General features: G+C 61.2%; 93 protein-coding genes and 1 pseudogene (2 of these 94 running past the window's edge). 60 read left to right on the top strand and 34 right to left on the bottom strand.

The annotated features are described in order from the left end of the window. From U5G49_RS29410 to U5G49_RS29400, 3 genes are all read right to left on the bottom strand, one after another. Nucleotides 1-565: the 5' portion of an isochorismatase family protein gene (locus U5G49_RS29410; protein WP_018245925.1), read on the bottom strand. Its footprint begins 14 nt before the window's first position; only the first 565 of its 579 coding nucleotides appear in the window; the start codon lies at nt 563-565; the stop codon falls past the left edge of the window. 123 nt (nt 566-688) lie between these two features. Beyond that, complete coding sequence (locus tag U5G49_RS29405; RefSeq protein ID WP_020493439.1) at nt 689-1,471, bottom strand: FadR/GntR family transcriptional regulator; 783 nt, start codon at nt 1,469-1,471, stop codon at nt 689-691. 140 nt (nt 1,472-1,611) lie between these two features. Then, a complete protein-coding gene (locus U5G49_RS29400) occupies nt 1,612-2,619 on the bottom strand; it encodes a LacI family DNA-binding transcriptional regulator (RefSeq protein ID WP_018517828.1) in 1,008 nt (335 codons plus the stop codon). A 210-nt stretch (nt 2,620-2,829) separates the two neighbouring features. Here U5G49_RS29400 and U5G49_RS29395 point away from each other — a divergent pair, with 210 nt between their 5' ends. From U5G49_RS29395 to U5G49_RS29370, 6 genes are all read left to right on the top strand, one after another. Beyond that, complete coding sequence (locus tag U5G49_RS29395; RefSeq protein WP_193442741.1) at nt 2,830-4,149, top strand: alpha-L-fucosidase; 1,320 nt, start codon at nt 2,830-2,832, stop codon at nt 4,147-4,149. A gap of 50 nt (nt 4,150-4,199) precedes the next feature. Further along, complete coding sequence (locus U5G49_RS29390) at nt 4,200-5,423, top strand: ABC transporter substrate-binding protein (RefSeq protein ID WP_182564763.1); 1,224 nt, start codon at nt 4,200-4,202, stop codon at nt 5,421-5,423. 82 nt (nt 5,424-5,505) lie between these two features. Then, a complete protein-coding gene (locus U5G49_RS29385) occupies nt 5,506-6,480 on the top strand; it encodes a carbohydrate ABC transporter permease (protein WP_018245920.1) in 975 nt (324 codons plus the stop codon). After that, a complete protein-coding gene (locus U5G49_RS29380) occupies nt 6,470-7,354 on the top strand; it encodes a carbohydrate ABC transporter permease (protein WP_018245919.1) in 885 nt (294 codons plus the stop codon). Before U5G49_RS29385 ends, U5G49_RS29380 begins: the two co-directional genes overlap by 11 nt. Before the next feature lie 198 nt (nt 7,355-7,552). Beyond that, the gene (locus U5G49_RS29375) at nt 7,553-8,482 is read left to right on the top strand and encodes a substrate-binding domain-containing protein (RefSeq protein ID WP_018245918.1); all 930 of its coding nucleotides are present in this window, start codon (nt 7,553-7,555) and stop codon (nt 8,480-8,482) included. A 16-nt stretch (nt 8,483-8,498) separates the two neighbouring features. After that, nucleotides 8,499-10,643: a methyl-accepting chemotaxis protein gene (locus U5G49_RS29370; protein ID WP_026230470.1), complete on the top strand. Its 2,145-nt coding sequence runs from the start codon at nt 8,499-8,501 to the stop codon at nt 10,641-10,643. A gap of 72 nt (nt 10,644-10,715) precedes the next feature. Here the strand turns inward: U5G49_RS29370 and U5G49_RS29365 are convergent, their stop codons facing one another. Further along, nucleotides 10,716-11,978 carry a DUF3422 domain-containing protein gene (locus tag U5G49_RS29365; protein WP_193442743.1) on the bottom strand — a complete coding sequence of 421 codons (1,263 nt, stop codon included), beginning with the start codon at nt 11,976-11,978 and terminating at the stop codon, nt 10,716-10,718. A gap of 245 nt (nt 11,979-12,223) precedes the next feature. Next, nucleotides 12,224-13,507 (bottom strand): ABC transporter substrate-binding protein, encoded by a 1,284-nt coding sequence (locus U5G49_RS29360; RefSeq protein WP_193442746.1) that lies wholly within the window; start codon nt 13,505-13,507, stop codon nt 12,224-12,226. Nucleotides 13,508-13,697: 190 nt separating this feature from the next. Between U5G49_RS29360 and U5G49_RS29355 the strand changes: the two genes are divergently transcribed. The 6 genes from U5G49_RS29355 to U5G49_RS29330 are packed head-to-tail and all read left to right on the top strand — an operon-like array spanning nt 13,698 to nt 21,832. Beyond that, on the top strand, nt 13,698-16,220 hold the full coding sequence (locus U5G49_RS29355) for a hypothetical protein (RefSeq protein ID WP_193442749.1): 2,523 nt from the start codon (nt 13,698-13,700) through the stop codon (nt 16,218-16,220). A 16-nt stretch (nt 16,221-16,236) separates the two neighbouring features. Beyond that, nucleotides 16,237-17,331, top strand: a complete 1,095-nt coding sequence (bglB, locus tag U5G49_RS29350) for a beta-galactosidase BglB (protein ID WP_017991433.1) — start codon at nt 16,237-16,239, stop codon at nt 17,329-17,331. Continuing rightward, nucleotides 17,328-18,692 carry a polygalacturonase PglB gene (gene pglB / locus U5G49_RS29345; protein WP_193442751.1) on the top strand — a complete coding sequence of 455 codons (1,365 nt, stop codon included), beginning with the start codon at nt 17,328-17,330 and terminating at the stop codon, nt 18,690-18,692. The genes bglB and pglB overlap by 4 nt, the downstream gene beginning before the upstream one ends. Then, nucleotides 18,680-19,786 (top strand): ABC transporter ATP-binding protein, encoded by a 1,107-nt coding sequence (locus tag U5G49_RS29340; RefSeq protein ID WP_193442753.1) that lies wholly within the window; start codon nt 18,680-18,682, stop codon nt 19,784-19,786. Before pglB ends, U5G49_RS29340 begins: the two co-directional genes overlap by 13 nt. Before the next feature lie 2 nt (nt 19,787-19,788). Then, a complete protein-coding gene (locus tag U5G49_RS29335) occupies nt 19,789-20,784 on the top strand; it encodes a carbohydrate ABC transporter permease (RefSeq protein ID WP_112907214.1) in 996 nt (331 codons plus the stop codon). Between the two features lies 1 nt (nt 20,785). Beyond that, nucleotides 20,786-21,832 carry a carbohydrate ABC transporter permease gene (locus U5G49_RS29330; protein ID WP_003562795.1) on the top strand — a complete coding sequence of 349 codons (1,047 nt, stop codon included), beginning with the start codon at nt 20,786-20,788 and terminating at the stop codon, nt 21,830-21,832. A gap of 259 nt (nt 21,833-22,091) precedes the next feature. Here the strand turns inward: U5G49_RS29330 and U5G49_RS29325 are convergent, their stop codons facing one another. Both U5G49_RS29325 and U5G49_RS29320 read right to left on the bottom strand, forming a co-directional pair. Then, nucleotides 22,092-23,141 carry a LacI family DNA-binding transcriptional regulator gene (locus U5G49_RS29325; protein ID WP_245268279.1) on the bottom strand — a complete coding sequence of 350 codons (1,050 nt, stop codon included), beginning with the start codon at nt 23,139-23,141 and terminating at the stop codon, nt 22,092-22,094. 102 nt (nt 23,142-23,243) lie between these two features. Further along, on the bottom strand, nt 23,244-23,879 hold the full coding sequence (locus U5G49_RS29320; RefSeq protein ID WP_018245908.1) for a TetR/AcrR family transcriptional regulator: 636 nt from the start codon (nt 23,877-23,879) through the stop codon (nt 23,244-23,246). Nucleotides 23,880-23,989: 110 nt separating this feature from the next. On the opposite strand from U5G49_RS29320, the gene U5G49_RS29315 reads away from it, so the two are divergent. From U5G49_RS29315 to U5G49_RS29295, 5 genes are all read left to right on the top strand, one after another. Beyond that, nucleotides 23,990-25,063, top strand: coding sequence for an efflux RND transporter periplasmic adaptor subunit (locus U5G49_RS29315; protein WP_193442755.1), 1,074 nt, complete (start codon nt 23,990-23,992; stop codon nt 25,061-25,063). Next, nucleotides 25,060-26,145, top strand: a complete 1,086-nt coding sequence (locus U5G49_RS29310; protein WP_193442757.1) for an efflux RND transporter periplasmic adaptor subunit — start codon at nt 25,060-25,062, stop codon at nt 26,143-26,145. The genes U5G49_RS29315 and U5G49_RS29310 overlap by 4 nt, the downstream gene beginning before the upstream one ends. Further along, nucleotides 26,142-29,216: an efflux RND transporter permease subunit gene (locus U5G49_RS29305; protein WP_193442759.1), complete on the top strand. Its 3,075-nt coding sequence runs from the start codon at nt 26,142-26,144 to the stop codon at nt 29,214-29,216. The genes U5G49_RS29310 and U5G49_RS29305 overlap by 4 nt, the downstream gene beginning before the upstream one ends. Before the next feature lie 76 nt (nt 29,217-29,292). After that, the gene (locus U5G49_RS29300; protein WP_193442761.1) at nt 29,293-30,462 is read left to right on the top strand and encodes an alpha/beta hydrolase; all 1,170 of its coding nucleotides are present in this window, start codon (nt 29,293-29,295) and stop codon (nt 30,460-30,462) included. Nucleotides 30,463-30,613: 151 nt separating this feature from the next. Then, a complete protein-coding gene (locus U5G49_RS29295) occupies nt 30,614-32,065 on the top strand; it encodes an NCS1 family nucleobase:cation symporter-1 (RefSeq protein ID WP_193442764.1) in 1,452 nt (483 codons plus the stop codon). A 65-nt stretch (nt 32,066-32,130) separates the two neighbouring features. Here the strand turns inward: U5G49_RS29295 and U5G49_RS29290 are convergent, their stop codons facing one another. Beyond that, entirely contained in the window at nt 32,131-34,014 is a 1,884-nt protein-coding gene (locus U5G49_RS29290; RefSeq protein ID WP_130748206.1) for a HAMP domain-containing methyl-accepting chemotaxis protein, read from the bottom strand. Between the two features lie 199 nt (nt 34,015-34,213). Between U5G49_RS29290 and U5G49_RS29285 the strand changes: the two genes are divergently transcribed. Together U5G49_RS29285 and U5G49_RS29280 are read left to right on the top strand one after the other, a co-directional pair. After that, entirely contained in the window at nt 34,214-34,924 is a 711-nt protein-coding gene (locus tag U5G49_RS29285; RefSeq protein ID WP_130729588.1) for a DUF4272 domain-containing protein, read from the top strand. A 161-nt stretch (nt 34,925-35,085) separates the two neighbouring features. Continuing rightward, on the top strand, nt 35,086-36,129 hold the full coding sequence (locus tag U5G49_RS29280) for a magnesium and cobalt transport protein CorA (RefSeq protein ID WP_018245900.1): 1,044 nt from the start codon (nt 35,086-35,088) through the stop codon (nt 36,127-36,129). Between the two features lie 21 nt (nt 36,130-36,150). On the opposite strand, the gene U5G49_RS29275 is transcribed toward U5G49_RS29280, so the two are convergent. The 3 genes from U5G49_RS29275 to U5G49_RS29265 form a co-directional block, all read right to left on the bottom strand. Next, nucleotides 36,151-36,921 (bottom strand): phosphotransferase, encoded by a 771-nt coding sequence (locus U5G49_RS29275; RefSeq protein ID WP_193442766.1) that lies wholly within the window; start codon nt 36,919-36,921, stop codon nt 36,151-36,153. After that, nucleotides 36,918-37,796, bottom strand: a complete 879-nt coding sequence (locus U5G49_RS29270) for an MBL fold metallo-hydrolase (RefSeq protein WP_193443042.1) — start codon at nt 37,794-37,796, stop codon at nt 36,918-36,920. The genes U5G49_RS29275 and U5G49_RS29270 overlap by 4 nt, the downstream gene beginning before the upstream one ends. 104 nt (nt 37,797-37,900) lie before the next feature. Continuing rightward, on the bottom strand, nt 37,901-38,257 hold the full coding sequence (locus U5G49_RS29265; RefSeq protein ID WP_193443044.1) for a hypothetical protein: 357 nt from the start codon (nt 38,255-38,257) through the stop codon (nt 37,901-37,903). Nucleotides 38,258-38,492: 235 nt separating this feature from the next. On the opposite strand from U5G49_RS29265, the gene U5G49_RS29260 reads away from it, so the two are divergent. Genes U5G49_RS29260 through glgB form a run of 3 tightly spaced genes read left to right on the top strand, consistent with a single transcriptional unit; the run spans nt 38,493 to nt 47,206 of the window. After that, on the top strand, nt 38,493-41,717 hold the full coding sequence (locus tag U5G49_RS29260) for an alpha-1,4-glucan--maltose-1-phosphate maltosyltransferase (protein WP_193442768.1): 3,225 nt from the start codon (nt 38,493-38,495) through the stop codon (nt 41,715-41,717). Beyond that, complete coding sequence (gene treS / locus U5G49_RS29255; RefSeq protein ID WP_193442770.1) at nt 41,718-44,999, top strand: maltose alpha-D-glucosyltransferase; 3,282 nt, start codon at nt 41,718-41,720, stop codon at nt 44,997-44,999. It begins immediately after the preceding gene. Further along, a complete protein-coding gene (glgB, locus tag U5G49_RS29250) occupies nt 44,996-47,206 on the top strand; it encodes a 1,4-alpha-glucan branching protein GlgB (protein WP_193442772.1) in 2,211 nt (736 codons plus the stop codon). The genes treS and glgB overlap by 4 nt, the downstream gene beginning before the upstream one ends. A 75-nt stretch (nt 47,207-47,281) precedes the next feature. On the opposite strand, the gene U5G49_RS29245 is transcribed toward glgB, so the two are convergent. The 7 genes from U5G49_RS29245 to U5G49_RS29215 form a co-directional block, all read right to left on the bottom strand. Beyond that, on the bottom strand, nt 47,282-48,043 hold the full coding sequence (locus U5G49_RS29245) for an ABC transporter ATP-binding protein (RefSeq protein ID WP_193442774.1): 762 nt from the start codon (nt 48,041-48,043) through the stop codon (nt 47,282-47,284). Then, on the bottom strand, nt 48,040-49,080 hold the full coding sequence (locus tag U5G49_RS29240; RefSeq protein WP_193442776.1) for a FecCD family ABC transporter permease: 1,041 nt from the start codon (nt 49,078-49,080) through the stop codon (nt 48,040-48,042). The genes U5G49_RS29245 and U5G49_RS29240 overlap by 4 nt, the downstream gene beginning before the upstream one ends. Then, nucleotides 49,077-50,102, bottom strand: a complete 1,026-nt coding sequence (locus U5G49_RS29235; protein WP_193442778.1) for an ABC transporter substrate-binding protein — start codon at nt 50,100-50,102, stop codon at nt 49,077-49,079. The genes U5G49_RS29240 and U5G49_RS29235 overlap by 4 nt, the downstream gene beginning before the upstream one ends. 147 nt (nt 50,103-50,249) lie before the next feature. Then, on the bottom strand, nt 50,250-50,837 hold the full coding sequence (locus tag U5G49_RS29230) for an RES family NAD+ phosphorylase (RefSeq protein ID WP_193442780.1): 588 nt from the start codon (nt 50,835-50,837) through the stop codon (nt 50,250-50,252). After that, on the bottom strand, nt 50,837-51,448 hold the full coding sequence (locus U5G49_RS29225; protein WP_193442782.1) for a helix-turn-helix domain-containing protein: 612 nt from the start codon (nt 51,446-51,448) through the stop codon (nt 50,837-50,839). The genes U5G49_RS29230 and U5G49_RS29225 overlap by 1 nt, the downstream gene beginning before the upstream one ends. 153 nt (nt 51,449-51,601) lie before the next feature. After that, nucleotides 51,602-51,883 (bottom strand): hypothetical protein, encoded by a 282-nt coding sequence (locus U5G49_RS29220; protein ID WP_193442784.1) that lies wholly within the window; start codon nt 51,881-51,883, stop codon nt 51,602-51,604. Between the two features lie 76 nt (nt 51,884-51,959). Further along, nucleotides 51,960-52,418: a hypothetical protein gene (locus tag U5G49_RS29215; protein WP_193443046.1), complete on the bottom strand. Its 459-nt coding sequence runs from the start codon at nt 52,416-52,418 to the stop codon at nt 51,960-51,962. Nucleotides 52,419-52,629: 211 nt separating this feature from the next. On the opposite strand from U5G49_RS29215, the gene U5G49_RS29210 reads away from it, so the two are divergent. Further along, complete coding sequence (locus U5G49_RS29210) at nt 52,630-58,929, top strand: HAMP domain-containing protein (protein WP_193442787.1); 6,300 nt, start codon at nt 52,630-52,632, stop codon at nt 58,927-58,929. Between the two features lie 10 nt (nt 58,930-58,939). Next, nucleotides 58,940-60,614 (top strand): annotated as a pseudogene (locus U5G49_RS29205) (response regulator). Nucleotides 60,615-60,955: 341 nt separating this feature from the next. Here U5G49_RS29205 and U5G49_RS29200 read toward each other — a convergent pair. Continuing rightward, entirely contained in the window at nt 60,956-61,237 is a 282-nt protein-coding gene (locus U5G49_RS29200) for a type II toxin-antitoxin system ParD family antitoxin (protein WP_193442791.1), read from the bottom strand. Nucleotides 61,238-61,448: 211 nt separating this feature from the next. Here U5G49_RS29200 and treZ point away from each other — a divergent pair, with 211 nt between their 5' ends. The 3 genes from treZ to U5G49_RS29185 all read left to right on the top strand — a co-directional run bounded on the left by treZ (nt 61,449) and on the right by U5G49_RS29185 (nt 65,447). Beyond that, entirely contained in the window at nt 61,449-63,209 is a 1,761-nt protein-coding gene (gene treZ, locus U5G49_RS29195) for a malto-oligosyltrehalose trehalohydrolase (protein WP_376770317.1), read from the top strand. Between the two features lie 29 nt (nt 63,210-63,238). Next, nucleotides 63,239-65,092, top strand: a complete 1,854-nt coding sequence (gene malQ / locus U5G49_RS29190; protein ID WP_193442795.1) for a 4-alpha-glucanotransferase — start codon at nt 63,239-63,241, stop codon at nt 65,090-65,092. Between the two features lie 193 nt (nt 65,093-65,285). After that, entirely contained in the window at nt 65,286-65,447 is a 162-nt protein-coding gene (locus tag U5G49_RS29185; RefSeq protein WP_012755472.1) for a hypothetical protein, read from the top strand. 94 nt (nt 65,448-65,541) lie between these two features. Here U5G49_RS29185 and U5G49_RS29180 read toward each other — a convergent pair whose 3' ends face one another. The 3 genes from U5G49_RS29180 to U5G49_RS29170 form a co-directional block, all read right to left on the bottom strand. After that, a complete protein-coding gene (locus U5G49_RS29180) occupies nt 65,542-66,729 on the bottom strand; it encodes a hypothetical protein (RefSeq protein ID WP_193442797.1) in 1,188 nt (395 codons plus the stop codon). A 392-nt stretch (nt 66,730-67,121) separates the two neighbouring features. Then, on the bottom strand, nt 67,122-67,478 hold the full coding sequence (locus U5G49_RS29175; RefSeq protein WP_193442799.1) for a hypothetical protein: 357 nt from the start codon (nt 67,476-67,478) through the stop codon (nt 67,122-67,124). A gap of 146 nt (nt 67,479-67,624) precedes the next feature. Continuing rightward, complete coding sequence (locus tag U5G49_RS29170) at nt 67,625-67,801, bottom strand: DUF5086 family protein (protein WP_245368994.1); 177 nt, start codon at nt 67,799-67,801, stop codon at nt 67,625-67,627. Nucleotides 67,802-68,107: 306 nt separating this feature from the next. Between U5G49_RS29170 and U5G49_RS29165 the strand changes: the two genes are divergently transcribed. The 5 genes from U5G49_RS29165 (at nt 68,108) to U5G49_RS29145 (ending at nt 69,996) form a co-directional block, all read left to right on the top strand. Further along, a complete protein-coding gene (locus U5G49_RS29165; RefSeq protein ID WP_112907150.1) occupies nt 68,108-68,398 on the top strand; it encodes a hypothetical protein in 291 nt (96 codons plus the stop codon). A gap of 127 nt (nt 68,399-68,525) precedes the next feature. Beyond that, nucleotides 68,526-68,933: a hypothetical protein gene (locus U5G49_RS29160; RefSeq protein WP_113542798.1), complete on the top strand. Its 408-nt coding sequence runs from the start codon at nt 68,526-68,528 to the stop codon at nt 68,931-68,933. Nucleotides 68,934-68,999: 66 nt separating this feature from the next. Beyond that, nucleotides 69,000-69,248, top strand: coding sequence for a hypothetical protein (locus U5G49_RS29155; RefSeq protein WP_047620680.1), 249 nt, complete (start codon nt 69,000-69,002; stop codon nt 69,246-69,248). A gap of 124 nt (nt 69,249-69,372) precedes the next feature. Further along, nucleotides 69,373-69,603 (top strand): hypothetical protein, encoded by a 231-nt coding sequence (locus tag U5G49_RS29150; RefSeq protein WP_026188714.1) that lies wholly within the window; start codon nt 69,373-69,375, stop codon nt 69,601-69,603. A gap of 132 nt (nt 69,604-69,735) precedes the next feature. Continuing rightward, entirely contained in the window at nt 69,736-69,996 is a 261-nt protein-coding gene (locus U5G49_RS29145) for a hypothetical protein (protein ID WP_193442801.1), read from the top strand. 571 nt (nt 69,997-70,567) lie between these two features. Here the strand turns inward: U5G49_RS29145 and U5G49_RS29140 are convergent. After that, nucleotides 70,568-71,671 (bottom strand): helix-turn-helix transcriptional regulator, encoded by a 1,104-nt coding sequence (locus tag U5G49_RS29140; RefSeq protein WP_193442803.1) that lies wholly within the window; start codon nt 71,669-71,671, stop codon nt 70,568-70,570. A 176-nt stretch (nt 71,672-71,847) separates the two neighbouring features. Then, nucleotides 71,848-72,918, bottom strand: coding sequence for a LacI family DNA-binding transcriptional regulator (locus U5G49_RS29135; protein ID WP_128411477.1), 1,071 nt, complete (start codon nt 72,916-72,918; stop codon nt 71,848-71,850). Between the two features lie 182 nt (nt 72,919-73,100). On the opposite strand from U5G49_RS29135, the gene U5G49_RS29130 reads away from it, so the two are divergent. The 3 genes from U5G49_RS29130 to U5G49_RS29120 all read left to right on the top strand — a co-directional run bounded on the left by U5G49_RS29130 (nt 73,101) and on the right by U5G49_RS29120 (nt 76,789). Further along, on the top strand, nt 73,101-73,928 hold the full coding sequence (locus tag U5G49_RS29130; protein ID WP_018245873.1) for an ABC transporter substrate-binding protein: 828 nt from the start codon (nt 73,101-73,103) through the stop codon (nt 73,926-73,928). Between the two features lie 90 nt (nt 73,929-74,018). Continuing rightward, nucleotides 74,019-75,557: an amino acid ABC transporter permease/ATP-binding protein gene (locus U5G49_RS29125; protein ID WP_130729600.1), complete on the top strand. Its 1,539-nt coding sequence runs from the start codon at nt 74,019-74,021 to the stop codon at nt 75,555-75,557. A 95-nt stretch (nt 75,558-75,652) separates the two neighbouring features. Further along, the gene (locus U5G49_RS29120) at nt 75,653-76,789 is read left to right on the top strand and encodes an NAD(P)/FAD-dependent oxidoreductase (protein ID WP_130729601.1); all 1,137 of its coding nucleotides are present in this window, start codon (nt 75,653-75,655) and stop codon (nt 76,787-76,789) included. 47 nt (nt 76,790-76,836) lie between these two features. On the opposite strand, the gene U5G49_RS29115 is transcribed toward U5G49_RS29120, so the two are convergent. Further along, complete coding sequence (locus U5G49_RS29115; RefSeq protein ID WP_130729602.1) at nt 76,837-79,344, bottom strand: methyl-accepting chemotaxis protein; 2,508 nt, start codon at nt 79,342-79,344, stop codon at nt 76,837-76,839. A gap of 424 nt (nt 79,345-79,768) precedes the next feature. On the opposite strand from U5G49_RS29115, the gene U5G49_RS29110 reads away from it, so the two are divergent. After that, a complete protein-coding gene (locus tag U5G49_RS29110) occupies nt 79,769-80,275 on the top strand; it encodes a hypothetical protein (protein WP_130729603.1) in 507 nt (168 codons plus the stop codon). Nucleotides 80,276-80,298: 23 nt separating this feature from the next. Here the strand turns inward: U5G49_RS29110 and U5G49_RS29105 are convergent, their stop codons facing one another. Continuing rightward, entirely contained in the window at nt 80,299-81,027 is a 729-nt protein-coding gene (locus U5G49_RS29105; protein ID WP_018444985.1) for an endonuclease/exonuclease/phosphatase family protein, read from the bottom strand. Between the two features lie 123 nt (nt 81,028-81,150). On the opposite strand from U5G49_RS29105, the gene U5G49_RS29100 reads away from it, so the two are divergent. Continuing rightward, nucleotides 81,151-82,113, top strand: coding sequence for a lysylphosphatidylglycerol synthase domain-containing protein (locus U5G49_RS29100; RefSeq protein WP_193442805.1), 963 nt, complete (start codon nt 81,151-81,153; stop codon nt 82,111-82,113). Here U5G49_RS29100 and U5G49_RS29095 read toward each other — a convergent pair. After that, nucleotides 82,060-83,586, bottom strand: a complete 1,527-nt coding sequence (locus U5G49_RS29095) for a phospholipase D-like domain-containing protein (protein ID WP_193442807.1) — start codon at nt 83,584-83,586, stop codon at nt 82,060-82,062. The two genes, U5G49_RS29100 and U5G49_RS29095, sit on opposite strands and share 54 nt — an antisense overlap. A gap of 104 nt (nt 83,587-83,690) precedes the next feature. On the opposite strand from U5G49_RS29095, the gene U5G49_RS29090 reads away from it, so the two are divergent. Beyond that, nucleotides 83,691-84,935: a DUF763 domain-containing protein gene (locus U5G49_RS29090; RefSeq protein ID WP_130729607.1), complete on the top strand. Its 1,245-nt coding sequence runs from the start codon at nt 83,691-83,693 to the stop codon at nt 84,933-84,935. A gap of 21 nt (nt 84,936-84,956) precedes the next feature. On the opposite strand, the gene U5G49_RS29085 is transcribed toward U5G49_RS29090, so the two are convergent. The 4 genes from U5G49_RS29085 to U5G49_RS29070 form a co-directional block, all read right to left on the bottom strand. Continuing rightward, nucleotides 84,957-85,406, bottom strand: a complete 450-nt coding sequence (locus U5G49_RS29085; protein ID WP_130729608.1) for a pyridoxamine 5'-phosphate oxidase family protein — start codon at nt 85,404-85,406, stop codon at nt 84,957-84,959. A gap of 98 nt (nt 85,407-85,504) precedes the next feature. Beyond that, nucleotides 85,505-86,422 carry a DMT family transporter gene (locus tag U5G49_RS29080; protein ID WP_112907125.1) on the bottom strand — a complete coding sequence of 306 codons (918 nt, stop codon included), beginning with the start codon at nt 86,420-86,422 and terminating at the stop codon, nt 85,505-85,507. Nucleotides 86,423-86,605: 183 nt separating this feature from the next. Next, nucleotides 86,606-87,907 carry an MFS transporter gene (locus U5G49_RS29075; RefSeq protein WP_193442809.1) on the bottom strand — a complete coding sequence of 434 codons (1,302 nt, stop codon included), beginning with the start codon at nt 87,905-87,907 and terminating at the stop codon, nt 86,606-86,608. A 182-nt stretch (nt 87,908-88,089) separates the two neighbouring features. Beyond that, nucleotides 88,090-88,542, bottom strand: a complete 453-nt coding sequence (locus U5G49_RS29070; protein WP_018245861.1) for a MarR family winged helix-turn-helix transcriptional regulator — start codon at nt 88,540-88,542, stop codon at nt 88,090-88,092. A 201-nt stretch (nt 88,543-88,743) separates the two neighbouring features. Between U5G49_RS29070 and U5G49_RS29065 the strand changes: the two genes are divergently transcribed. The 15 genes from U5G49_RS29065 to U5G49_RS28995 all read left to right on the top strand — a co-directional run bounded on the left by U5G49_RS29065 (nt 88,744) and on the right by U5G49_RS28995 (nt 105,607). Beyond that, complete coding sequence (locus U5G49_RS29065; RefSeq protein ID WP_130729611.1) at nt 88,744-89,283, top strand: flavin reductase family protein; 540 nt, start codon at nt 88,744-88,746, stop codon at nt 89,281-89,283. Nucleotides 89,284-89,293: 10 nt separating this feature from the next. Then, a complete protein-coding gene (locus tag U5G49_RS29060; RefSeq protein WP_130729612.1) occupies nt 89,294-90,526 on the top strand; it encodes a flavin-dependent monooxygenase in 1,233 nt (410 codons plus the stop codon). A 47-nt stretch (nt 90,527-90,573) separates the two neighbouring features. Then, complete coding sequence (gene tsdA / locus U5G49_RS29055; RefSeq protein WP_193442811.1) at nt 90,574-91,554, top strand: gamma-resorcylate decarboxylase; 981 nt, start codon at nt 90,574-90,576, stop codon at nt 91,552-91,554. A gap of 1 nt (nt 91,555) precedes the next feature. Next, nucleotides 91,556-92,614 carry a maleylacetate reductase gene (locus U5G49_RS29050; protein WP_130729614.1) on the top strand — a complete coding sequence of 353 codons (1,059 nt, stop codon included), beginning with the start codon at nt 91,556-91,558 and terminating at the stop codon, nt 92,612-92,614. Nucleotides 92,615-92,633: 19 nt separating this feature from the next. Beyond that, nucleotides 92,634-93,482: an intradiol ring-cleavage dioxygenase gene (locus tag U5G49_RS29045; RefSeq protein ID WP_130729615.1), complete on the top strand. Its 849-nt coding sequence runs from the start codon at nt 92,634-92,636 to the stop codon at nt 93,480-93,482. Next, nucleotides 93,479-93,775, top strand: coding sequence for a YciI family protein (locus tag U5G49_RS29040; protein WP_130729616.1), 297 nt, complete (start codon nt 93,479-93,481; stop codon nt 93,773-93,775). The genes U5G49_RS29045 and U5G49_RS29040 overlap by 4 nt, the downstream gene beginning before the upstream one ends. A 417-nt stretch (nt 93,776-94,192) precedes the next feature. Further along, nucleotides 94,193-95,221: a substrate-binding domain-containing protein gene (locus tag U5G49_RS29035; RefSeq protein ID WP_026230460.1), complete on the top strand. Its 1,029-nt coding sequence runs from the start codon at nt 94,193-94,195 to the stop codon at nt 95,219-95,221. A 69-nt stretch (nt 95,222-95,290) separates the two neighbouring features. After that, on the top strand, nt 95,291-96,829 hold the full coding sequence (locus U5G49_RS29030; RefSeq protein ID WP_130729691.1) for a sugar ABC transporter ATP-binding protein: 1,539 nt from the start codon (nt 95,291-95,293) through the stop codon (nt 96,827-96,829). 28 nt (nt 96,830-96,857) lie between these two features. Further along, nucleotides 96,858-97,850 carry an ABC transporter permease gene (locus U5G49_RS29025; RefSeq protein WP_193442813.1) on the top strand — a complete coding sequence of 331 codons (993 nt, stop codon included), beginning with the start codon at nt 96,858-96,860 and terminating at the stop codon, nt 97,848-97,850. Between the two features lies 1 nt (nt 97,851). Continuing rightward, nucleotides 97,852-98,856 (top strand): sugar-binding transcriptional regulator, encoded by a 1,005-nt coding sequence (locus U5G49_RS29020; protein ID WP_017991367.1) that lies wholly within the window; start codon nt 97,852-97,854, stop codon nt 98,854-98,856. Next, a complete protein-coding gene (locus tag U5G49_RS29015) occupies nt 98,853-99,848 on the top strand; it encodes an aldo/keto reductase (RefSeq protein ID WP_130729617.1) in 996 nt (331 codons plus the stop codon). Before U5G49_RS29020 ends, U5G49_RS29015 begins: the two co-directional genes overlap by 4 nt. 12 nt (nt 99,849-99,860) lie before the next feature. Further along, a complete protein-coding gene (locus U5G49_RS29010; protein ID WP_193442815.1) occupies nt 99,861-101,609 on the top strand; it encodes a glycerol-3-phosphate dehydrogenase/oxidase in 1,749 nt (582 codons plus the stop codon). Next, a complete protein-coding gene (locus U5G49_RS29005) occupies nt 101,582-102,424 on the top strand; it encodes a class I fructose-bisphosphate aldolase (RefSeq protein WP_193442817.1) in 843 nt (280 codons plus the stop codon). The genes U5G49_RS29010 and U5G49_RS29005 overlap by 28 nt, the downstream gene beginning before the upstream one ends. Before the next feature lie 31 nt (nt 102,425-102,455). Continuing rightward, nucleotides 102,456-103,985, top strand: a complete 1,530-nt coding sequence (locus U5G49_RS29000; protein WP_193442820.1) for an FGGY-family carbohydrate kinase — start codon at nt 102,456-102,458, stop codon at nt 103,983-103,985. Further along, nucleotides 103,982-105,607, top strand: coding sequence for a GMC family oxidoreductase (locus U5G49_RS28995; RefSeq protein WP_193442822.1), 1,626 nt, complete (start codon nt 103,982-103,984; stop codon nt 105,605-105,607). Before U5G49_RS29000 ends, U5G49_RS28995 begins: the two co-directional genes overlap by 4 nt. Nucleotides 105,608-105,699: 92 nt before the next feature. Here U5G49_RS28995 and U5G49_RS28990 read toward each other — a convergent pair whose 3' ends face one another. The 3 genes from U5G49_RS28990 to U5G49_RS28980 form a co-directional block, all read right to left on the bottom strand. Beyond that, nucleotides 105,700-105,903 carry a cold-shock protein gene (locus U5G49_RS28990; protein WP_003550088.1) on the bottom strand — a complete coding sequence of 68 codons (204 nt, stop codon included), beginning with the start codon at nt 105,901-105,903 and terminating at the stop codon, nt 105,700-105,702. A gap of 110 nt (nt 105,904-106,013) precedes the next feature. Next, a complete protein-coding gene (locus U5G49_RS28985) occupies nt 106,014-106,526 on the bottom strand; it encodes a hypothetical protein (RefSeq protein WP_193442824.1) in 513 nt (170 codons plus the stop codon). A 250-nt stretch (nt 106,527-106,776) separates the two neighbouring features. Beyond that, nucleotides 106,777-107,700: a LysR family transcriptional regulator gene (locus tag U5G49_RS28980; protein ID WP_130718990.1), complete on the bottom strand. Its 924-nt coding sequence runs from the start codon at nt 107,698-107,700 to the stop codon at nt 106,777-106,779. Nucleotides 107,701-107,800: 100 nt separating this feature from the next. On the opposite strand from U5G49_RS28980, the gene U5G49_RS28975 reads away from it, so the two are divergent. The 7 genes from U5G49_RS28975 to U5G49_RS28945 form a co-directional block, all read left to right on the top strand. After that, nucleotides 107,801-108,826 carry a YeiH family protein gene (locus U5G49_RS28975; RefSeq protein WP_112907798.1) on the top strand — a complete coding sequence of 342 codons (1,026 nt, stop codon included), beginning with the start codon at nt 107,801-107,803 and terminating at the stop codon, nt 108,824-108,826. A gap of 99 nt (nt 108,827-108,925) precedes the next feature. Further along, a complete protein-coding gene (locus tag U5G49_RS28970) occupies nt 108,926-110,476 on the top strand; it encodes an acyl CoA:acetate/3-ketoacid CoA transferase (protein WP_112907101.1) in 1,551 nt (516 codons plus the stop codon). Further along, entirely contained in the window at nt 110,473-111,279 is an 807-nt protein-coding gene (locus tag U5G49_RS28965; protein WP_018444959.1) for an SDR family NAD(P)-dependent oxidoreductase, read from the top strand. Before U5G49_RS28970 ends, U5G49_RS28965 begins: the two co-directional genes overlap by 4 nt. Beyond that, nucleotides 111,276-112,127, top strand: coding sequence for a MaoC family dehydratase (locus U5G49_RS28960; protein ID WP_193442826.1), 852 nt, complete (start codon nt 111,276-111,278; stop codon nt 112,125-112,127). The genes U5G49_RS28965 and U5G49_RS28960 overlap by 4 nt, the downstream gene beginning before the upstream one ends. After that, on the top strand, nt 112,124-112,891 hold the full coding sequence (hutC, locus tag U5G49_RS28955) for a histidine utilization repressor (RefSeq protein ID WP_193442828.1): 768 nt from the start codon (nt 112,124-112,126) through the stop codon (nt 112,889-112,891). Before U5G49_RS28960 ends, hutC begins: the two co-directional genes overlap by 4 nt. Next, on the top strand, nt 112,888-114,393 hold the full coding sequence (locus U5G49_RS28950) for an HAL/PAL/TAL family ammonia-lyase (RefSeq protein ID WP_193442831.1): 1,506 nt from the start codon (nt 112,888-112,890) through the stop codon (nt 114,391-114,393). The genes hutC and U5G49_RS28950 overlap by 4 nt, the downstream gene beginning before the upstream one ends. Before the next feature lie 69 nt (nt 114,394-114,462). Beyond that, nucleotides 114,463-115,343: the 5' portion of a glycine betaine ABC transporter substrate-binding protein gene (locus U5G49_RS28945; protein WP_193442833.1), read on the top strand. 52 nt of this gene lie beyond the right edge of the window; 881 of the gene's 933 nt are visible here — the first part of the coding sequence; its start codon is at nt 114,463-114,465; its stop codon lies beyond the right edge, outside the window.

The raw sequence follows: 115,343 nt of genomic DNA, 5'->3' as shown, positions 1-115,343 counted from the left end.
ACTTTTCGCGCCCCGCCAATGCCTGTTCGACGGTCGCGATCCGAGCGAAACGGCCTGAGAGGACCAGTTCGGTCCGGTCCCGGATTTCCCTTGCGCTCCAAGTGCGTCCCGTTGCGTCGGTCATCGGGAAGGTCAGGGTCGCTTCGCCGACATAGTCGACCTGATAGCCGAGATCGGAGGCGTGGCGGGTGGTGGTCTCGCAGCACTGTTCCGTGCGAATGCCGGAGACGAGGATACGACGGACGCCGTTCTCGGTCAGCCACACGTCGAGACCGGAACCGACCAGGGCGCTGTGGCGCCCCTTCCTGAACGTCGCCTTGGGAGTGATCCTGAGCGGGGCGAGTGTGCTGACGAATCCGGATGCTTCCGAAAACGGCCCGTTTTCATCGACATGGAAGATCTGGATGATGGGTATTCCATCGGCTTCCGCGCCGTCGATCAGAGCCTGCTGACGATCGATGTAGGCGGAAGCGAGGTTTTCATCCCAGTAATCGCGTTGTCTGAAAGACTCTTGGGCGTCGATAACGAGAAGGACAGTATCATGGCCGGACATTTTTTGCTCCATGGCGGTTGATCATGAAGCCATATTCGGCAATTTGATGGTACGAGAAAATGCGCGCACCGGACAAATAGCGGACAATTCGCGCCAATCGCTGCGGACGCTTCCAGACAGTTCCGGGATCAACTATCAGCTCGTAAAGCTTCGCAGATCCTTCAGCAGGTTGCGGTACCTTGCCTGGCTGCCGACCAGGTGCTCACGCATGGCGTTGCGGGCAGCCTGATCGTCCCTGTCGGAGATGGCGATGACGATCGCTTCGTGCTCCCTGTGTATCAGCTTTCGGTAGGCGGTCTGCTCGGCTGTCCTTGTTTCAGGGACCAGCCGCGACTGCGGGATGATCGCCGAGCCCTGGGACTCCAGGAACTGCCGGAAGAGCGGATTGTTCGTGGCTTCGGCGATGGCGGCATGGAGTTCCAGATCCGCCTCGCGAATGGAGTGATCGCTCTCGATGCACAGGAGGATTTTCCGGTGGCATTCGAAAATCGCCTCCTCCTGCGCGGGCGAGCGGCGCAAGGCCGCAAGACCGGCGGCTTCGATTTCGACAGGCGTTCTGATCTCGAGCACTTCCAGATCGGAAACAACGCGGGCCTTGTCGGCTTTCCCAGCGGAGAGAACCGGATCGGCGCCGAGGACGAAGATACCCGCTCCCTGACGCACCTCGACAAGCCCGTCGGAGCGAAGCGCGGCCACGGCCTCGCGCACGACGGTGCGGCTGACGCTGTGCGTTTCGGTCAGTTCATGCTCACTCGGAAGCTTGTCGCCGGCCGAATACTGGCCGCTCAATATGGCTTGCCGGAGGCTTTCGCCGACCTGTGAGACCAGCGACCCGGAGCCTTTGCTGCGATCCTTCATCTGCATAGCCACGCACGCCCCCGCATCGGCTTTGATCCGCATGCCGTTCAAACGCGGCATTGCGAAATTCACAATTCATCACACATGTATGACAAATTTTTCCGACTTTCAATGCATAACGGCCGGCCAGTGAAAATCCGGCACTGCGCTTACATCTCTCGACGCGGCTTTCGCATATGCGTGAGGACCGGTGGAAGCACTCACAGCCGCCTGGTCGATTCCCCGCGCACGAATCTCGGCGTCAGGATGAAATCCTGCGGCGGTGCGGCGGCGCCCTCCGGGCTTGCTATTCTAGCCAGCAGACGCTGCGCCGCCAATTCCCCGAGCTTCTGCGCATCCTGCACCACCATGGTGATGCGGGGCGTGATGACATTGCTCCAGGGCACGTCGTCGACCATCGCTAGCGACACGTCGTCAGGGCAGCGGAAACCCATCTCCTGCATCACCTGAAGTGCTGCGAGGCCTGTCATATTGTTGGCGCCGATGATGGCGGTCGGCCGGTCGCGGCGGGTCAAGAGCCGCATCGCCTGTGCATGGCCGCCGGTCCTGGTGTAGCCGCCTTCGACCACCAGCGAAGGATCGATGTCCACACCGGCGCCGGCCATCGTGTTCATGAAGCCCTTCAGGCGCTCGTCGGCAGTGTGCAGGCCGCTCGGCCCGGAGATGAAGCCGATGCGCCTGTGGCCGAGCTGCAGCAGATGTTCCGTCAGGATGGTGGTGGTCAGCGGATTGTCGGAGCCGACAAAATCGCGCTCGGCGCCCTCCACTTTCTGGTCGAACATCACGATCGGAGTTTTGAAGTCGCGCAGGAATGTGGCGTACTCCTCGCCCCGCCCATTTGCCGCCAGCGCAATGCCGGCGATCTTCTGCGCCTCCAGCCGCTCCAGCAGCGCCCGTTCGAGATCGGCCCTGCCGGAGGAGTCGGCGATGAGGACGAAATAGCCGTGGTCGAGCGCCTGGTGCTCGATCTCTCGCCGGATGTCGCCGAAGAACATGTTTCCGAGATTGGCCGAAACGAAACCGATCAGCGAACTGCGTCCGCGCGCCAGCGTCTGGGCCACCGGGTCGATGCGGTAACCGGTCGATTTTATCGCCTGCTGGATGCGGTCAAGCGTCTCGGCGCCGACCCGCTTCGGGCTATTGAGCGCCAGCGAGACGGTCGAGATTGAAACCCCCGCAAGGCGCGCGACATCTCGTATGGTGGTCATAACGATCGAACCGGTTCTAATGTCTTGTTATGTCCGATTTTATTGGTCGGCGCAACATGCATGCTTCAAATCGCCTGTTTTGCAGGGTTTGCTTTTCTGATCTTGTGATCGCGAATTTCGGCTTGACAGATATAGGATCAGGCGAGATGATCATTTACCGAACCGGTTCGATATGACGTTCAGCCGGAAAACAGGGAGGAGAAACCTGTCATGAGTTCGGAACGCCAGCCGGAAAATCCGGCATCGGGAGGGGCGGGCAAACACGCCTGGTTCAGCCAGGATCGCCTGGGCATGTTCATCCATTGGGGCCTCTATGCCTTGGGAGCCCGGCACGAGTGGTTGAAGAACCGCGAAGAGCTGACCGACGACCACTACCAGCGCTATTTCGACAATTTCGATCCCGATCTCTACGATCCCAAGGAGTGGGCGCGGCGGGCACGTCTTGCCGGCATGAAATATGTCGTGGTGACGACCAAGCACCACGAGGGTTTCTGCCTCTGGGACAGCAAGGTGACGGACTACAAGGCGACGAACACGCCCTGTGGCAAAGATCTGCTGACGCCGCTGGTCGACGCCTTCCGCGCCGAAGGGCTGAAGATCGGCTTCTACTATTCGCTGCTTGACTGGCACCATCCCGATTTCCCGATCGACGTTCACCATCCGCTACGCAACCATCCCGACGCCAAGGCGCTGAACGCTGGCAGAAACATAGCCAACTACGCTGCCTATATGCGCGAACAGGTGCGCGAGCTTCTGACCGGCTTCGGCCGCATCGACATCATCTGGTTCGATTTCAGCTATCCCGGGCGCGAATATCGCGGCCTGCCCGGCAAGGGGCGCGCCGACTGGGAGAGCGAGCGCCTGGTTGATCTGGTGCGCGAGCTGCAGCCTGAGATCATTGTCAACAACCGCCTCGACCTGCCGCCCGGCAACCTGCCTGACGTCACGACGCCGGAGCAATATACGCCGCGCGTGGCCCCCGCCATCGCCAGCCAGGGGGTACTCTGGGAAGCCTGCCACACCTTCAGCGGCTCCTGGGGTTATCACCGCGACGAAGATACCTGGAAGAGCCCGGAACAGATCATCCAGTTGCTGATCGATTCCGTCGCGCTCGGCGGCAACCTGCTGATGAATGTCGGCCCGACCGGCCGGGGCACGCTCGATGCGCGCGCCATCAGCGCGCTCGAGGTCTATCAGAACTGGATGGCCGTCAACGGACGTTCCATCTATGGGGCAGGGCCCTCCTGCTATCCGGTGCCGGCTGGCTGCCGTTATACCCAGCGCGGTAACCGCCTTTATCTGCATGTTTACAACTGGCCTTACCGCCACATCCACATCGAAGGTCTCGCCGACAGGATCGCCTATGCGCAGTTCCTGCACGACGCCAGCGAGGTGCACTGGCTGAGCCATACCAAGGATGTGGATTCCAATATCGGCGTGACGGTGCCGGAAGGCATGATCACGCTCGAACTGCCGGTCCGGCGCCCGGACGTTACCGTGCCGGTGATCGAGATCGTCCTGAAGGCGTGAGCTCGATCGCACTCGCGTGTCCTTTGCGTTCATGGAGGGAGGAGAAACCCATGAAGGTTCTGCAGAAAACGCTTTTGCTTGCCGCTATCGGCAGCAGTCTTTTTGCCACTGCCGCATCGGCGGAACAGGTCACCCTGACCTGGCAGATGTGGACCGGCTCCGAAACCGACACCAAGAGCTGGCAACACCTGGCAGAGATGGTGACCGCCAAGTATCCCGACATCAAGGTAACGCTGACGACGACGGGCTGGGTCGATTATTGGACGAGGCTGCCGGTGCTGGCGGCATCGGGCCAACTCGCCGACATCGTTTCCATGCAGTCGCTGCGCATGCCGAACTTCTATTCGCTGCTCGAGCCCCTGAATGACCGGATCGAGGCTGACAAATTCGACGTCGGCGCCTTTACCCCCTCGATCATTGGCGGCATGTCCGTCGAAAAGCAGCTTTACGGCCTGCCCTACGATGTCGGTCCGTGGGTCATCTATTATAACCAGGACGCGCTCGAAGCCGCCGGCGTTCCGCTGCCGAAGCCGGGCTGGACGCTTGCCGAGTTCACCGATGCCGCCAAGAAGCTGACGAAGGACGGCAAGTATGGCTTCGGTATCACCCCGACCAACTATTCGGTCCTGGCCGCGGCCTGGGGCGATAAATACGTCAACGATGCCGGCGAGCTTGACTTGACCAGTGCGAGTGCAGTTGCCGCCGCCGAGAGAGTGGTCGGTTTCGCCGCCAAGGATAAGATCGCGCCGTTGGTTCCCTCGGGTGGCGCAGATCCCGGTGATGTCATCCAGGGGCGGTTCAATTCGGGCAATGTCGCCATGTATATCGACGGCCCCTGGTCGATCATCGGCATGAAGGATCAGGCCAAGTTCAAGATCGGCCTCACCACCCTGCCGCGCGATGAGGGCGAACTTTCCGCCGTCACCGCAGGCTCCGGTTTCGGCATCGCCACGACGAGCAAGAACAAGGATGCTGCCTGGAAGGCGATCCAGGTGCTGACCAGCCCTGAAGCCTTATCCTATCTCGCCGAGCAGGGCCGTGCCCTGCCGGCGCGCACGGCGTCGCAATCCGCCTGGTACAAGGTGGCGGCCAAGGACATCACCAATGGCGGCGAGGCCATCGACTATTCCCTGGCGCACTCCGTGCCCTACGTGATCACCAACAACTGGGCGGCGGTGGAAAACCTGTTCAACCAGTATTTCCCGCCGGCTTTCGCCGGCAGCGCCGATGCCAAGCAGACGATGGAGTCTATCCAGAGCCTTGCACAGCAATAGAGCCAGCGCGTCCGACAGGACGCGCGGTCGCTTTGAAATCTGCGCATGATCCTATCGGAAAATCGATTCCGATTTTCGGGTCATGCGCCAGCTCGCGCTGCGGCAGGTCCTGCCGCGCATGGAGGAAGACATGTCGCAAAGCGCTGTTGCCGCAGTTCCCTTGCAGCCCGGTCAGCCACGGCGCTTCCTGAAGCCGGAGACGCAGACAGCCATGCTGTTCCTGCTGCCGAGCTTCCTCGGCTTCATGGTCTTCATGGCGCTGCCGATCCTGGCGTCGCTGGCGCTCAGCTTTACCAATTGGCAGCTGATCTCGACGCCATCCTTCGTCGGCTTTCAGAATTATATCAGGCTCTTCACTGTCGATCCGGCCTTCTACACCGTATTGAGCAACACGCTGTTCTTCGCCGTCGAGTATCTGGCGCTGAATATAATCGTCTCGCTGACGCTGGCGGTCTGGATATCGAGCCTGAAGCGCGGCAAGGCGATCTTCCGGGTGATCTTCTTCCTGCCGACCTTCACGCCCACCATCGCCGCATCGGTGGTATGGCTGCTGATCTTCACGCCGGACGGGCTGGCCGACAGCATCATCCGCGCGCTCGGCCTCGGTCTGCCGAATTTCCTGTTGAGCTCGAGCTGGGCCATGCAGGCGGTCGTGCTCGTCACCCTGTGGGCGAATGTCGGCTACAACGTTGTGATGTTCAACGCCGCGCTCGACCTCGTGCCGAAGCATTACCTCGAGGCGGCGACGATCGACGGTGCCAATGCCTGGCAGCGCTTCTGGCGCATCCGCCTGCCGCTCATATCGCCGACCATCTTCTTTGGCACCGTGATGACGGCGATCACCTCGCTGCAGGTCTTCGACGAGATATTCGCGATGACGCGCGGCGGCCCGGGCTCGGCGACGGCCACGCTCGGTTTCGCCATCTACCAGAAGGGCTTCACCAACTTCCAGATGGGCTATGCCTCCGCATTGGCCTGGGTGATGTTCGTCATGATCATGGCGCTCACCATCCTGCAATTCCACATGCAGCGCAAATGGGTGCATTATGACGATTGATCCGACCTCACGGCATCCGCATTCCGTGTCCCAGCATCGTCACCGCATATTGCGGCGCGTCGGCGCCTTCGTCAGCTACACGGCACTTTCGCTGATCGCGCTGCTTTTCCTCTTCCCCTTCTTCTGGATGGTGTCGAACGCGGTGCGCTCCAATGCCGAGGTGATGGCCGTGCCGGTCCGCATCTTCCCCGAGGAGTATCGTTGGGGAACATTCGTCGAAGCCCTGGTTTCCCTGCCGTTCGGAACCTTCCTGTTGAATTCCTTCGTGGTCGCCTGCGGCGTCACGGCGATCGTGATTGCGGTATCCTGCCTGTCTGCCTACGCTTTTGCCCGGCTAAAGTTTCCCGGCCGGGAGGGGTTGCTGCTCACCTATCTCAGTACGCTGATGATCCCGCAGGTGATGCTGGTCATCCCGCTGTTTCTCATCGTCAGCAAGTTCGGCTGGATCAACACCTATCACGGCATGATCCTGCCGGTCGCCTTCAGCTCCTTCGGCACCTTTCTGCTGCGACAGTTCATCCTCGGCATTCCCAAGGATCTCGACGAGGCGGCGATGATGGACGGGGCTTCGCGCCTGCGCATCCTGGTCACGGTCATCGTTCCACTTGCCATGCCGGCCATCGGCCTCTTGTCGCTGTTCACCTTCATCGCGCAGTGGAAGAGCTTCCTCTGGCCGCTGATCGCCACCAGCGGCGTTGAAAAAGCCACGCTGCCGCTCGGGCTCACCCTGTTCCAGACACAGCAAGGCACCGCGTGGAACTACATCATGGCGGGTGCGACGATCTCCATGCTGCCGGGCGTCGTCCTGGCCATCGTGCTGCAGAGGGTGATCTACAAGGGTATCACCGTCAGCTCCGGCTTTGGTGGACGCTAATAGTTAAAAAACAAAGATTTAAGCGCATCGCATCAAGTTTGTTGTGATGCCCTTCAAGTCCGCTCGGTTGCCGCCCAAGAAGGCGCTCGTGCCGTCGCAAACATATCATCGCGCTTAACTTTTGCTTCCGGCCGAAAAGTAAAATTTAACCAAAATTTGAAATAACGCATTTCATATCCGAATTGTGCAGGGGAATTCATGAAAACGGCCACGCTTGCATCCATCGCCTTGGCGATATCGATCTCTGCTGCCCATGCCCAGACGATCGGGGTTTCGATGTCCGATCTCGACAAATTCAGAACGGTGCTTCTCAACGGCGTCGTCTCGCATGGGCAGACGATATCCGGCCTCAAGCTCGTCACCGAGAATGCCAAGGGCGACAACGAAGTCCAGAAGCAGCAGGTGCAGAAGCTCATTGCCGACAAGGTCGACGCGATCATCCTTGCGGTCTCCGATGGCGACCTCGGGCCGCAAATGACCAAGATGGCGGCAGATGCCGGCATTCCGCTGATCTATATCAACAACGTTCCTTCCAACCTGTTGGACCTGCCGGACAATCAGGTGGTGGTCGCCTCCAACGAGAAGGAGTCCGGAACGCTGGAGACCAAGCAGGTCTGCGCGCTCCTCAAAGGCAAAGGCCGCGTCGTCGTGCTGATGGGCGAACCCTTCCACGCGGCCGCCCGCGCCCGCACCCAGGACATCTCCGACGTCATCGCCACGCCGGATTGCAAGGGCCTTCAGATCGTCGAGCGGCAGGCCGCCTATTGGTCGCGCGATTATGCCGACCAGCAGATGCAGGAATGGCTGTCGGCCGGCGTCAAGTTCGATGCGGTCATCGCCAATAATGACGAGATGGCGCTCGGCGCGATCCGGGCCATGAAGAAAGCCGGCATGCCGATGAAGGATGTCGTCGTCGCCGGCGTCGATGCGACCGACGACGCGCTCGCCGCGATGGTGGCCGGCGATCTCGACGTCACCATTCTCCAGAGCGCCGTCGGGCAGGGCGCTGCCGCTGTCGATGCCGCCGTCAAGCTGATCCGCAAAGAGAAGGTGCCGCGCGAAAACAACGTTCCCTTCGAACTCGTCACACCTGAGAACATTGCCACCTATCTGCCGAAGAGCCAGTGAGCATAAGAGGACTATGATGTTGCATATCTGGAATAAATTCGGCATTCGCGCGCAGATCACCTCCGGCTTCGTGCCGCTGATCCTGTTGATGAGCCTGCTCACGGTTAGCGCGATCTCGGGCATGAACGGGCTCGCCTCGATCTTCGCGTCCTATCGCGCCACGGCTGGTCAAAGTCTCGCCATCTCGGACTACAGCGACCAGCTGAACGAGATTCAGATGTCGGCGGAAGCCTTCCGCTCCACGCCGACGCAGGATGTCGTCGACCGCTTCCGCGCCGGTGTGAAAGCGTTCGACGCCGACGACCCGCGTTTTGCCGGCAACAAGGACCTGCAGTCCGGCCTTGCGGCGATCCGCCAAGACATTGCCGCCTACGGCAAGGCTTTCGAACAGATCGTCTCCCTTCAGGCCAGGCGTGACGCCTTGATTTCCAAGGTCACCGAATTCGGCCCCTGGACCAGCATCGCGCTCAACGACGTCGTGCGCAGCGCCTGGCGCCAGAACGATGTGGCCCTGTTGCAGATGACGGCGGCGACGCTGGAGGCTTTGAACCGCAGCCTCTATTTCTCCGAGCGCTTCGTGCATTCCAACGATTTTGCGGCCTATGACACCGCGCAGGCGGCACTCGCCGAAGCGGTCACGCTCAACGAAGCCGCCGCCAAGGCCGCGAAGAACGAACTGCAGAAGAAGCGCCTGATGGGCGCCGGCCAGCTCATGCAGAACTACACCGCCCGTCTCGGCGACATGAAGGACGTCTTGCAGGCCTCCGGCAATATTCGCCAGACGCAGCTCAGCGTGCTCGCTCCGAAAATATCAGGCGGCTTCAAGGACCTGCAGGCCACCGTCACGGGCGCGCAGAAGACGCTGGACGGTTCGGTGGACGCAACGGTTGCCTCTGCGACCAGCACGACGCTGGTCATCAGCGGGCTGCTGATCGTGATCGGTCTCGTCCTTTCCTATTTCGTCGGCCGCCTGATTTCCTCTGCGGTCCGTAACATGGCGCAGTCCATGGAGCAGCTTGCCCGCGGCGAGGAAGGGATCGTGATAACGGGCGTTGAGCACCGCCACGAACTGGGGGCCATGGCGCGTTCGCTGAAGGTTTTCCAGGAAACGGGGCGCGCCAAGCTGATCGCGGAAGCCAATGCCGAACGCGCCCGCCTGGCCGCCGAGGAAGAGCGGCTCCGCCAGGAGGCCGAGCGGCTCAGCGATGCGCAGGTGATGGAGCATGCCTTCCGCCAGATTTCCGTCGGGCTGGACGCGCTTTCCAAGGGTGACCTCACTGTCCGCGTCGGCGAAGTCGACCATCGCTATGTCAGGATCCGGGATCATTTCAACAATTCGGTCGCGAGCCTCGAAGAGGCGGTCGACTCGGTCATTCGCGCGGTCGCCACCATCCGGTCCGGCCTTGCGGAAATCTCCACGGCGTCCAACGATCTCGCCCGCCGCACCGAGCAGCAGGCAGCCTCGCTGGAGGAGACCGTCGCGGCGCTGGGTGACGTGACCCGCGGCGTCAACGGAACGGCGGAGGGTGCGAGCCGCGCCCAGGGAGTCGTGGCAACCGCCCGCACCAATGCCGAAAAGGGCGGCGAGATCGTTGCACGCGCCATCGACGCGATGACGGAAATTCAAAATTCGTCGTCGAAGATCGGCAACATCATCAGCGTCATCGACGAGATCGCCTTCCAGACCAACCTGCTGGCGCTGAACGCCGGGGTGGAAGCGGCGCGCGCCGGCGAGGCAGGCAAGGGCTTTGCCGTCGTCGCACAGGAAGTCCGCGAGCTCGCCCAGCGCTCCGCCAACGCGGCAAGGGAGATCAAGCAGCTGATCTCCACCTCCTCGGCGCAGGTCAAGACCGGCGTCCAGCTGGTGGGTGAATCCGGCCTCTCGCTCGAACAGATTGTCGAGCAGGTCACCGCCATGAATGCGACCGTGGCCGAGATCGCCGTTGCCGCCCGCGAGCAGGCGACGAGCCTGCGCGAGGTCTCGGCAGCCGGCGACCAGATGGACAAGGTGACGCAGCAGAACGCCGCAATGGTCGAAGAGACCACGGCGGCCGCCCAGAGCCTGACACATGAAACCGAAAGCCTCGCCGAGCTGCTGCGGCGGTTCAGGACGGGCAGCGGCCGGGCGTCGGAGCATCGCCACTACGCAATGGCATCCTGACGTTCTGCCGATACAGGCAAGAAAACGCCGTCGCCTCGAAAGGGCGGCGGTGAGCGAATGTCTGGCGTCGCTTCAGTGGCTTCCGGATGCCGGACCGGCGGAGTGGCCGGCAATGCTCTTGCGAACATAACGAACCGCCGTCCAGACGGCAAAGAGCACGAGCGGGATGGCGCCGAGAACGGCGAGCTTCGCCATGTGCGGATCGACACCCAGTTCGGAAATACTTTCGAGGCAGATCTTCGCCAGGCCGACGGTGTAATAGGTGATGGCGATGACGGAGAAGCCTTCGACCGCCTGCTGGATATGAACCTGGATGCGCGCCCGTTCTTCCATCGACGTCAGCAGCGACGCGTTCTGATCTTCGAGCTGAACCTGCACGGTGGTTCTAAGGAGGTCTCCAGCCAGGCTGACGCGTTCGGCCAGTTCGTCGAGGCGGCGTTCAGCGGCTTCGACCGAGCGAACGGCTGGTTGAAACCGCCGATCGATAAAGGTGCCGAGCCTCTGGCGCTGCTCGACGCGTTCCTCACGAAGCTCCGACACTCTGCTCGCCACGATCTCGGCATAGGCTTTCGTCGCGCCGAAGCGGTGGCGGGCGAGGGCCGAGAAGTTGAGAACGTCCGAAGAGAGCCTGGTCACCTCGGAAAGCAGCGCCTTGTCGACCTTGATCGCACTCTGCATATGCCCGATCAGCAGGTCGAGGCGCCGGTCGAAGATGGAGAGCTTCGACACCGTCTCGCGCGCCATCGGCAATGCCAGCAGCGCCATCATCCGATATGTCTCGATCTCCAGGAAACGCCTGACCATGCGGCCGGTGCGATAGGCATTGAGGTTGCGGTTGAAGAACAGAAATTCGACGAAACCGCTGTCGGTCAGCCGGAAGTTCGAATGCACTTCCGCATCGCCGCCGCCGACCTGAGAGGCGACATAGTCGAGCCTCGGTTTTTCCGGACGCTGCCCGTCCTTCTCGTCCCGCACCAGCACCCGAACGGCCGCGATGATCTTCCCGTCGATCTGGCGGCAGCAGGCCTGAAAGGCTTCAGGCGGATTGCTGCCGGGTTCGGCCGACGCGGGAACGACGAAGGTCAGGGTGAGGAACTCGGTATGCGCCTCCCACTTCAGCCGGCCGTCGCCGATGCGGCCGATGCCGTGGTTGCCCTCGCGGGTCGTGGAGACATCCTCCAGTCCCGGCAGGGAATTCGGTATCTGAGGAGGGGCATTTTCTCCGACGATAGCGACGTGCCACACATCCGTGTCGCCATCGAAGTAAAGCGACGGCCGCGCGTGGAGCTCGTTGTGAAGTTCCCTTCGCAGCGGATGCTCGGAGCCCATCGGCATGGAAATGCACCTCTATAAGGTAGACAGTCGCTGGGTCGCCGGACGTAACCGGGTTGCCGGCATGTGTGAGTTGACCATGGCGCCCGCGAGCCGGCGAAGGCTGACAACGCCTATAGCCTCTCCCGAACCGGATGTCACGACGCCTTCGCCAGCGGAGGCGCCATGCACGAAACGAAAAAGCCACGGCCCTGTTGCGAGGCCGTGGCTGCTGCATGCGCGCATTGTGCGGGACAACGCGTGACCGGTTACTTGGCGGCGAGCGCCTCGTTGACCTTGTCGACGTCGGCACTCATAGCCCTGAAGGTCTCGTCGAGGGAGAGTTCGCCGACGATCAGCTGGCTCATCCTCTGAACGATGAGCTGATAGATGGCGGAGGATCCCTTGAGACGTTCCAGGTCCCGGGCTGCCTGCGGCACGCTATTGCGGCTTCCGAGGAAGACGGCCATCGCCTCCTTGGCATTCTTGCTCTCGAGCTTGTATTGCGGGTCCTTGATGTCGGCGCCCGTCAGGATGACGTAGTTTTCAGCGATTTCACGCTGGACCTTTTCAGAGCCAAGGAATTCGATGAACGCGGCAACGGCCTCCGGAGACTTGGTGCGCTTGAAGCCGACGATCGCGGTGCCACCCGGCATCGCATAGCAGCCGGCATCGCCGCACGGCGCGCTGATCGCCGTCCAGTCGAAGGCGTCGCCGATCTTCTTCTGGAACGGATTGACCATCCAGTTGCCGGCGAGATAGGTCACGACGTTGCCGTTGACGAACTCGTCACCCATGTTCTTGTACTGGGTTCCGCCGGCAGCACCCCACATTTCCTTCGGGAAGGAGCCGTCCTTCGTCCAGCCGTAGAGATCCGTGACATAGCGCTTGGCGGCATCGTCGGGGAAGAAGAACTTGCCGTCCTTGACGTAGTTCGAGCCGTAGGAGAATGCCGCGCCGGAGAAGCGATGGCCCGAGCGATCCATCGTGAAGGGGATCTGGGCACCGGTCGCCTTGGCAACACGCGCCGAAGCTTCGACGATGTCCTTCAGCGTGGCGGTGGGCTTCGGAAGCGGTTCGCCGGCCTGTTCGAACAGCGTCTTGTTGACGAAAGGCAGGTTGAAGGTCTGCGACGCGATATAGCCGTTGATCGACTGCGGATCGTTGACGCCGGGGAAGCGAAGTGTGTTCAGGCTGTCGCCGTGCAGCTTGGCGAAGCCATCCGGGTCCTTCATGTAGGGACGCATGTCGAGGTAATAGGGGGCAAGCTGCCAGTCAGTGATCTTGGCGATGTCAGGGCCTTCGCCGACGGCAAGCTGTACCGGCAGCTGCTTGGCGACCGCATCATAGCCCGAAGAGACGAAATTGACCTTGATGTCTGGATGCGCCGTCTCGAATTCCTTGCTGAGCGCTTCCATCCGCTCGACGTAAGCCTGGTCGTCGTCGGTGAACAGAAAGGTGATTGTCTTGGTTTCCGCCATGGCCGCGCCGGACCATGCGAAAGAAGCGGTAGCCAGCGCCACTGCGAGGGCACCTGAAAGATAGGTTTTCATTTTCATCCTCCCATGAAAACATTTTCATCAATCGCGGCCTCGGCCATCGATAAATCAATTTCATATACTTGACATTCGTTCCGTCAAGCTATTTTCTGCGGCAATAGCGATGTTTTTGAGCAATTTGCAAAAATAGCGCGCACAAAAACCTAATGAAAATATTTTCATAGGATTGCGGAGGAGGCGGTCTGTGAAAACGGAATGTATCAAGCAGCCGGACGCTATGGCGCCAGCATACAGCGTGGCTGCGGGGCAAACGATCACGGCATGGGCCGTTTCCGGCCTCATCGCCAGCTATTTTGCCGGCGAGCCCGCGCCGGCCGAAGACCGCGTGAACTATCGTTTCATCAACGGTTTCGTCGATGTCGGCGACCTGCCCTGCCGCAAGGCCTTCTGGTCCACCATGGTGGGGCGGCCGCTCTCGCGCGACACCTCCTGGCCGACCGAAAGCCTCAATCTTCCCGGCTCGAACCGCCGCGTCGAGTTCACCGGCTTCTGGCATGTGCCGACGCATCTCAGGCGATGGCTGAAGGGCACGTTCAGGACGGAGACTGCGCGAACGCTCAATCTCAGACTGAAGACCTGCGGCGGCGTTCGCATATGGGTCAACGGGCAGGAGGCGGTGCGCTTCGAACCCTTCAAGCGCAATGTCGAGAGCGCGACCGACATAAGCCTGTCCCTTGAAACTGGCGACAACCAGATTCTCGTTCACACCGAAGACCTGGCCGAGCGCGACACGACGTGGTTTTTCGAGCTCGAGATGCTGGACGAGGAGCCGCTCTGCGTATTGTTGCCCGTATCGCTGGATCAGAATGAGGTCCGCGAGCTGGAGGCCCTTGCCCGTGGCGTCCGCCCGGCCCGCGACGTCTTCGTCAGTCAGCCGCTGGAGATCATATTCGGCACCGCGCCCGAACGCGACTTGCCTGTCGAGATCAAGGTCATCGGCCATGGTCACGAACGGCCCGTTCTCGCGCACTCCCGATTGACGCTGCGCGCCCATCAGAGCAGCCTCACGGCCGACGATGTCTGGAACATTGCGGACGGTTATCACGGCGTCCACATGACGATCGGCTCCGGCACGGGCTCGGTCACCCGCGTCATCGATGCTGCCTTCATGAGCAGCATTTCACCGTTGCCATCAGAGGCATCGCTCGCCGCCCGCAAGCGGCAGGCGCTGGAATACAGCGCCCGCTTCGGCGCAAACCGCGTCGGGCGCCTCATTGCGATGATGGAAACCGGTCACCACGACCTGGAAAGCTTCGACCGCATCATCGACGCGACGCTCGCCTCCATCGATGCGCGGGAGGATTGCTCGGATTTCATCATGGTGCCGCTCTTGTGGCTGCTCGGCGCCTATGCCGACCGGATGCCCGATGCCGTGGTCGCTCGCATTCGGCATTCCGTTCGCTCCTATCGTTACTGGGTCGACGAGCCGGGCAACGACGCGATGTGGTTCTGGAGTGAGAACCATGTGCTCTGCTTTCACACGAGCCAGCTGCTGGCGGGACTTCTTCTGCCCGACGAGGTGTTTTCAGCCTCGGGCCGGACGGGGCGGCAGCAGGCGGAAATCGCCGGCGAGCGGCTCGGGCGCTGGTTCGACAGCGTCGAAGCCCATGGATTGGCGGAGTGGAACTCGGCGGCCTATTACCCGATCGACTTCATTGGCCTGCTGGCACTGGAGCGCTGGGCCGAGATGGCGATGTCAGCGCGCGCCCGCGCCCAGATCGATCTCATCTTCCGCATGATCGCCCTGCATACGCTCGCAGGTGTTCCGGCCGGATCGCAGGGGCGCGCTTACGACAAGGAGCTGCGTGCCGGCCCGCTGACCGAGCTTGCGCCCTTCGCCCAGGTCGCCTTTGGAACCGGCTGGCTGAACAACGGCGTTGCGGCATTGACCATGTTCTGCGCCGGCGGCTACGAGCCGCCCGCCGATCTGGCCGAGCTTGCAGCGCTTGCGCCGGGAAGATGCGTCGAGGCGCGCTATAGCCAGGGCCTCGAGAGCGGAAAACTCGTGCTGTTCAAGAACGAAGCGGCGCAGCTTTCGACCGTCGTCGATCACAAGACCGGCCTGAAGGGGCACCAGCAGCATGTCCTCGACATCCGGCTGGCCGGCCACCCGATGGCAAGGTTGTGGGTCAATCATCCCGGCGAGGACGATCCCTGGGGCAATCAAAGGCCATCCTATTGGGCCGGCAACGGCATCCTGCCGCGCGTTGCCCAGCATCGCGACGTCGCTCTGCTGGTCGAGGACACAAGCGACGCACGCCATGCATGGACGCACGCCTATATCGGCCGCGACGGCCTGGACGATCTCATCATCGAAGACAAGTGGCTCATCGCGCGATCGGGCAGGGGATTTTCCGCCCTCTGGGCGTCGAACGGGCTGGAGCTGATCACCGACGGCCCGACCGCCGGCCGCGAGGCACGCTCCCACGGACCGCTTTGCGGCTGGGCTGGTATCGTCGGATGCGGCGATGGCGACGCTTTCAAGGCATTCACCGAACGCCTGTGCCGGACGACGGTTTCCTTCGATCCCGGGCTTCGGCGCCTCTCCCTGACGCCGCCGGGTGGCCCGGCGATCTGCCTGTCCTATGCCGACGGTCTTTCGATCGGCGGCGAGGCGAGGCCCTTCACCCACGATCAGCCGCACCCGATCCTCACACACGACAGTGCTGCCTCCGGCGCCGGCACTGACGGACCCTTCTACTCTTGAAACATAGGTCTCCAGCATGAACACAACATCTGTCGATAACGCCGCGCTCCTGACGACGATCGATCGCGTGGCAACGGCTTTCAGCCGGCTCAGGGGCATCAAGGAAGGTCTCGTGACGGGAAATTCCGCCTCCGGAATCCAGTTCGACGAATGGGACTGGGAAGTCGGCGTCGGTCTCTACGGCTTCCTGCGGCGCGCCATTTCCACCAATGATCAGAAAGCGCTGCAGGAACTGGTCGCCTGGTATGCCGGACAGATCGAACGCGGGCTGCCGCCGCGCCAGATCAACAGCACGGCGCCGATGCTGCCGCTAGCGATCCTCGTCCAGCATGTCGACCGTCCGGATTTTCGCGCTCTCGTCGAGGACTGGGCGGAATGGCTCGTCAAGGAACTGCCCAAGACCGAGGACGGCGGCTTTCAACACGTCGTCAAGGAGCGCCTCAACGACGGCGAATTGTGGGACGATACGCTGTTCATGGCCTGCCTGTTTCTCGCCCGGGCCGGCGTGCTCTGCGAACGCAGTGAATGGATCGACGAGGCCGTCTATCAGTTCGTGATCCACACCCGTTACCTTTCCGATCCGGTCAGCGGGCTCTGGTATCATGGCTGGACCTTCAACGGGCGGCACAATTTCGCCAATGCGTTCTGGGCGCGCGGCAACGCCTGGATCACGGTCGCCATCCCCGAGCTCTTCGATCTCGTTCCGACGCTCGGCGAGAAGGACCGGCGTTTTCTGTCGAACGTCCTCGTCAGCCAAGTGCGCTCCTTGAAAGCATACCAGCGGCCGGATGGCATGTTCACCACGCTTCTGGACGATCCGTCTTCGCCGTTGGAAACCTCGGCCACGGCGGGCATTGCCTATGGCATATTGCGGGCCATCGATGCCGGCATTCTCGACAAAGACGACAGGGCCTATGCGGAGCGCGCGCTTGCGGCGGTGTTGGCGCAGATCGACGAAGAAGGCGTCGTCCACGGCGTGTCGGACGGCACGCCGATGGGCCATGACCTCGATTTCTACAGGCGCATCCCCAACGTGCCGACGCCTTATGGCCAGGCGCTGACCATGCTGCTCCTGACGGAAGTCTTTCTCGAGAACGGCGAGCGCCAATGAGCTCGGTGTCTCTTGTCGCGATCGAGCCGGCGAAGGGCGACGATACGGTCCGCCTGCAGGCGGCCATCGACGGCTTGTCGGCTTCGGGCGGCGGACGCGTGGAGCTCACGGCCGGTATCCATGTCTGCCGCGGGCTCCAGCTCAAATCCGGCGTCGACCTTCATCTGGCCGCCGGCGCGATCCTGCGTCCCGTTCCGGATTATGCCGCCTACACGCATACGAGTGTTTCGGTGATTGCCGAAAAGTCGGATCGCGGCATGATCGTCGCCAAGGATGCGCGGCGGATCAGCCTGACCGGGGCGGGTCGCATCGAAGCCGGTTGCGATAGCTTCATTGTGGGGGACGACGAGACCGTCGGAACCTTCATCCCGGCCGAATTTCGGCCCCGCGTTGTAGTGTTCGAAGGCTGCGACGAGGTCGAGATCAGCTCCATCCATATCAGCCGCTCGCCGATGTGGACGTTGCACTTCGTCAACTGCACCGATGTCGCCGTCAGGAACGTGACCATCGACAATGACCGCCGCCTTCCCAATACCGACGGCATCGTTCTGGATGCCTGCCGCGGCGCCGTCATCGAGGACTGCCGGATATCGACGGCCGACGACGGCATATGCCTGAAGACGAGCATCGGTCCTGATCGTATCGCCATCGGGCGATGTGAAAACATTCTCGTCCGTCGCTGCTCCGTCCAGAGCCTCAGCTGCGCGCTGAAGATCGGCACCGAAACGCATGGCGACGTCACCAACGTCGTGTTCGAGGATTGCAGCGTCTCATCCTCCAACAGGGCGCTCGGCGTCTTTTCGCGCGACGGCGGCCGGATATCCAACGTCAGGTTTTCGAGAATTGCGGTAGATTGCCGCGAGACCCCCGATGGTTTCTGGGGCTCGGGGGAGGCGCTGACCGTCAATGTTGTCGACCGTGTCACGGAACGCACGGCGGGCGCCATCGAAAATCTCGTCGTCGAGGACATAACCGGGCGGATGGAGGGGGCGATCACAGTCATTTCGACCTCGTCGGCCGGCATCGGCAACGCATCGCTGGCACGCATCGCCTTGGACCAGCAGCCAGGGCAGCTCGGCACCGCGCGGTCCTACGACCTGCGTCCGACAAACGCGGACCTTTCCCCGAAAGCCGATGGCGGCGGCCGCGCCAATGCCTGGACCCGCGGGTCGGACGGCCGGGTGATCGGTCTTGAGCACTATCCGGGAGGAATGCCGGCCGTCTACGTGGCGGGGGTCACCGGGGTCTTGATGAACGAGGTGCGGATCACAAGGCCGACACCGCTGCCGCAAGGCTGGAACAAAAACGACGCCGTCTTCGAAACGGCGGCACCTGATGGGAGTGGGGCATGGCAGAACTGAAACTTTCCAACGTCAACAAGTCGTACGGTTCGGTCAAAGTCCTGCATGATGTCGAACTCGATATCAAGGACGGCGAGTTCGTCGTCTTCGTCGGTCCGTCGGGATGCGGCAAGTCGACCTTGCTGCGCGTCATCGCCGGCCTCGAAGAGGTGACGTCGGGCGCAATCGCGATCGGGGCGCGCGACGTCAGCGCGCTCTCACCGGCCGAGCGCAAGATTGCAATGGTCTTCCAGTCCTACGCGCTCTATCCGCATATGAGCGTTCGCAAGAATCTCGCTTTCGGCCTGGAGAACCTGAAGTTCAAACGCGCCGAGATCGAGGCGCGGATTGCCGAAGCTGCCAGGATGCTGGCGATCGAACCCTATCTGGACCGACGCCCGAAGCAGCTTTCGGGCGGCCAGCGCCAGCGCGTGGCGATCGGCCGGGCCATCGTGCGCGAACCGGATATTTTCCTCTTCGACGAGCCGCTGTCCAATCTCGACGCGGCGCTGCGCGTCCAGACCCGGGCCGAGATCACCAAGCTCCACCGCGACATCAAGACGACGATGATCTATGTCACGCATGACCAGGTCGAGGCGATGACGATGGCCGACAAGATCGTCGTGCTGCGCGCCGGGCGGGTCGAGCAGGTCGGAGCACCGCTTGATCTGTTCGATAGCCCGCGCAATCTCTTCGTCGCAGGTTTCCTTGGCTCGCCGCGCATGAACATCATCAAGGGCAAGGTATCAGGCATCGACGAAAGCGGCGTCGCCATCGATGTCGGCAATGGCGGCAAGATCGTCAGCGACGTCGATCCTGCCGGTATTGCGGTCGGCCAGGCCGTTCTCGCCGGCATCCGGCCCGCGCATTTTTCACGCTCCAGCGAGCAAGGCCTGCCGTTCATCGTCCAGTATCACGAGGGCCTCGGCACCGAGACCTATGTCTACGGCAACCTTGCAGGACAGGACGAGCAGATCATCATTCATGAGGCCGGGCATTTCGCGCCGGCGCCTGGGGATCATATCCTGGTCGACGCCGCCCCGGGGCGGGTTCATCTGTTCGATCCCGAAAGCGGCCTGGCTTTTGCCCGGCGGCCCGGACAGGGGAGGCGCTGAACATGGCGGCGCTCAAGGCAGGTGCATTGCTGTCCCAGGCAGGCGAAGCGGCGATGAGGGTGGTCGAAGCCCCGATGAATGCGATCGAGCGCATCTTCGGCCGCAAGCGCATGCCATGGCTGTTCCTGGCGCCGAACCTCGTTCTGTTCGCCATCTTCACGTTCCTTCCGATCGCGATCGCGATTGGTTACGCCTTCACCGGCGGCACCAATCTTTTCGTGTCGGAGCGCCCCTTCGTCGGCTTGGACAATTTCCGCACGCTGCTTTCCTGCGGCAATTATCTGCAGCCGGGAACCTGCCAGGAATCGCTGTTCTGGACGGCCGTGTGGAACACGCTCTGGTTCGTGGCGTGCAATGTTGTCGCCACATTGCTGGTGGCGCTGATCACGGCGCTGATCCTCAATCGGGCGATCGTCGCGCGTGGTTTTTTCAGGGCGATGTTCTTCTATCCCGTCTTGCTGTCTCCCGTCGTCATCGGCCTCATCTGGAAATGGTTCCTCGATCGCAACGGGCTGCTGAACGCCTTCTTCCAGATGATCGGCGTTCCCCCTGAAATCTTCCTGCTCGACGTCGGCTGGTCGCGCTTCTTTGTCGTCGTGGTATCGGTCTGGTTTCACATGGGCTTTTATACCCTCATCCTCCTCGCCGGCCTCCAGGCCATTCCGAAGGAGCTCTACGAGGCTGCTTCCATCGATGCCGCCTCGCCACGCCGCACGCTTTTTAGGATCACGCTTCCCCTGCTGGCGCCGAACCTGCTGGTCGTGTTCATTCTGTTGATGATCAAATCCGTCCAGATCTTCGACGAAGCCTGGGTTTTGACCAATGGCGGGGGGCCTGGCACGGCCAACAGCTTCATCGTCCAATATATCTACCAGATGGCGTTCGGCAGCGATCTTCGCCTCTTTGGCCTTGCATCCGCGGCATCGGTTCTCATGGGGCTGGTGCTTCTGGTTCTCACCCTCATACAGCTGCGCATCGGCAAGCGAATGGAGTCCTGAGATGAACCCGATCAGCTTTTTCACGCGCACACGCCGGGCCGGACGCATCGATATAACCGACATATTGTCATGGGTCTGGCTGATCGGCGGAACCTTCGTGGTGTTGCTTCCGGTCCTCTGGGCAGGCCTCTCCTCGCTGAAGCCGGCCGCCGAGATCACCCGGTTTCCGCCGACGCTGCTTCCCCGGGCCGCCGTCGAACAGACCGTGCCCGGCTTCGACAAACCGCTCAGCCTCTGGCAGGTTACCGTCGACGGCCAGCAGCGTGAAATGGCCATGGTCCGCCGCATCGGCCTCAAAGCCCAGATGGTCGACCCTGCAAATCCGGGACCACCCGTCAGCGTCGACGTCAAGGGGATGACGCCGGTGCAGAAGCTGACGGTCGCCACGCAAAATTACACCGATCCGCTGACGCGCTTCAACTTCCTGACCTTCCTCAAGAATTCGGTGTTCGTCACCTTCGTCGCAACGCTCCTGACGCTGATCGTCAACGCCATGGCGGCCTTCGCCCTGTCGAAATACAAATTTGCCGGTGATACGACGGTCTTCGTCATCATCATTTCGACTTTGATGATCCCGCTCGCCGTCGTCATGGTGCCGGCCTATCTCGTCATCGTCGGGGTCGGGCTTGCCGATAATCTCTGGGGCGTCATCCTGCCGACAGTCGCCTCTCCGACCGCCGTCTTCCTGCTGCGGCAATATATGCTGACCATACCCGACGAGCTGATAGAGGCGGCGCGCGTCGATGCGGCGAGCGAATTCTGCATCTTCTGGCGCATCATCCTGCCGCTGACGGCACCGGCTCTCGCGGTGCTGGCGATCTTTTCGGTGCTCTGGCGGTGGAACGATTTCCTCTGGCCGCTCATCGTCCTCAACAGCCGCGAGAATTTCACCCTGCAGGTCGGTCTGAACGCCTTCCAGGGCGAGTTCTCGGTGCAGTGGCATTATATCTTGGCGATGACGTTCCTCAGCCTGCTGCCTGTCACCGTCGTCTTCCTGTTCCTGCAGAAATACATCACCACGGGCATCGCCGGAACAGGCATGAAATGAACGGCGAGGCGGGGAGAAAGATCTCCTCGCGGCCGCCGAAGAACCATACAGTCTTCCTCCCGGCTGAGGCGCGTCGCATTGAACTTGTTTCATGCGGCGCGCTTCGGTCTTTGTCTTGGACATGCTCTCAAGCGGTCGTCGATTGTTGAGTGACATGCACCCTTGCCTGGGCACTAAAGTTCACACCTATTCGTCTGAACCGCTCCAATTTGTTTAGGCAAATAACAGGGATTCAGCACAATTCCCGGCACCCAAACATCTAGCGCGGCGGCGCGATGCTGCCGCGCAGGACGAGATGACATCCGAGTTCCAGGCGATGGGCGGGCCGTTGCGGATCGTTGGCAATCAGCCTCTGTTCGATGAGCGCCAGGGCGGCGGCACCGAGCCTGTCGGTGGGAACGCTGATTGTCGAAAGCGGCGGACGGCTGAATTCGCCGGGGACGATGTCGTCGAAGCCCAGGACGGAGATCGCTCCGGGCACGCGTATGTCGCGATCGGCCAATGCCTTCAGGCAGCCGAGCGCCAGATTGTCGGCGGCGCAGAAGACGGCGGTCGCCCCTTTCATCGTGGGATCGCGGTCGAGCAGCGTGTTGATGGCAGCCTCGCCGTGCCTGGGCTCATATCCCTCGGCCTCGACGATCATGTCGTCAGGCACGGGAAGCTGGGCGGCGAAATAGGCGTCGGTAAAGCCGTCATATCGGCGCTGGATCGTTGTGCGGCCCTTCCAAGTCAGGTGCAGGATGCGGCGATGCCCGAGTGCGAGCAGGTGCTCGATGCCGAGCCTTGCCCCGAAGCGGTTTTCGGGGGTGACCGTATCGACCAGCATGGCCGGGTCTTCGCCGTTGACGATGACGACGGGCATATCAGGGGAGGCGAGGCTTCGGATGAGTTCCGGCTGATCATCGTTCAGAACCACGATGCCGTCGGCGCGCTCGGAGAGGGCGATCTGCCTGACCTGGGCGCCGTCGATGCGACGGCCGGTGCTGACAAAGGGCACGATCCTGATGCCGCGGCGCTCGCACTCCCTGCGAAGGCCGTTGAGGATCGTCCAGCTCACCAGGTTGAGGTCGCTCTCCGGCGCGGCATCGTCGGGAATGGCGAGAAGCAGGACGCGTAAGGTCGCAATCGTTGCCTTCTTCCTCCGGCGGTCGAGGTAACCCAGGCGTTTTGCCGAATCCAGAACCCTCTCGCGCACCTCGATTGTCAGCGGTGCGGTTCCGTTGAGTGCGTGCGAGGCCGTGCTCAGCGATACGTCAGCATCGCGCGCGACATCCTTGAGATTGACTTTGCGTTCCACTTTTTCCGTCACGAATTGAGGTCATACCTTCGAAGGCATGGCTAACTCGATGTTTTTACATAAAAACTTGAGAAAAGCTACGTGCCTTGCGCGGTATTTTTCGTCATTCGGCGATCAGTTCTTGGCAAGCAGGCCGTTGAGCAACAGGTCGAAATAGGCCCGCAGGAAGGCCTCCTTATTGGGAGTGGGCACGCGGCGGTCGTCGAATATCAGCCGCAGAACTGTTGTCGTCAGGATGGGCGCGACCACGATTTCGGAGAATTCCACCGGAATTTCGCGAAACTCCCCTGACGCCACACCCTCCAGAATGAGAGCGTCGACCTTGGCGATGATCGGCTCAATGAACTGATCGTGGTGGCGGTCGATCAGGTCGGGGAACCGGTGTCCTTCGGCAATGACGAGGCGCGTCAGCTCGCGAGTCGTGCGATCCTCGGCGATTTGGTCGTACAGCAGGCCGAGAATGGAAAGCAGCCGGTCGGTGGCGCTGCCGCTGAGGCTTGCGGTGATCCCCAGCAACTCCTGAAACGGCACGGAGAAGTGGTTGATCATGGCTTCGAAAAGCTTCTCCTTTGTCTCGAAGTAGACGTACACCGTACCCTTGGTGACGCCGACCCTGTCGGCGATGTCTTCGACGCGCGTGCCGGTGAAACCGCTTCTCACGAACTCCTCGAAGGCGGCATCCAGGATCTGGATGGGCCGCAGCGCTTTCTGTTCCGCGCGCGTGATCTTCTTCTGATTCTGAGCTGCCATTTGCCTCGCCTCCCGTGTTGCGCACGCCCTCGTTCCTGCGGCACAAAGTTTCATTGACTAATGCGTCAGTCAATTATATAGGAGCTGCCGTTGAGAGCAAGAGGTCAACTATGAGAACCATTCTGGTCGCCACAGCGATCGTATGCGCCATCGGTCTCGGATCATGCAGCGATGAGCGCGGACCGACTGAGCCAACCCCACGGCAGGTCGGCGTTGTCGTCGCCAAGCCTGAGCCGTTGGTCCAAGGTGGCGCAATCACCGGAGATGTCCGCGCCCGTGTCCAGACCGATCTGTCCTTCCGCGTCAGCGGCAAGATCATCGAGCGGCTGGTGGAGGTCGGGCAGTCCGTGAAGGCGGGGCAACTCCTCGCGCGCATCGATCCGGAAGAGCAGAAGGCTGACCTGGATGTGGCGGCAGCCAATCTTCAGTCGGCTGAGGCGCAACAGACCCAGGCGCAGCTCGCATACGACCGCCAGCAGAGCCTGTTTCGAACGCAGGTGACGACGCGTGCGGCACTCGACCAGGCGCAGGAGGCACTTCTGACCGCGCAGGCATCGACGAAGTCGGCGCAGGCGCTTTTCGAAACCGCCCAGGATACCCTGTCTTATACGGAGCTGAAGGCGGATGCCGACGGGGTGATCACCGCGCGCAACGCCGAGGTCGGGCAGGTGGCGCAGGCCGCCCAGGTCGTCTTCACCCTTGCCCATGACGGCGACCGGGATGCCGTCTTTGAGGTGGTCGAAAGCGCGTTCCTGCGCCCGATCGACGGCGACGGGACCGTGACCCTTCTGTCGAACCCAACGCAGAAGATCGCGGCGAAGGTTCGCGAGATTTCGCCGACGATCGATTCCTCCACCGGAACCATCAAGGTCAAGGTCGCGATATCGAGCGACGCTCCGATCCCTCTCGGCGCTCCCGTCGTCGGAAGGTTCAATTACGTCTCGCAGGACGTCATCCAGCTTCCCTGGTCGGCCATGACGTCCAAGGGCGGCAAGCCTGCCGTCTGGATCGTCGATCCCGCATCCTCTGCGGTTTCGGCAAGGGCAGTGGATGTCGCCGGCTACGAGACCGGCAGCTTCATCGTGAAGTCGGGCGTGTCGGAAGGAGATGTCGTGGTGACCGACGGGACCAAGTTCCTCAGGGCGGCTGAAATCGTGTCTTATGTCAAGGAAGCTTCCAAGTGAGTATTCGTTTCAACATAGTCGCACTGATGGTGGGCACGGCCCTGATCTCCTCTTGCGCACCGCAGGAGGAAAGCAAGGACGAAGCGCCCCGTCCCGTGCTGTCGATGACAGTCAAGCAGACGGCCGCTACGAGCCTGGGCCTGACCGGTACGATCGAGCCGACGATCGAGACCGAACTCGGCTTCCGGATTCTCGGACGGATGATTGCCCGCAACGTCAATGTCGGAGATCTCGTCAAGAAGGATGATGTCGTTGCCGCGATCGATCCGCTGGCGCTGGAGCTTGCCGTGCGCAACGCGCAGTCGGACGTGGAAAATAGCGACGCCCAGCTCAGAAACGCGGTGACGACGGAGCAGCGCCGGCGCGCGCTGCTGGAGTCGCGCTCCGGCACCGAAGCCTCGCTCGAGGAGGCCGAGCAGGCAAGGCGAACCGCCGCAGCCGCCGTCGCCAAGGCGCAGGCCAATCTCGACAAGGCCAGGGAGCAGCTCGGCTATGCGCAGCTTCGGGCGGAATTCGATGGCGTTGTGACGGCGACCTCGGCCGAGGTCGGCCAGGTGGTGTCGGCCGGCCAAACGGTCGTGACCATCGCCCGGCCGGACAAGCGTGACGCTGTGGTCGACGTGCCCCAGGCCGCCGCCCAGAAACTGAAAATCGGCGCGCCCTTCGAAGTGACGCTGCAGCTCGCCCCGACGATCCGCACGTCGGGAGTCGTGCGAGAGATTGCCCCGGAGGCGGAGACCGCCACCCGCACGAGCAGAACCAAGATCGCGCTCGCTGATCCGCCTGAAGCCTTCAGACTCGGCTCGGTCGTCACTGCTTCTGCAACCATCGCTGCAGATCCTGAGATCGTTCTGCCTTCCTCGGCAATCCTTGCCGGCAGCGACGGCCGGAGCGTCTGGATCGTCGATGCGCCCGCCAGGAAGGTATCGCTCCGCCGCGTGAAGATCGACGGCGACGTCGAAGACGGCGGCACCGTTCGCGTCACCGAAGGGCTCGCCCCCGGAGAAAGGGTAGTCGTGGCAGGCGTGCATAAACTTGAAGATGGCCAGGCCATCAGGATCGACCAGGAGATCAGCCAGTGAAGTCCTTCAATCTTTCCGACTGGGCGCTCGAACACCGTTCGCTCGTCTGGTACTTCATGATCGTCTTCATTCTCGCAGGCGCCTTCTCCTACGTGAAACTCGGCCGCGAGGAAGATCCGAACTTCACGATCAAGACGATGGTGATCACCGCGCAGTGGCCCGGCGCCTCCGCTGATGAGGTGACGCGGCAGGTGACCGACAGGATCGAGAAAAAGCTCCAGGAACTGGAATCGCTCGACTACACGAAGAGCGAGACTGTTGCCGGCCAGACGACCGTCTTCGTCGAGCTGCTACCGACGACCAAGGCAAAGGATGTCGCGCCGACCTGGCTGCGCATCCGCAACATGATCGCTGATATCAAGGGCGATTTCCCCACCGGGGTCGTCGGTCCTTTCTTCAACGATCGCTTCGGCGACGTCTTCGGAAACATCTACGCCTTCACCAGCGACGGGCTTACCCAGCGCCAGCTTCGCGATCTGGTGGAAGATGCCCGTTCCAAGGTTCTGACCGTGCCCAACGTTGGCAAGGTCGATGTGGTCGGCGCTCAGGACGAGGCGATCTATCTCGAATTCTCCACACGCCAGATCGCAGCGCTCGGGATCGACCAGCAGTCGGTCATCCAGACCCTGCAGGCTCAGAATGCCGTCACGCAATCCGGCTTCGTTGACGCCGGGCCGGAGCGCATCGCGTTGCGGGTCAGCGGACAATTCACCTCCGAGGACAGCCTGAGATCGATCAATCTCAGGATAAACGACCGCTTCTTTCCGCTGAGTGACGTCGCCACGATCAAACGTGGCTACGTGGATCCGCCCTCGTCGCTGTTTCGCTTCGACGGCCAACCGGCGATCGGGCTTGCCATCGGCATGAAGCAGGGCGCCAATCTTCTGGAGTTCGGCGAGGGGCTCGACGCGCAGATGAAGCGTGTCGTCGCTGACCTTCCGATCGGCGTGGACGTTCACCGCGTTTCCGATCAGCCGGCCGTTGTCGACGAAGCGGTGTCCGGATTTACCCGCGCGCTATTCGAAGCGATCGTCATCGTCCTGATCATCAGCTTCATCAGCCTTGGTCTTCGCGCCGGCATGGTGGTGGCGATCTCCATTCCGCTCGTCCTGGCGATCACCTTCGTGGTGATGGAATATTCCGGCATTTCGCTTCAGCGCATTTCGCTCGGCGCGCTCATCATCGCGCTCGGGCTGCTTGTCGACGACGCCATGATCGCCGTCGAGATGATGGTGGCCCGCCTGGAGGCGGGCGACGATCTCAGGAAAGCCGCCACCCACGTCTATACGTCGACCGCCTTCCCGATGCTGACGGGAACGCTCGTCACCGTTGCGGGCTTCATTCCGGTTGGTCTCAACAACAGTGCTGCCGGTGAATTCACCTTCACGCTTTTCGTGGTCATCGCGGTTTCGCTGATCGTTTCCTGGGTGGTGGCGGTGCTGTTCACGCCGCTTCTCGGCGTCACGATCCTGCCGAAGACGATGAAATCGCATCACGAGAAGAAGGGCCGCTTCGCTTCCGTCTTCTCTTGGCTTCTGGGGCTGGCGATGCGCTGGCGCTGGGTCACCATCATCCTCACGGTCGGCGTCTTCGGGCTTTCCATTGGCGGCATGGGGCTGGTGCAGCAGCAGTTCTTCCCGAACTCGGACAGGACCGAGCTCGTCATCGACTGGAACCTTCCCCACAACAGCTCGATTGCCGAAACCAACAGGCAGATGGCCAGGTTCGAAAAGGAGATGCTGGCCGACAACAAGGATATCGATCATTGGACGACCTATGTCGGCCAGGGTGCGCCACGCTTCATTTTGTCCTTTGACGTGCAGACGCCCGACGTGTCGTTCGGACAGACGATCATCGTCACGAAAGGGCTGGACGTGCGCGACAAGGTGCGGGCGAAACTGCAGGACTATCTGACGAAAACCTTCCCCGGCACCGACGCCTTCGTCAAGCTTCTCGACATCGGTCCGCCGGTGGGTAAGCCGGTCCAGTACCGGGTCACCGGCCCCGATATTCAAAAGGTCCGCGATCTCTCGCAGCAGTTTGCCGGCGTCATGGGATCACACCCGCTTCTGGCAAACCTGGTTTTGGACTGGAACGAGCCGTCCCGCGTGGTGAAGGTCGATGTCCTGCAGGACAAGGCGCGCCAGCTCGGCGTATCCTCCGAAGACATCGCCACCGCCCTCAACGGCATCGTCGAAGGCTCGACAGCCACCCAGGTTCGAGACGACATCTACCTGGTCAACGTCATCGGCCGCGCCAGGGCATCCGAGCGCGATTCCATCCAGACGCTTGAGAATCTGCAGCTCTCCACCTCCAACGGCAAGGTCGTGCCTCTCTCCGCCGTGGCGAATTTCCGCTACGAGCTCGAGCAGCCGACGATCTGGCGTCGCGACAGGCAACCCACCATAACGGTCAAGGCAGCCGTCGTCGGTCCGACGCAACCGGCCACGATCGTCGACCAGCTCAAGCCCAAGGTGGAAGAGTTCCAGAAAAACCTTCCGGTGGGATACAAGGTGGAAGTGGGCGGCGCGGTCGAATCCAGCGCCGAGGCTCAGGGGCCGATCGCAGCCGTTGCTCCGCTGATGCTGTTTGCGATGGCGACGATCCTGATGATCCAGCTGCAAAGCTTCAGCCGCCTCTTCCTGGTGTTCGCCGTCGCGCCGACGGCGCTGATCGGCGTGGTCGCGGCGCTCTTGCTGAGCAATGCTCCTATGGGCTTCGTCGCGATTCTCGGCGTGCTGGCGCTCATCGGCATCCTGATCCGCAACTCCGTCATTCTGGTCGTCCAGATCGAGCATCTGCGCAGCGAGGGAATGGCGCCCTGGCAGGCCGTCATCGAGGCCACCGAACACCGCATGCGGCCGATCATGCTGACGGCCGCGGCAGCCACGCTGGCGCTGATCCCGATCTCGCGCGAGATCTTCTGGGGCCCGATGGCCTACGCCATGATGGGCGGCATCGTCGTCGGAACGGCGCTCACCCTGCTGTTCCTGCCTGCGCTCTACGTCGCGTGGTTCAGGATCCGGCGGGATGAAGGCGTCGTCCAGGCCGATGCCGTGGCAGAGGCGTGAGCACGGGCTTCGACATCAATCGCATGCGGCCGTCGCGACGGCCGCTGCAGGTCCTGGCTTCCAAGGAGAGAACTCGATGACGGGCCAGCGGTTGAATGAGTTTCCGTTGGGGGCCAAGACGATGCTGGTCGCGATCGGCCTGGCGATGCTTGCCGGTTGCGCTACACGACCGTCGCCTGATGTGTTGAACCCGGTCCATCTGCCAGTTCATCTCAATGCATCGCTTCAATCCGATGAAGCCGCCTCGAGCCGCGTAAACGTGCTCGCTGCGACAAACAGGAACCCCGATACCGCGCGCGGCGGGTTCGGGAGCGCCTGGGCTGACAATCTCACCTACGAGCAATATGCGTTTTCGGTCCCTCCCAACCGGAAGGACACCGCGATCACATATCCGACCTCGATGCCGGATCCCGATCGCCAATTTGTCGTCATCCAGCGCAAGCAGCTTCCAAGGGACGCATTCGTAGAGGAGGCGCTCGCCTCCACGCAGTCCGATGGCACCGTCGGCATCTTCGTCCATGGCTACAACTATAGTTATCAAGAGGCGTTGTTTCGCAGCGCGCAGATCGCCGCGGACGCCAATATTCCGGGCTCTCCGATTCTGTTTTCCTGGCCATCGGCCGCCGCCGTCGCCGGCTATGTCGCCGACCGCGATGCGGCGCTGTCCTCGCGCAGCGACCTGGACTCGCTTGTCACCTCGCTCTCGGCTTCAGGAAATGTGAAACGCATCATCCTGTTCGGACATAGCATGGGGGGATTCCTGGTCATGGAGACCGTGCGCCAGCTCAAACTGCAGCATCGTGACGAGGTCATCGATAAACTGGCGGTGATCCTGGCCGCCCCTGACATTGACATCGATGTTTTCCGGTCCCAGCTGAAGGATATCGGGCGGATGCGGATCCCGATATCTCTTCTCGTTTCGAAGGACGACCGGGCGCTGGTGGCCTCGAGCTTCATAGCGGGAGAGCGGGCGCGCGTCGGACGTCTCGATATCGACGATCCCGTCATCAGGGAGGCTGCCTTGAAGGAAAGGCTTCGGGTCATCGATATCACGTCGATCCAGGCGTCCGACGGGTTAGGGCACGACCGCTACGCATCGCTTGCCAAGTTCGGCGCCCAGCTTGCCTCCTTCGAAAGCGGGAGACGGTCGAGCGCCGGCGACGTTGGCGCCTATGTCTTCGATGCCGCCGGCGCCGCAGTCGCAAGTCCGTTTCGCCTGGCCGGACGTGTCGTCGGCTCGCAATGATGAGAACTGGCGTCTCGGGCGAACGCCCTGGCTAATCCTCAGGCATCGTCAAGAGATGTGTACAATGTGACTATTAAATTGTCATCTGCACAAATGAAGAGCAGACTTCCGCCTGTGGTCGATTTGGCCTCAAGGATAGGGGAGGGCATTCATGAGCGTACGAAATCCGTCTCCCTCGTTATACAACGAGGATCTTGCACCCGCCGAGGAGCGTAAATGGGGTGCATTCAGCATCTTTAACGTCTGGACGTCAGACGTCCACAGCCTGTGGGGTTACTATCTGGCGGCGAGCCTGTTCCTGCTGTGCGGCAGCTTCGTCAATTTCGTCATCGCCATCGGCATCGGATCTCTGGTCATCTTCGTTCTGATGAGCCTGGTCGGCAACGCCGGCGTGCGCACCGGTGTACCCTTTCCGGTTCTGGCGCGCGCCTCCTTCGGCACGTTCGGGGCGAATGTTCCGGCACTGGTCCGGGCGGTGGTCGCCTGCTTCTGGTATGGGGCGCAGACCGCCGCCGCATCCGGCGCCATCGTTGCCCTGCTGATCCGCAACGACAACCTGCTTGCCTTTCACCAGAACAGCCACTTCCTCGGCCACTCGACCCTCGAGGTCATCTGCTACGTCATCGTCTGGGCGCTGCAGCTACTGATCATTCAGCGCGGGATGGAAACGGTTCGCAAGTTCCAGGATTGGGCCGGTCCGGCCGTCTGGATCATGATGCTGGTGCTCGCAGTCTATCTGGTCGCCAAATCAGGCACCTTCTCCTTCGGGTCCGAAATCCCGCGCGACGTGCTGATCGAAAAGACCAAGGATGCGGGCGTGCCGGGTGAGCCTGGTTCGATTGCAGCGCTTGCCGCCGTGGCCGCCACCTGGATCACCTATTTTGCAGCGCTCTACCTGAACTTCTGCGATTTCTCACGCTATGCAACGAGCGAAAAGGCGCTCAAAAAGGGTAATCTCTGGGGGCTTCCGATCAACCTTCTGGCGTTTTGCCTCGTCGCAGGTGTTACGACCACCGCCGCCTTTACGGTCTACGGAGAGGTGCTGCTGCATCCGGAACAAATATCGGCGAAATTCGACAGCTGGTTCCTGGCGCTGCTGGCCGCGCTGACATTCGCGATCGCAACACTCGGCATCAACGTCGTGGCGAACTTCGTGTCGCCGGCCTTCGACTTCGCCAATGTCTTCCCGCGCCAGATCAACTTCAAACGCGGCGGATATATCGCCGCCCTGATCGCTCTCGTGCTTTACCCGTTTGCTCCCTGGGAGACGGGTGCGGCGCATTTCGTCAATTTCATCGGATCGACGATGGGGCCGATCTTCGGCATCATGATGGTGGATTACTATCTCATCCGGAGAAGCCAGCTGAACGTCGAAGCGCTCTATCATGAGAATGGCGAGTTCCGGTTCCAGAACGGATGGCATGGCAATGCCTTCATCGCATTTGCGGTGGGCGTGCTCTTCTCATCGATCCTGCCGACCTTCACCACCATCCTGCCGGACTGGTGGGGAACCTACGGCTGGTTCTTCGGCGTCGCCATCGGCGGGGCGATCTATTTCGTGTTGAGAATGGGCGCGAGGCGCAATCCGGCCTTCGCGGCATGATCGAATGAAAGCGCCCGGCAATTGCCGGGCGCCTTTTCATATCTGGTTTTCTGCTGTCGCCTGTTTCAGCGGCGTGCGGCAACCGCATGCACGGCTGAACGAGCGGCGGGCTGCGCCATCGTTCTCGCCGTCGAGCGAAGGGCCGAGGAATGGCTAGTGGCCACATCGTCGAGCTTGAACTGGGCGATGAGCTCGCGAAGCTTCTGGGCTTCCTGCGCGAGCGAATCGGATGCCGCCGTCGACTGTTGCACCATGGTTGCGTTCTGTTGCGTGGTCTGGTCCATCCGGTTGACCGCGACGTTGACTTCGCTGAGGCCGATGGACTGCTCCTTCGCTGAGGTGGCGATCGAATCCATATGGTGATTGATCTGGGTAATGAAGCCGCCGATGGTCTTCAAGGCCTGGCCGGTATCGCGCACCAGCTTGACCCCGCCTTCCACCTCCTTCGAGGAGTTCTGGATCAGGCCCTTGATTTCCTTGGCCGCACTTGCCGAGCGCTGGGCGAGTTCGCGCACTTCCTGGGCGACGACGGCGAAGCCCTTGCCGGCTTCGCCGGCTCTCGCGGCTTCCACGCCGGCATTCAATGCGAGAAGGTTGGTCTGGAATGCAATTTCGTCGATGACGCTGATGATGTTGGAGATCTGCTGCGACGACGTCTCGATGCGTCCCATCGCCTCTTCGGCGTGGGAAACGACTTCCGCCGAGACCCCGGCGCTGCGATTTGCCTCCGTGGCCACCGTGCGCGTCTCCTCGGTTCGCTTGCTGGAGTTCGACACGTTCGCCGTGATCTCTTCCAGCGCGGCCGCCGTCTCTTCGAGCGAGGCGGCCTGCTGCTCCGTGCGCTTTGCAAGATCGCTCGCCCCGGAAGAAATTTCACGCGTGCCTTCGTCGATCGTGCCGATGCTGTCGGATATTGCTCTCAGCGTCGCGCCAAGCTGGTTGACGGACTGGTTGAAGTCATGGCGTAGCGCCTCGAAGTCGGGGGCGAAGGTCTCGCTGAGCTGGAAGGCGAGGTCGCCTGCGGCCAGCCGCTTCAAACCGGCGGCGAGACCCGAGGTAGCGATGCGCAGCCGTTCCGAGGCGTCAGCCTCCGCCTGCTGCTGGGCGGCAAGGCGATCGGCCTCCGCCCTGTTGCGGTTTTCGTCGGCTTCCATTGCCATCCGCTTGTTGGTGATCGCGGCCTGGCGGAAGATCTCCACCGCTCCCGCCATCGATCCGATTTCGTCGGCGCGGTCGGCGAACGGAATCTCTGAACCGGTGTCTCCCTCGGCCAGCCGCCGCATCGAGGCGGTGATGCCGGTAATCGGATTGGCGATGCCCGTCAGAACGAAGACGACGGCGCCGAGAACGAGCAATCCCGCAAAGCCGATCGCGGCAAACAGCTCGAATTCTATCGAGGCGAAGGTCTCCTTGCTGAGTTCGGCGGCCTTGTTGCTGCCGCTGACGTTTAGTTCGACCAGGGCCGCAGTTGCTTCTTTGAGCTTATCCGAATGCGAGCGCATCTCTCCACCCAGATATTGTCCGGCTTCCTCGGTCTTGTTGGCCCGGGAGAGGACGAGCAGTTGCGAGCTGCTGGCGATGTAGCCACCAACGCTCTCCTTGATCGTCTTGATCAGTTCGCGCTCGTGGTCGGATGAAGCCAGCGGGAGATAGGCGTCCACCGCTTTGCCAACTGTATCCTCGGCGACTTTAATGGCCTCTTCGCGCGTCTTCTTTTCTGCATCCGACTGCGCGATGATGTGATCACGATAGGCGAGGCGCAAATTCGCCATGGCGAGATTGATCGCCTGCGACGCCTGCACGCTCGGTAGCCAGTTGGTCGCAATTTCTTCGGTGGAGCCGTTCGTATTTCGAAGACCGTCGACCGCGAGATACGCGACAAGCCCGAAAAGAAGAGCTATGCCGCTGAAAATCAACAGCAAACTCGATTTTATGTTTGGACGACGCATTGAAAGCCCCCATCGAACATCCGGTTTCATATCGGATTGGCCAAGGACTTTTTTATCCAAAAAAATTTAACGATTTGTTCCATATGTAAAAACGCCGTTTACCAGTTTTCCGGAAAACTGCTGCCGCCTTCGCGCTCCGGCTCCCGCTAAAGCAGCAAAATGCCTATCGATGCTGCGGCACGGATGACAGGAGCCAAAGATGATGAAGCGCATATTTTCCGCCCTTCTTGCATTGATTCTTCCGGTGCAGGCAGCCGTTTCGCAACCCGCTGACGAGGCGGGGGCACGCAAAGCCCGGTCTATCGCCCAGCTTCAGTCGGAAGGCGTGCCAACCATCGATCATCTGCCGACCATCGAGCCCGAGAGCGAGAGCACTCGCCGAAATACAAAGGCTGTCGTTCAGCGCACGATTGCGCTAGCGATCGTTGCCGTGAAAGGCGAGACCGGCGACCACGAAATGGGTCAGGCTCTCATCCGGCAGTTCGACGCCGCAAGTTTTTTCACCCCGAAAGAACGGGTCTTCATGGACGATCCCGATCCCTCGGATCAGGACCGGACCAACTTCGCCTGGCGCTACGAGGGCGTGCACGTCATGTTATGGGCGCTCGGGATCACTTCCGATCTTGAACGCCCCGACCATATTTGCGACGTGCCATTCATTGCCAACACACTTCGCGAACTGGGAACCGACGGCCTGATGCGTCGTGCCAAGCTGCGTCCGCAGAAAGAACTGCTCGACGCTGCCGATCTCATTTACCGCTACGATTGGGCCGCAGTGAACGCGCGGCTGAAGGGAGAGGAGCCACCTGCCGGATTGGACAAGGGCGTGGTTTACGAACGGCATTATGCCCTCAACTGGCTGACCGGATACATGGATCAGGATTGGGACGATATTTCCACGGACACATGACGCCGCCCGGCGCCCGGCCACGACGAAGGCGCCTGGTCAGACCACGCACCGACGCGGATGATGCATGTTTTACGAAATAGCATTATGATCGGCTGAGCGCCTGACTGGCGGAGGGGCTGGCCGCGGATTTGTGATCCGCGCGGAATGGAGGACGGCAGGATTTGGAACGGCTAAAGGATCTGGACAGTATTTCCGCGCAATCAGGTGGCGGTTCCACATCGCCTCCGTATGAACGGCCCGGCGTCGTGGCTGCTGCCGTTTACCAGCATGGGCAACGCATTCGCGACATCAGGATAGAAGAGGCCGGCGAATGGCGAAGCAGGGAGAATGCCATCGTCTGGATCGGCCTGCACGAGCCGGATGAAGTGCTGCTGCACCAGGTCCAGGCCGAGTTCAATCTCCATCCGCTGGCGATCGAGGATGCAGCGCAGCCCCACCAGCGCCCGAAGCTGGAGATTTATGGGGACGCGATGTTCATCGTCGCCCGGACCGCCCACATGAAGGATGACGAAATCATCTTCGGCGAAACGCATTTGTTCGTCGGTCGCGGTTATGTCGTCTCCGTTCGCCACGGGGACTCGTCCTCGTATCTCGCGGTGCGGCAGCGATGCGAGGCCACGCCGACAGCGCTTGCCCACGGCGAGAATTATATTCTCTATTCCATCCTTGATTTCATCGTCGACAATTATATGCCGGTGATCGAGGTCGTGCAGGAGGAGGTCGAGAAGCTCGAGGATCTGGTGCTGCGCGAACAGCTGGCAAAGTCTGACATCGAGCGCCTTTACCTGTTGCGGCGCAAGCTGCTGCGGCTCCGCAATGCCGTGGTGCCGCTGGTAGACGTCTGTCGGCGATACGAGCACATCGATCTTCCCGGCATGGATCCGACGCTCCAGTCGCTGTTTCGCGATGTGACGGATCACGTGCGCCGGGTTCAGGAAGATATCGATGCGCTACGCGAGGTTCTCGCCTTTGCCTTCGAGGCCAGCGTGATGATTGGCCAGACGGAGCAGACGGCGATCGCCCGCCAACTCGCCGCATGGGCGGCGATCCTGGCCGTTCCCACCGCGATCGCCGGTATCTACGGGATGAATTTCAGCGATATGCCCGAACTGAAATTCCAATATGGCTATTTCGTCGTGCTTGGTGTTATCGCCTTCTTGTGCCTGTTTCTCTTCAGTTTCTTCCGTCGGAGGAAGTGGCTCTAGATATGAAGCCTGGCGAAGGCGTCAGCACAGAGCTTCGAGCAGTCGATCCCGATGGCTTCTGATATAGTCGATATCGCTTAGATAGAGCCGGGCATCTCCTGTGGCGACGTCCTCCGCGAATGTCGCCTCTCCAGCCGAGGCGTTCGCCAGCATGAAATCGACCAGCGCCTGAAGCCGCCTGCAGATCATCTCTGGGAGCTGGAGCCGTTCGTCCACCGTCGCCCCATATGCCTCACAGAAGAGTTCCGCTCGCCGCAGCTGTTCGTCGAGGTTGAATGCCACATGTGGGTTGGCGGGATCGGATAGGGGCGCCCAGCGGTAAACCGAGTAGGCCAAATCCCAAAGGCGCGACGCGGGATGGGCGGCGTCGAAATCGATGATGCCGACAGCCGCCTGACCTGCCGTGGCGACATTGTAGGGCGCATAATCTCCGTGGCATACGATCTCGCGCGGCTCCTGTGGCGGCAACATCCATGTCTGGACCTCGCGATCCGATTCCAGAAATCCTTGAGATGCCGAATGAAAGTCGCGCAGAAGCTTGGCTGTGGAAAGCAGCATGGGCTCCGATCCGACAAATTGGTCGCTCAAATCTTCGCAGACGCGCCCGGCGACATAACTGATGACCTCCTGGTTACCCGTTTTTTCAATGGGATCCGGCGCTCCCGAAAAGCCTCTGCTCCTCAGATGGCGCAAAAACCGGTGCACCGTCGGCGTCCACGCGCCGGAAGGCCTGATCACGGTATCGCCATCACGCCAGATCTGCCCGGTTCGACCGCCCTCCAACAGTTTCATTTTCCGGTCTCTTCGCTATGGGCCTGAACCGTCGCGCCAAGGTTTGTCTCATGGCAGTTCCGGTAGAACGCCACCACGTCGGAAGGCATTCCGTCGGGAATGGCAACGAAGTCTTCAAGCCGCAGGCCGATTGAACAGCCGAGTTGTGGATCCGCCAGCTGGCTCTCGCTCAAACTGCCGACACGATCGGCCAGGGCTTGGAAATAGGCGAGGTTCGCATCCACCGCCGAAGGGGAGTACGTCCGGCCATGCGCTGGGATGATCAGCCTTGCATCCAGGTCACGTATCCGCTCGAGCGAGGAACGGATCAAGTGAAGGTCGCCTGTATTTTTGCTCCAGACTTCGGGAAGGGGATACTCCACCGCGTCGACGGCCAGGCAGATGCGAAGTTCCGGAATCCATACGGCGATATGGTCGGGCGTGTGACCCGGCGTATGAATGAGTTCCAGCGTCAGATCGCCGCCATTGAGGGTCATCGAGCCGGAGAACGTAATGTCGGGACCGATGAGGTCGACGTTCCGAAACCTCGAATCCTGGCTTGCCTTGTCCCTCAGGACCTCGCGTGCGGAAGGGTCGCGTAAACGGTCGAGCGCTGCGGCATGCGCGATAATCGGAGCGCGCCCCGCAACGGCGGCATTCCCCCAGAAATGATCCCAATCCATGTGCGAATTGATGACGATCAGTGGACGAGCTTTCATCTGTTCCCCGAGCAGGTCCAGCGCCGTCATGCAGAGTTCGGGCGTTCCGAGCGTATCGATCAGCGCATTGAACCTTTCGGTCCGGACAAACACGCTATCAACCTCATCCCCCGCCCTGACGATCACGATTCGATCATCGAGGTCAGGATATGAACACAATTCCACAGATGGATTCACGTCTGGTCGCCTCTGTTGCAATTGCAGTGATTTCATTCGGATATATCAAATCTCGTTCGGGCGCCTGATCTTTCAGAACGATGCAGGGCGGCGGGGCTTCTCGTCTAATTTGGCTTCCGCTCTACCGGAACATCTACGTCCCAACGTCTCATCACGCTGTTCGGCACTGCGACCGTGCATATTACCATCACGCTCACTTTCGAGCGGCCAAGGCTCTTCGGCGTCCACTGTGTTTCGAGCGGTACCGCGCATCGGGGAACCAGAATCTTCAGGTTGGGCTCCAGCACGTCCCACTGCTGATGCCCCTTGGCGTTCTCCTGTGAGATGAAGCGCCTGGCCTCCTCGCGGATTTCGAACAGGCCATGCGTGTGCTCGGTGGAGCGATCGGTTTCGATGCTCCAGGAGGCTAGGCACAGCGCGCAGGCCGACAGGGCGGCGGTGAGGAGTGTCGATCGAAGCAGTGCGCCGTCAGCGGCCAAATTGGTCATTCTCGCGGGGAGGGGAAGACTACCGAAATGCGTTACGCCTTCAAGGGTTCTCGTCAGAAACAAGCGCCTTTGATGCTCGAACGAAACGCGTCCGATCGATCCCGCTTCAATGCGGCCCACGATGTCCAGCGCATCGCGAATTGGCAGTTTCGGTGGAACAACGGCCGCCAACAGAAGTTTGCCTGTAAAGCAACTCGAGCGGCGGCCGATGTTATTCTCTCCAAAACAGGGTGTGTTGAGCACCCCACCCCGTATTTATTATGTCAATCCACTCCTTCTTCAGGGTATCGATGCGTGGCGCGAGGTTTTCGACCATGCAGCGGATACGGGTTTCGACCGTGTGCTGACGGCGCCTCTTTTCGACCGGGGCGGGGAGCGCAGCGTCTTTGCCTCCCGGGACCTAGGCCGCCTCGATCCTCAACTGTCGCTCGGAAGCGCGGTCGAGGAGGGGGTGGGACGCTTGGCGGAGGCCGCCCGCAAGAGCGGCGTCGCCTTGATGATGGACCTGATGCTCGACGGTAAGGCCCGGGATCCCAAGGCGGGCTTTCACTCTGTCGATCCGAGGCGCTCGCCATTGGACCCGGCGGAACCGATGACTGCGATGGGGGCGGAGTCTCAATCCCGGCTGTTGGAAGAATGGACCGAACGGCTGCGAGGACTGACTGGTCTCGGCCTCTCCGGCTACCGGGCGCTCGGGATCGATCGCATTGCGCCGGCGGTTTTCAAATCGTTGATTTCGGCGGTGCGCGAGAAGGCGGACGCGCAATTCCTCGCCTGGACGCCCGGCACTGATTTTGGCGCCAGGGCCGCGGTCAAGGATACAGGCTTCGACGGATGTTTTTCATCGATGGCTTGGTGGGATTTTGATGAGAGATGGTTCATCGAAGAACACCGCGTCCAGAAGGAGCTTGGCTGGCAGGTCGCTTTTCCGGAGCCGCTCTTCGCCAGGCGGATCGCCCACGGAACCGAAAGCCGCGAAATCCTCGAACGGCGCGCCATAAGGGCTCTGCGCCTGGCTGCCTCACTCGGCGGCGGCCTGATGGTTCCGATGGGCTTCGAATATGGCGCAGTTACGCCGCTCGATCCGACCCATGGGAATGGAGCCGGCTTGCGGGGGATGCGCCATGACCTTGCCTTCGATATCTCCTCCGAAATTCGCCTTGCGAACACCGAGATCGGCAAGAAACCCCATGCGCCGACCTCATCGCTCCGGCTCATCCGCAACGCCAACGGACCGGTCTCAGCGCTGCTGCAGGCTGAGGCGGAAGACCTTCGTAGCACTGAGAATGTGCGGTTCATCCTGCTCAACAGGGACCTTCGGAAAAGTGCGCCCGCTCCGGTGACCGCACTGCGCGAAGCTGCCTCCGGTTTTCTTCCCGCCGCGGCCGACGGCACGGCACTGCGGCTGCGGGCAGGGGAGACCCTGGTGGTCGAAGGCAAGGCGCCGGCGCCGATCACATCCCGGCCGATCCTCGACGTCGGACAGGCGATAGCATCACCGCGGCTCGCCATCGAAAACATCATGCCGCGGGTCGATGAAGGGCGCTTTCCCGTCAAGCGAGTGGTCGGCGACATCGTCACCGTCGAGGCGGATATATTCGCCGACGGCCACGACCCGATCGCCGCGGTCCTGCTCTGGCGGCCGCTCGATGCGGCGGACTGGAATGAGACGGAGATGAAATTGGTCGAAAACGACCGCTGGCGCGCCGAATTCCTGCTGGAGCGCATTGGACGTTATGAATTTGCCGTCGAGGCATGGAAGAACCCGTTCGCGATTTTCCGCTACGAACTGACGAAGAAGAACGATGCCAGGCTGGATCTGAAGCTCGAACTCCAGGAGGGGTTAAACCTCGTCCGCTCGGCGGAGATGCATGCCGACCCAACGCTCAATGCCGAATTGAAGGCCCTCGGCGACAATCTCGAAAGGGCGTCCGATGCCGAGCGCACGGCGATCCTGCTCGATGCCGGAACATTCGAATTGATGAACAAGGCGGATTGGCGGCCGTTTCGGCTTCGCTCGACGGCAAGCGCCGTCGATGCCGAACGCAAGGAGGCTGCCTTTGCCAGCTGGTACCAGATCTTCCCGCGTTCGCAGAGCGGCGATCCGGACCGGCACGGCACTTTCGACGACGTCATCCCGCGACTGCCCGCCATCCGCGACATGGGCTTCGACGTACTCTATTTTCCGCCGATTCATCCGATCGGTTCGACCAACCGGAAAGGCCGCAACAACAGCCTGAAAGCCGGGCCGGGCGACCCCGGAAGCCCCTATGCCATCGGCTCCGAGGATGGCGGCCATGACGCCATCCATCCCGATCTCGGCGAGTTCGAGGATTTCCGCCGGCTGGTCGAGGCGGCAGGGCGGCATGGCCTGGAGATCGCTCTCGACCTTGCGATCCAGGCGTCGCCGGATCACCCCTGGTTGAAGGAGCATCCCGGCTGGTTCGACTGGCGTCCCGACGGCACGATCAAATATGCCGAAAACCCGCCGAAGAAATACGAGGACATCGTCAACGTCGATTTCTACACGAAAGACGCGCTGCCCTCATTATGGGTAGAGCTCAGGGATGTCGTCCAGCTTTGGGTGGACCAGGGCGTCAAGCTGTTTCGCGTCGACAATCCGCACACGAAGCCCTTTCCGTTCTGGGAATGGCTGATCGGCGATATCAGGGCCCGTCATCCCGATGTCGTCTTCCTCTCGGAAGCCTTCACCAAGCCGAAGGTGATGTACCGGCTGGCAAAGATCGGCTTCTCCCAGTCCTACACCTACTTCACCTGGCGCAATGCCAAATGGGAACTCGAGCAATATATGCGGGAGCTGACCGAGACCGCGCCGAAAGAATTCTTCCGCCCGCATTTCTTCGTCAACACCCATGATATTAATCCGGATTTCCTGCAGAATGCACCGCGCCCGGCCTTCCTGATCCGCGCTGCACTTGCCGCCACTCTTTCGGGATTGTGGGGCGTCTATAACGGTTTCGAACTTTGCGAGGGGCGACCGGACGCCAAGCGCAAGGAATATGCCGACAGCGAAAAGTACGAAATCCGCGCCTGGGACTACGACCGGCCGGGCAATATCATTGCCGAAATCAGGACGCTCAACCGCATCCGGACCGAAAACACCGCGCTGCATTCGCATCTCGGCCTGACGCTGCTGAATGCGCGAAATGACAATATCCTGTTCTTCGAGAAGGCAAGCCGTGCCCGCGACAACGTCCTGCTGGTCGCCATCAGTCTTGACCCCCACAATTTCCAGCAAAGCGACGTCGAGCTGCCGCTTTGGCACTGGTCGCTCGGAGACGGCGGCACGCTGGATGCCGAAGATCTGATCGGCGGCCATCGTTTCAAGTGGACCGGCAAATGGCAGAGCATCGGGTTCAATCCTGAGGTCCTGCCCTATGCGATCTGGCGCATTCGCTCAATGGAGGCATGAATGGACACGATGAATGCAGATAGCGCGCCGCAGCCGCTCTGGTACAAGGATGCGATCATCTACCAGCTGCACATCAAGTCGTTCTACGATGCCAATGGCGACGGGGTCGGCGACTTCGCCGGCCTGCACCAGAAGCTCGATCATATCGCAGCGCTCGGCGTCAATGCCATCTGGCTCCTGCCTTTCTTTCCGTCTCCGCGCCGCGACGATGGCTATGACATCGCCGACTACGGGAATGTCAGCCCCGATTACGGGACGATGGAGGATTTCCGAGCCTTCGTCGACGCCGCCCACCAGCGCAATATTCGCGTCATCATCGAGCTCGTCATCAACCACACCTCCGATCAGCATCCCTGGTTCCAGCGCGCTCGCCAGGCGCCGGCGGGATCGCCGGAGCGCGACTTCTACGTCTGGTCTGATACCGATCAGAAATTTCCGGAAACGCGCATCATTTTCATCGATACGGAAAAATCCAACTGGACATGGGACGCGGTGGCCGGCGCCTATTACTGGCACCGCTTCTATTCCCATCAACCCGACCTGAATTTCGACAGCCCTCTTGTCATGGAGGAGTTGCTGAGGGTGATGCGCTTCTGGCTGGAAACCGGCATCGACGGTTTTCGTCTCGATGCGATTCCCTACCTCGTCGAGCGCGAGGGGACGATCAACGAAAACCTGCCGGAAACCCATGCGATCCTCAAACGCATACGCGCCGCGCTCGATGCCACTCATCCCGGCGTGATGCTGCTTGCCGAGGCCAATCAATGGCCGGAGGACACGCGCGAATATTTCGGAGAGGGCGACGAATGCCACATGGCCTTCCACTTCCCGCTAATGCCGCGCATGTATATGGCGATCGCCAAGGAGGATCGGTTTCCGATCACCGACATCCTGCGCCAGACGCCGGAGATTCCAGACAACTGCCAATGGGCGATCTTCCTTCGCAACCACGACGAGCTCACGCTCGAAATGGTGACCGACGCCGAGCGGGATTATCTCTGGGAGACCTATGCATCCGACAAACGTGCCCGCATCAATCTCGGCATCAGACGGCGCCTGGCGCCATTGATGGAGCGCGACCGCCGGCGGATCGAGCTGATGAACGCGCTTCTTCTCTCGATGCCGGGAACGCCGGTGATCTATTACGGTGACGAGATCGGCATGGGCGACAATATCTATCTCGGCGACCGGGATGGAGTGAGGACGCCGATGCAATGGTCTCCGGACCGCAATGGCGGTTTCTCCAGGGCAGATCCGGCGCGTCTCGTCCTGCCGCCCGTCGCCGACCCGCTCTACGGTTTCGAGGCCGTCAACGTCGAGGCGCAGAGTACGGACGCGCATTCGCTGCTCAACTGGACGCGCAGAATGTTGGCGTTGCGCGGCAGGCATCCCGCCTTCGGGCGTGGCACGCTGCGGTTCCTTTCACCGGAAAATCGCAAGATCCTTGCCTATCTCAGGGAGTATGAAGGCGAGGTTCTGCTCTGTGTTGCAAGTCTCTCGCGGCTGCCCCAGGCCGTCGAACTCGACCTGTCGAGCTTCGAGGGGCGCGTGCCCATTGAACTGACCGGGATGTCGCCGTTTCCGCCGATCGGCCAGTTGACCTATCTGCTGACCTTGCCGCCCTACGGTTTCTTCTGGTTCCAGCTGATGGCTGATGCCGACCCGCCGGCGTGGCGCACCGCACCGCCGGAACAGCTTCCCGATCTGTTGACGATGGTCATCCGGCGTAGCCTGCTCGACCTCGTGGATGAACCGGGTCATGCGCGCATTCTGAGCGGCGAAATCCTGCCCGCCTATCTCTCTAAGCGGCGATGGTTCGGGGCAAAGGACCAGGCGGTTCAGGCCGCTCGACTGATCTCCGCGACACCAATCCCATTCGCCGATGGCGTCGTCCTCGGCGAATTGGAGGTCGAGCTGCCGAACCACAGCGAATCCTACCAACTGCCGCTCACGGTCGCCTGGGACGATGCGCATCCTTCCGCGCTTGCCCAGCAGCTTGCGCTTGGGAGGATTCGCCAAGGTAGACGCGTCGGTTTCCTCACAGACGGATTTGCCGTGGAGGCAATGGCGCGCGGCATTCTGCACGGACTTCGCGACCGCTCGCGCACCACCGGCCGGACCGGCACGCTCGAATTCATTGGGACAGAACGGCTCGACAGTCTCGATATTTCAGACGAGCTGCCGGTGCATTGGCTATCGGCTGAACAGTCCAACAGCTCGCTGCTCGTCGGCGACGTAGCGATGATCAAACTGATCAGACACATCTTCCCGGGCATCCATCCGGAAGTCGAGATGACGCGCTATCTCACCCGCGCCGGCTATGACCACACGGCGCCCCTGCTCGGAGAGGTCGCGCATACCGATTCCAGCGGACGCCGTTCCACCTTGATCATCGTCCAGGGCGCGATCCGCAATCAGGGCGACGCCTGGAACTGGATGCTGAACAATCTGCGCCGCGGGGCCGACGAACTCGTGCTGAACGATCCGGCGGTCCAACCAGACGATGACGTCTTCCGGTCGCTGATCAGTTTCGTCGCGATGGTGGGTCTCAGGCTCGGCGAATTGCATGTCGTGCTCGCTGCGAAGACCGGGGACGAGGCCTTCAGCCCGGTGGTATCAGGCGACAGCGAGGTCGAGGCGATGAGGAAGGCCGTTGCCGGGGAGCTCGCCTATGCGATGTCGAAGCTCGAGGAACGCGACGAGAATGCCGACCCCGCAATCGACCTGCTCGCAAGGCCGCTTCTCGAGCGTCGTTCCGAACTCGCAGAGCTCGCCGGGACACTGGCGCAGAGCGCCCGCCATACGCTAATGACACGCACGCATGGCGACTTCCATCTTGGCCAGATCCTCGTCAGCGAGGGTGATGCCGTCATCATCGACTTCGAGGGCGAGCCCGCGAAAAACCTGGCCGAGCGCCGCGCCAAGACGAACCCGCTGCGCGATGTCGCCGGGCTTTTGAGATCGCTGAGCTACCTCGTGGCCACCGCCCAGCTCGACAACGACGCGGTCATCGAACACGACAACGAGGTCCGCCGCGAGGCGATCGCCCGCTTCGGGCGCCATGCCGAGGAGGCCTTTCTCGATGCCTATTCGCAGGCGGTTTCCGTATCGAAGGAGCTTGACATGCCACCCCACCAAAGACGCCGGGTTCTCGATGCCTTTCTACTCGAAAAGGCCGCCTACGAGATCGCCTATGAAGCCCGCAACAGGCCGAAATGGCTTCCGATCCCGCTATCCGGCCTTACCGAAATCGTAGCGCGTCTGACGGGAGTCAAGGCATGAATGTTGAGCGCTCGGAACTTCTGGCGGGCATCGGACAGGATGCGCTATGGGCCCTGATCGAGGGGCGCCATGGCGATCCCTTTTCGATCCTCGGTCCCCACCAAAGCGGCGGCATGACGATCGTGCGGGTGTATCTGCCCGGTGCGGAAGCGGTCGATCTCATCGATGCGACGAGCGGCCGGGTGGTGGCGCCGTTCAGCATCGCCCACTCGTCCGGCCTGTTTGCGGCGGTGGCGGCCTCGAGGACGGGATACCGGCTGCGGATCACATGGCCGGATGCAGTTCAAATCACCGAGGACCCCTACAGTTTCGGTCTGCTGCTCGGAGAGCTCGACCTCCATCTGATATCGGAGGGCACCCACTACAGTCTGAGCCGGACGCTCGGCGCAGTTGATATGGCGGTCGACGGGATATCGGGCGTTCGTTTCGCCGTCTGGGCCCCGAATGCGCGCCGCGTCTCGGTTGTCGGCGACTTCAACGCCTGGGACGGGCGGCGCAATCCGATGCGGCTGAGACCGTCGGCGGGCGTCTGGGAGCTGTTCGTTCCGCGCCTCGCCCCCGGTGAAAGATATAAGTTCGAGATCATTGATGCTGAGGGGACCTGCTTGCCGCAGAAGGCCGATCCGGTCGCGAGGGCGAGCGAGGCGGCTCCGTCCACCGCCTCCATCGTCGCATCGTCGACGCCGTTTCGATGGACCGATGACGGCTGGATGAAGGGCCGGTCCCGCCAAGACAGGCTGGAGGGCGCGTTCTCGGTCTATGAGGTGCACGCCGGCTCCTGGCTTCGCGATCTAAAGGACGGCAACAGGTCGCTCGACTGGGTTGAACTCAGCCAGCGGCTGGTTCCCTATGTCAGCGACATGGGCTTTACCCATATCGAGCTGCTGCCGATCATGGAGCATCCGTTCGGCGGGTCCTGGGGTTATCAGCCGCTCGGGCTATTCGCGCCCACCGGCCGATACGGGACGCCTGAAGATTTCGCCTATTTCATCGACCGGTGCCATGGCGCCGGGCTCGGTGTCATCCTCGATTGGGTGCCGGCTCATTTTCCCACAGACGTCTGGGGGCTTGCCCGCTTCGACGGCAGCGCGCTCTACGAGCACGAAGATCCGCGCGAAGGCTTTCACCGCGACTGGAACACGCTGATCTACAATCTCGGCCGCAACGAGGTGAAAGGGTTCCTGATCGCCAGCGCGCTGGAATGGCTAGAGCGCTACCATATCGACGGTTTGCGGGTCGACGCCGTTGCCTCGATGCTTTACCGCGACTACAGCCGCAACGAGGGCGAATGGATCCCCAACCAATATGGCGGCCGCGAGAATCTGGAAGCGGTCGAATTCTTCAAGCACCTGAACAGCATCATTCACGAGCGCTGCCCGCACGCGATGACGATCGCCGAGGAATCGACGGCCTGGCCCGGCGTGACGAAGCCGCCGGAGCAGGGAGGGCTGGGGTTCGACATCAAATGGAACATGGGCTGGATGCATGACAGCCTGAGCTACATCGAGAAGGATCCGATTTACCGGAGCTACGCCCATGGCACGATGACCTTCGGCATGATCTATGCCTATTCCGAACACTTCATTCTGCCGATTTCACATGACGAGGTCGTCTACGGAAAGGGCTCGCTGCTGACGAAGATGCCGGGCGACGAATGGCAAAAATTCGCCAATCTGCGCAGCTATCTCGCCTTCATGTGGGGTCATCCTGGCAAGAAGCTCTTGTTCATGGGGAGCGAAGTCGCACAGCCGGGCGAGTGGAACCATGACGGGTCGGTGACCTGGGATGTGCTGGACCGGCCCCAGCATGTAGGGATTCAGCGGCTGGTGAAGGATCTGAACGGCCTCTACGGCGACGAGCCGGCATTGCAATTCGGCGACTTTCATCCCGAGGGCTTCGAATGGGCGGCAGCCGACGACGCCGTCAATTCCGTGCTCGGGATGCTCCGTTATGCACCCGATCGTGCTTCGTCGATCCTGGTCATGTCAAATTTCACGCCGGTGCCGCGTTACGGCTACAGGGTCGGCGTGCCCAGCGACGGTGTGTGGATCGAGCGGATGACGACGGATGCGCGGGAATATGGCGGCTCGGGCCTGGTCAACGGCGCGGTGTCGACCGAACCGGTTCCCGCCCACGGCAGGCCCGTCTCTCTGTCGCTGACGCTGCCGCCGCTGTCCACGATCTTTCTGCAGGGGCCGTCGCCTTGACGGTGGTCACGTCGATGACGGTTCCACCGTCATCTGAGACGACCGTAGATAGTCAACTCGGTGACAGTTTCACCGTCACCTGAGATAATGGATATGCGGGCGCGAGTGATAGGGAGAGGCTTCGACACGGGCCTCGACGGAAAAGACATTCCTGAGAAGATCCTCTCTCAACACGTCCTGGGGCGCGCCGGAGGCGACGATCCTGCCATGCTGCATGATGATCAGCTGGTCGCAGAACATGGCAGCATGATTGAGATCGTGCAGGGCGACGATGCTGGTGATCGGCAGGCCGGAGATGAGCCGCATCAGGCCGATCTGATGCTGGATATCGAGATGGTTCGTGGGCTCGTCGAGAATCAGCTCCTGGGGCGACTGGGCGAGCGCCCTTGCGATATGGGTGCGCTGCTTCTCGCCGCCCGACAGGCTTTGCCAGCGATCGTCGCGTTTCTCCGCCATGCCGGCGCGCGCCAGCGCGGCTTCGACCGCCTCTTCGTCGGTCTTCGTCCAGCCTGAAAACATCGACCGGTGCGGGAACCGGCCGAGCTTGACGACGTCGACGACCCGCAGATTGGCATTTGTGGTGGCGTGTTGCTCGACGAAGGCGATCCGCCGGGCGATCGAGCGGCGGCTGATCGTGGCGATGTCGCTCCGGTCGAGCGTGATGCGGCCGGAATGCGGCCGCATCAGGCCGGCGAGAAGCCGCAGGAGCGAGGTCTTGCCCGAGCCGTTCGGCCCGAGCAGACCGAGCATCTTGCCGGGCGGCGCCTCCAGGGAAACGCCGTCAAGAATGGTCTTCCTGCCAATCTTCCAGATGAGGTTTTCGGCCTTGATGCTCATGATGCGCGCTGGAACCGATAGAGGATGATCGAGAAGAAGGGGACGCCCACCAGGGCCGTGACGACGCCGATCGGCAGGATCTGGTTCGGAATGAGGGCGCGCGCGGCGATGTCGGCGAGCACCATGAAGATCGCCCCTGTTATTGCGCAAGCCGGCAGGAGGCGGACATGCAGCGGCCCGACGACAAAGCGAGCGACATGCGGCACGACAAGGCCGACGAAGCCGATCGACCCCACCATGCTGACGATCGTCGCCGTCATCATTGCTGTCAGCGCAAAGAGCGCCATCCGCGCGCGGCCGACATTGACGCCGAGCGAGGATGCCGCCTCGTCACCGAAAGCGAAGGCGTCGAGCACGCGGGCGTAAAACAGGCAGCCGATGAGGCCGATGCCGACGACGATCGAGACCAGCGCGAATTCCGGCCAGCGCACGCCGCCGAAGCTGCCGAGCAGCCAGAACATGACGTCGCGGGCCTGCTGGGCGTTGGCCGACGTCGTGACGATGTAAGACGTCGTGGCGTTGAAAAGCTGCGAAGCGGCGACACCGGCGAGGATGGTGCGATCGGCTCCGCCGCGCGTGCCGTTCGACAGGAGGGCGACGAAGAAGAAGGCCGCGAAGGCTCCGGCAAAGGCGCCGGCGGAAAGCGAGAACGCGCCAGCGCCGACGCCTAAGATGACGATCGCGACGGCGCCGGAAGAGGCGCCGGCCGAGATGCCGAGAACATAGGGTTCGGCAAGCGGGTTGCGCAGCAGCGACTGCATGATCGCGCCCGATAGCGCAAGGCCCGCGCCGCAGAAGGCGGCAACGAGCGCCCGGCTGAGACGATAATCCCAGATGACAGTCTCGTGGATGCGGTTCAGTTCGACCGCGGTCCATCCCAACCGGTTTGTGACGGCCGAAAACGTGGTTGCAAGCGGGATCGGCAGGTCGCCGATCCCGACGCTGACGCCAATGGCAACAGCGATGAGGCAGAAAGAGGCCAGGACCACTGCGAGGACGGCTCCCAGCTGCCGGAAGATACGGCCCGCTTCCGTCACTTCAACAGACCGAGAGCCTTCAGCTGGCCGGCCACCTGCTCAGCGCCGTAGACCGTGCGGACGGTCGGGTTCATGGCCTGGCCGTCCATGATCACGATCGCCTTGTTCTTGACGGCAGGGATCTGGCTGACGGCCGGATCGGTGTTCAGGAAATTGATCTTGGCCTCCGGCTTATCGAGCTCCCAACGATTGCGGTCGAGACTGGCGACGACAATGACGTCGGGATTGGAGGCGATGATGCCTTCCCAGCCGAGCGTCGGCCATTCCGCTTCCGCTGATATCGCGTTGTGTCCGCCGAGCAGATCGGCGATGAAGCCGGACGCGCTGTTCTTGCCGCCGAGATAGGCGTCGGCCGAGGGGCTGGGGCTGGAGAACCAGAAGACGTAGGAAAGGTTCTTGCCGTCCTTTGAAACGCTGGAACGAAGCTTGGCTTCGCGCGCCTTGAAGTCGGCGATCAACGCCTGGCCGCGATCGGCGACATCGAAAATCTCAGAGAGTTCGTCGATCTCCTTGTAGAGAAGATCCATGTTCCACGGCTCGGCGCGGCTGCCGTACTGGTCCTTGACGTCCTTGGTGCTGAGGCAGGTGCTGGGAGAAAGATAGGTCGCGACGCCGACCTTGTCGAAATCCTCGCGCTTGGCGACCTTGCTGTTCGGTCCGACCAGGCTCGGCAGAGCTGCCGCCACGAAGTCGGGATTTTCGGCGAGGATCGATTCGAAGGTCGGCATCTCGACGGTCAAAAGCTTGACCCTGGCGTTGGCTTCTGCGAGCTGCGGCAGAACCTTGCTCGGCCAGAAAGCCGTGCCGGCCATCTTGTCCTGAAGGCCGAGCAACAGCAGGATTTCAGCGCTGTTCTGGCCGAGGCCGATCGCCCGTTCGGGCGTCTTCTTAAAAGTCACCTGCGCGCCGCAGTTTTCCAGGGTCAGCGGGTAGGTCGTCGAAGCGGCCAAAGACGGATCTGCGGCAAGGCCGATCATGGTTGAGAGGCCGCAGGCGGCCAGAAGCGATTTGAGGCTGGTCACGAAGAAATTCCCGGTGCGTGAGTATGCGGTCGCCGTATAGCCTCAGAAACAGCCATAAAACAAGACAAAATAAATCAACTTATCGCAAAATTGACAACGCATTGCTGCGGGAACAACGTGCCGCCGCCCGTCAGCCGCGTTCGCCGCCTAAACGGGGCCGACCGGTGACAGCGACTTGCCGTAGACCTCGAGGATCGCGGCAATCTCCTGGAGGATGCCGGAGAGCGGAAGCGTGGCCCTTCTGTCGAACGTCATGTCGCTGCGTTCGAAAAGGGCGAGGCAGATCTCGCTCGAATCATGGCGCGACTGGTAGGCGAGGCCATCCGGCCGTTCGGCATGGTCCCAGAGCGCGTCGGTCCAAAGTCCGCATGGTCCGTAGGGGCCGGTGGAGATGGCATTATCAGTGCCGAGGGCCTGCAGGCCGGTTCCGTGCATGCGCACGATCCTCAGTGGTCTGATACAGCTGAGCTCGCTGATGGCGCGGGTGGTGATTTCGGTCATGGACACCATCAACCGCTGGGGATTGCGCAGGATCGTTTCCGCAAGCGCTCCCCTGCGGCTCATGGCGGCAATCCCGGGGCCGGGTCCAAAGAAGATGGGGTCGAGATGCGTCCGATGAACCCTATGGAGAACCTGCCCGACCGGAATGAGGTCGATCGGCAACGACGAATGGGCGAGCCAAGCGGGCGGGGGCAGTGCAGCTCCCGACGGCCCTCTGCCTGCATTTGCCGGCATCAGGCAAGGCCGTCGGAGGTTTCGATCCGGATCAGACGCCGGACTGCTTCACGATCGCCGTCGCGCAGCGCCTGCAGAGCTGTCCGACCACCGAGAACCGTATCGGAAGCAAGCAGAAAATCCAATGCGATCCAGGGACCGGCGGCGGCAAAACCACGCACGACATCGGAAATCCCTGCGATCACCTCACCTTGATCCAACTGGCAGAGCGGATAGCGCCAGTCGCTGCCTTCGCGCATGGCAAGCAGCGTGCCGGCTCGCCGCCTTTTGTCGACGGCCTGTCTGCTGATGCCGAGGATCCGTCCGGCGTCCTCGGCTGACATCGTCCCGCCGGCCCGTTCGACGAGATTTTGCCGATGCTCGACGTTGCGAGCCAACGCCGGAACCAGCGGATCGAGATCGTTTATCGCCGCGCCCACCATATCCGAGCGGCTGAGAAGCTGCGCCAACGATCCGGCGTCGGTCGGGGCTGAAAGCGCATCGGCCAGATCCTTTGCCGGCACGTTTGCAGAAATGCGCTCGAGCGCCGAAGTCGCGCGTCGCAGAAACGCGGCTCTGATGGAATTCGGCTCTTCCTGTGCGGTGACGGGAGTGGATGCGTGGCGGGCCATGGAGCGGCTCCTTGGTTGACCAGGTATTTATATGGCTCATGCCGATATGAAGTCAACCACATGTGTAGAGGCCACGCGCATCAATAAGCTTCCAGAAAGCCCCGATTGCCCGGGAGAGAACATACGGGTTCTCGTCAGCGAAGCCTTCGACATTCAGGTCATCTTTCCTACAAGCTTGGCATAGTCCGAAAACGTCAACCGTTCGCCTCTCCTGCCTGCCTCTTCGGCAAGCTGCAGCACACGGATGGGGAACAGGATCGCGGCGCGATTGGCATCCGACAGTTCATGGTCGTCGTCATCCTCGATTGCCTGCTTGGCTTTCGCGAGCGCGGCATTGAGTTCTCCGCTGGTCAGCAGTTCCTTCTCGACGATCGCATCACATATCGACGCCATGGCCATGATGAGGCCCTTGAGCTGGAGGTTGGCCGTATTCATGAGAACTCCAAGGGAACGAGGGACCTATGATGGTGACGCCGTAGCGCCTCGCCGATTGCGTCGGTAAATTGCTACGTCAGTCCGATTGAATCGGCCGGATCGTGTCGACAGCGATGGCGCCTTCGAGGATCCCTCGCTCAACATCGCGCTTGTTCCGCTCGATCTCAATGACGGTGTAAAGCTTGTCGTCCCGAAAGGCGCTGGCATTGACCGTTGTGACATCCTCGGCGGGAGCCGCATCCACTTCCATGAAATCGAGCTCACGAGCCGCAGCGACGATCCTGGCGTCGCCGGCCGTTCTGGCGGCGACGACGATGGTACCATGTCCGGGGGAGTTGTCCCATCTCGGATCGTCGGGCGCCGCGATCGGCTCCAGCCGATAGATGTTGAGCATCTCGCCGCCAGCGTCGGGCGACGCTTGCGCATCCTGGATTTGCGCCTGGCTCTCGACCGACTTCCCGAAGGTGGTCTGGCTGGTCGCGTTGTTGATCTCTTCCTTGCCTGTCCTTGAGACGTTCGACATATCGCTCTCCATTGTCAGGACGGAAACGACGGCCGGCAGCCAAGTGTTCCCCCACGCACGAAAAACCGCAAATTCCACCCAGACGATGTCCGGCGCGCACTTTGGATATCTGCAACTATCAGGCTCATTTTGGGCGCTGAATCATGTTAGGATCAACGCGGGACGGCCATACCATTTTCCCAGTCGAGCACTAAATTACCAGTCGTCGAAGAGGGGGATTCTCGTGAACAACCAAACCAGCGAATTCGCGCGCGACAATGCCGCGGCAGATAACCTCAATGGTCAGGTCCACAAAGCAATGGCGTTGGACGAGGCCAGTGCCCTTCTGGAGGTGCTGGTTGCGGTAAGACGGGGCGACTTTTCGGTGCGGATGCGGTCGGATCTGACCGGTGTCACCGGCAAGGTCGCCGACGCTCTCAATGACATCATCGCCGCCAATCAGCGCATGGCCCAGCAGCTCGAGCATGTCGGGCAGGTGGTCGGCCGGGACGGGCGAACGAGCACGCGCGTGCGCTTCGGCCTGTCGGACGGTTCCTGGTCCGAAATGGAAGGATCGATCAACGGTCTGATTGACGACCTTCTGTGGCCGACGACAGCTGTCACGCGCACGATCACTGCGGTCGCCAAGGGAGATCTTCTGCAGACCGTGCCGCTCGATGTCGACGGGCGGGCGCTCAAAGGTGAGTTCCTACGCTCGGCCGATATCGTCAATACGATGATCAAGCAGCTGAGCGTCTTCACATCGGAAGTGACGCGCGTCGCGCGCGAGGTCGGCACCGACGGAAAGCTCGGCGGCCAAGCGCAGGTGCCGGAGGTGACGGGCGTCTGGAAGGACCTCACCGAAAGTGTGAACTCGATGGCGTCGAACCTGACGGCGCAGGTGCGCAACATCGCGGAAGTGACGATCGCCGTCGCGAATGGCGATCTTTCCAAGAAGATCACCGTCGACGTGCGCGGCGAGATCCTGCAGCTGAAGGAGGCGATCAACACCATGGTCGACCAGCTCAGGTCCTTCGCATCCGAAGTGACGCGCGTCGCGCGCGAGGTCGGCACCGAAGGCAAGCTCGGCGGCCAGGCGCTGGTGCCAGGCGTCGCCGGAACCTGGAAAGACCTGACCGATTCCGTCAACGCCATGTGTGGCAACCTGACGGCGCAGGTCCGCAACATCGCCCAGGTGACCACGGCCGTTGCGCGCGGCGACCTGTCGCGCAAGATCACTGTCGACGTTTCGGGCGAAATCCTGGAGCTCAAGGAAACCATCAACACGATGGTCGACCAGCTGAACGGCTTCGCCGGCGAGGTGACGCGTGTGGCGCGTGAAGTCGGCACCGAAGGTCGGCTCGGCGGCCAGGCGCAAGTGCCCGGTGTGGCGGGCACCTGGAAGGACTTGACCGACAACGTCAATTCCATGGCCTCGAACCTCACGGCGCAGGTGCGCAATATCGCCGAAGTCTCGACCGCGATCGCCAATGGCGACCTGTCGAAGAAGATCACGGTCACGGTGTCGGGGGAAATCCTCGAGCTGAAGGAGACGATCAACACGATGGTCGATCAGCTCAATGCCTTTGCTTCCGAAGTGACCCGTGTGGCCCGCGAAGTGGGCACGGAGGGCCGGCTTGGCGGCCAGGCCAATGTGCGCGGCGTCGCCGGCACCTGGAAGGATCTTACCGAGAACGTCAACTCGATGGGCGGCAACCTGACGGCGCAGGTGCGCAATATCGCGGAGGTCTCGACCGCCATCGCCAATGGCGACCTGTCGAAGAAGATCACCGTCGACGTGAAGGGGGAGATCCTCGAGCTGAAGGAAACCATCAATACGATGGTCGATCAGCTGAATGCCTTTGCCTCGGAAGTCACCCGCGTCGCCCGCGAAGTGGGCACGGAGGGCCGGCTCGGCGGCCAGGCCAATGTGCGCGGCGTCGCCGGCACCTGGAAGGACCTGACCGACAGCGTCAATTCGATGGCGTCCAACCTCACCGGGCAGGTGCGCAACATCGCCGAAGTCGCGACCGCCGTCGCCCAGGGAGACCTGTCCAAGAAGATCACCGTCACCGTGTCTGGCGAAATCCTCGAACTGAAGGAGACCATCAACACGATGGTCGACCAGCTCAACGGCTTTGCCGGCGAGGTGACGCGCGTGGCGCGCGAGGTCGGCACCGAAGGCCGGCTCGGCGGCCAGGCGAACGTGCTTGGCGTCGCGGGCACCTGGAAGGATCTGACGGACAGCGTCAATTCCATGGCGGGCAACCTAACGGCGCAGGTGCGCAACATCGCCGAAGTCTCGACCGCGATTGCCAATGGCGACTTGTCGAAGAAGATCACGGTGTCAGTCTCGGGTGAAATCCTCGAGCTCAAGGAAACGCTGAACACCATGGTCGATCAGCTGAACCGCTTTGCTTCCGAAGTCACGCGCGTTGCCCGTGAAGTCGGCACCGAGGGCAAGCTCGGTGGCCAGGCGCAGGTGCCGGGTGTCGCGGGTACCTGGAAAGACCTCACCGAAAACGTCAACTCCATGGCCTCCAACCTTACCGGCCAGGTTCGAAACATCGCCGAAGTCACGACGGCCGTGGCGCGCGGCGACCTGTCGCGCAAGATCACCGTCGACGTGAAGGGGGAAATCCTCGAACTGAAGAACACCATCAATACAATGGTGGACCAGCTCAACGCCTTCGCCGGCGAAGTGACGCGCGTCGCCCGTGAAGTCGGCACCGAAGGCAAGCTTGGCGGCCAGGCGCAGGTCTCAGGCGTCGCAGGCACCTGGAAGGACCTAACCGACAGCGTCAACTCCATGGCGGGCAACCTGACGGCGCAGGTGCGCAATATCGCCGAGGTCGCGACCGCAATCGCCAATGGCGACCTGTCGCGCAAGATCACCGTCGACGTGCGCGGCGAAATCCTGCTCCTGAAGGATACTTTGAATACCATGGTCGATCAGCTTCGCTCCTTTGCCGGCGAAGTGACGCGTGTCGCCCGCGAAGTCGGCACCGATGGCAGGCTCGGCGGCCAGGCTGTTGTTCCTGGCGTCGCCGGCACCTGGAAGGATCTGACCGATAACGTCAACCTGCTCGCCGCCAATCTGACGACCCAGGTTCGAAACATCGCCGAAGTCACGACGGCCGTGGCGCGCGGCGACCTGTCGCGCAAGATCACCGTCGACGTGAAGGGGGAAATCCTCGAACTGAAGAACACCATCAATACGATGGTAGACCAGCTCAACGCCTTCGCCGGCGAAGTGACGCGTGTAGCCCGCGAAGTCGGCACCGAAGGCAAGCTCGGCGGCCAGGCGCAGGTGCCGGGCGTCGCCGGCACCTGGAAAGATTTGACCGACACTGTCAACGTCATGGCCGCCAACCTGACCGAGCAGGTCCGCGGCATCGTCAAGGTGGTGACGGCGGTGGCGAACGGCGACCTCGAGCAAAATCTCACCGTCGCATCCAAGGGCGAGGTGGCAGCCCTTGCCGAGACCATCAACAACATGACCAACACGCTCGCGACCTTTGCCGATCAGGTGACCACGGTTGCGCGCGAGGTGGGCGTGGAAGGCCGTCTCGGCGGTCAGGCGAATGTTCCGGGCACCGCGGGAACCTGGAAGGACTTGACCGGCAACGTCAACCTGCTGGCAGCCAACTTGACGACGCAGGTGCGCGCCATCGCCGAGGTGGCGACCGCCGTCACCAAGGGTGACCTGACGCGCTCGATCAAGGTCGACGCGCGCGGCGAAGTGGCTGAGCTCAAGGATAACATCAACACGATGATCGATAACCTCAGGCTCACCACCGAGCGCAACACCGAGCAGGACTGGCTGAAGACCAACCTGGCGCGCTTCACCAACATGCTGCAGGGGCAGCGCGACCTGACGCTGGTCGGCAAGATGCTGCTGTCGGAGCTGGCGCCTCTGGTCGGTGCCCATCAAGGGGTTATCTACCAGGTGGATGCCGACGAGCGCCAGCCGATCTTGTCGCTGCTCTCCGTCTACGCGAAAGGGGGCGAGGCGGCGCACCCGGCACGTCTCGAGTTCGGCCAGGGACTTGTCGGCCAGTGCGCCAGCGACGCTCGCCGCATCCTGGTCACCGACCTTCCCGACAATGTCGTTCCGATAAGCTCCGGCGTGTTCACGACCTTGCCGAGAAGCGCCATCGTGCTGCCGGTGCATTTCGAGGGGCAGGTGAAGGCCGTGATCGAGTTGGCCTCGGCCGGCGAATTCACCGAGTTGCAGCTGTCCTTCCTCGACCAGTTGACGACATCGATCGGCATCGTCCTCAACTCGATCGAAGCGACCATGCAGACCGAAGGCCTGCTCAAGCAGTCCCAGCAGCTTGCCGCCGAGCTTCAGACGCAGCAGCGCGAGCTGCAACAGACCAACGAGCAGCTCGGACAGAAGGCGCAGCAGCTGGAGGAACGCAACGTCGAAGTCGAGGCGAAGAACCAGGAGATCGAGCAGGCCCGGCGCGCGCTGGAGGAAAAGGCAACCGAGCTCGCGCTGACATCGAAGTACAAATCCGAATTCCTCGCCAACATGTCGCATGAGCTGCGCACGCCGCTGAATTCGATCCTCATCCTCGGCCAGCAGCTGGGAGAAAATCCGGATGGCAACCTGTCGGGCAAACAGGTCGAGTTCGCAAAGACGATCCACGGCGCGGGAACCGATCTGTTGAACCTCATCAGCGACATCCTCGACCTGTCGAAGATCGAGTCCGGAACGGTCTCGGTCGATGCCGAGGAGATTTTTGTCAGCAACCTGCTCGAGATGATGGCGCGGCCATTCCGGCACGAGGCCGAAAACCGGAACCTGTCGTTCTCGGTCGACGTCGGCGCCGATGTCGCGAAGAGCCTCATCACGGATTCGAAGCGACTGCAGCAGATCCTCAAGAACCTGCTGTCGAATGCCTTCAAGTTCACCGCGCAGGGCGGCGTGACGCTTCGCGTCGCTTCGGCAACGAGCGGCTGGTCGTCCGATCACCCCTCGTTGAAGCATGCGCCTTCTGTCATCGCCTTCGAAGTCGTCGACACCGGCATCGGCATACCGCCTGAAAAACAACGCATCATTTTCGAGGCCTTCCAACAGGCGGATGCCTCGACAAGCCGCAAATACGGCGGCACCGGCCTCGGCCTGGCGATCAGCCGCGAACTGGCAAACCTCTTGGGCGGCGAGATCCAGCTGCGCAGCACCCCGGGTGTCGGCAGCACCTTCGTTCTCTACCTGCCGCTCACCTACGTGGGCGCCGGCGCGGTTGCGCCGAAGTCGGTTCCGCCGGCAAATGTGGTGGAATTTGCCGAAGCGGCAGCAAACCGCCGCGCCGACAAGCCGACCGAACATGTCGAAGATGATCGCCACCAGATAGCGGCCGGCGACTCGGTGCTGCTCGTCGTCGAGGACGACGCGCATTACGCCCGCGTCCTAGTGGATCTCGCCCGCGACAACGGATTCAAGGTTCTGGTGGCGATGCGCGGCAGCGATGCTCTCGCACTTGCGCAAGACTACAGGCCGGCGGCGATCTCGCTCGACATCTTCCTGCCCGACATGCTCGGCTGGACGGTGCTGAGCCAGCTCAAGCAGAATCCGCAGACGCGGCATATTCCGGTCCAGATTATCAGCCTCGACGAGGATCGCCAGCATGGGCTGACCCGCGGCGCCTTCGCCTTCATGAGCAAGCCGACGACGCCGGAAGGCCTCGGCAAGGCATTGTCGCGATTGAAGGCCTATGCGCAGCCCCGCCGCAAGCATCTGCTGCTCGTCGAAGACAACGAGGCCGAGCGTTTGAGCGTCACCGCCCTTCTCGGACACGACGACATCGATATCACCAGCGTCGGCTCCGGATCGGAGGCTCTCGCCGCTCTTCGGCAGAATGCCGCCGACTGCGTGGTGCTCGACCTTTCACTTCCCGACATGTCCGGCTTCGAAGTGCTGGAGCAAATACGCGACGACGCCGAGATCGGCGAGGTGCCGGTGGTCGTGTTCACCGGCCGGGAGCTTTCCGCTGAGGAAGACGCGACACTGCACAGCATGGCCCGCAGCGTTGTGGTCAAGGGGGTCGAATCGCCCGAGCGTCTGCTGGATGAGACGGCCCTGTTCCTGCACCGGGTTGTCGCCGACCTGCCGGCGGCAAAGCAGGCGACGCTGCAGGACCTGCACAGCTCGGACGAGGATCTGGTCGGCGAGACCGTGCTGCTTGTCGACGACGATGCCCGTAACATCTTCGCCCTGAGCAGCGTCCTCGAACGCCGGGGAATGAAGGTCCTGACCGCGACGACCGGTAGCGAAGCCATCGACGTCATCAACAACGAACCCTCTGTGGCGATCGTGCTGATGGACATCATGATGCCCGGAATGGACGGCTACGAGACAATGCAGGTCATCCGTTCGGAGCCCCGGTTCCGGCGGCTGCCAATCCTGGCGCTGACGGCCAAGGCGATGAAGGGCGACCGCGAGAAATGCCTGGAAGCGGGCGCGTCCGACTACCTGGCGAAGCCGGTCAATACCGAACAGCTGTTGTCGGCTCTTCGCATGTGGCTGCATCGCTGAGGAACTCGCCATGAACCCCGTCAACATCCTCCTCGTCGACGACCAACCGGCAAAGCTCCTGAGTTACGAGGTCATACTCGAAGAGCTCCAAGAAAACCTCATCAAGGCGCAATCCGCACGCGAAGCCTTTGAGCACCTGTTGCGCACCGAAATCGCGGTGATCCTCGTCGATGTATGTATGCCCGAACAGGATGGGTTCGAGCTCGTCAGCATGATCCGGCAGCATCCGCGCTATCAAAACACGCCGATCATCTTCGTTTCCGCCGTCATGCTGGCGGAACCTGACCGGCTGCGCGGCTATGCGGTGGGCGCGGTCGACTATGTCTCCGTCCCGATCGTCCCCGAAGTGCTGAGAGCTAAGGTTCGGGTCTTTGCCGATCTCTACAGGAAGACGAGGGAACTCGAACGCCTGAACGCCGAGCTGGAGGCCCGGGTTCACCAGCGCACCGCCGAACTCGAGGCCTCGGCAGCGCAGTTGCGTGAGCTCAACGAGGAGCTCGAGCATCGGATCGATCAACGGACACGGGAGCGCGAAGAGGCGCTCGCACAGCTTTTCGAGGCGCAGAAGCTCGACACGATCGGTCACCTGACGGGTGGCGTGGCCCACGACTTCAATAACCTCCTGATGGCAGTTCTCGGCAGCCTGAATCTTCTGAAGAAACGGCTTCCGGCCGATGAACGCAGCGAACGCCTGGTGACGAACGCGATTCAGGCGGCCGAGCGCGGCACCGCGCTGACCCAGCGCCTGCTTGCCTTCGCACGCCGCCAGGAGCTCAAACCGCAGGCGGTCGACTTCCTCCGGCTGTTCGAAAACGTCGAGGATCTTCTCGCCAAGGCGGTGGGGCCGCGCATCGAAATCCACAAGAGCATCCCGGCGGATCTCGCCCCTCTTCTGGTCGACAGCAACCAGTTGGAACTGGCGCTGCTCAACCTGTTCGTCAATGCCCGGGATGCGCTCGAAAGCGGCGGAGCCGTGACGGTGGCCGCGGCGGCAGCCACAGAAGCCCGGCCGGCCGGCCTCGTTGGCGGAAATTACATCAGGATATCGGTGTCGGACGATGGCGAGGGGATGGACGAGGCAACGGTCTCGCGTGCCGCCGAACCGTTTTTCACCACCAAGGGGGTCGGCAAGGGCACCGGTCTCGGCCTGTCGATGGTGCATGGCCTGGCAGCGCAATCCGGCGGCTCGATCCAGATATCGAGCGTCAGGGGCAAGGGCACGACCGTTTCCCTGTGGCTCCCCGTCGCCGAGACATTCGTCAAGGTGCAGCCGGTCGTCGAGCCTCCGGCGACGGAGCCTTTGAAACCGGCGTCGCGGCCGCTCGCCATTCTCGTCGTCGACGACGACGCCCTTGTCAGGACGGGAACCGTGGCGATGCTGGAGGATCTCGGGCATCTGCCGCAAGAGGCGTCTTCCGCTTCCCAGGCTTTGGAATTCTTTGCTGACGGACAGGGTTGTGATCTCGTCATCACCGATCATGCCATGCCGGGGATGACGGGCGCAGAGCTTGCGCGTCACCTTCGCTCCTCCTTTCCAGGCCTGCCCATCATCCTTGCCTCGGGCTATGCCGAGTTTTCCGAAGACCATGGCCTCGGCCGGATGCTGCGGATGAAGAAGCCATTCACACAGGAACAGCTTCAGGCGGCGATGGACCAAGCGCTCGGGTAAAATCGCGGCGGCCTGACGGTCGAAGTGGGGATGTGCTGGGGTGTATTGCGTTCTGGGCCGGCTCTAGCTCTCGTCGCTTTCAAACCGCTGCCCGGCATAGAGGATGCGGAGGATAACAACCTCGGTGGGCTCAACCACGAACGCCACGCTTACCCGGCGCTCGAAACCGACAATGCGTAACCCGGGTCGGACATGATCACGGATGCTGCCGCGTTCGGGGTACGTTTCGAACCCACTTACAAAGGTCTTGATGCGGGTCACGTAATCGCGGGGGACGGCAGAGATGCAGGACGAAGCTATAGACAGCCGCCAAATCCAATTCCGCCTCATCAGTGAGGCGGATACTATAGCGCTTCATTAATCTTCTTCCCGATCGATTTCGTCCATGCGCGCTTCGAGGCGCTTCCAGACCTCTTCGAGGGGCTTGGCCTTGGTGGGATCGGCCTTGTAGGCATCATAGGTGGCCGCAACTTCTGTTCGCAGCCAATGCTCGACGGCATTCTCGCGTTCCTGCAAAGCCCGCAGTCCCTCGCGTATGACTTCGCTCTCCGAGGCGTAGTCACCGTTGGACACCCGCTGTTTAACGCGCTTCGCCATTTCCACGGGCAACGTGATGCTCATCTGTTGCGTCGAACGCATCGATTACACTCCTACTTCTTTCAGGTTAATAGCACGCGATAGGATAAAATCCTACTCCCGATAGGATGGAATCATACTCTTCGGGTGTCTGCCGGAGGGGCACCTCGCGACGGTGGCCGCTTTGCGCTCTTCGTGCCTGCGAAACTTTTTGCCCTGACAAAAGTTACCCAAATCCCATCCCAATTTCATCGAAGGCTTTCTCTTGACCCAAATGACATTCGGACCGTCATTCACCGAAGAGGGCATTCTATTCCGCCTCTGGGCTCCCCTGCATGAAAGCGTGTCGTTGAAGATCGGAGGCGCTGATCCGTGGCCGATGCAGGCGGCTGAGGACGGCTGGCACCGCTGCACGGTCGCGCAAGCCCATGCCGGTACGCTTTATCGCTTTGTCCTGCCGGACGGTTCCGAGGTTCCTGATCCCGCCTCGCGGTTCCAGCCACAGGATGTGCACGGGCCGAGCGAAGTGGTCGACCTTTCCACCTATCGCTGGACGACGAGCGACTGGACGGGTCGGCCCTGGGAAGAGATGGTCATCTACGAGATGCATATCGGCTGCTTCACGCCGGAGGGTACTTTCAAGGCCGCGATCGAGCGGCTCGACCATCTGCAAGCGCTGGGCGTTACGGCGCTGCAGATCATGCCGCTTAGTGAATTTCCCGGCCGTTACAGCTGGGGCTATGACGGTGTCCTCCCCTATGCTCCGGACAGCAGCTACGGCCGGCCGCAAGATTTCATGGCGCTAGTTGACGCAGCACACCGGCGCGGCATCTCGGTTTTCCTGGACGTGGTCTACAACCACTTCGGGCCTGACGGCAATTTTATCCCCGCCTATGCGCCGCTCTTTACCGAGCACCACAAGACGCCCTGGGGCAACGGCATCAACTACGACGGCGACGGATCAGAGATGATCCGCGAATTCATCATCCAGAACGCCATCTATTGGATCACCGAGTTCAGGCTCGACGGTTTCCGCTTCGATGCCGTCCACGCCATCAAGGACAACAGCGCAGAACATCTGCTTCACGCGCTCGCCCGCCGCATCAAGATCGCCGCCGGCGATCGACTTGTCCATCTGATCGTCGAAAACGAGGAAAACGACAGCGATCTGTTGAAGCGTGACGAAAACGGAGAAGTGAGGTTGTTCACCGCCCAATGGAACGATGACGTGCACCATGTGCTGCATATCACTGCTACGGGCGAAACCTTCGGCTACTATGCCGATTACGTCGGTGACGCCGGTAAGCTCGGCCGGGCGCTGGCGGAAGGTTTCGTGTTTCAGGGGGAACATATGCCCTACCGCGGCGGAAGCCGCGGCCGGCCGAGCGGTCATCTGCCGCCCACCGCTTTTATCTCCTTCATCCAGAACCATGACCAGATCGGCAACAGGGCGCTGGGAGACCGGGTTCTGGCTTCGAGCCCGGCTGATGTCGTCAAGGCTGTGGCTGCGATCTACCTGCTGGCGCCCGAGATCCCGATGCTGTTCATGGGCGAGGAATGGGGCGCTACAGAACCTTTTCCCTTCTTCTGCGATTTTGATGAGGACCTGAACGAAAAGGTCAGGAAAGGCCGCCGCGAGGAGCTCTCCCGTCTGCCGGGCTTCGACGCCGACGACCTTCTCGACCCGACGGCGCCATCGACCTTCGCGGCTGCCAAGTTGGACTGGTCGAAACTCGCCTCCTCCGATGTCTTCGATTTTTACAGGACGCTTCTCGACCTCCGACACCGGAGGATCGTGCCATTGCTCAAAGGCGCTGGCGCCGGAAACGCGGTCTACCGCTCGGCGGGAAGCGCGCTTGCGGTGGATTGGACCCTGGCGCAAAACCGGCGTCTGCATCTGCGCGCAAACCTCGGTACCGAGGCGGCGACGCTCGCCTCGCAGCAGGACGACGGCGAGACGATCTTCCGTCTCGGCGGTAGCGATGGCGGCAATCTCGCGCCCTGGACGGTGATCTGGAGCATCGGCGAGGCGTGACGGCGTGCTGACAGGAAGGCGATCAGACGATGAAATCTGCTGAGCTCGACAAGCTCGCCCGCCGGCACGGCATCAGCCCGACCAGGCCCAGTCCCGACAATCGGGAGGTGGCGATATCAGGCGAGACCAAGCGCAAGATCCTCTCGGCATTGAAGATCGACTTGCCGGGAGCGGCCGATCACGAGACCGGCGCGATGCGGCGGGAGCCTAAGCCGGCGGCTAAGAAGATCGCCAGGTCATTTCTGCCGGAGTTCTTTTCCAGCACGCGGGTCTGGGGTGTGAGCCTGCAGCTTTACGAACTCCGTTCAGGACGCAACTGGGGCATAGGAGACTTCGAGGATCTGGCCGATATGGCGGATCTCCTGGGATCGCTGGGCGGTGATTTCATCGGCCTCACCCCGCTTCACGCACCGTTTCTCGCCGATCCCGAGCGTTGCAGCCCCTATGAGCCATCGAACCGCCAGCATCTCAATCCGCTCTATATCGCGGTTGACCGGCTGCCGGGTTTTGCCTGTAGTCCGGAACTCGAACGGCAATTGGCACGCCTTCGCCAAACCGATCTCGTCGATTACGCCGGCGTCGCACAGATCAAGCTCAGGGTCCTGCGCGATCTCTGGCCGGCCTGGCGACAGTGCGATACCTACGATCCGGCCGATTTCGACGCTTTTATCGCGCAAGGCGGTAACAGCCTGCGGCTGCACGCGCTTTTCGAATGCCTCTCTCTTTCAATGGTCGAGCGCGGGGCAGGCGCCGGCTGGCAACGGTGGCCGGCCGATTTCCAGCGCTTCGACAGCGCCGCCGTCGCCGAATTCGAGCGCGGACACGCGGAGGATGTCCGCTTCCACATGTGGCTGCAGTGGCTCGCCCACCGCCAGCTGATGCAGGCGGCGGACCGGGCCGGGAAGGCCGGCCTACGGATCGGGCTCTATCTCGATCTTGCCGTCGGGGAGGCGGTCGATGGCTCGGCGACATGGAGTGAGCCGGATATCTATGTCTCCAAGGCCACGATCGGCAGCCCTCCTGATCCCTTCGCCATAGATGGGCAGGACTGGCACCTTGCCGGATACCTGCCTTCCGCGATCGCCGCAGGAGATATGTCGCCTTTCCGGCGTATGCTAAGTGCTGCCATGCGATATGCGGGCGCCATCCGCCTCGACCACGCCGCAGCGCTTCGCCGCATCTTCCTGGTGCCATTGGGCAGCAGGCCGGACGGCGGCGCCTATGTCCGCTATCCCCAGGATCGGCTGCTGCAGATCCTCGCCGACGTGTCCGCCGAGCATCGGTGCCTCGTCATCGGAGAAGACCTGGGACTGATCCCCAGGGGATTGCAGGACGATCTGGCCGCGGCCAACATTCTCTCCTACCGCATCCTTTCTTATGAACAGGACGAGAAGGGCTTCAAGCCGGCGGACGTCTATCCCGTCCTGGCTTTGGCCTGCATTTCGACGCACGACCACCAGACCCTTGCCGGCTGGTGGCGCGGCGCCGACATTCAGGCCCGGTGCGAGCACGGCATCGTGCCGCCCGATCTCACCGAAAAACATCTCGAAGACCGCAAGCGCGAGCGGTGGAACCTGAAAGCGGCGCTGAAAGCTGCCGGCCTCGACCTGCCGGCCAGGCTTTCCCAAGCGCGGGCAAGCGAGGAGACGCTGAGGGAACTGACCGTCAGCGCCTATCGCTTCATCGCCACAACGCCCTCGCTTCTCGCCGCTGTCCGTCTCGCCGATCTCACCGACGAAAAAAGGCCAACCAATGTGCCAGGCACCAGCGACAGCTATCCGAACTGGAAGCCGAAGCTATCGGTTTTGCTCGCGGATCTGATGTCGAGCCCGCTGCTGAAGAGCGTGACGGCGGCAATGCGGGAGGAAAGGCCGCGGGAGTGACCGATGCCGGGCGGCCGTCAGCTTCGTCATTGTCGTTCGATCGGGCTCGTCGCGCTTGTGGAAATCGATCGAGGAGGGAACGAATAGGAAGCCGGCGAATTTTGAAGGAATAGGGACAGGCATTACCGAGATGAGGACCTGTCCGCTTTCGCCGCTTCAGTTGCGGCGACCAATATTGATGGAAAACAAGACCATGACGAGCGCATTCATTCTTATCGCATTGGCTCTCATCATCATCTACGCCGGTCCGACATTGCTGTTCATCTGCGTCGGATATGCCGATTATATGCTGGAGCGGCGAAGGCATATGGTGGCGTTGAAGCACGCCGTGAAGCGTCGCAGCGACGAGTTTTAGTTGGACGTTGCTCGGCTTTCCCAGGGGATCCAGAGGCAGGTCGGCAAAACCCGCCTCCGGCAGCCGGCGCTTCGTGAAGCGTCTCTGCTATTCGTTAGTCGTTCGCCGTGACCTTGACGCCGAGCACCGAAGGAATGGTATTCGGTGCACCCATGGCCGCGCCGATGATCATCGGAACGGGAACCGGCTTTTCCGGTGCGGCGCTGATTGTCAGGCTTTTCGGTCCGTCGAGATAGGTGTTGACGGCAGCCGAAACCTGGTTTTGCAGCTCGGGCATGTTGAGCTGCGCCATCATCATCGGCACGAGACCTTTCAGCGATTGCGCCAGCTGGTCGCCCGTGACGCCCTGCTGCGAGCCCGCATAATCGAGTGCCTTCTTGGTGATCGAGGCATCGTCGAAGCGGATCGAGGCGCTGTTGATCGTCAGCTGCTGCATCAGCCCCAACATCGCAAGGCCTACGGCCTGGTTGGCCTCTTCCTTGTTCGGATTGGCCTCGGCGGTCTTCACCGCCTCCTGCAGCGACTTGATGAAGCCCAGCGTGTAACCGGAGAAGTCGACGGCGAAATTCAGCCGGCCGATATTCTTGAAGTCGAAAGCATATTCGTCGACAGCGACCTTGCCGCTTTCGATTTCCCAGATGCCCTTCATCGTCACCGTGCCGTCGAGCGTCGTCAGGCCCAGTTTCTCGATGGCTTCCTTCGCATTCGCATCCTCGACCTGCGACAGGTCGGCCTTGAGACCGGCGACATTGGCGTCATAGGAAAAGCCGCCATCCTGGCGTTCGAGGTTCGACTCGATGCTCTCGATCGCGAGCACGTCCTTGCCCTTGATGTTGAGAGCGATCGGTCCGGTGCTGACGGTTTCATAGAGGAGGATGTCGTTCAGCGTATCGCCCGTTGCATTGGCGGGGATCGTGAGGCCGGTGATCTGGATCTCCTTTGCGGAAAAGCGTCCTTCTTCCTGGCTGATGTCGATATCCGGGAAGGAGACGGTCTTGGCGTGATAGCCACCGCCTTCGACTTCCTCAACACCCTCGAAGGTGAGATCGCCGATCCTCAAAGTATCGCCGGGCAGGCTCGAAGATCCTACCTGGACACCGGTCGCCGTTACCGTGTCGCCATCGGCTTCCGCCTTCTCGAAGGTGATGACCGTACCGCCGGCACTGGTTGCGGCATTGAGCTTCTTCATCATGTCGGTGCCATCAAGGGCAAGCGCCGGGCCGGCCAACGTCAGGAACGCGGTGCTTGCCATCATCAGGTGGAGATTACGCATATGCTTCATGGAGATGTCCTTATGTAGAAAATAGATGCGAGGATTTCGAAATTCCCAGATGCGCCAACTTCCGCTCTCAGGTCGGAAAGGCGGGGGACACGAAGAGGGCGCTGGATATCACGGCTTTCATCTGGCCAGCTAATTTGGGGGTGGTGCGGTTAGGATCAGCCGGAACGCTGAGGCTGAAACAATATAGTCATCCTTCCGCCGGCGACGGGCGGCAGTATTTTCTCTAGCAGGGGTAGCGTTTCGACTCATCCGCTACACAGAAAGTGTATTTCCTCGATTCTTGCAACCCTTCGAATCGGATGCCAAACCGGGAAGTGTTCGACTGGATTCAGTGCGCATTTCGAACGCCCGCGGAAACGGCCAGTCCGGCTGAATGCCACCATCCAGTGTCCCTATGCCTGCGACACTCGCCCGCGCAACAAATAGGCGAGCGAAAAGATGACCAGGAAGGGGTAGACGAGCACGATCAGCGGCAGACCGGCAGCCAGCGCATCGTCTTGAACATAGATGTTGAGGACTCCAGCTCCGAGCACCAAAGGATAGAGTGGAGCAAACCTGTCGAACCACATCCTGAAAGGCCCCGCCAGGAGCAGAACGAACGCCGGCAGAATAAAAATGCCGAGATTTCTCGCAACATTCAGGAGCTCAGGACCAAACGGTTCGGTGAAGGAATAAAGTCGGCCGACTTGGCGGGCCGCCCACAGAGCAGCGATTGTAGCCCCTACATATCCTGCCGGTCTTGCCAACATGGCCGAACTTCCTTTTGTTCACACTCCCGCGTCGATGCGGCCCGTTCCTGTGACCATATCCGCGCGCCTGCAGCGCCGCGCGTCTTTTCAGTATGCACTGACGTTCATGGGTGCATATTGTCCAGCGGCGCCAACGCATTCAAGAATTATCGTGCGGCAAACGCCGGCCTCCTGCCGCATGACAGGTTGCGCGCGCCAGGCCCGTAGGCGATCCGGAATTCGATGTCCTTGTAAAAATAGGTCCTGGCTTTTCGTCTCAGGCGGCTCCTGTCGAAAGCGTCTGCCGTTACGACAACATGTGCGGCAAGCCGTTTGAATTGCATGGCGGAGAAGTCGCTCCTTCACGATCAGCTCGACATGGTAATAGGGATCGTGATCGGCGGGCTCCGGATGCTTTTAGACGGTGGCCCAACGAACGGTCCGTGGTGAGACGGAGAGAATGACGGTGAAGACATCTGGTGGTTCCACCGCTCCGGCACACGCGAAGACCGGTGCGCCCAAAATGGTTGCGACGCCAGAAGGATAGCTCCAGGACTTATTCGCATGTTCTGGAACAATGTCTGTCGTCCCCTGTTACATTGACGATGAAAACGAGTGCCGCGCGAAAGACGAAGCAGCTGGAGGGCTCGATGAAGCGGAGCATAGGATTTGGGCTGGTTTTTGCCGTTGTGCTGACCGGCTGCACGACCAGCGCAGGCAGTTATTCGTCGGCGGGACTGGCCCCCATTCCCGGCAGCATCACGTATAATGGCCAGCCTCGCACGAAGTTGACGAAATCGCCCGTGGGTTCTTCCTTCCCGCATGATTTCACAGATCAATGGGGACGCCAGGTTGAGGAGATCTACATCATCCGGCCCGACAGGAGCTTGCTGATCGCCGAGCGCCACTACCGGCCGGTCTTCTCCCTCGACGACGACTAGACGGGATGATTTTAGGCCCGCTCGGCTTAAAGTTTGAATCCTGTTTTAAATTAGATAGTTAGAGCATGATGTCGTCCGAAAATCGCTGACATTTTTCGGCGTCATGTTCTAGGAAGGAGAAATGATCATGCCACGCCGCAAGAGCACTGAGACGACGACCCTCGATAGCAGAGGAGCCAAGATCGGCGAGCCGGTTCCGAAGGCCGTCATCGATACGAACACAGCCTCCGTCGGCGTTCCCCGGCAGCCTGATCATGACCTGGGCGAAGAACTGAGCGTGCTGCGAAAGCAGATCGGCGCGCTTCAGCAACAAGTCCTCGATGCTGCCCGGTCGGCAAAAGGAAGTGCCGGGAAAGCAATGCGTCAGACGGAAGCGGCGGTGAAGCTCTACCCGGCCTCGACGCTCCTCCTCGTCGCGGTGATCGCCGGCGCGCTCGCATTCGCCGGACGTCGCGCCGCACTACCGCGCCATCGGCCCCAACCCGCACTGCGTGAGTTGAGGGATCTCTACGACTCGATCCGAGGCCGCGTCTGACAAGATTTCAGGATTGTCAGCGTCACGATTATGGCCGACGCTTCGTTATCGAAGCGAGGGACATTCATGTTGGATATCATCATACGCAGCGCTCTTGATGTCGTTGGGCGCACTGAGCGCCTCGTCGAAGCAATGAGGCGACTGCTGCAGAGTGACGACCTCGACGAAGTCGAGGTCTATGAGCTCGATTATGAGATCGAGCGCCTCGGGGACGTGGTTTTCAATGTGGACGAAGCCGTTCGATCGCTGGCGCGCACGGTTGAATGCTGGTCGCAAACCGCTCTCGCACACGAGATCCGTAGGACATTGCATTGACGGCTGATTCTGCGTGTCACGCTGATGTCACGCGACCGTCGCAGCAATATGTGCTTGATTGGCGCAGTTAGGCTCAGACCAGGGCAGGGTCGAGCCAAAATTGCTTTTTCGTTGGGGCATCGCAATGAGCTTGAACACTTCGGGGGAGGAATCTCAACCCCATGAATTCATCTTTCCGGTTCACACCCGGACGATCGCAGAGATCAGATACGATAGTCTGAGCCGCGTCATGACGGTGGTCTATCACGACGGCCACTCTTGCACGACTTCCGGCATACAAGGCCCGGCGATGCTGAGAATCCTCGCCCAGCGTCCGTTGGAGCGCTCTCCGTTTCTGTTGAAGACGGTCATCTGAGGCGGAAAGACGTCGCCAGTCGTTGCCGGTATGGCGGGGCAGGGCATCGGTTTGTTAAATCAGCATGGTCGTGCATCCATTTCCGCTGGGCCGCGTTCATCCACAATAGCCGGACCTATGGAGGGAACGCCGATGACCTTTCCACCGCCGAAGACCGAATCTCCCGCGCAGCGCTTCGAAGAGGCGACCGTAGCCGCGCGCGACGCTTTGGAAAGGCTGATTGCAGCCGCCAATGAAGCCGGATGGGGCACCGAGGAGATAACCGCGGCACTCCTTAAGGCCGCGCAGTTTCTGAGCGATGCCAACAAGAGAGAGCCCGATCCGGCCGACGACCCCTCAATCAGCGATGCGCCTGCCAGGGAGCAGATTGGTCACGGCGAGCTCTATGACTAGTGTAGACGGTGTTCCCAGGCCACGTCTTCGAACGGTTAGTTCACAGACTAGAAACTTGTGAAGTTTCGTAAATGTGGACAATAACTGATCTTATACCGTGGGCGTTTGCGCTGCCTCCCGCTCTTTGGGAATTACGGAATGTGTGGAGACGGCATGGCTGGATTTTGGGAGCCTGTGCAGGCTTAATCGTCTTCGGCGGCATATTCGTCTGGATTTATGTTGTCCAGCAGTCAGTTCCCAATATGAACTATGGAGCGCTAGGTGTTGTGCAAGCGCTCGGTTTGCTGCTTGGACCACTAGCTGCCGCAATCGTTATCACCAAAAGGACGAGCTTGGCTGCTGGGGTTTTTGCTGGGGTAGCCGTTGGATTCTGCGTTTACGTCGCCACTGCCACCATTGGAATTGCCATCTACGGCGAGTGAAGCCCAGGTGGTTCTACTGGGCTGCGGGTTCGAGCTTTGCGGTATAGGCCCACGGTAACACTAGCCGTGTTCCAGACTAGCTAGGTCGTATTAACCCGTTCGCAATATGAGCCATGCGGGCGGTAGGGAGACGAATTGGAAGTCTATCGTCAGCGCATGAGCAGCGCGACCAAACCAACCCGGGAGTTTACCCCGAGCTTGGAATAGATGTTTCTGAGGTGGGTTCTGACCGTTTCGTAGCTGATGTGGTCGGCTATGGCCACCTCCTTTGGAGAATGGCCGGAGGCAATGCTTGAGGCGATCCGAATCTCCGTCGCAGTCAGTTTGTAGGCTTCCATTAAGAAGTCTCGCCGCTCATTGAGTGGCGTGGCCACCATCGGCTCGACAATGACGGCCACGGTCGGCCCCTCCAAGAACTCGGTGAATGCATCGGACTGGAGCCGAAGGAGTGTGATGCGATAACTAGCCTTGTCCTTCCCCTTTGCGATCGCCGTATGCGGCGTTGTTTGCACACCCTTTCTGGAAGTCAGGAAATCGAGAACGGCAGTCGACTTCTCGCATTGAAGTTCGAGCTTGCCGCTTGGGGCGACATGCATAGGAAAGCCAGCCGCCATTAAGGCTTCTGCGCTCTTATTCCATTGGCGTGCTCGCCCATGCTCCGAAACGTAGATCAGTCCGACGCCGATGCTATCAAACAGCGTTTGCGTTGTCTGTCTTTCCGGGGCGAGCAGATCGCGCTTCCGGATGAAATCGAAAGCCCTTTTCAAATGGGGAGCGAGTATCGTGTAGCGCCCGGCTGCTTCTTTGTTGAAATCGGGGTCTGCTGACGACGTGCAGGTCGATAGGACGAAGGTGCGGGTTTCCTCCCGAATGATGGAGACACCAATGCTCGTCTCGCATTGGGCCTGTCCCTTCAGCCAATCATTGTAGAATTCCGATTTGAGCAAGTCCTCGCGTGGAAAGATTTCGTCTCCGCAGACACCCTGACCGACGGGCACAAAGCTCAATCTCGGAATCCAGGGGTTCACTGCGGCAAAGTGGCTGCTGAATTGGTCGACCTCGGTCCTCGAGAACCCCGATACGTAAGGAACATGGGCCACAGGCGAGGCCAGATCGTGGTAATGGAGGGCGGCCTTTCCATTTGGCGAAGTTTGCGCCACGCGATCCAGAAAATCCTGCCAATCGCACTCACCGAATAGACTTCCATAGATCAAATCTATCAGCTCAGATGAAGCGTCTTTTGACTGGAGCATGATCTTTCTGAAAATCCCACAGCGAGTATTTCCGGTATTAAATAACGTTGCTCAGGCAAAGACAACAGCAACCCCATGTAATATCAAATCGGCGGCCATGGGCATTCGTGACCAATCGCAATGCGGTACTACTCGCTGCTTCGCAAGCGATGCAGGTATGGCCAACTCCATAGTTCTCACCGGTCGATAGTTGCGACGGAGCCGCGCACGACGAGGCTCGTGCTGACGCGCAGGCGTTCGACGGCAAGCGGGGCGCGTTCGATGCGGGCGATGAGCCGCTCGCCGGCGAGCTTGCCCATCTCATAGACGCGTTGGTCGACGATGGTGATCGGCGGAACGGTAACGCTGGTCCAGTCGGCGTCGAGAAACGAAATCATCGAGACGTCCTTGGGGATCGACAGGCCAAGCGACTGCAGCGACTTGAAGATGCGCAAGCCGACGAGGCTGTCTGAAGCCAGCAGTGCCGTTGGCGGCGATCCCTCCGAGAGCAGGCGTTTGATCACGCTGTCCGTCTGTTGCTGGTTCGTGGCGCCGAGCCTGATATAATGAAGAGGGTTCGGCAAACCCGCCTCGGTCAGGACGCTGACAAAACCCTCCACGCGTTCGCGGACGGCGGAATTCGAGATCCGCCCGATATCGGTGAGCCCACCATCCTCGGCATCCATGGCAGAGACGTAGGCGAGGCGGCGATGTCCTTGCCCGATCAGATAGCGGGTCGCGGTGATGGCCGCATCCCGGTCGTCGCCGGTCACGGCGTCGACATCGAGTTCCGGGATAGCCCGGTCGAACAGGACCAGCGGCACGCCGGCGCGGCGGACGTGCTGCAGATGTTCGATGCTGTCGCAGCGGGCTGGCGTGACGATCAGGCCATCGACACGTTTGCCGATCAGGAGGTCGACGGCCGATTTTTCCGCATCGAGCTCTTCGCCCGAATTCGCGATGATGACGTTGAATCCAGCAAGACGGGCCGCGTCGCTGATGCCGCGTACCGCCAGACTGAAGAAAGCGTTCTCGATATCGCCGACCACGACCCCGATGATGCCGGACCTTCCGGTGCTCATGCTCCGGGCGAGCTCGTTCGGGCGGTATTCGAGGGCGGCCGCCGCCGCCATGACCTGATCTGTGATCTTGGCGCTGACCACGCCGTAGCCGCCGAGCACACGGGCGGCCGTCGCCTTCGAGACCTTTGCGGCCTTCGCGACGTCGGCGACCGTGACTGCACGTTTCGAATGAGCGGAATCTTCCATGAGCCGAGGACTACAAGAGTTGTTGACGACCGGTCAATTGACGGATATCAAATATGTTGTGAGACCGGTCTCTTTCTACAGGAGACCGGTATCTTGTCCAGAAATCTCTATCGCAATGCGCGGTGGGGCAGGGCGACCCGACGATGCCGACAAGAGCATTCCTTTCAGAGCGGAGAACGAACATGAAGCCTTTTGAATCATTCGTGGCCACCCTCGCCCCATTGCGGGCCGGCCTTTTGACATGCCTTCTTGCGATGGGCGCAGGTTCTGCGGCCGCCGCCGACAATCCCTATAACCTCATCGAGCCCGGGGTGATCAGCGTCGGCACGATGGGCGATTCCAAGCCCTATACGTTTGCGACGGCGGACGGCCAGTTCACCGGTTTCGATATCGAGCTGTTTCTCAACGTCGTCTCCCGCCTCGGCTTTCAAAAAGACAAGGTGACGTTCACGGGCCAGGAATTTTCAGCACTCCTGCCGTCGGTCGCAAACGAACGGTTCGACGTTGCCGTTGCGGCGATCGGGACAACCGAAGCCCGCAAGAAGACTGTCGATTTTTCCGACGGCTATCTTGCCGGTTATCTCTCCGTCCTGACCCCGGATGCCGGTATCAAGGATGCCGATGGCCTCAAGGGCAAGCGTCTCGGCGTCGTGCAGGGGACCTTGCAGGAAGTCTATGCAGCCAAGAATTTCGGGGGGACTGATCTGGTGAAATTCCCCGACAACAATTCTGCCGTGGCCGCGCTCAACAACGGGACGGTCGATGCGCATTTTCTCGACTACGAGGCCGCCAAGCAATATGGCGAGCGCTATCCCGCTCTGAAGGTTGCCGTGAATATCCCGTCCTTCGATGCGCCTGCTGGCTTCGTGGTCCGAAAGGGAAATGATGCCTTTCGCACGGCGTTGGACGGCGCGCTTCACGATGCGATGCAGGACGGCACCTGGAAGACTCTTTATGAAAAATGGTTCCCCGGCTCACCGATGCCGGAACAGTATCTTCCCAAGAAGTGACGCCGCAAGCCGCCCGCTCATGGCGGGCGGCTTACCAGGGCTCTGCCGGACGGCGGCGTCGGCGCCGGGTAAGAATTCATGGGGATCTGAATGAACTGGCTTGAAAATCTGCGCCGCAGCTTCCTGGACTGGGATGCCATGGCGGAAGTTCTGCCGAGCATGATCAGCGTCGGCCTGAAGAATACGCTGATCCTGGCCGCCGCCTCGACCGTACTCGGTGTCGTCATCGGCATGACTCTCGCCGTGATGGGCATCTCGCAGTCACGCTGGCTGCGGCTGCCAGCACGCATCTACACCGATGTTTTCCGCGGGCTGCCGGCGATCGTCACGATCCTGATCATCGGCCAGGGTTTTGCCCGGATCGGGCGTGAGATCTTCGGTCCATCGCCATTTCCGCTCGGCATCCTGGCGCTCAGCCTGATTGCCGGAGCCTATATCGGCGAAATCTTCCGATCGGGCATTCAAAGCGTCGAGCGCGGCCAGATGGAAGCCTGCCGGGCGCTCAGCATGAGCCACGGGCAGGGCATGCGCCTGATCGTCATCCCGCAAGGCATCAGGCGCGTTCTGCCGGCGCTGGTCAATCAATTCATCGGAAACGTCAAGGATTCCAGCCTTGTCTACTTCCTGGGATTGCTCGCCTCCGAGCGGGAGATATTCCGTGTCGGGCAGGATCAGGCTGTCGTCACGGGCAATCTTTCGCCCTTGTTGCTGGCGGGCGTCTTCTACCTCGTCATCACGGTGCCGCTGACCCACTTCGTCAATTATATCGATGCGAGACTGCGGCTCGGAAAACAAGGTCGCGGCTCGGGTGCTGCGAGCGGATTGATCGAGGTGAGCGAGTTGCAGGCCGCCGCCGGCCCAGGTCCCACAGTCAAGGCGGCGGAGGAGAGTACGCCGCGCTTCAAAGGCGGCGCCCTGAACATCCGGGACCTCACCATGGCCTATGGCGATCTCGACGTGCTGAAGGGGGTCGATCTCGACGTCGCCGCCGGTACCGTCACCTGCATCATCGGCCCTTCCGGCTCGGGCAAATCGACGCTGCTGCGCTGCATGAACAGGCTTGTCGAACCGAAGGGTGGTGACATCCTGCTCGATGGCGAGAGCATCCTGGCGATGAAGCCGGAGAGGCTGCGCCGGCGGGTGGGGATGGTGTTCCAGCACTTCAACCTGTTTCCCGACCACACGGCACTCGAGAACGTCATGCTTTCGCTGACCAAGATTAAGAAGATGCCGAGGCAGGAGGCGCGGCGCATCGCCGAGGCACGTCTGGCCGATGTCGGTCTTGCAGGGCGTAAGGATCATCGGCCCGCAGGTCTGTCGGGTGGGCAACAACAGCGCGTTGCCATCGCACGCGCGCTGGCCATGGATCCGGAGGTCATGCTGTTTGACGAAGTGACGAGTGCGCTCGATCCCGAACTGGTGAAGGGCGTGCTCGACCTGATGGCCGCCCTCGGCCGCCAGGGCATGACGATGGCCGTGGTGACGCATGAGATGGGATTTGCGCGCAGGGTGGCCGACCAGGTCGTCTTCATGGATGAGGGCCGCATCGTCGAGGCCGGCTGCCCGAAGCAGATCTTCGACAATCCCCGAAGCGAGCGGCTGAAGCGCTTCCTTGCGGAAGTTCTCTGAAGCGCCCGAGGCAACGCATGGTGCCCCGGTCGTCCTCACACCGGCTGCGCCGGATTTCACCCGCTGTAGCAAGAGCAGAAAACAAGGTTATCGACATGAATGCTTCCACCAAGCCCTTGAAGGTCGCCGTCATCGGTGGCGGGATCTTTGGCGTCTCGACATCAGTCCATCTGGCGCGGCTCGGGGTCCGCACCGTGCTCATTAACGACGGTCCGCTTGCCAACGGCGCCTCCGGCCGTTCGCTTGCCTGGCTCAACTCGGCGCGTAAACGCGCCGATGCCTATCACCGGCTGCGTCTGGCCGGCATAGATCGGTATCGCACGCTGGCCGCCCGATATCCTAATGCGCCGTGGCTGCGCTTCGACGGCGGCCTGACCTGGGATGCGGACGATGGTAGCAACGAGATCGCCGAGATCTTCGACTATGAGCGCGATCTCGGCTATCACGCGCAATGGCTCGCCCCGGCAAGGATTGCCGCGACGACGCCGGGTGTCGACGCAAGCGCCGTGACGCCGCAAGGCGCGATCTTCAATCCCGGGGAGGGCTGGGTCGATCTTCCGTCCTTGATCGGCACGCTTACGGAAGAATTCCGCACGCTGGGCGGCGAGATCGTCACGGACGCCGGTCGCGCGACGGTCGATATCGAAGGCGGGCGTGCCCGTGGCGTGATCACGGCCGACGGCATGCGCCGCGATGCGGATGCCGTGCTGCTTGCTGCGGGCGGTGACGTTCCCGCGATCGTGGCTGAGGTCGGCCAGCATATCGGCGATGCAACGCCTGTCGCCCTTCTCGTCCGGACCAAGGCAATCCGCCATCCGCTGAAGGCTGTGCTCAACACACCTCGCATTGCCATCCGTCCGACGCCCGGCGGCGGCTTCGCGCTCGATTCCGCCTGGTCCGAGGAAGAAGTGAGCGTGAAACCCGATGGCAGCTACGAAGTAAGGCAATCGACGCTGGAGGGGCTGCTGCGCGAGGCCTCAAGGGTTCTCGAAGGCAATCCGCAACTGGAGATCGAAGATTATGGGGTCGGCCCGAAGCCCATTCCGGGCGATGGTGAGCCGGTCTTCGGCGAGTTGCCGTCAATCCCTGGTTATTTCGTTGCCTTCAGCCATAGCGGTGCCACCCTCGGCCTGATTGCCGGCGAACTGCTGGCGGATGAGATCATTACTGGACGCCGCCATCCACTGCTGGCGGACTTTCGGCCGGAGCGTTTCAGCGCGTCGCGACGGTGAAGGTCGCGATGCGGAAACTTGAGCCGCTCGCCAAGCGGATGACCGTTCTATGCCGCGGCGGTTCGACGAAGCGCCCCCGTTTGCTCCAATTGGAACTGATCGATCAACTGGAGGAGTATCCTCGTCTCGTCGGCAAGTTCCTTCGTCGCCGCGCTGGTTTCCTCGACCATGGCAGCATTCTGCTGCGTCATCTGGTCCATCCTGTTGACGGAAGAATTCACTTCATGGAGGGCGTTGTACTGCTCTCTGCTCGAGCGAGCGATCACGTCCATCTGCTCGGAGGCGGTGACCACTTTCGCCGAAATACTTTCGAGGACTTCGCTCGTCTCGCGGACGACACGCGCTCCGTTGGTAATCTCCGTCTGCGAACGTCCGATGAGCTGTTTGATCCTTTGGCCGGCCTCCGCGGAGCGTTGAGCCAGATCGCGCACTTCCTGGGCCACGACCGCAAAGCCTTTTCCGGCCTCGCCGGCGCGGGCCGCTTCGATGCCGGCGTTCAGGGCAAGTAGGTTCGTTTGGAACGCGATTTCATCGATGACGCCGATGATTTGGACGATCTCGTCGGATGCCGCTTCGATCTTGCCCATCGCGTCGATGGCGCTTGCAACGACCTGGGATGACGAATCGGCCACCTGTTTGGTGTCCGTGATGATCTGGTGGGCATCATCGGCGCAGGCCGCCGACGAACGAACCGTAGTAGTGATCTCTTCGATAGCTGCGGCTATCTCTTCGAGTGCGACGGCCTGTTGTTCGGTGCGCCGCGCAAGATCGTTTGCGGCAAGATCCATCTGACCGGCGTTCCCTTCGATCATCCGGGTGTTGGTGCGGATCTGGTCGATCGTTTCTTGCAGCCGGAGGAGCGACGAGTTGAAATCGTTCCGAAGCTGCTCCAATCGGCCGAAGAAGGGGGTTGCGATCGTCTGAGAAATGTCGCCCCGTGCCAGACGTCCGAGACCTTCCGCCAGCGCCGTAACCGCGAAGTCTATCTGCTCTTCGACCGTGCGTTTTTCTTCATCATTGCGATGCCGCTCCTCCTCGGCCCTCGATCGCTCGACCTCGCTACGCTCCTCGATCTCGACTTTGGCGATGGCATTATTCTTGAATACGCCCAGGGCGCGGGCCATATCGCCGATTTCATCGGCTCGGCTGTCACCGACGATGGATGTTTCGAGTTTGCCGTCCGCCAGCCGCCTCATAGCCGAGGTGATCTGATTGATCGGCCCCTTGAGCGTAACGGTCAGCCCGACGCCTGCGAGGATTGCGATCACCACGCCGAGGATCGTCGTTCCCAGGGACATCGAATTAGCATCCGCGCGTTCCTCAGCAGCATTCTGCCGCTGCATTTCGGCGAATGCCGTCAACTGAGACCACATCCGGTCCACGTCGGCCGCGGCCAAATGGAATTCGTCCTGGCGCTGCGCGCTGATGCGAACGAGGTCGGTGGCAGCCTTCTGCATTTTGTCCAGCGCCGGCAGAAGCTTGGCTTTGAGATTATCGAACTGCGCGACACCGCCGGCATTGGAAATCAGCGTGTCCAGGCCCTTTCTGACAGCCGCGATTTCCTGCGAAAGCCGCTGGAGATTGGCGTCCGTCGGCGCCAAGGTCAGTTTCGCCATAACGATCTGAATCACGTAAGCCGAGGTGGTGAGTTTCTGGCCGTCTCTCTGGCTGGTTTTGGCGCGCTCGACCGTTTTGGCGGTCTCGGCCGCCTTATCCGTTACCGCCTTCACGCGCCGTGAGGCGACCTCCTGCAATTCGGGCAGCCTGCCGACGATATGGCTCGTCGCATTCCTGAGACCGGCTGTACGCTCCTCGGTCTGGCTGGAGGCTTCGACAAGCGGCTTCAACGAAGCAATGGCATCGTCAATCCCCTTTTTGGCTTCCGGTGCCTCGCCGCCAAGCGCCATTCCCACGATGCGCTGCTGCCGGGCGAGTTCCTCCATATCGGGGCCGCCGATAGGGGCGGCGGCTTGAGCCTTGTCGTTTAGCGATTGGGCGAAGGAGGCGAAGTCCGAAATGCGCTGTGCATCGCCCAGTGTATTGCGGGCTTCATCTTCCTCCATGTCGGCGGCGCGCTGGAGGACCTTGGAGCCTTCAACGATATCCGTCTGGGACGACACGACGATGCTCTGCGCCTTCTGGAGATCGGTAAAGAGCGCCGACCGAGTTTCCTGAAGTTGCCACAGTGTATCCATGCGGGCCGAAATTCCGTCGATGGAAGACAGCGCTTGCTCCAGCTCCTGCTGACCGCTGCGATCCGCGGTGAGCCTATCGATGCCGGATTTCAGAAGAACGCGCTGATCGGCAAGTTTGCGGGTGACAACATCGCGGTTTTCTTGCGTGGCATTGGCGAGGAATTCGCCCATCGCGGCCGACAAATCGCGAAATCCGCTCAGCGACTGCAGAACGGAATTGGAAATATCCATCCGCCCCTGAAGCAAGCTCGACGCATAAAAACCGGTCGCGCCCACGGCCATGATGCTGAAGACGAAGGGAACGATGAACACCATCACCTGCGTCTGGATGCGAACACGTGACAACAGCCTTCCCAACATGAGTCCCTCCTCGGCTCACAGCGTCTCGTTGCGGCGCCTTGGCGCAGGGCTGTTGCAGATCGCCTCCCTTCGAGTGAAATCCTCCTTCCGCCTGAGGCGGCAGCCACCGGTTTGCTCGCAACCAACGGCTGCTCGCCCCTTCCTCTTGACCTTCCGAAATTCCTATATCCGTCGGAAGGAAATGGCTTGAAGCAGAACAATCAATCTCGGGTGAAGATACCAGTCCCCTCGAACCGGCTCTGCACATAATCCCTGCCGGACGCATGACGCATCAGTGGAATAAATATTTCATACTGCACGACTCGTGAAATATTCGTTTCAATATTCGCCGAAACCAGCATTTTGTCCAGCCCGAGGGCGGGCAGCCGATGCATCCTTCTGAGCCGTCGGGCGTTCTATCGCCAGGAACAACTGGAGACGCATCATGTTCAAGGACGAACGCGGGGACATCGGCACAGACAAGGGTGTGCGCGACGGTGTGGAAACCGCACCGGCCTCCTTCGAAGAGGCGAACATCAACCCTGATCTCATCAGACGCGAGGGTTTCGCTAGCGAGGCCGAGTATCGGGCGTATATTGCCACGCTCGGTGGTCATGCCCGGGTTGAAGGCACCGTCGAGGAACCTCTCCTGGTCTCCGATGGTCATGCCCTCGAAGGCCGGCTGCGAGAACTGAGAGAAGAGATCGAAAACCTTCGCGCTCGTCTTCACGTGATCCAACATCAGGCCGCGACCGTCGTTACGGAGAACGTCCGATGGGCCGATGCAAGTGCTCATGCGCAGCTCGGCAATCAGCCCTGGCTCAAGCTGGCAGCCGCAATGGCGGCGACCTTCGTCGTCACGAGGGGCATCAGGCGACTGCCTCTGGGTGCCGTGGCGACGACGGCGTTGCCGTTGGTGGCGGCGGCGATGAACCGAAAGTTCGCCCGGTGAAAATCGTCAGCAGCAATGACTGATCAGGCGAAGCCGATTTCGGCAAATAGAGGGAGGTGGTCAGAGGCAACCCTTGTCAGGCGGTTTTGCAGGACCGCCGCTTGCTTGACGATGAGATCGTCGCTGACGAAGATGTGGTCGAGGCGCATCAGCGGGTAACGGGAGGGAAAGGTCGCTCTTGCCGCGGCGCCGCCTGCGAGCTGGGCGTCCTTCAATGACCGGGTGGCAAGTCGGTAAGTCGCTGATGACGGAATGGCGTTGAAATCGCCGCAGAGAATGGTGGGAAGAGGCTGGTCCGCCGTGCCGCGCAGCCAGCCCGAGTTCAGCAGCGTCGTCATCTGCCGGACGCGCTCGCGGCCGCGAAGTCCGAGATGGGTGTTGACGACCAGCAGTTTTCTGTCGCCGACCAGTATTTCGACGGATAAGGCGCCGCGCTGTTCGCCGATGGACGGCAGCGGGCCGGCCTTGACCGCGCCTGTCGGCAGCGAGGTGATGATCGCATCGCCATACTGCTCCTCGGCAATCGACAGGGCCGGATGGAAATGCGCCTGCATCTTCAGAAGCGAGGCGATCGCGTGGGCCTGGTCGACGCCGCCGGTCCTGCGCCTGAGGACATCGACCTCCTGAAGCGCGACGATATCGGCCTCAGCTTCAGCGATGACGGAAGCGATGCGGCCGGGATCGAGCTTCCGGTCACTGCCGATGCAACTGTGGACGTTATAGGTCAGGAGTCTGATTGATTTATCCGGCATAGGCCCGCTGAAAGCTCGTTCCCCCGGGGGAACATAGAACTTGTTCTCCGGGGGAACACAGAACTCGTTTGATCGTTCCAGATGATCGAGCCGTGGCGCTCGCATCTCGGAAATGGACAATCGATGAGCTTGAAAAGCATAATATGGAATGGACTGCTCGTTGCCGCCCTTTGTCTCGCGGTCTTTCTCCTCTATCGGATCTTCGAGCAGTATAGTCTGGGAGAGATCGTCCAATCGGTCCGCAGCATACCTCTTTCGACCTTTTGCACAGCACTGCTCTTCGCGGCGGCATCCTATCTGTGCCTCGGCTGTTTCGATCTCCTGGCGATCCGTTCGCTCGGCAAATCCTTGCCCTATTCCAGGATTGCGCTGGCGTCCTTCATCAGCCTCTCGCTCGGCCACAATATCGGCTTTGCCGGGCTGAGCAGCGGCGCCTTCCGTTATCGTTTTTATTCGCGCTGGGGGCTGACGGCGGAGGACGTGGCGAAGATCATCCTGTTTTGCGGTGTCACGGTGGGGCTCGGGCTGATTACGCTGGGTGGTCTTGCGATGATCGTCAATCCCGGCGATACCGGACGCCTGCTGCGCATCGATCCGGCAAGCGTCCGCATCTTCGGTGCGCTGGCGCTGGTTGTGCCGGTCCTCTATTCGGGCCTGGCGTTCTTCATCCGCGGCACGTTGCGGCTGTGGCGCTGGTCGTTTCAGCTGCCGCGATTTTCGATCGCGGTCGCGCAGGTCGGGGTCGGGACGGTCAACTTCATGCTCGTGTCGGCCTGTCTGCACCAGATGCTCTCTGCCTTCGGCGACGTCGCCTTCTGCAGGTCGGTGACGGCTTACGTCCTCGCCAATTCGGCAATCCTTGCAACGCATGTTCCGGGCGGTCTGGGCGTGCTCGAGGCAACCGTCTCCTATGCCGTGCCGAAGGAGGCCTCGATCGGCGCGCTGATTGCCTTCCGCTGTGCCTATTTCTTCATTCCGCTGGTGCTCGGCACAACGCTTCTCGTCATCAGCGAGGTGATCTTCCGCTGGAGATCACGCGGGGCGGATGAGGAGGCGGACGAGCGCGCCGAGGCCCAGTCGGTCTAGAGGGGCGAAGGGTCGAACCGGGTCGAAGAGCGCGGTGCCTGAAATCGGCGAAGTGCTGCCCGGCAGCTCGACGGTGAATTCCCGCAAGCCCCGAGGTCCGTCATTGAGCGCGTCGACCGCCTCGATCAACGAGCCGCTTTGCATAAAGGCTGCGGCAAAGCTTTCCGGGGTGGTTCCGAGATATTCCGAAAGCAGGCGATTGCGCAGATCCGCGATCGCGCGGCGATGCTCGTTGTTGCCGGCCTCGAACAGCATGTCGCATTCGCAATCCAGTCCTTCCGAGCGATTGTTGAGGTTGGAGGAGCCGATGCGGACCAGCTCGTCATCTGCGATCATCAGTTTGGAATGGACGAGCACCTCGACCTCGCCATTCTCTCCAGGCGGGACTGGCTCGGGTACGATTGGCCCGGGCACGACGGCATAATAGACGCGCAGGCGGTCCGCACGATCGGCGCGTTTCAGGCGGCGAATGACCCGGTCGCGATTGCCGCCCATGACAAGCTTTTCGATCAGCCCGTGAGAGCTGCGCGTGCAGATGATGACGACTTCAGGCCCGTCTTCCTCCTGCAGTCGCGCGGCAATGGCGTCGGCGACGCGGAAGGAGGCGAGATATTGCGCCTCGATGTAAAGCTGCCGCCGAACCCGGGCGATGACGTCCAATGTCATGGCGATGCCGTCGCTGATGCCGGGGTGAAGTGCGGTCGACGGCTCCGTCAGCGCGAAGCTGACCGCGATCTCCCTCATCGAAACGGCGAGATCCTCCGGCCAGGCGAAAGGGACGTCTTCGGCCAACGACAGGTGGTTTTCGCCGGTAGCGTTTTCCCAGCGCTGCCTGACGATATCGCCGATCAGCCTTGCGGCGTCGCCGGTGACCATTGCCTGAACGTCATGCAGCGGATCGTAGGAAACGCCCTTGGGGTCACGTCGCAATTTATCCTTGGCGCGGTGGAGCCAGGTGTCCCACCGGCGCGACGTCAGGTCTATGCCGCCGATGAAGGCGACGGCATCGTCGACACAGACGAGTTTCTGATGGTGACAACCGCGCAATGTTGGCTGAGGCTCGAAGCGTAAATCGATCCGCGCATTTCTGGGAAAGTTTTTCTTCCGCAGCACCCGCAGGGACTTGTCAGAATAGACGGGGCCGAGCGCCCAGATGAGGATGCGTATTTCGAGCTCCGGATTTACCCCTGCCAGGGCATGCAACAGGTCGGCCAGCGTTTCGTCGGACTTCTCGGGTTCCAACCGGATGTTCGGATTGAAATCCCACCCGACGATCCAGATGGTGCGCCGCGCCTGCCGCAACGTGCGCGCCAGCTCGGCGAAATAGCTGTTGCCGTTGATCAGGAAGGCCGCCTTGGCAGCACTCCCTTTCAGGCGCAAGGCGCTGCCCTCCTGTTCTTGGCGGTCGCCCGGCCGTTGTGATTTTGTCTGGGGCAAGCTCGGGTTATTGAAGATGGTTTCGAATGTCGTCATGATTGCCTCGGCCTCTAACTGGAGCACAAACGCCCGGAATTTGCCTGGGTTCCCCGATGGCGTCAGACGACGGCCGCCTGCGATGCAGAATGCAAGGAAACGAGATGTCACAACGAGCAGGCAGCGCCGATCTTCCCCTTCACGGGGGACGCGTGCCGCATTGGCTGGGCGACCGGATGACGCGGTTGGGAACACTGATCACTGAGGCGATCGTCCATCACTATGGCCGCGACGAATTCCTGCGCAGGCTCGCGCATCCCTTCTGGTTCCAGTCCTTCGGCGCGGTCATGGGCATGGACTGGCATTCTTCCGGCATCACGACCAGCGTTCTCGGCGCGCTGAAGCGCGGGCTGAAGCCGCGCGCCGGCGAGCTCGGCCTGCATGTCTGCGGTGGTCGTGGCGCGCATTCTCGCAAGACGCCGCAGGAGCTCGTCTCGATCGGCGAGCGTGTCGGCCTCGACGGGGAGGGGCTCGCGACCACGAGCCGTCTCATCGCCAAGGTCGACAGCGCCGCCCTTCAGGACGGGTTCGACCTCTATCTGCACGGGTTCATCGTCGCCGATGACGGCCATTGGGTGGTTGTTCAGCAAGGCATGAACGGCGACAAGCGTCAGGCCCGGCGGTATCACTGGCTGTCCGAAGGGCTGGAGAGCTTCGTCGACTCGCCGCATGCGGCAATTGAGGGACGGAGCCAGGGCGAGATCGTCAATCTTGCCGACAGGCGCGCCGAACGCTCGCGGCGCGGTCAGCTCGATCTGCTGGCGACCCTCGGTCCCGACAGAATCATCCGTGAAGCCGCCGCACTGCTGCGTGTCGAAGCGCCGGCGCCCGAACCCGCCGAGCAGCCGATGCTGCCGCACCTGATCATGCCTGCCCATCACGATGTCCGCGAGAGTGACGTCAACATGCGGCGCCTGCACGGAAATCTGGCCGCCGCGGCAGACCGCGGGCCAGCGGATTTCCAAGAGTTGCTGCTCGTCCCCGGCGTCGGTGCCCGCACGGTGAACGCTCTGGCAATGGTGGCGGAAGTCGTGCACGGTGCGCCCTGCCGATTTTCCGATCCGGCGCGCTTCTCGATCGCCCATGGCGGCAAGGATCGCCATCCTTTTCCGGTCCCGCTCAAAGTTTATGACGAGACGATCGCCGTGATGAAATCGGCGGTGCAGAAGGGCAGGCTGGGACGCGAGGAGGAGTTGCAGGCGCTCAAGCGCCTGGACGACCAATCCAGGCAGCTGGAACGCTATGTGACGGGTCCCGACCTCAAGGAAATCATCGCCGGCGAATTTCGCCAATCCGCCGATTTCGGCGGCCGGAGCGTCTTTGGCTGGGAGGAGCCGCCAGCGGAGTAGGGCAGCCTTTATGCCATTACCTTAACTTGCTGAGCCAGGCAGGACGACTTCGCCGTTTTCCTCACCATCCCAGTACCGGATGGAGGACGCTGAAACCTTGATGAGAACGATCCCGGGAGTGTCCACTCCGTCAGGAAACCACCGCTCGAGATCGGGGATCCAATGTTTTTCGAGTGCCGCCTTATCCCGTACCAGCGAAGCGACGCCCTCGACAGCAATGAAAATCCCCGGCTTGCCGAGGAGGCTGGGAGGCGCCGTGAACGTCAGCGAGACGGTGTCGACGCCTTCGATCTCCGTGATTTTTCTGCTGTCTTCATAGGAAAAGAACCAGGAATCCCCATCATATTCGACGTCGCCGTTGTTGCTCATCGGTCGGGCCGAGATGCGGCCCGACCCGGCGTTCGTCGACAGCATGCAGAAATCGATCTTCTTCAGTTGCGAGGAGAGGTCTTCGAGGGTCATGGATGCCATTGAAATCTCCCATGTTTGAATGCTCGGGAGTAGCGTGCAAGCGTCCAGATTGTTCCGTGGAAAGTCCACGGAAGCTACAGATACGCAGCGCAATAGCTTCAATGGCCGTCGGGCGGGACGGCCTCAGTCGGAACCGTCTCTTTCAGATTCTTCCGGTGGAAGATGAACAGCCCTGCAACGACGATGATCGCGGCACCGATGATGATCTGCATATCGGGAACATCGTTGAAGAAGAGGTAGCCGAGGACGATTGCCCAGAGCAGCAGCGTATATTGAAGCGGCGCGAGCAGCGATGCCGGTGCGAGCTTCAGCGAGCGCGTGATGAGCAGATGCGCGCAGGAGGCGACGATCCCGAGCAGCAGCATGCCGGACCAATCGACGAGCGTTGCCGGCTGCCAGTGGCCAATGCTCAAGACGATACCGATCGCGAGGGCCGCAATCGTCTGCCATGTCACCAGAGTGGTATCGCTGGTCGAGCGCAGATAGCGGCTCATCACCAGAGACAGCGCAAAGGCAAAGCTGCCTACAAGACCGAAGAGCGATGGAAGCGACAGCATCGCCGTGGATGGACGCAGCGCGATGACGACGCCTGCAAAGCCGATCAGAACAGCCAGCCAACGGCGCCAACCGATCTTTTCTCCGAGAAAGAAATGCGAGAGCGCCGCGATATAGATCGGTCCCGCCATATAGAAGGTCATCACATCTGCGAGCGGCAGATAGGCGACGGCAGCATAAAACAGCGCGACATCGCAAGTCGCCATCAAAACACGTATGAACTGGAGGCCTTTCTGCTCGACGCGGAACAAGGCCATCGGCCCTTGCCGGAGGATCATTGGTCCGAGCACGATGAAAGCGCCGACCGAGCGGATCACCAGCACCTGGCCGACGGCAAAGCTCGCGACCAGCCATTTGCCCATTGCATCGTTCAGTGCAAAGAGCAGATCGCCGAGCAGCATCAGCACGACGCCTGTTATGATCAGGTTTCCGGCGTCGGCGACACCCGTCTGGGTCTTCATCTGTGGCATCCTCGCAAAAACGGCCGCGCATGCGCGGCCGACTGCGGCTTCTGCCTTAACACTGCCGATGTCAATGGTCAGTTTGAAGCGATTGCACTCGAATTGGGCAGCGAGATGTCTCTTTAGGCACTTGTGCCCACTTGTCGGCAGGTTCTGGATGCAGGCCTGCCGACAATCTGGCCGTCAATCAGCCGTTTTTCGATACAGCAACGTCATGAGTGCGAGCATGCATCCCAAGGCTGCTACCGATGCGAAGATGTAGAAGTTCCACTGCGGAGCCAGGCCTGCACCCAGAACCGCACCGCCGATGGCCGGTCCTATCATGCCTCCGATACGGCCGATGCCGAGCGAGAAGCCAAGGCCGGTTCCACGGATTTCGACCGGATAGAGGTTTCCAACGAGAACGTTGGCGAGGATCTGCGTGCCGATCGTTCCCGTACCTGCAAGTGCTACGAGACCATAGACCTGGAGGCCCTGATCCACCTGCGTCAGCAACCAGATCGAGCAGGCTCCGAGAAGAAACATACCTGCAACGACTATCTTGACGTTTCCGCGGTCGGCAATCCTTGCGCCAATCAGGAGGCCGACTGCGGCTCCGAGATTGAGCGTTACGGAGAAGAGCAGGGCGGAACCGAGGTCATAGCCCATCTTGTTCATGATGGTCGGAAGCCAGTTGACCATGCCGAATGTGAGCAGAAGCGAACAGAAGTGGATGCCCCATGCGTTCAATGTCGGCAGCAGGCGACCTTCGGAAAACAGCGACCGGATGCCGACCTGGCGTGACGCAACAGGCCTGGCTACGGGATCGGGCAGCCCGTACTGGTTTGCAATCTGATTGGCTTCGGTCTGGCGGTTCTTCGTTGCCAGCCACTCAGGGGATTCGGGGATGAGGCGGATGAAGAAGGGCAGAAGCAGGATCGGTGCGCCGCCGATGATCATCAGTGGACGCCATCCGTATTTCTGCACCAGCAGCATTCCGAGGATACCCGAGATGATGCCGCCAGCCAGATAACCGAGAAGAGCAATCGAGTAGGCTATTGCCTTCCGCTTCGGCGGAGAAAACTCGATGATCAAAGCAGTTACCGTGGGAAAAAGAGCCCCAAGGCCCAGACCGGCGAGAAAGCGTGTTCCCTCGAAAATGAGAAAGCTCGGCGCAAGACCGCTGCCGATCATCATAACGGAGAAGCTCAGCAGGCTGCCTATGATGACCTTGCGGCGACCTATCCTGTCAGCAAGTGTTCCGGCGACGAGAGCGCCCAGCAGCATGCCGAACAGGGTGATGGAGGCAGCGCGTCCGACCAGGCCGGGCGTCAGGCCCCAGCTCGCTTCGGCGAGCAATGCCGGCGCGACTGCGCCGTAAACGATCAGGTCATAGCCGTCGAACAGGATCAGCAGACCGCAAAGGGCGATGATGATATTCGGGCTGCGAACGTGTTCCTTGATAATAGCGAGATCTTGTATGGCCAATTTTCCCTCCCCATACATTTGAGTACAGGAAGTACGCTCCTGCCAGCGGCAGGTCCGCGTCGATCCATGTACAAATCCTCCTGGATCGTTGCCGGCGTGGTTCCTCCCAGCGCCAGACTCGCCCGTGAGAGGGCGATGTCAAGACAACGATGACACGCTATTAAATACTTGCGAATAAAATATTTGCAACTGCAAACTTTTCAGCTCGCAACTTTTCCCTTTCCGGATATTGCCGGTAGGTTGCTGTGCATGCGGCGCAGCGCCTTCTTCAGGGCTGCGACCTCTTCGTCCGACATGTCCTGCACCGCGGTGCGTTCAAGTTCCACGGCAAGCGGCATAAGCCTTTCCGTCATCGCCTCGCCCTGCGGGGTCAGCCTTACGATGACGATACGGCCGTTATCTTCCGGACGTGTTCGCGACACCAGCTTGCGCTTGGCCAATGTACCGACGAGGCGCGAAAGCGTCGAAATCTCGACAGAGACGACGTCCGCGAGATCCCCCAGGGTGCTCTCCCGGCGTTCCTTGAGCATGGCCAGGACCCGGTACATCGCCACGCTGAGATTGTCTTCGGCGATTCTCTGCGCGAATACCTCGGCTATCCGCACGCCGGCGCGATTGAGAAGATAGGGAACGGAATCGGTAAGTTTGTACATGTCTCTGTCTGCTGGCGGGATTCGGCTTGCTGAGGGCTCCCTCCGACATGCACCTAAATTACCGGGATGACAACACGATTGGCCTTCTGCTGCCGAGAACGGCTGGGTAGATCAAGCATTTTCCCGTCTAATTTCTAAATTTGCATTGACAATAGTTGCAAATGCAATAATTTGGACACCAAGGAGACACGGGAGGAAATCATGTCTGCCACTGCTGCCCTCGACATAGCGCCGGCCCCCGCACCGATCAGCGATGCGTTTCGATCGACCATGCGCCGTTTCCCGGCAACGGTGACGGTCATTTCCGCCTGTCGCAACGGTGCCGATCATGGAATGACGGCTACTGCCGTCACATCACTTTCGATGGATCCGCCATCTCTCATTATCTGCCTGAACAATCGCACCTACCTGCACGACATGCTGCTCGAGGTGCCGGAATTCGCAGTCAGCGTTCTGACCGACAGGCAGGCAGCCGTATCGGAAGGGTTCAGCGGCAAGATTGCGCCTGAGCGTCGCTTCGATGCTGCCGATTGGGTTCGCCATGAGCGCGGCATGATGGTGCTGGGCTCCGCTCATGCCTCGGTTGTCTGCCGCCGTATGGGCGCGGTTCCCTATGGAACGCACACGATTTTCATCGGGCAGGTGGTGGATACACGCCATTCCGACGACACGACCGCGCTGATGTACGAGAACTCGAAATATTGCGCGCCACAGCACGCGCTTCCTGCATCCCAGAACTGAAGGTAGTTCCATGAACAATACAGCTGCCCTGTTTCCCGCCTCGGCGCGGGTTGAGAACGCATGTCTTGCAGATCGTATCGCCCCGGTGTTGGACGAGATCAGTGCCGGCGCGCGCGACACGGAAAAATCCGGCCGCGTGCCGGCACGCAATATCGATCTGCTGCGCTCCGCCGGCTATTTCGATATCGTCAAGCCTGCCCGTTTCGGTGGCGACGAAGGTTCGTTTGCCGAGCTTGTCGATGCAAATATCCAACTGTCGTCGGCCTGTGCCTCCACCGGCTGGGTTGCTGGCCTCCTTTCGGCGCATCAATGGCTCCTCGCCATGTTCGATGAAAGGGTTCAGCAGGAAGTGTGGGGCAGCAATCCGGATGCGCTGCTCTGCGGTTCCTATGCGCCGGTCCGCATGGCGGAACGCGTCGACGGTGGCTTCCGGTTAACCGGCGATTGGGCCTTTGCAAGCGGATGCGAAAATGCCCAGTGGGCGCTCTGTGCGGCGATCATTCCGCCAAACGGCGAGGGGGAGCGTCCTGTGCCGGCGTTCCTTCTGGTTCCCGCCAGCGATTATGCCATTTCTGAGACCTGGGATGTTGTCGGCCTCGCGGGCACCGGCTCAAAAAGCCTGATCCTCAAGGATGTCTTCGTTCCGGAATACCGCATGCTGAGCTTTCCGGATGCGACCTCCGGCAGAACGCCGGGCGGACGTGGCTACAAGGGTATCGGCCTTTTCAACATTCCGCTGCTCATGGGGGTTCCGTTCTGCCTCGGCAGCGCAGCCGTCGGTGCGGCGAAGGGCGCATTGGAGAGCTATATCGGCCACATGGGGGCCCGTGTGACACGTGGTGCAGTGGCCGGTGGCAACAACAAGATCGCGGAATTTCCGACGATCCAGCTTCGTGTGGCGGAAGCCTCCGCATCCGTGGATGCCGCCCGCGAAATCATTCTGCGCGATATTGCCCGGGCGCAGCAACTGGCCCAGGCCCGCGAGGATGGCGCCGGCGAGATCACCGAAGACGATCGGATTCTCGCCCGTCGTAGCCAGTCCTTTGCGGTCAGCCTGGCCCTTCGGGCCGTGGAAGCACTCAATGCATCGACAGGCGGCCTCGGCCTCCAGATGTCCAATCCCGTCCAGCGGGCATGGCGTGATGCAAATGCCGTCGGGCGCCATATTTCCATGAACTGGGATGCCGTGGGCACCATGGTCGGCCAGCAGCTGCTCGGTCTACCGCCCAAGGGACAATTCTGATCCGCCATCCCCATTATTTCGGTTTAAGACAGGAAAGAGAGCATATCGTGCAAGGCAAGATCGCGCTTGAAGAACATTTCGCCATTCCCGAGACGCTACAGGATTCGGCTGGATTCGTGCCGGACGACTACTGGACGGAACTGTCCGCCCGTCTTCTGGATATCCAGGACAAGCGTTTGCGGCTGATGGATGCCCACGGCATCGAGAAAATGATCCTGTCGCTGAACGCTCCGGCCGTGCAGGCGATCCCGGATAAGGCAAACGCTCTGGAGATTTCCCGGCGCGCCAACGACTTTCTGGCGGAGCAATGCGTCAAGAACCCGAACCGTTTCCTGGGATTTGCAGCTTTGCCCCTGCAGGATCCAGATGCGGCCGCGCAGGAATTGCAGCGCTGCGTGACAACGATGGGTTTCGTCGGCGCACTGGTCAATGGCTTCTCGCAGGAAGGCGACGGAACCACGCCGCTCTACTACGACCTGCCGCAATATCGTCCGTTCTGGGCCGAAGTCGAAAAACTCAACGTTCCCTTCTATCTGCATCCGCGCAACCCGCTGCCGCAGGATAGCCGGATCTATGCCGGCCATTCCTGGCTGATGGGTCCGACATGGGCGTTCGCGCAGGAGACCGCTGTTCATGCGCTACGCTTGATGGGATCCGGCCTGTTTGACGAACATCCGGCTTTGCGGATCATCGTTGGTCACATGGGCGAGGGACTGCCATATATGATGTGGCGCATCGACAACCGGAATGCGTGGGTCAAGGTGGAAAAGAATTATCCGGCCAAACGCCCGATTGCCGATTATTTCAACGAGAATTTCTACATCACGACGTCGGGGAACTTCCGCACGCAATCGCTTATCGATGCTATGCTGGAAATCGGCGCGGACCGAATTCTGTTCTCGACGGACTGGCCATTCGAGAACGTCGACCATGCTGCAAACTGGTTCGACAGCACGACCATCTCCGAGGCCGACCGTCTGAAGATCGGTCGCAGCAATGCGATTTCACTCTTCAAACTCGATCGATAGCATGGTTGCACCTTTCAGATACGCGGCCAGCACGGCCCAGGTCTTCTTCGGGAGCGGCTCGTTGAGCCGTCTCGCCGAGGCGATTGCAGGGCAGGGCGGCAAGCGCGCCCTGATCCTTTCGACCCCGCACCAGAAAGCGGAGGCGGAACGCATCGCGGCTACCCTCGGTCCGCTTGCGGCGGGACTGTTCCACGATGCGACGATGCATACGCCGGTCGATGTGACCGAGCGCGCGATCGCGGCATACAACGCAGCCGGCGCCGATTGCGTGGTCGCAATCGGCGGTGGATCTACGATTGGTCTCGGCAAGGCGATCGCCTATCGCAACGACGCGCCACAAATCGTGGTGGCGACGACCTATGCGGGATCGGAGGTTACACCGATCCTCGGCCAGACAGAAAACGGGCAGAAGACGACGGTCCGCGGGCCCGGCATCCTGCCCGAAGTGGTGATCTACGACCCCGAATTGACATTGGGATTGCCGGTCAACATCAGCGTCAGCAGCGGGCTCAATGCAATGGCGCATGCGGTCGAAGGTCTCTATGCGCAGGATCGCAATCCCATTTCGTCGATGATGGCGGTCGAGGGCCTGCGCGCGCTGAAGCAAGCTTTACCTCAAATCGTCAATACCTCTGGGGACATCGAGCCGCGAAGCGAAGCGCTTTACGGTTCCTGGCTGTGCGGCACGGTGCTCGGAGCAGTTGGCATGGCCCTGCATCACAAGCTTTGCCATACGCTGGGCGGTAGCTTCGATCTGCCGCATGCGGAAACCCACGCGGTCATTCTTCCCCATACTGCCTCCTACAACGCGGCGGCCGCAGCGGATGCGTTAAAACCGGCCGCCGATCTTTTTGGCGGCTCGCTGGGCGGCGGTCTCTATGATTTCGCCGCTTCGATCGGCGCCCCCTTGGCGCTGCGCGATCTGGGTATGGAGGAAGCCGATCTGGACCGTGCGGCGGAACTCGCCGCCCAGAACCCCTACTGGAACCCGCGCCCGATCGAACGGGAAGCGATCCGGGTTTTGTTGCAGAGCGCCTGGGAGGGCGCGCGGCCGCGTTAACGCTTTGGAGGATGGCCACGTGCCTGAATATTTCAGCGAAGAGAGATCCGCGGAAGCCGTCAACTCGCGGATGGGGCGGGACATTAATCCGCGTCTGGCCGAAATCATGGCGTCGCTTGTCAGGCACCTGCATGCCTTTGCCAAGGATATCAGCCTGACCCAGGAGGAATGGCAACTGGCCATCGGCTTCCTGACCCGAACCGGCCATCTCTGTCATGACGAGCGACAGGAGTTCATCCTGCTCAGCGATACGCTGGGTTTGTCGATGCTGGTGGATGCAATCAACAACCGGCGTCCGCCGGGCGCCACGGAAAATACCGTGTTCGGGCCGTTCCATGTCGAAGGCGCGCCCATACGGCAGATGGGTGAAAACATCTCTCTCGACGGCAAGGGCGAGAGCTGTCTCTTCATCGGGCGAGTGCTGGATCTTAACGGCAATCCGATCGAGGGAGCCCAGATCGATGTATGGTCGGATAATTCCGATGGCTTCTACGATGTCCAGCAGCCGGACATCCAGCCGAAGTGGAACAACCGGGGCATCTTCGTCACCGGCGCAGATGGCACCTATAGTTTCGTCGGCATAAAGCCGGTTTCCTATCCGATTCCGGATGACGGCCCGGTCGGCCAGATGCTGACCTCCCTCGGCCGCCATCCCTACCGTCCTGCCCATACCCATTACCTGATCACGGCTTCAGGTTATCAGAAGCTCGTAACCCACACCTTTGTCGGCGACGATCCCTATCTGGGATCCGATACGGTGTTTGGGGTGAAAAACAGCCTGGTTGCGCCTTTCGAGCGTGTCGATCGTGCGACGGTCTGGCGTTCCGATTTCGATTTCGTGCTGACGCCAGTGGAGAGTGGAGAATGATCGTTGCCCGCTATGCCGTATCCGACCCCGGCAAGGCTGCCGAACGTTCCCGATTGATCGACGAACACAAGGCCTATCTGCGGGGCGCGGCGATCCGCATCCTGCTTTCCGGACCCTCTACACCGTCGGCGGAGGGCAAGGGTTCTACCGCCTTGGTGATCGCGGAAGTCGAAACGCTCGCGGAGTTCGAGGCGTTCAGCGCAGGAGATCCCTTCGTCCGCTCCGGTGTTTACGGCAGCGTCGATATATACGAATGGCGGCCTACTTTTGGGGTTCTTCTAGAGAGTCTCTGACCAGCGTTTCGACCTGCCGAAGGCGATGAAATGCAGAACTTGCGGGGCCGAGACAATCGTCCATCAAAGGCTCCGGCGGTCTTAGTCTTTACCCTTCAGATTCTTGCCAAAACGGCTGCGCGCGTGCGAGGAAGGTCCGCTTCGGCCTTCGAGCGACCGTCTTCAGGCAAATCAAATGCAGCGACATCAATGCCGCTTCTCGGTGTCTTCGAGCGCCGGAAGGCGGCATCAATCGCCATTCAGAACGTTGATACCTGAAATATATTTCACAGTATGAATTATATTGACAGCGCTCTGCCGTTGCGATTATCTGCCCATACCGGATTTCGAGGAGGAACTCCGGTCTTCAATGGATCATCGGCAGCCGCTGAGGCGCCGCCGGATATTTGGGAGGGGCTTCGGCCTCGAGGAGGAAACTTGCGCAATTTTCTAAGCACGACCGCATTGGCGGTCCTTGCATCGACGCTTCTCGCCGGCGTGGCCAGCGCGGACACGGAAAATCCGTTCCGCTGCAAGCCGGGTGAAAAATACGTCATGAATGTCATGGTGTCGGGCGTCGAATATTGGTTCCCGGTCTATGAAATGTTCAAGCAGGCCGGTCAGCAGCTCGGCTGCGAGACCGCCTATACCGGCACGCCGGAATATGACGTCAACAAGCAGATCGCCACCTTCGACCAGGCGCTGGCCCAGAACCCGGCCGGTATCCTCGTTCATCCGATGAACTCCGATCCGTTCATCGAGCCGATCAACCGGGCGATCGACCAGGGCACGGCGGTCGTCACCTTCGCAGCCGATGCACCGCTTTCCAAGCGCATCTCGTTCGTCACGTCGGACAATACCCGCGAAGGCACCTATGCGGCCGACGCGATTGCCGAAAAGATGGGTGGCAAGGGTGAATATGCCGTTCTCGAAAATCCGGGCCAGGACAACCACGACAAGCGTATCGCCGCCTTCATCGCCCGTATGGAGGAAAAATATCCTGATATGAAGCTGGTCGGCCGCGCTGCGTCCAACCAGGACCCGAACAAGGCCTATCAGGGCCTGATGAGCTTGGTGCAGGCCCATCCGAATATTGGGGCCGTCTTCATGCCGGAAGCGAATTCGGCCATCGGCGCTTCGCAGGCCAACAAGGAAAGCGGCGGCAAGATCCTCGTGATGTGCGCCGACGTCAATGCCAACATCCTCGACATGATCAAGGCGGGCGAAGTGTTCGGTTCGATCAATCCGAACCAGGGCATGCAGGGTTACATGGGCTTCATGCTTTTGTGGCTTGCCAAGCATCCGGAACTCATCGACCCAATGAACGACGCCAAGCGCGCCGGCTTCAACCCGATGAGCATTCCGTTCGTCGACAACGGCCTGTCGATCGTCACGGCTGATAATGCCGACGATTTCTACTGGGACAAGTATCTGAAGCGGCGGGGCACCAAAGGCATCGAGGAGTAAGCCTTTGTGCCGGCTGTCCGGGGGCAGGAAACTCCGGACAGCCACCGCGAGCGTGAGGAGGAGACGATGATGGCGTCGGTGCCGGTTCTGGAAATCCGCAATGTCAGCAAGCACTTCGGGGCGGTGAAGGCGTTGACGGATGTGAGCTTCAGCCTGGAGAAGGGCGAGGTTCATGCGCTTTGCGGCGAAAACGGCGCGGGCAAGTCGACGCTGATGAACATCATTGCCGGCGTGCTGCAGCCGACCGAGGGCGACGTTCTCGTCGATGGCGCGCCGGTAAAGGTGACGTCGCCGGCCGTGGCGCAATCGCTCGGGCTTGGCCTCGTGCATCAGGAAATCGCGCTCTGCCCCGATGCGACGGTGGCCGAGAACATGTTCATGGCAGCGACCAACCGCCGCCGCTCGCCTTTCATGAATTATGGCCGGCTGGAGCGGGATGCGCAGGTCGTGATGAATCGTCTGGCACCAATCGACGTGCGCCGCAAAGTCGGCGATTTGTCGATTTCCAGCCAGCAGCTTGTCGAGATCGCCAAGGCACTGACGCTCGATTGTCGCGTGCTGATCTTCGACGAACCGACGGCGGCTTTGACGGAATCGGAGACCCAGATCCTGTTCGAAATCATCCGCGACCTCAAGGCGCAGGGTATTTCGATCATCTATATCAGCCACCGCATGGCCGAAATCTTCAGCCTGTGCGACCGGGTCACCGTCTTTCGCGATGGCCGTTATGTCTCGACGGAGAAGGTGGCGGATTTGACGCCGGATGATGTGGTGCGCCGCATGGTCGGGCGCGAGATCACCCAGCTCTATCCGGAAAAGCAGGCGCCGGCGGAGCGGACCGATGAGATCATCTTGAGCGTCCGCGATCTCGGCGACGGCAGCCGCTTCACCGATGTGAGCTTCGACCTGCGCAAGGGTGAAATACTCGGCGTCGGCGGGCTGATCGGCTCGGGGCGCACCGAGATAGCCGAAGGCATTTGCGGATTGCGGCCGGTAACCGACGGTAAGGTGCAATTGCATGGACAGCGGCTGCGGGCGCGGTCCTATGCGCAGGCAGCGCAGGCGGGCGTCGTCTACCTGTCGGAAGACCGGAAAGGCTCCGGCATTTTTCTCGATCTTTCCATTGCCCAGAACATTGCCGTTCTCGATTTGAAATCGCTGACCGGACCACTGGGACTGTTGAATTCCAAGGCCGAGGCGGATCGTGCCCACAACCTGGCCCGGCGGCTCGGCGTGCGGATGGGTGGCATCGACATGCCGGTCTCGTCGCTGTCCGGCGGAAACCAGCAGAAGGTGGCGATTGCCAAGCAGCTGGCGGTCGATCCCAAGGTCATCCTGATGGACGAGCCGACCCGCGGCATCGATGTCGGCGCCAAGTCGGAAATCCACCGGCTGCTGCGTGATCTCGCGGGCTCCGGCATCGGCATCGTCGTCATCTCGTCGGAACTGCCGGAACTTCTCGGTCTATGCGACCGGGTGCTGGTCATCCACGAAGGCACCGTTGCAGGCGAGGTCGAGGGCGAGACTATGACGGAAGAAGCGATCATGCGGCTCGCCTCGGGTATCGGCGGTCACAACAATTCAAAGGCATCAGAGCATGCCGCGTAGGGAAAAAGCAGGGGCAGGAGACAGGGTCATGGCGGACGCTACATTGGCAACGGCACATCAGGCACGCACGCCCGGCTGGAAACGGCTGGGAACGATGCGCGAGGCGGGATTGATCGCGATCATCCTGGCGCTCTGCATCGTCATGAGCTTTGCCTCGCCGCATTTTCTGACGCTCGGCAACTTCCGGGCGATGCTGATGTCGTTCTCGGTGGAAGGGATCGTCGTCGTCGGCATGACCATCCTGTTGATCGTCGGCGGCATCGACCTGTCGGTCGGCTCGGTCGTCTGCTTCTCGATGGTGCTGTCGGGCTCGCTGTTCCTGATGGGGCTCGATCCGTGGAGCGCTTCCCTGATCGGGATCATCGCCAGCGGCATGATCGGCTGTGTCATGGGCTTCTTCGTCACGGTCGTCGGTCTCAACCACTTCATCACCTCGCTTGCGGCGATGGTCATTGTGCGTGGCATCTGCCTGATCATCACCAAGGGCACGCCGCTGTCGCTGTTCACCTTGCCACCTTCGTTCAAGGCGGTCGGGCAGGGCACATTCTACGGCGTTCCCTATGTGATCCTGATTTTTGTCGCGGTCGTCGTGCTGTTCGATTTCTTGCTGCGCCGGGCAACCGCCTTCCGCAAGGTGTTCTACACCGGCAGCAACGAGAAGGCGGCGCTCTATTCCGGGATCAAGACCAACCAGGTGAAGTTCTGGGTGACGGTGCTCTGCGCCACGCTGTCCGGCGTTGCCGGGGTGATCTACATGTCCCGCTTCGGTGCCGCGACCCCGACCTTTGGGGTCGGCATGGAGCTCAACATCATCGCAGCCGCGGTGATCGGCGGTGCATCGCTGAATGGCGGCTCCGGCACGATCTTGGGGGCAATTCTCGGCATTGCCCTGCTGTCGGTCGTAACAAGCTCGTTGATCTTGCTCGACGTGTCCGTCTATTGGCAAGACATGATCAAAGGCTGCATTCTGCTTGCCGCCGTCTCGATCGACCATTTCCTGCACAAGCGGAAGGCTGCCTGATATGCCGATAGCCAAACTCAAACCCGCAAATGCGCCGCGCGAGGAAATTGTCATCGCCCGGCAGATGCACCAGGCTCTGGTTCTGCATTTCCTCGAGGGGCTGACACAGGCGCAGATTGCCGATCAGCTCGGCATCTCGCACGCCACCGTCAACCGCTTGATCAAGCGCGGCCGCCAGCTCGGCCTGGTCGAGATCAAGATCAAGTCGCCGGTCGAGCCGCTGGTCGATATGGAAGAACGGCTACGAGCGCTTGGCGGCATCGGCCGCGCCGTGGTGGTGCCGACCGTGTCGGACAATCCGCAGACGGCGCTCCAGGCCGTCGGTGAAGCGGCAGCGCGGTTGCTGCTGGAAGAGATCATCGACGGCGATACGATCTGCATCACCGGCGGCAAAGGGGTGAGCGCCGTCGTTGCCGGTCTGCAGCCGCCGCGTCGGTTCAATGTCGAGGTCATTCCAGCAACCGGCTGCGTGCAGGGTAAACACTATACCGACGTCAATCATGTCTCGACCTTGATGGCCGACCGGCTTGGGGGACGTTCCTACCAGATCCATGCGCCTCTCTTTGCCGATGATGCCGAGCAGCGGGCGATGCTGATCAACATGCGTTCCGTCGCCGACGTTTTCAAACGGGCGCGCGAGGCGAAGGTGGCGGTGGTCGGCATTGGCTCGATCCTGTCGGACGATTCGAGCTATTACGACCTGCATCCGTCCTCAAGCACCGACCGCGCCGCGATCGAGCGGTCCGGCGCCTCCTGCGAATTGCTGGCGCATCTGCTCGATGATCATGGCCAGGTCTGCGACTACAGCCTCAACCGTTCGCTGGTGTCGCTGACGCTGCCGGAATTCGCCTCGATCCCCACCAAAATTGGTGTGGCGAGCGGGCCGAACAAGGCAGGCCCGATCCTCAGCGTTCTCAGGGGCAATCATCTCGATACGCTGGTGACCGATGAGGCGACGGGTGCGCGGGTGCTGGCACTGGCGAATGGCGAAGGAAAATGGGCATGAGCGGGCAGCAATTGACACGTGAGATCGGCAAATCCGGCGTTTCCGCCTCGGCGGTGGGACTGGGCACCTGGGCGATCGGCGGCTGGATGTGGGGCGGGACCGATGAGGCCGAATCCATCGCCGCGATCCAGGCATCGCTCGATGCCGGCGTCACGCTGATCGACACGGCTCCAGCCTATGGGCTTGGACGTTCCGAGGAGATCGTCGGCAAGGCACTGAACGGGCGCCGCGACAAGGCTGTCATCGCCACCAAATGCGGCCTTGTCTGGCATACGCAGAAGGGTCGACATTTCTTCGATCAAGACGGCAAACCGGTCCACCGTTATCTCGGCCGCGACGCGATCCTGCACGAGGTCGAGGAAAGCCTGAGGCGGCTCGGAACCGACTATATCGACCTCTACATCACCCATTGGCAGGACCCGACGACGCCGATCGAGGAAACGATGCGGGCGCTGGAAGACCTGCGCATATCGGGCAAGATCCGGGCGATCGGCGCAAGCAATGTCAGCCCCGACGACCTCAATGCCTATATTGCCGCTGGTGGTCTCGATGCGATCCAGGAGCGGTTCAGCATGATCGACCGGGAGATCGAGGCGGAGCTTCTGCCGCTGACCAAGGCCAACAGCATTGCGACGCTGAGCTACTCGTCGCTGGCGTTGGGGTTGCTGTCCGGCACCATCGGTCCCGACCGTGTGTTTTCCGGCGATGACCAGCGCAAGGACAATCCGCGCTTTTCAGTCGACAACCGCCAGAAGGCGACGGCGCTGGCCAACGCCATCCGGCCGGTCGCAGAAAAACACGGCGCGAGCATCGCCCAGATCGTGATTGCGTGGACGCTGGCGCAGCCGGGCATCACTTTTGCACTTTGCGGGGCGCGCAATCCGGCACAAGCGCTCGACAATGCGCGGGCCGGGACCATCCGGCTGGATGCGGCCGATCTTGCGGCCATCGATTCGGCCATAGCGGCGAAACTGACTGACATGGACAGGTAGCGGATCGCCATCATGAAACGGCAAGAGATATTGGACGGGCTCCGCCAGAGCCCGAAGGTGGACGTGTGTGTCATCGGTGGCGGCATCAACGGCATCAGCGTCTTTCGAGAACTGGCGCTGCAGGGACTGAGTGTGCTGCTCGTCGAGAAGCACGACTATTGCTCCGGGGCCAGTTCGGCGCTGTCGCGCATGGTGCATGGCGGGCTTCGCTATCTTGAAAATGGCGAATTCAAGCTGGTGCAGGAATCGCTGGTCGAGCGGGACCGGCTGTTGCGCAACGCGCCGCATTATGTCGCGCCGCTGCCGACGACGGTGCCGGTGTTCGATATCTTTTCCGGCCTCGGCAATGGCATCGTCCGCTTCCTGGGCCTCAGCCGTCGCCCGAGCCGCCGTGGCGCCGTCGCCATCAAGGCGGGCCTGAGCATCTATGATTTCCTGACGCGCAAGCGGGCATTGATGCCGCGCCACCAGTTTCGCGGCCGGCGCACGACGCTTGCCAAATGGCCGGCGCTCAATCCCGACATCAAGAGTTCCGCCACCTATTTCGACGCCTGGGTCAGCCATCCGGAGCGGCTAGGTATCGAGCTTCTGCAGGATGCTCTTTTAGCAAAGTTCGCGGCGATGGCGCTGAACTATGCCGAATTGCAGCGGACAGAGGATGGCCAATATCGTGTCGAAGACCAGATCGGCGGCGCGTCCGTTATCGTCGAGCCGACGCTGATCATCAACGCCACCGGCGGCTGGATCGACATCGCCAATCAGACCCTGTTTTCGCCGGAAGCGCGGCCGTTACCGCTGATGGGCGGCACCAAGGGCTCGCATCTCATCATCGACAATGCGGACCTGCGCGACGCGCTCGCGGATCACATGATCTACTACGAGAACGAGGACGGGCGGATCTGCATCCTGTTTCCTTATCTCGGCAAGGTTCTCGTCGGTTCCACCGATATCCGCGTCGATGATCCGGAAACGGTGCGCTGCGAGGCGGACGAGCGGGATTATATCCTGCAATCGCTTGCCTTCGTGCTGCCAGGCATTCCCATCCGGCCCGAACAAATCGTTTTCCAGTTTTCCGGCGTGCGGCCGCTGCCGGCCAGCACCGACAGTTTTACCGGCCGCATCCCGCGCGATCACTTCTGCACGCTCGTAGAGCCGAAGGATGGTGGTCCGCCGGTACTGTGCATGATCGGCGGCAAGTGGACGACATTCCGGTCCTTCGGGGAACTGGCGGCCGACATGGCTTTGGCAAGGCTCGGCAGGCGCCGCCGCGTTGCGACAACCGATCGGCCGATCGGCGGTGGTCGAGCATTTCCCGCCAACGCGTTCGCCTGGCTAACGCAGATGGCGGCCGGCAAAGGCCTTTCCGGAGGGCGCATGGCTGAACTGTTTGCCCGATACGGCACGGATGCTGAGGCAATTGCCGGCTTCATCGCGGCAGGTCCCGATGCGGCGCTGCCGCACGCCGGCTACTCGATGCGCGAATTGCAGTTCCTGATCCGCGAGGAAGCGGTGGAACATCTCGACGATCTGCTTTTGCGGCGCACGACGCTTGCCGTTTTGGGCGAGCTTACGCTCGACATGATGGATGCCGCACTCGACCTGCTGGCGCAGGAAAAGCGCTGGACGCTCGCGCATCGCGCCGGTGAGCGCGACCGTTTTCTCACCCTTCTCAACCAACGCCACGGCGTCGACGAAGACATGCTTTCAGCAAGGAACGAACCAAGGAGCACAGAATGCGACACAACAGCAAAGTCCGGATGAACCGGCTGTTCGGCGGCGGCCGTTGCCTCGACGTGGCGATCGATCACGGCGTCTGCAACGAACCATCCTTCCTCAACGGGCTGGAGGACATTGAGGCCGTCGTCAAGGCGCTGGTTTCTGCAGGGCCGGACGCGATCCAGATGAATTACGGCCAGGCCGACCTGCTGCAGCATGTGCCCGGCAAGGACAAGCCGGCGCTGGTCCTGCGCATCGACATGGGCAATCCCTATAACCGGATCCGCCACCGCGACATGTGGGCGGTGCTGCAGAACGAGGCCGAGCCATTGATCGGCGCGATCGAGATGGATGCCGCCTGCGTCGTCGTCAACCTGTTCATGCTGCCGGACGAGCCGGACCTGTTCCGCCTGTGCGTTGAGAATATTTCTCGCGTGCGGGCCGATTGCGACAAGTATGGCATGCCGCTGATGATCGAGCCGCTGGTGATGCAGCCGGTGACGGAAAAGGGCGGCTACATGGTCGACGGCGATGCCGACAAGATCGTTACGTTGACGCGGCTCGCCCGCGAGATGGGTGCGGATATTGTTAAGGCGGACCCAACCACCAATGCCGAGGATTTCCACAGAGTGGTGGAAGCAGCGCGTTGCCCGGTTCTGGTGCGCGGCGGCGGCAAGGAGGATCTTCGTGCCGTCTTCGACAAATCCGCGGCCTTGATGCGGCAGGGTGCAATGGGCATGGTCTATGGGCGCAACATCTATCAGCACGCCAATCCGAGTGCCGTGGTGCGCGGGCTGATGGCGATCGTGCACGAGGACGCGAGCGGCGAACAGGCCTTTGCGCTCTATCAGCAGGGCTGAGCAGCGATTTCGAATCTCGGGAGGGTTCTGCATGGGAGAGTATCTTTTGGGGCTAGACGCCGGAAACACCGTTATCAAGGCGGTGATTTTCGACCGGCACGGCAACGAGATCGCGGCTGCGTCCGAAGAAGGACACAGCCGCATGCCGAGCCCGGGGCATGTCGAGCGAGGGTTGGACGAACTCTGGACAAATGCACGGCAGGTCATCCGCGCCTGCATCGAAAAGGCAGAGATCCAGCCGGAGGAAATCGCCGCGATCGGTTGCGCCGGGCATGGCAACGGTCTTTATGCGCTTGATCGCGACGGCGCTCCGCTCATCGGCATCCAGTCGCTCGACACGCGGGCGGCCGGGTTGGTCGATGAATGGCGAGAAGCCGGTGTTGGTGACCGGACCTATCGGATTGCCCGCCAGCGTCCGTGGCCATCCCAGACGCCGACATTGCTTGCCTGGCTGAAGCGTCACCGGCCGGATCTGTTCAACCGCATCGGTACGGTGTTCTTCTCCAAGGATTTCGTCGTCAACCGCCTGACCGGCCAGCGTGTCAGCGAAGTGTCCGACATGTCGGGGGCCGGTCTGCTGGATCTTGCCGCGCGCCGCTACGACAAGGCGCTGATGGAGGCCTATGGACTAGACGATTGCATGGACCTCCTGCCGCCGCTCATCGAAAGCGCCGACATTGCCGGGACGGTAACGGAAGAGGTGGCGGGGCAAACCGGGCTCGCCGCTGGTACACCGGTGGTCGGCGGACTGTTCGACGTCGTCGCCTCGGCGCTCGGTTCGGGCGTTGCACGCACCGGCAGCGCCTCGATCATTGCCGGCACCTGGAGCATCAACCAAGTCATCATCGACAGCCCCGACCTCGGCGGGCCAGTCTTCATGTCCTCGACCTTCGATCGCAGCCGCTACATGGCGATGGAGAACAGCGCCACCTCGGCTGCCAATCTCGAATGGCTGGTGCGGGAGTTCTTCGAAGGCGAGCATGCGGAAGGCGTTTCGCCCTTCGATGCCTGCTGTGCGCTGGCCGGGGCGATCGAGCCCGCGGCAGACGACCCGCTATACCATCCATATCTCTATGGCGCCCAGCAGGACGGCCACGCGCGTGCCGGCTTCTACGGTCTTGCCGGTTGGCACACCAAGGGGCATCTCGTTCGCGCGCTTCTCGAAGGTGTCGCCTTCGGTCATCGCCAGCACATCGAGACGATCCGAAAGGCGGGCGCGGTCTTCAACGAAGCCGTGCTGTCCGGCGGCGGCTCGCGCAGCCTGATCTGGCCGCAGATCTTCGCCGATGTGCTCGGCGTTCCGGTCAGCGTTGCCCGCTCGCGTGAAACCGGTGCGCTGGGAGCGGCGATTGCGGCCGGAACCGGCGTCGGCATTTTCGCGGACTTCGGCGCGGGTGCTGCGGCCATGGTTCGGGCAGAGCGGTATTATCGTCCGGATGTCTCGCTCGAGGCACATTATGCGCGGCGTTACGCTCTCTATCAGGATATCGCCGAAGCGATGGCACCGCTCTGGCGGCGTCTGACAGCGGTCCCGCTGGCGGCAGCGGGGGCGGCGGCATGAACATGCGTGTGAATGATGCGGCCATTGATGCGGGAAGCTACGATTTCATCATCGTCGGCGCAGGATCGGCGGGATGCGTTCTGGCCAACCGGCTGTCGGCCGATCCGAAAACCCGCGTCCTGTTGCTCGAAGCCGGCAGCAGCGACCGGTATCATTGGGTGCATGTGCCGATCGGCTATCTCTACTGCATGGGCAATCCACGCACCGATTGGATGATGAAGACGGCGGCGGAGGCCGGACTGAACGGCCGGTCATTGCCCTATCCGCGCGGAAAATTGCTGGGCGGCTGCTCTTCGATCAACGGTATGATCTACATGCGCGGCCAGGCAGCCGATTACGACGGTTGGCGGCAGGCGGGCAATTCCGGCTGGGGCTGGGACGACGTGCTGCCCTATTTCCTGAAATCCGAGGACAATTATCGCGGCAAGTCGCCGATGCACGGGGCAGGCGGCGAATGGCGGGTGGAAAAGCAGCGGCTTTCCTGGCCGATCCTCGATGCCTTTCGTGATGCCGCTGAAGAACTCGGTATCCCGAAGACCGACGATTTCAACGATGGCGACAATGAGGGCTCCGGCTATTTCGAGGTCAACCAACGCGGCGGCCTGCGCTGGAATACGACCAAGGCCTTTTTACGCCCGGCAATGAAGCGGCCCAATCTATGTGTGCTGACCAGCGCCGAAACCGAGCGGCTGGAATTCGACGGCAGAATGGTGACCGGCGTGCGATTCCGGCTGAACGGGCAGAATCATCTGGCTCGCGCCGGTCGCGAGGTCATTCTGTCTGCCGGTGCGATCAATTCACCGAAAATCCTGGAGCTTTCCGGGGTCGGTCGCCCGGATGTGCTGTCGGCTGCCGGACTCGACGTCGTCCATGAACTTCCGGGTGTCGGCGAAAACCTGCAGGACCATCTGCAAATCCGTACGGTCTTCCGCATCGAGGGCGCAAAGACGCTGAACCAGCTCTATCACAACCTGTTCACCCGGGCGGGCATGGGGCTTGAATATATGCTGCGCCGGTCAGGGCCACTGTCGATGGCGCCGAGCCAGCTCGGTATCTTTGCCAAGAGCGACCCCGCTGTTGCGACCGCCGATCTCGAATATCACGTACAGCCCTTGAGCACCGACCGGCTCGGCGAGCCGCTGCACAAATATCCCGCCGTCACCGTCTCCGTCTGCAATCTGCGGCCGGAAAGCCGCGGGACCGTGCATGTTGGCGGCCCGGACCCTTCCGTGGCGCCGGAAATCCGACCGAATTATCTTTCGACTGTCGGCGACCGGTTGCTTGCGACGAAATCGGTTCGGCACGCCCGCCGGCTCATGGAGGCCGGCGCCATTCGCAAGTACCGGCCGCGGGAAATGCTGCCGGGCCTGGAATACCAGAGTGACGAGGAGCTGATCCGTCGCGTCGGCGATATCGCCACAACAATCTTCCATCCGGTCGGCACCTGCAAGATGGGCAACGACGTGATGGCGGTTGTCGATCCGCAATTGCGGGTGCATGGGCTGGCGAAACTGCGGGTGGTCGATGCATCGATCATGCCGACGATCGTGTCGGGAAACACCAACTCGCCGGTGATAATGATTGCCGAGAAGGCCGCGGAGAGCGTCCTATCAGGGGCGTAATTAGCCCCTCGCATTCTCTGTGAATGCGTGGAATTGCGGCTCGTGACGATGAGCCCAACCCGCTCAATGCAGGTTGGGCCATCGATTTTCGATCAGAGAGTCGAGACGTTCTCAGCCTTCGATTTTCCGGTCTTGCGATCCTGGCCAACTTCGAAGCTGACCTTGTCGCCTTCGCGGAGCGACCCGCCGCTTTGCAGCGCAGACACGTGAACAAAAACGTCCTGCCCGCCACCCTCAGGGGTGATGAAGCCGAAGCCCTTGTCGTCATTGAAGAATTTAACGGTACCTGTCGGCATGAGATAAATATTTCCTTATCGTTCGACGATTTGCGAAGGCGAAACTATAGCTTCGACGCTTCTCTATCAACCCTTTAGCACACTCGTGGCTTTTTGAACGCAAAAAGACGTCAGCTCCGACGAAGCTCAATGCGGCTCGTAACAACCGATCGACCGGTAGCAGGGTCGGTATCGATGGTTGTGAGGCGCATGCCCGATGCTCCGGTTTTTTCGATCGTCATCTGCGCACGCCGATCGCCGTTGACTTCTTTCGCCCATCTGATCGCGAGACTTATGGCATTACCAGCGCGCTTTCCGCCAAGACCCGCGGTGCCGGTGCCCGCGCCCACGTAGGAGCCAGTGTAGGTGTCACCAGTGGCCTTGAGGTTCGCGCTGATGACGCGGGAAAAAACGACAAGGCTGGTACAACGCCCATTGAGTGCAAGGGAGCTTGCATTCGCATCCGATTTGAAACGGCAAGTGACTTTAATGGTGGGTGCATTTGTCCGCACTTTCACCGTCCCGTTACCGCTCCAACTTCCCGCCAGTGTTTTCAAGAAGGCGGATTCGTCGGCGTGGGCGGCGCCTGCCGTTGCCATTGCGGCCGTCGCAACGGCCATGGAGCATGCAAGGACTTTGATCATGTGAATCACTTTCGATCGCGCTACATCTGGACCGCCACGCTCGGTTGTTGAGGAGGAAGGCGGTCATATAACCGCCGCACGTGGTTTTCGTTCCATACGGGAAGCATCGATTGGGCTCGCAGCCACCACCATCTCGCGAACAGGAACCTTCGCCGGGGCCTTCGCGGGCTCGTCCGCACGGCAGCCTGAAATCAAAAACACCCATCAGTCGCCTCGGCCTCAACCGAGACAACCTCTTGAGGATCCACATCTAGAGCGCCCAGTCCTCCCCATTTTTGACTTCGGCAGCTTTATCCTCGCGGCAAATCGTTTCCAGCGCCAATGAGGCACGGCTGGAGTGCCTTTGCTTATGCCGCAGGATTGCAAATTGCCGGGACGGCAGAGGAAAGCGCACCTTCACCAGCAGACCTTGCGTCAAGAGCGGCGCCGCCACGGCACCTGAGACGACCGTCGCGCACAGGCCCTCTCTTGCTGCCGATATGACCGCCTCGTTCGACGGCAGTTCAAGCGCGACAGCCAGATTTCCGGGGGCTATGCCGAGATTGGAAATCGCCGCCTCGAAAGCCGACCGGGTTCCGGACCCTTTTTCCCGCATGACCCATTTCGTGCCCGAAACCAGCTCCGTCGGTGCAATTGCCTTGCCACGCGCCCAGGGATGACGCGGACCGACAACGACAAGGAGTTCGTCCTCGGCAAGCGGCTGAATATTCAGCGCCGGCTCGTCAACGCTGCCTTCGACGAAACCGACTTCGGCCAATCCATCAAGAACCGCTTTTGCCGCCGTGGTCGTGTTGCCAATCATCAGCTTCAGGTCGATGCCTGGGTAGCGGATCTTGAAACGCATCAGCATCGCCGGCAGCCAGTAGCTTGCGATCGTCTGGCTTGCAAAAACGACCAGTTCACCCTTTTGCAAGCCGCCGAGATCGGACAAGACGAGTGCTGCCGCCTTGGCGCGCGCCAGCGTCGCTCTTGCCTCCCCCAGAAACACCCGTCCTTCATATGTCAGCTCTATGCGGCGTCCGACGCGGTGGAAAAGCTCGACGCCATAGGAGGTCTCGAGATTGCGGATCGCCGAACTGACGGCCGATGGCGTCAGCCCGATCGCGGAGGCAGCATTGGTCAGATGCTCGCGTTCCGCAACCGCGACGAAAATGGAAAGCTGTTCAAATGTCATGATCAATCGTTCGATTTTGCCGAATGAATCATGCTAAACTATTCAATGGAAGTCGACAATTGGGTGTGGGACAGTGCAGTCCTTCCGCAAGGTCTTCCCGATGCTCGTTTCCGCCTCCCGTTCCCCGTCGTTTCCTGCCGTCCTGCCGGGACTCGTTCTTTGTGCGGCGGTCACGCTCGCTGCGCATCTTGTTGAGCGGCTGCAGTTGATGATTTTCGGCTCGCATTGGATCGAGAGCCTCGTGCTTGCCATTCTGATCGGCATTGCCGTGCGCTCTTCGGTCTGTCTGCCGCAGACTTTCATCCCCGGCATCCAGTTCGCCGCCAAGACGCTTCTCGAAATTTCCGTCGTGTTGCTTGGCGCCTCGCTCAGCACGGCTGCCATCCGCGAGGCCGGACTGCCGCTTGTCGGCGGAATTGCCGTTCTGGTTGCTCTGTCTTTGGCCGGCAGCTTTCTGATCGGACGGCTCTTCGGACTGTCGGCCAGCCTGGCGACCTTGGTTGCTTGCGGCAACTCGATCTGCGGCAATTCTGCGATTGCCGCAGCAGCGCCGGTAATCGGCGCCAAACCGGATGATATCGCGGCCTCGATAGCCTTTACCGCGCTGCTCGGCATCGGGGCAGTGCTCACGCTGCCGCTTCTTCATCTGCTCTTGGGTCTGAGCGCCGTACAATATGGCGTTTTCGCAGGCCTGACAGCCTATGCCGTCCCGCAGGTATTGGCGGCCACGGCCTCTGCCGGAGCCGTCAGCACCCAGGTGGGCACGCTCGTCAAACTGATCCGCGTGATGATGCTCGGACCGGTCATCCTTCTGCTCGGTGCAGTTCATGGCCGCCGCGCTGGCGGCTCTTCAGTCAATCTCCGCCATGTTCTCCCCTGGTTCATCCTCGGTTTTGCAGCCATGGCGACACTTCGTTCTCTCGACGCGATCCCGGCGCCGCTGCTGCCCGGGATGTCGGCTGTCTCCGCCACCTTCACCGTCACCGCCATGGCTGCTTTGGGTCTCTCCGTCGATGTCAGATCCGTCGCCCATACCGGCGGTCGTGTCCTCGCGGCGGCGGCGCTGTCGCTATTGGCACTGGCGGCTCTGGGGCTTTGCCTGATCGGACTGCTGAATATCGTCTGATCGAAGGTGGTGTGCCTAAAATACTGGCAAAGATTCCAGTTGCCTTACAAACGATCGGCGGCTAGCCTGTATATACAGGCCGGGGAAGCAAAGATCGTCATGCGGGTCATCTCTTCACAGCAAGCTGCGGATCTTCTCGAAGACGGGATGACTGTCGCTGCTTCGGGTTTTGGAGGATGCTGCCATCCCGAAGCCATCACGGCTGCCGTCGAAGAGCGATTCCTCGTCTCTGGAAAACCCCGCAACCTGACACTTCTGTTTGCAGCCAGCACGGGTGATCGTCAGACACGCGGCATGGGGCATTTTGGCTATGAAGGCCTCGTCGCCTGCGTGATTGCCGGGGGATGGCGCGGAACGCCGCGCCTTGGCAGGCTGGCGATCGAGGAAAAGATCGAAGCGCATTGCTGGCCGCAGGGCGTCATCGCGCAGCTCTATCGGGCGATTGCCGCCGGTCAGCCTGGCGTGGTCACCCATATCGGGCTCGGCTCTTTCATGGATCCGCTTCATGGCGGCGGCCGCATGAATGCGACGACACCGCGCGCGCTTGTCGAGCGTGTGTCGTTGCGCGGCAAGGAATGGCTGCTTTATCCGTCGATGCCGCTCGATTGCGTGCTGTTGCGCGGAACGACGGCCGACGAAGACGGCAACATCACCCTTGAGGACGAGGCGTTCCCACTCGACGTGCTCGCCATGGCGCAGGCGGGCCGAAACTCCGGTGGCATTGTCATCGTCCAGGTCAAGCGGATTGCCGAACGCGGCTCCCTGCCGCCGGGCGATGTTCGCATCCCGGCGGTGCTGGTCGATTATGTCGTCGTCTGCGATGATCCGGCCCAGCACGGCGTCAGTTTCGCCGAGACGGACAATATCGCCTATACCGGGCGCGTCCGGATGGCGATGAGCCGCCTGCAGCCGGCGCCACTGTCGGTCGATAAAATTATTCAGCGACGTGCCTTCCGGGAGCTGGCGCCGCTCAATCGCCCAACCATCAACCTCGGCATCGGCATTGCCGCCGGGATCGGCCGCATCGCCAGCGAAGAGGGATTCGACGATTATACGATGACGATCGAATCCGGCGTCATCGGCGGCGTGCCGGCCGAGGAGCTGTCCTTTGGCGCCGCCGTCAATCCGACCGCCATCATCCCACAGGCATCGCAGTTTGATTTTTACGACGGCGGCGGCCTCGATATCGCCTTCCTCGGCATGGCCGAGGTGGATCGGCACGGTGCGGTCAATGTCAGCCGCTTCAACAATTCCATCGTCGGGGTCGGCGGCTTCACCAATATTTCGCAGACGGCCAAGCACGTTGTCTATCTCGGCGCGTTTTCGGCCGGTGGCGCTGAAATTGCCGTTGCCGACGGCACGCTCGACATCATCCAGGACGGCCGCTTCTGCAAGATCGTCGATGATGTCGACCAGATCAGTTCGAGCCCCGCCTTTGCGCCGGAAGGGCAATCACAGCTCGTCGTCACCGAACGGGCTGTCTTTCGGGTAATCGACGGATGCCTGACGCTGACGGAGTTTGCCCCCGGCATCGATCTTGCCGCCCATGTTCTCGATCGCCTGCCGAAGAGCGTCGCGGTGTCAGATCGGCTGAAGCAGATGGATGCGCGTCTGTTTTCGCCCCACGCCATGAAGGACTTTGCCCCATGAAAATCGATGGAGCCGCCATCATCGTCACAGGCTCGGCAACGGGCGTCGGGGCCGCATGCGTCAAGCAATTCGCCGAGGGCGGTGCCAGGGTGGTCGTCAACTACAGCCGCAGCAAGAAAGAGGCCGATGAGACTGGCGATATCTGCCGCAGCCTGGGCGCGGAGGTGGAAATCGTCCAGGCCGACGTTGCCGATGACGCGGCTTGCCGCCGAATGGTCGCGATTGCCGTCGATCGATGGGGGCGGCTCGACGCCTTGGTGAACAATGCCGCAATGACGGTCAAATCCGATCCTTTCGATCTGGAGACATTGTCGGCCGAAGATTTTCAGAACGTTTTCGGTGTCAATGTCATCGGCGCCTATCAGATGTGCCGGGCGGCGGTGCCTGCGATGCGTGACAGCGGCGGCGGTGCGATCGTCAATGTCTCATCCAATGTTGCCTTTACTGGCGGCGGCAGCTCGCTTGCCTATACGGCTTCCAAGGGCGCGCTGAATGCGCTGACCTTGGCCCTGGCGCGCACCTGCGGTCCCGATATCCGCGTGAACGCCGTTTGTCCCGGCATCATCGATACGCGCTGGATGCGCGACACGCTCGGGCCGGACGCCTATGGAACCATTGCCAAGCGATTTTCGGAAACCGCGCCGCTCGGCCGTGTCGCGACACCGGAAGACGTTGCCGGCGCCATTGTCTGGCTTGTTCAGGGTGCCGACTTCGTCACCGGTGAATTGCTGTCCGTTGACGGCGGCATCCGCCTGTCCGGAGGCGTTCGCAAACCCTCGACATCCGGGGGCGCCGCATCGTGACGCTGTCGGCCCAATCCATCCTCGACTTCCCGGTGCCGCAAGCAACACATGTGGTCACCGCAAGGGATGCCATCCTTTACGCCCTGTCGGTTGGCTATGGCACCAATGCGCTCGCCGAAAAGGCGCTGAGCTATGTCTATGAACGCGATCTCGTGACCGCGCCGACCCTTGCCAATATCGTAGCGCATCCAGGCCCATGGATGCAGCAGACAGGCGTCGACTGGGCGCGTCTCGTGCATTCCGAACATCGCCTGACGATCCACCGGCCGGTTCCTCTCGATGTGCCGCTGATCTCTCGCTCACGCGTCCTCTCGGTAGTCGATCGCGGTGTTGAAAAAGGAATGTTCGTCAGCTTCGAGCGCCTGATCGCAACTGTGGACGGTGACGAGCCGATCGCGACAATCGTCCAGACGAACGCGTGCCGCGGCGACGGTGGATGCGGTTCGGCGGGATCTGCGCCTGAACCTTTGCCCAAAGTCCCGGACGGAGAGCCGGACTTCGAATTCAATGTCGACATCCCTGGTAACGCCGCTCTCATCTATCGCCTGAACGGCGATCTCAATCCGCTGCATGTCGATCCGCAGGCAGCCGGCAAAAGCGGCTTTGACCGGCCGATCCTGCATGGGCTGTGCAGCTTCGGCCATGCGGGCTACGCCATCGTCGCTGCCATCGATCCAGGCATGGCGACTGGCTTGAGCGCAATCGCGGCGCGTTTCAGCGCACCGATCTTTCCCGGAGAAACGATCACCCTGCAGATATGGCGCAACGGCGCCGAGATTCACTTCAGGGGGCTCGTTGCTTCGCGGAGCGCTATCATCCTCGACAATGGCGTGGCGAGGTTGTCATGACGAAAGCAGTCAAACCGGCCGCCGGCGAAGCGCGCCATTATATCAGGATCAAGGAGCAGATCCTGGCCGACATCGCCGAGGGCAAGCTGCAGCCGGGAGACCGGGTATCCTCCGAAAGCGAACTGGTGGCGGCATTCGGCGTCAGCCGCATGACGGCGAACCGGGCCCTGCGGGAGCTGATGTTCGAGGGCGTTCTCAAGCGATCCGCCGGGATCGGAACGTTCGTGTCGCCAAAACACCTCGACGTCGATCTGCTTCAAATCCGCAACATAGCCGACGAAATACTGGAACGGGGTCACACGCATAAGGCGGTGGTCGTCAAGGCCGGGCTGATGAAGGCGGATGCTAACGTTGCCGACGCGCTCCAACTGATCCTCGGCGCTGAGGTGATGCATTCGCTGATCGTGCACATGGAAAGCGACCAGCCCATTCAGGTCGAGGAGCGCTATGTCAATCCGCTGGTGGCGCCCGATTATCTGTCTGCCGACTTCCACAGCATGACGCCGCACGAATATCTGACGCAGGTCGCACCGATAACGGCGTTCGAACATATCGTCCAGGCTGTCAAACCGGATAGGGCCATACGCAAATATCTTGGCCTGAAGAATGATCACCCTTGCCTGCGCGTCTTTCGACGGACCTGGTCGGGCGAGGCCGTCGTGACCTGCGCGCTTTTATACTATCCCGGCGCGCAATATCGGCTGGAAGCACGGTCCAGCAAGGGTCCCTCTAAGCCCGTCGCCATTCTCGGAGAGAAACAGTGAGCGCCACCCATTCTCCATCGATCATCTTCAGCGCGGCGCCGCCGACGATCGAGGACATCGCAGCGGTTGCCCGTCGTTACGCCAGGATCGAGATATCCGCCGAGGTCGAAGCCCGGATTGTGGCGGCGCGCGCCGTCGTCGATCGCTATACGGCAAGCGATCTGCCGGTCTATGGCCTGACGACGGGACTGGGAGCGGGAGTCGATACACGACTTGCGACGGAGGATCTCGTGGCGTTCCAGATGCGTGTGCCACAAGCCCGCGCCGTCGGCGTCGGACAACCGCTCGCACAGGAATCCGTGCGGGCGATGATGGCCGTCAGGGCTGCCGGCATGGCGGCGGGTGGTTCCGGCGTTTCGCTGAAAGTCTTCCAGGGTCTGATTGCCGCCATCAATGCAGGTGTCCATCCTGTCGTCCCGTCATTGGGCTCGATCGGTGCGGCGGACTTGGCGCCGCTTGCCCATATGAGCCGCGGCCTTCTGGGCTTTGGTGAGATCGAGCTTGGCGGCGACGTGCTGCCGGCCGCCATCGCTCTTGAAAGGGCCGGCCTGAAGCCCCTCGAATTGGCGCCGAAGGACGGGCATGCGCTTGTTGTGGCCAACAGCCTCTCCATCGGCCTCGCCTGTCTAGCGCTTGAGGAGATCGAGCGGCTCTTCGATTGGTCCCTGAAGGCGATTGCCGTTAGTTTCGAAGCGTTCCGAGCCAATGTCAGCGTCTTCGACGATCGCGCTCTGGCTGCAAGACCGGCCTTTGGGCAGCGCCGCGTCGCCGCTCAGCTGATGGAGCTGCTTTCGGGCAGCTCCTTGCTTGCCGCCGATGCAGCAAGACGTCTCCAGGATCCATTGAGCTACCGCTGCACACCGCAGGTCTGGGGCGCGTTGAGGCATGCGATCGATGAGGCAAGGCAGGCGACTGACATAGAGCTCGTCAGCTCCAGTGACAATCCCGTCGTGATCGCATCCGAGGGCGTCATTCTTTCACACGGCAATTTTGACATGACCGCTTTTGTGCTCGCCTGGGAAAGGCTGGGGCAGGCGATGGCGCATTGCGCGGCCGGCACCGCCTACCGGATCATGAAGATCATGTCGCCTGCCATGTCCGACCTGCCGCGCTTCCTGACCGCGATGGGCCAGAGCCGTACCGGTTTTGCGACCGTGCAAAAGACCGTCTCGGCCATGGAAGCCGAAATCCGCCATCTGGCCATGCCGGTATCTCTTTCACCCATTCCTGTGGCCGATGGCGTCGAAGACCAGGCATCGATGGCCCCGAGCGTTTTGGCAAAGACGCAGGCGATCGTCGAGCGCCTGCGTTATCTCACTGCCATCGAACTGATCGCCTCGGTACAGGCCGTCGAGCTGCGCGGCGTCTCAGGCGAATTGGGCAAGGGATCGGCGGAAGCCTATGCTTTCGTCCGCACCCACGTCCCGGCGCTCGAAGAGGATCGCGCACAAGGGCCGGATTTTGCGACGATTGCCGCATTGATCGGGCTCGGCCCGCAATAAGCCCGGTTCGCCACTGCCCCGGCAAGAAGGGCAGGGCACTGACCGGTCATGCCGGCGGTCATTCTGGGAATGCCGTCAGTACGTTCATTGAAAAGTCAACAAGAGGGAATGGTTATGAAAAATTGGACAAAAGGCATCCTTGCAGCCGGCATCATGGCAGCCGCCATGTTCCAGCCTGCATCCGCAGAGACCATCAAGGTCGGCAGCAAGAATTTCACCGAGCAGTTTATCCTCGCCGAAATGTACGCCGCCGTTTTGGAAAATGCCGGCATCACCGTCGAGCGCAAGATCAATCTCGGCGGCACGCTGATTGCTCACCAGGCATTGGTGGCCGGCGAGATCGATCTCTATCCGGAATATACTGGCACAGCGCTCGCTTCTGTCGTCAAGGGTGAGATGTCGACCGATGCCGACAAGGTCTACACTGAGGTCAAGGATTTCTACGCCAAGCAGTTCAACCTCACATGGCTGAAGCCGAGCGGCATCAACAATGGCTACGTCATCGTTGTCCGGCAGGAAACGGCGCAGGCCAGCAATCTGAAGAGCCTGTCGGATCTCGCCAAGGTTTCCAAGACCCTGGTCTTCGGCGGCGGTGCTGAATTTCCCGACCGCGCCGATGGCCTGCCCGGCCTGAAGCGCGTCTACGATGCCGAGTTCAAGGAGTTCAAGCAGTTTGCCAAGCTTGGTCTTCGTTATGATGCACTGGACCAAAAGGACATCGACGTCGCCAACGGTGCAGCGACCGACTGGCAGATCGGCTCGAAGAACCTCGTGCCGCTGGCAGACGACAAGGGTCTGTTTCCGCCCTACTACGTGGCCCCCGTTGTCCGCCAGGACGTGCTGAAGGCCAATCCGAAAGTTGCCGAACTGCTGGAAGCGGTCGGCACCCATCTCGACAACGAGAAAATGCGGGTCCTCAATGCCAAGGTCGAGACCGACCACGAGGAAGC

The sequence above is a fragment of the Rhizobium indigoferae genome (assembly GCF_034554815.1).
Taxonomy (GTDB): domain Bacteria; phylum Pseudomonadota; class Alphaproteobacteria; order Rhizobiales; family Rhizobiaceae; genus Rhizobium; species Rhizobium leguminosarum.
This window is presented reverse-complemented; position numbering and strand designations above follow the sequence as displayed.

What these genes read in the sequence shown, in the direction of transcription:
- U5G49_RS29275 (WP_193442766.1), bottom strand. Translation starts at nt 36,921, where the DNA reads ATGAAACTGTTGGAGGGCGGTCGAACCGGGCAGATCTGGCGTGATGGC.
- U5G49_RS29145 (WP_193442801.1), top strand. Translation starts at nt 69,736, where the DNA reads ATGACCTTTCCACCGCCGAAGACCGAATCTCCCGCGCAGCGCTTCGAA.
- U5G49_RS29385 (WP_018245920.1), top strand. Translation starts at nt 5,506, where the DNA reads ATGCGCCAGCTCGCGCTGCGGCAGGTCCTGCCGCGCATGGAGGAAGAC.
- hutC (WP_193442828.1), top strand. Translation starts at nt 112,124, where the DNA reads ATGACGAAAGCAGTCAAACCGGCCGCCGGCGAAGCGCGCCATTATATC.
- U5G49_RS29085 (WP_130729608.1), bottom strand. Translation starts at nt 85,406, where the DNA reads ATGGCATCCATGACCCTCGAAGACCTCTCCTCGCAACTGAAGAAGATC.
- U5G49_RS29335 (WP_112907214.1), top strand. Translation starts at nt 19,789, where the DNA reads ATGGCGGCGCTCAAGGCAGGTGCATTGCTGTCCCAGGCAGGCGAAGCG.
- U5G49_RS29200 (WP_193442791.1), bottom strand. Translation starts at nt 61,237, where the DNA reads ATGCGTTCGACGCAACAGATGAGCATCACGTTGCCCGTGGAAATGGCG.
- U5G49_RS29180 (WP_193442797.1), bottom strand. Translation starts at nt 66,729, where the DNA reads ATGAAGCATATGCGTAATCTCCACCTGATGATGGCAAGCACCGCGTTC.
- U5G49_RS29220 (WP_193442784.1), bottom strand. Translation starts at nt 51,883, where the DNA reads ATGAATACGGCCAACCTCCAGCTCAAGGGCCTCATCATGGCCATGGCG.
- U5G49_RS29160 (WP_113542798.1), top strand. Translation starts at nt 68,526, where the DNA reads ATGCCACGCCGCAAGAGCACTGAGACGACGACCCTCGATAGCAGAGGA.
- U5G49_RS29010 (WP_193442815.1), top strand. Translation starts at nt 99,861, where the DNA reads ATGAAACGGCAAGAGATATTGGACGGGCTCCGCCAGAGCCCGAAGGTG.
- U5G49_RS29215 (WP_193443046.1), bottom strand. Translation starts at nt 52,418, where the DNA reads ATGGAGAGCGATATGTCGAACGTCTCAAGGACAGGCAAGGAAGAGATC.
- U5G49_RS29025 (WP_193442813.1), top strand. Translation starts at nt 96,858, where the DNA reads ATGGCGGACGCTACATTGGCAACGGCACATCAGGCACGCACGCCCGGC.
- bglB (WP_017991433.1), top strand. Translation starts at nt 16,237, where the DNA reads ATGAACACAACATCTGTCGATAACGCCGCGCTCCTGACGACGATCGAT.
- U5G49_RS29095 (WP_193442807.1), bottom strand. Translation starts at nt 83,586, where the DNA reads ATGACGACATTCGAAACCATCTTCAATAACCCGAGCTTGCCCCAGACA.
- U5G49_RS29290 (WP_130748206.1), bottom strand. Translation starts at nt 34,014, where the DNA reads ATGCGTCGTCCAAACATAAAATCGAGTTTGCTGTTGATTTTCAGCGGC.
- U5G49_RS29135 (WP_128411477.1), bottom strand. Translation starts at nt 72,918, where the DNA reads ATGGAAGATTCCGCTCATTCGAAACGTGCAGTCACGGTCGCCGACGTC.
- U5G49_RS29340 (WP_193442753.1), top strand. Translation starts at nt 18,680, where the DNA reads ATGGCAGAACTGAAACTTTCCAACGTCAACAAGTCGTACGGTTCGGTC.
- U5G49_RS29090 (WP_130729607.1), top strand. Translation starts at nt 83,691, where the DNA reads ATGTCACAACGAGCAGGCAGCGCCGATCTTCCCCTTCACGGGGGACGC.
- U5G49_RS29315 (WP_193442755.1), top strand. Translation starts at nt 23,990, where the DNA reads ATGAGAACCATTCTGGTCGCCACAGCGATCGTATGCGCCATCGGTCTC.
- U5G49_RS29365 (WP_193442743.1), bottom strand. Translation starts at nt 11,978, where the DNA reads ATGCCGATGGGCTCCGAGCATCCGCTGCGAAGGGAACTTCACAACGAG.
- U5G49_RS29015 (WP_130729617.1), top strand. Translation starts at nt 98,853, where the DNA reads ATGAGCGGGCAGCAATTGACACGTGAGATCGGCAAATCCGGCGTTTCC.
- U5G49_RS28975 (WP_112907798.1), top strand. Translation starts at nt 107,801, where the DNA reads ATGCTCGTTTCCGCCTCCCGTTCCCCGTCGTTTCCTGCCGTCCTGCCG.
- U5G49_RS29300 (WP_193442761.1), top strand. Translation starts at nt 29,293, where the DNA reads ATGACGGGCCAGCGGTTGAATGAGTTTCCGTTGGGGGCCAAGACGATG.
- U5G49_RS29100 (WP_193442805.1), top strand. Translation starts at nt 81,151, where the DNA reads ATGAGCTTGAAAAGCATAATATGGAATGGACTGCTCGTTGCCGCCCTT.
- U5G49_RS29050 (WP_130729614.1), top strand. Translation starts at nt 91,556, where the DNA reads ATGGTTGCACCTTTCAGATACGCGGCCAGCACGGCCCAGGTCTTCTTC.
- U5G49_RS29390 (WP_182564763.1), top strand. Translation starts at nt 4,200, where the DNA reads ATGAAGGTTCTGCAGAAAACGCTTTTGCTTGCCGCTATCGGCAGCAGT.
- U5G49_RS29105 (WP_018444985.1), bottom strand. Translation starts at nt 81,027, where the DNA reads ATGCCGGATAAATCAATCAGACTCCTGACCTATAACGTCCACAGTTGC.
- U5G49_RS29370 (WP_026230470.1), top strand. Translation starts at nt 8,499, where the DNA reads ATGTTGCATATCTGGAATAAATTCGGCATTCGCGCGCAGATCACCTCC.
- U5G49_RS29400 (WP_018517828.1), bottom strand. Translation starts at nt 2,619, where the DNA reads ATGACCACCATACGAGATGTCGCGCGCCTTGCGGGGGTTTCAATCTCG.
- treS (WP_193442770.1), top strand. Translation starts at nt 41,718, where the DNA reads ATGGACACGATGAATGCAGATAGCGCGCCGCAGCCGCTCTGGTACAAG.
- U5G49_RS28965 (WP_018444959.1), top strand. Translation starts at nt 110,473, where the DNA reads ATGAAAATCGATGGAGCCGCCATCATCGTCACAGGCTCGGCAACGGGC.
- U5G49_RS29060 (WP_130729612.1), top strand. Translation starts at nt 89,294, where the DNA reads ATGAACAATACAGCTGCCCTGTTTCCCGCCTCGGCGCGGGTTGAGAAC.
- U5G49_RS29080 (WP_112907125.1), bottom strand. Translation starts at nt 86,422, where the DNA reads ATGAAGACCCAGACGGGTGTCGCCGACGCCGGAAACCTGATCATAACA.
- U5G49_RS29065 (WP_130729611.1), top strand. Translation starts at nt 88,744, where the DNA reads ATGTCTGCCACTGCTGCCCTCGACATAGCGCCGGCCCCCGCACCGATC.
- U5G49_RS29130 (WP_018245873.1), top strand. Translation starts at nt 73,101, where the DNA reads ATGAAGCCTTTTGAATCATTCGTGGCCACCCTCGCCCCATTGCGGGCC.
- U5G49_RS29375 (WP_018245918.1), top strand. Translation starts at nt 7,553, where the DNA reads ATGAAAACGGCCACGCTTGCATCCATCGCCTTGGCGATATCGATCTCT.
- U5G49_RS28980 (WP_130718990.1), bottom strand. Translation starts at nt 107,700, where the DNA reads ATGACATTTGAACAGCTTTCCATTTTCGTCGCGGTTGCGGAACGCGAG.
- U5G49_RS29070 (WP_018245861.1), bottom strand. Translation starts at nt 88,542, where the DNA reads ATGTACAAACTTACCGATTCCGTTCCCTATCTTCTCAATCGCGCCGGC.
- U5G49_RS28990 (WP_003550088.1), bottom strand. Translation starts at nt 105,903, where the DNA reads ATGCCGACAGGTACCGTTAAATTCTTCAATGACGACAAGGGCTTCGGC.
- U5G49_RS28985 (WP_193442824.1), bottom strand. Translation starts at nt 106,526, where the DNA reads ATGATCAAAGTCCTTGCATGCTCCATGGCCGTTGCGACGGCCGCAATG.
- U5G49_RS29020 (WP_017991367.1), top strand. Translation starts at nt 97,852, where the DNA reads ATGCCGATAGCCAAACTCAAACCCGCAAATGCGCCGCGCGAGGAAATT.
- U5G49_RS28970 (WP_112907101.1), top strand. Translation starts at nt 108,926, where the DNA reads ATGCGGGTCATCTCTTCACAGCAAGCTGCGGATCTTCTCGAAGACGGG.
- U5G49_RS28995 (WP_193442822.1), top strand. Translation starts at nt 103,982, where the DNA reads ATGAACATGCGTGTGAATGATGCGGCCATTGATGCGGGAAGCTACGAT.
- U5G49_RS29225 (WP_193442782.1), bottom strand. Translation starts at nt 51,448, where the DNA reads ATGGCCCGCCACGCATCCACTCCCGTCACCGCACAGGAAGAGCCGAAT.
- U5G49_RS29185 (WP_012755472.1), top strand. Translation starts at nt 65,286, where the DNA reads ATGACGAGCGCATTCATTCTTATCGCATTGGCTCTCATCATCATCTAC.
- U5G49_RS29155 (WP_047620680.1), top strand. Translation starts at nt 69,000, where the DNA reads ATGTTGGATATCATCATACGCAGCGCTCTTGATGTCGTTGGGCGCACT.
- U5G49_RS29230 (WP_193442780.1), bottom strand. Translation starts at nt 50,837, where the DNA reads ATGCCGGCAAATGCAGGCAGAGGGCCGTCGGGAGCTGCACTGCCCCCG.
- U5G49_RS29040 (WP_130729616.1), top strand. Translation starts at nt 93,479, where the DNA reads ATGATCGTTGCCCGCTATGCCGTATCCGACCCCGGCAAGGCTGCCGAA.
- U5G49_RS29030 (WP_130729691.1), top strand. Translation starts at nt 95,291, where the DNA reads ATGGCGTCGGTGCCGGTTCTGGAAATCCGCAATGTCAGCAAGCACTTC.
- glgB (WP_193442772.1), top strand. Translation starts at nt 44,996, where the DNA reads ATGAATGTTGAGCGCTCGGAACTTCTGGCGGGCATCGGACAGGATGCG.
- U5G49_RS29175 (WP_193442799.1), bottom strand. Translation starts at nt 67,478, where the DNA reads ATGTTGGCAAGACCGGCAGGATATGTAGGGGCTACAATCGCTGCTCTG.
- U5G49_RS29165 (WP_112907150.1), top strand. Translation starts at nt 68,108, where the DNA reads ATGAAGCGGAGCATAGGATTTGGGCTGGTTTTTGCCGTTGTGCTGACC.
- U5G49_RS29140 (WP_193442803.1), bottom strand. Translation starts at nt 71,671, where the DNA reads ATGCTCCAGTCAAAAGACGCTTCATCTGAGCTGATAGATTTGATCTAT.
- malQ (WP_193442795.1), top strand. Translation starts at nt 63,239, where the DNA reads ATGAAATCTGCTGAGCTCGACAAGCTCGCCCGCCGGCACGGCATCAGC.
- pglB (WP_193442751.1), top strand. Translation starts at nt 17,328, where the DNA reads ATGAGCTCGGTGTCTCTTGTCGCGATCGAGCCGGCGAAGGGCGACGAT.
- U5G49_RS29285 (WP_130729588.1), top strand. Translation starts at nt 34,214, where the DNA reads ATGATGAAGCGCATATTTTCCGCCCTTCTTGCATTGATTCTTCCGGTG.
- U5G49_RS29115 (WP_130729602.1), bottom strand. Translation starts at nt 79,344, where the DNA reads ATGTTGGGAAGGCTGTTGTCACGTGTTCGCATCCAGACGCAGGTGATG.
- U5G49_RS29295 (WP_193442764.1), top strand. Translation starts at nt 30,614, where the DNA reads ATGAGCGTACGAAATCCGTCTCCCTCGTTATACAACGAGGATCTTGCA.
- U5G49_RS29405 (WP_020493439.1), bottom strand. Translation starts at nt 1,471, where the DNA reads ATGCCGCGTTTGAACGGCATGCGGATCAAAGCCGATGCGGGGGCGTGC.
- U5G49_RS29170 (WP_245368994.1), bottom strand. Translation starts at nt 67,801, where the DNA reads ATGCAATTCAAACGGCTTGCCGCACATGTTGTCGTAACGGCAGACGCT.
- U5G49_RS29395 (WP_193442741.1), top strand. Translation starts at nt 2,830, where the DNA reads ATGAGTTCGGAACGCCAGCCGGAAAATCCGGCATCGGGAGGGGCGGGC.
- U5G49_RS29125 (WP_130729600.1), top strand. Translation starts at nt 74,019, where the DNA reads ATGAACTGGCTTGAAAATCTGCGCCGCAGCTTCCTGGACTGGGATGCC.
- U5G49_RS29260 (WP_193442768.1), top strand. Translation starts at nt 38,493, where the DNA reads ATGTTATTCTCTCCAAAACAGGGTGTGTTGAGCACCCCACCCCGTATT.
- treZ (WP_376770317.1), top strand. Translation starts at nt 61,449, where the DNA reads ATGACATTCGGACCGTCATTCACCGAAGAGGGCATTCTATTCCGCCTC.
- U5G49_RS29380 (WP_018245919.1), top strand. Translation starts at nt 6,470, where the DNA reads ATGACGATTGATCCGACCTCACGGCATCCGCATTCCGTGTCCCAGCAT.
- U5G49_RS29005 (WP_193442817.1), top strand. Translation starts at nt 101,582, where the DNA reads ATGCGACACAACAGCAAAGTCCGGATGAACCGGCTGTTCGGCGGCGGC.
- U5G49_RS29075 (WP_193442809.1), bottom strand. Translation starts at nt 87,907, where the DNA reads ATGTATGGGGAGGGAAAATTGGCCATACAAGATCTCGCTATTATCAAG.
- U5G49_RS29360 (WP_193442746.1), bottom strand. Translation starts at nt 13,507, where the DNA reads ATGAAAACCTATCTTTCAGGTGCCCTCGCAGTGGCGCTGGCTACCGCT.
- U5G49_RS29245 (WP_193442774.1), bottom strand. Translation starts at nt 48,043, where the DNA reads ATGAGCATCAAGGCCGAAAACCTCATCTGGAAGATTGGCAGGAAGACC.
- U5G49_RS29120 (WP_130729601.1), top strand. Translation starts at nt 75,653, where the DNA reads ATGAATGCTTCCACCAAGCCCTTGAAGGTCGCCGTCATCGGTGGCGGG.
- U5G49_RS29150 (WP_026188714.1), top strand. Translation starts at nt 69,373, where the DNA reads ATGAGCTTGAACACTTCGGGGGAGGAATCTCAACCCCATGAATTCATC.
- U5G49_RS29330 (WP_003562795.1), top strand. Translation starts at nt 20,786, where the DNA reads ATGAACCCGATCAGCTTTTTCACGCGCACACGCCGGGCCGGACGCATC.
- U5G49_RS29000 (WP_193442820.1), top strand. Translation starts at nt 102,456, where the DNA reads ATGGGAGAGTATCTTTTGGGGCTAGACGCCGGAAACACCGTTATCAAG.
- U5G49_RS29320 (WP_018245908.1), bottom strand. Translation starts at nt 23,879, where the DNA reads ATGGCAGCTCAGAATCAGAAGAAGATCACGCGCGCGGAACAGAAAGCG.
- U5G49_RS29110 (WP_130729603.1), top strand. Translation starts at nt 79,769, where the DNA reads ATGTTCAAGGACGAACGCGGGGACATCGGCACAGACAAGGGTGTGCGC.